Origin of the sequence: Brevibacillus porteri, from assembly GCF_003013475.1 — a bacterium.
Taxonomy (GTDB): Bacteria; Bacillota; Bacilli; order Brevibacillales; family Brevibacillaceae; genus Brevibacillus; species Brevibacillus porteri.
Genome location: NZ_PXZO01000033.1, coordinates 1 through 104,103 on the forward strand (window position 1 = coordinate 1; position 104,103 = coordinate 104,103).

Below are 104,103 nucleotides of genomic sequence, written 5' to 3' on the forward strand. Positions count from 1 at the left end.
TTTTCAAAGAGCATTTTTTGTCGAACGTTTTACATCTTATCACGTTCGTTATTTGCGAGTCAAGAAGTTTTTTATCGAATCTCGTTTTCTTTTCTCGTATTTTGTCGTCGTTCTTGGCGACAAGGAATAATCTATCACATATAAAATTCTAAATCAAGAGTGTTTTTAAAAGTTTTTTTACCGATAAACGCGCAACAGCTAAAATACCGCGATACGAAAGTGCTAACTTGCAGAAAATCCATCCCCAAAATGATAGAAGCAATCATCATAAACAGCAAAGTCATAAACAAGCTTCCCAAGCCCATCATTAAAATAATATTAGCCAGCTTCAAGCCTAATCATGAGTGCCTCATGAATTTTCGACAACAGGGACCTATTCCTTCGCTCGCTGATAAAACTCTTCGCGTAGTAGCCCCATCATAATGGTGTCATAATACTGCCCATCTACATATTCATTTTGGCGCAGTCGGCCTTCTATCACAAAGCCTGATTTTTCATAAGCGCGAATGGCACGCGTATTTCCGCTCCACGTATCCAGCTGCACCCGCTTCAAGTTCAGCTTGGAAAAGAGGAAGTCGAGCAGGAGGCGCAACGTATCTGTACCGTAGCCTTTGCTCCAATACTCTTTTGCCATGATCGCAATGCCAATTGTTGCGGCCCTCGTAATTGGATTCACATCTCGGTAATCACAATTTCCAATGTGCTCTCCGTCCAAGGTATAGACAGAGAATACAAACTCCTTTAATTTATCATCCAGCCGTGAAGCACGAACGTTTTCCTCATACATGGCTTTCAGTGAGTCGAGCGAAACATAACTATAGGTTACCAGACTTGAGCCCGCTGCCCATTTGACCGCTTCTTCATCGTTGCGCCAATGGAACAGTCTCTCCATATCCTCAGCAATAACTGGCCGTAATTCTACTAAATTCCCTTTGATCATTTGGTATCCTACCCTTCGATTGGTGTTTGAAAATGGAGTCTTTTTGGTTTGAAGTGAACTTGAATTTATTCACGGTCACCACACCTTTCGCAGTAAGATACCGATTATTCTAACAAAAAAACCACACCCTGGAAACAGAGGTGGTTATTACTATATTTGTTAACGACGCCTCTGAAGCTCCGTCAGCACTTCATCCAGCGGCAGCTTTTGCTCCCGTAACAAAACCATTAAGTGAAAGATCAGATCAGAAGCCTCATACCGCAGCTCCTCACGACTTCGATTTTTCGCTGCAATAATGACCTCGGCAGCCTCTTCCCCGACCTTTTTCAGGATTTTGTCTACGCCTTTTTCGAACAAGTAGGTGGTATAGGAGCCTTCCGGACGCTCTGCCTCCCGCGCAGCAATCAGTTCTTCGAGCTCACCCAAGATTGCAAACCGATCTGCTTGTACCGGCTCCTCATCTGTATCGGTGAGAACTTCTTGCGAGAAACAGCTGTAAACTCCCGTATGGCAAGCAGGCCCGTTCGGTTCGACCATCACAACCAGTGCATCTCCGTCGCAATCATACCGCATAGAGACGATCTTCTGCGTATGACCCGAGGTCTCACCCTTGTGCCACAATTGTTGTCGGGAACGGCTCCAAAACCATGTTTCTTTGGTCTCTAATGACTTTTGTAGCGACTCTTCATTCATATAGGCAAGCGTCAAGACTGTCTTGCTTCCGGCATCCTGCACGATGACAGGAAGCAAACCCTTTTCGTCAAAACGCAATTTTTCCACTGCAAATGCTTCTGCTCCTGTCATGGTCGTACGACAACTCCTTTGGTTTGCAAATACTCTTTGACCGAGTGAATCGACGTTTCGTCATAGTGAAAAATGGAAGCGGCCAGCGCGGCATCTGCCTTTCCTTGCGTCAGGACATCGTAAAAATGCTCCCTTGAGCCCGCTCCACCAGAAGCAATGACCGGAATTCCGACCGCTTCTGATACCCGCTTGGTCAATTCGAGTCCAAAGCCTTTCTTTTCTCCATCGTCGTCCATGCTTGTCAAAAGGATTTCGCCCGCTCCGAGCGCCTCTGCCTCCTGCGCCCAACGGATGACGTCTCTCCCCGTCGCATTCCGTCCACCGTGGGTATACACTTCCCAGCGATCTTCCCCGACACTTCTCGCGTCGATCGCTACGACGATACATTGTGATCCGAAGACTGTCGCTCCCTCGCGGATCAATTCTGGACGCAAAACAGCCGCTGTATTCAACGAGATTTTGTCCGCACCCGCACGCAATATCCTTTTCATATCGTCGACGCTGTTAATGCCTCCACCAACCGTGAAAGGAATCGTAATGTTTGCAGCCGTTTTTTCGATGACATCCACCATCGTCTTGCGCCCTTCGTGGGACGCAGAAATATCGAGAAAGATCAACTCGTCTGCTCTCTCTTCGCTATACTTTTTTGCCAGTTCAACCGGGTCTCCTGCATCGCGAAGTCCGACAAACTGCACGCCTTTTACCACCCGTCCGTCTTTTACATCGAGGCACGGGATGATTCGTTTAGTCAGCATGCGATTCACGCCCCTCCATACGCTGGAGCGCTTCTTCCAATGTAAAAGCGTCCGTGTAGAGTGCTTTGCCAACAATGGCGCCAGAGACTCCGTTCGAAGCATGGGCAGCCAGCGTCAACAAGTCGTCCAGTTGGCTGACGCCTCCCGAGGCGATCACCGATTTACCTGTAGCCATCGCCAATGCTGCAATTTCTTCTACATTGGGTCCTGTCATCGTGCCATCACGGGCGATATCGGTGTAAATAAACGTCTCGGCACCGTACGTAACCAACCGCTTGGCAAGCACTGTCGCTTGCACATCTGTCGTGGTCAACCAACCTCTGGTAGCCACCAGCCCATTCCGGCAGTCCAGACCAATTGCGATTTTGTCCCCATAGTTTTGAAGAATTCGCTTCGTAAAAGGCTCGTCTTCGATTGCAGCAGTCCCGACGATCACTCGCGCGACACCTGATTCCAAATAGTCCGCAATCTGCTCTTCTGTTCGAATGCCGCCCCCAACCTGCACGGGTACAGGGATCGAGCGCGCTATCTCTTTGATGAGCGCTGCATTTGCAGGCTTGCCTTCCTTTGCCCCATCCAAATCTACGAGATGAACCCAGGACGCCCCTTGTTCTACCCAGCGCTTCGCCATCGCGAGCGGCGAATCAGCGTACACTGTCTCTTGCCCGTAATCTCCTTGGAAAAGTCGAACACACTTGCCCCCGCGAATATCGATCGCCGGATAAACGATAAAGCTCATGTCAAAACCCCCTCGCATTGAACGGCAAAGTTACGCAGCAGTAGCATTCCTGTCTCTCCGCTCTTTTCCGGGTGAAACTGCATACCATATACGTTGTCACGATTCACAATGGCCGTGACCTCCTGGTGATAGTCACTCGTCGCAAGCAAGACATCAGACTGGCACAGGACATGATACGAATGGACAAAATAAACGTAATCGCCATCCTGCACACCGTTTAGTAACGGTTGCTTTTGCTTTATCATCAGTTGGTTCCAGCCCATGTGCGGTACCTTGTAATCCCCGCGAAAACGAACGACCTCACCACCGAGCAGTCCCAAGCCCGTATGCTCGCCATGCTCCGCACTTTTCTCAAATAAGAGCTGCATACCGAGACAAATGCCCAAGATTGGACGACCTGTTGCTACGTATCCCTTGATCGCTTGCTCTAATCCAAGCTCACGTATGTTGGCGATAGCATCCCCGAACGCCCCGACTCCTGGCAAAATCAACCCGCTATATTGTTGTAGACGCTCTGCTTGAGAGACGAACTCGTACGAATAGCCCAGCCTTTCCAACGCCTTGCTCAAGCTGTACAAATTCCCCATGCCGTAATCGATGATGCCGATCATGTTACAAAACCCCTTTTGTTGACGGGACCCCTTTTACACGCGGATCGATCGTCGTCGCTTCATCCAGTGCACGGCCCAGCGCTTTGAAAATCGCCTCGATCATGTGATGCGTATTGTGACCGTAGTGCAGGATCACATGCAGATTGATCCGCGCCTCCAGTGCGAGCTTCCATAAAAATTCGTGTACCAGCTCCGTCGGAAACTGACCAACCATATTCGTAGGGTACGTAGCGCGATATTCCAGATGAGGACGGTTGCTGATGTCAATGACGACCTGCGCTAGCGCGTCATCCATCGGGACAAACGCATTTCCATAACGCTTGATGCCTTTCTTATCTCCCAACGCTTCCCGCAGAGCATGCCCAAGACAAATCCCGATATCCTCCACCGTATGGTGATAGTCGATTTCGATATCTCCCTTTGCCTTGACAGTCAGGTCAAAATGTCCGTGTCGGGCAAACAGGTCTAGCATGTGATCCAGAAATGGAACACCCGAATTTTGCTTGCTCTCACCCGCGCCGTCTACAGCAAAGGAAAGCGCGATCTGCGTCTCATTCGTATTGCGTTCGATCTGTGCTGCACGTTGTTTCCCTTCACTCATCTCTTTTCACTCTCCTGCTCTTCGGTCTCAAAATCTCGCAATCGCGCAAGGATAGCTCGACCGTGCCCAGACAATCCTTCCTGCTCTGCCAGTGCCACAATTTTATGTCCATTGTCTCGCAAATCTCGCTTGCTATAGGAAACAACACTCGACTTCTTGATAAAATCATCGACGGATAATGGCGAGGAGAATCGCGCCGTTCCATTCGTAGGAATCACATGATTGGTACCAGCAAAATAATCGCCGACTGGCTCTGAGCTGTATGGGCCGAGGAAAATCGCACCTGCATTTTCCACTTTTCCGAGATGCTCAAACGGCTCCGCCATCATGATTTCCAAATGCTCGGGTGCGATACGGTTGATAACGGCAAACCCTTCGTCCAAATCGTCGACGAGTAAAATAGCGCCGTAGTCGCGTATCGCCGCTTCCGCAATCGATTTGCGTGGAAGATCGGCAAGCTGTCGCTCGATTTCCTGTGACACCTGCTCCGCCAACGATTTTGATGTCGTAACCAATATAGCGGCTGACATCGGATCATGCTCAGCTTGAGACAGCAGGTCTGCCGCAACGTATTGCGGGTTGGCCGTTTCATCTGCGATCACCGCAATTTCACTTGGCCCTGCCACCATGTCGATACTGACCAATCCGAATACTTCTCGCTTTGCCAGTGCCACAAAAATATTGCCAGGCCCGACGATTTTATCAACCGCCTTGATTTGCTCCGTTCCGTAGGTCAGTGCCGCGATTGCCTGTGCCCCACCTACCTTGTATATCTCGGTCACACCTGCGATTTGAGCCGCAACGAGTATCGCAGGGTTGATTTTCCCATCCGCTCCTGGTGGTGTCGTAATCACGACTTCTGGAACACCTGCTATTTTCGCAGGGATGGCATTCATCAATACGCTGGAAGGATAAGCTGCCGTTCCACCTGGCACATACAATCCAGCGCGCTGCAACGGACGTATCAGTTGGCCCAGCAATGTGCCACTCTCTTTGGTGGTAAACCAGGACTGACGCACTTGCCGCTCGTGGAACGCCCGAATATTTTCGGCTGCTTCCTTCAATGCTGCCTTTACTTGTGGAGAAACAAGCTCACTTGCTTCTGCAAATTCGCTTTCGCTCACACGGAAGTTTTGTAGAAGCACACGATCAAATCGTTCCGTGTAATAGCGCAGCGCTTCGTCCCCTTGCTGGCGAACCGAGGTGAGGATCGCCTTCACCGCTTCTTGCTGTTCTCTCGTCCCTGCGTCTACCGATCGTTTCCCGTCATACTGGCTGGCTGACATGATACGCATGGCTGTCTCCCCTTTTTCTCTAGTTCCCGCGAGGAACGACCTCTAAAAATTTTCCAGCAATCTCATCCACCGCTTCACTTTTCATCCGATAGCTGGCTCGATTGGCAATCAGCCTCGTCGTAATTTCACAAATACTCTCCAGTTCGACCAAGCCATTTTCCCGCAATGTCCTACCTGTTGAGACAATATCCACAATACGATCAGCCAGTCCAATCATCGGTGCAAGCTCTACGGAACCATTCAGCTTGATAACCTCAACCTGCTGTCCCTGCTCACGAAAATAACGTGACGCAATCTTCGGATATTTCGTCGCAACACGCAGCGCTTCCGTCGGTTTCCAATCTGATAGACCCGCTACCATCATGCGACAATAGCCGATATGCAAATCCAACAGCTCGTAAACATCTCGTTCTTCTTCCAATAAAACATCCTTGCCAACCACGCCAACGTCAGCCACCCCATACTCGACATAAGTAGGAACATCGGTAGGCTTCGCCATAATGAATTCGAGCTTGGCATTTTTCACAGGAATGATCAGTTTACGAGAATCTTGTAGATCCGCAGTAACCTGCAAACCAGCCTGCTGGAGGAAGTGGACGGCCTCTTCAAAAATCCGCCCTTTTGGCATGGCGATCGTCAGCTTTTGGTCGTTTTTCGTAAGTGCCATCTCCTAATCCCCCTGTTGTGTTATGCAAATGACCTTGGTAAATCCCGCTTCTTGGCCAACCTGTTTATCATCTATTTTGGAGACGAGACGTGTCACCACTACGAGCCCGTCCTCACGCAATTGCTGTGCCTCTGCCAAAGCGGCACGACGGCAATCCTCCGTGTAAACAAGCAACACGCGAGCATGTGTTTGCCTTTTTACGAAAGGAGTGACCTGGAGCAGCCGATCCATCTTGATCGCAAAGCCTGTGGCGGATGCAGCACGCCCAAATTGAAAGAGCAATTGATCGTAGCGTCCTCCACCCAATAGTGGGGAGCCCAAGTCCGCAGCGTACCCTTCGAAAACAACGCCTGTATAGTAGTTCAAATTGATGATCAGATTGAAATCAATCAACAAATCTTCGGTCACTCCGTATGCTTCTAACGACTCCCACAAGGAAGCAATCGTCTCGACTGCCCTCCCTGCCTTTCCCTTGCCTGCCAGTTCGCGGGCGACCTCAATCTTCCCTTTTCCCCCTTGCAGGCGCAATAAGGATTCCAATCGGCTTTTTGCCTCCGTAGGGATGTCTACTGTCGCGAGTAGCTGCCGGAAGCCAACGAAGTCCCGTTCGTACAAAAACTGTCGGAATTGATTGCGAATAGGCTCATCCTCAATCTCTTCCTCCAAAAGACCGTCTACGAAATCGACATGCCCAATGGCAATGCGGAATGTTTCCACACCCGCTGCCCGCAAGCAAAACACAGCAAGCGCAATGGCTTCTGCATCCGCATCGACAGACGCATCTCCGATTAGCTCGATCCCGGTTTGAGAAAACTCTGCATTCCGTCCCGCTTCCTTTTCTTGTGCCCGAAACACATTTGCCTGGTAATACAACCGAATTGGCAATGCAACATCTTTATAAAGGGAGGAAACAACCCTTGCAATTGGCGTTGTCATATCCGGACGCAGGACTACGGTGTGGCCTTGTTTATCCAGGAGGCGAAACATCCGGTCTGTTAGTGTCGCACTTGCTGCTCCTACTGTATCGAAGTATTCCAGAGAGGGTGTGGATATTTCGTCATAGCCCCATCTCTCGATACACCGCCTCAGCTCCCGCTCCAAGTGCCGTTGTTTCGCCAGTGATTCCGGCAGTATGTCCCGCATCCCGAGCGGCTTTTCGAATCCCAACGGCTTTGCCATCTTTGTTCCCTCCATTGCATTCGCTTTACTCTGCTAATATGGTAACAAACTAAAGTGTTATGAAGAAGATTACCACGACGAGAATCTTAGGTCAACCAAGATAAGAATAGTCGGAAAATTTAACACAAAACAAAAAAACCGCCAGGATAAGCACCTGACGGCTGAACACAATGGAAGAGACGCTACATAACTTCTTCCTCAGAAGCTTTCATTCGAATAAGCTGCATGGGGTTCCCACCTACAAAGGCGCCAGACGGGACATCTTTATGAACAACCGTTCCCGCTGCGACAATGGCCCCTTTGCCAATCGTTACTCCAGGCAAAATGGTAGTGTTGGCCCCCACTAGGACAGCATCCTCAATAATCACTTCTCCCAAACGGTATTCATCTATTAAATATTCATGCGCAAGTATGGTCGTATTGTACCCGATCACGCAATTACGACCGATCTTGATTTTCTCCGGAAACATGATATCCATCATTACCATCAGCGCAACCGCACTATGCTGGCCTACTTCCATACGCAAAAATGTGCGATACATCCAGTTCTTCCACGAAACAATCGGCGTATATCTGGAGAGTTGGATGACGATGAAATTTTTCATGACTTTCCAGAAGCTTACCGTTCGATACATGTGCCAAAGCGGATTTACCCCATTTACGGGATAACGTGTTGTCTTCCTCATATGCGTCTCTTTCTCCTACAAGTCAGAATCGGCATCTTCTAAAATGGCATTCGACTGTTTGCGTGTGAAGTGCATTGCTGCGTTGTAACCCATCCGTTTCAGACGGAAGTTCATCGCTGCAACCTCAATGATGACTGCCAAGTTTCGTCCTGGTCGAACAGGAACGGTAATAATCGGAATTTCGGTATCCATGATCTTCAATGTTTCCTCATCGAGCCCCAACCGCTCGTACATTTTATGTGGCTCCCACAGCTCTAGTTGAACAACCATCTCGATGTTTTTCACATTGCGCACGGCACCAGCACCAAACATCGTCATAATGTTGATAATCCCCACACCGCGGATTTCCAAGAGATGCTGAATCAGCTCAGGAGCGCTACCACTTAGCTGCCCGCCCTGTGTCTGCTTAATCTCCACTGCGTCATCTGCTACGAGTCGGTGTCCGCGCTTTACAAGCTCAAGTGCAGCCTCACTCTTCCCGATCCCGCTCGATCCCATAATCAAAACGCCGACGCCATAAATGTCTGTGAGTACCCCATGAATCGTCGTCGTTGGTGCAAGACGATTCTCCAGGAAGTTGGTCACTTTCCCGACTAGCGTCGTCGTTGCCAGCGGGGACTGAAGTACAGGTACCCCCAACCGATTGGAAACGTTAATCATCTCTTCAGGCACCATCTGATTACGGGTCACACAGAAGCAAGGAACCTGACTTTGCATGAGAAAATTCATCCGTTCCAGCCGTTCCTCTGGGGTCAGCGTCTGAAAAAAGTTGATTTCCGTCAAGCCGAACAATTGAATTCGCTCTTCCACAAAGTACGAATAGTAACCGGCTAACTGCAGGCCGGGACGACTCAAATCCGTTACGGTAATCTCACGCCCCAAGCCCTCTTCCCCGCTCAAGATCGTCATATTGAAATGGTCCACTAGATGGCTCACATTCGTCTTACGCATGAAGCTTCCCCCTCACATGGGATTTTCCGTCCCTATGGTTGTGTCTCTATTGTATCGAAACCTCTGTACTTACGACAACCTAATAAGACCGAGCATCCTTATTAGGCAAAAACCCCGCGACTCGTTTGAGAGAATACGGGGCTTTTTCGAACATACTATCTCTTTTCTCTTTTCATCCCTACCACAACTTCAATGAGGTAGCCAAAAATACTCATCAGTGCTGCTGCTACGATGACAGTCCCAATGTTGTCAGGCCATGGCCCTACTTCAAATCCATCAATAAAGTAGGCTGTCAACCCAAACGTCACAGCATTAATGACAAACCAGAACAAACCGATCGTCAATACTTGCAAGGGAAAAGTAAAAAACAGGAGAATCGGCCGAATCACTGTGTTTACCATCCCCAATATCAACGTAGCCCATAGTGCTACTGTGAAATTCGCGACATGAATGGAGTGGAACCACTTGCTGATCAGAAGTAGCGCAGCCCCATTTAAAAGCATTTTGATTATCCAGCGGCTCATGGTGCATTCCCCCTATACAGTCTTGCCTTCGCGCAACGATTAACGAATCCCCGTTACTTCCCATTCCCATTGCTCAAAAAACGTTGTCATGAATCGATGCCTGTCTTCGGCGATTTTCTGGGCAGTCTTGGTGAAAAGCTTGTCTTTGATGCGCTGCAGCTTCCAAGTGTATTCCTTATACGGTGTATGCTGATTGGGATCATCCGATTGTATGGGTTGCCCAATAACCCCAGTATAAGCAAAAACCCGAGCCACTCCAATAGCCCCAATCGAATCCAGCTTGTCGGCATCAAACAGGACCTTTTCTTCCAAAGTATGTGGAGGCCGTTCTTTGCGAAAACGATGGGCGAGAATTACAGACTGTACGCGTGAGATAAATACTTCCGTCATACTGCGTTCGGAGAGCCATACCCCTGCTAGTCTTGCACTGATTTCGGCATGGCACTCACCTGTTTGCCGTTCTTCTGCTCTCCCGATGTCATGCAGCAAAGCAGCGAGGCGCAGCACTTCCATATCTGCCCCTTCCTCACGACCAATCCGCTCACACATTGCCATCACACGCAAATTATGCTGCCAATCGTGTGCAGGATCTTGTCCATCAAAGCGCTTCTGTGCTTCTGCCACCAGATCGGCAGGTAGTGCGGCAAGAGAATCCTTCACGTAGTCCATCTCTTCCTCCCCTTTACGTCCACCTAGAAAAGATGCCCCCCTGGATCAGGGAGGCTATCTCTTGATTACTTCGAAACGAATTGCTCTAGCTTGGCATTCGTCCGTTCTCTATCTCGTTCCAAGATCGGCTTCAAATAGATACCCGTATAAGAGCCTTCTAGTTTGGCCACTTCTTCAGGTGTGCCCGTTCCGATAATCTCTCCACCTCGAGTACCGCCTTCTGGTCCTAAATCCACGATGTAGTCAACCGTTTTGATCACGTCGAGATTGTGCTCGATGACAAGAACCGTCTCACCGTTTTCCACCAATCGTTGCAGTACCTTCAACAAACGATCAATGTCATCTGTATGCAGACCCGTTGTCGGTTCATCCAGGATGTAAAGCGTACGTCCTGTACTGCGGCGATACAGTTCAGAAGCGAGCTTGACGCGTTGCGCTTCCCCGCCAGAGAGCGTCGTAGCAGGCTGCCCAAGCTTTACGTATCCTAGCCCTACATCTACAATCGTCTGTAGTTTGCGCTCAATCTTTGGCAGGTTGCGGAAAAACTCTACGCCATCCTCAATGGTCATTTCCAGCACATCTGCAATGTTCTTGCCTTTGTATTTTACATCGAGCGTCTCGCGATTGTAGCGTTTGCCATGACAAACTTCGCAAGGCACATACACATCCGGCAAAAAGTGCATCTCGATTTTAATGATCCCGTCACCACTGCACGCTTCACAACGGCCGCCCTTGACGTTAAAGCTGAAGCGACCTTTTTTATAGCCGCGCACTTTGGCTTCGTTGGTGGAAGCAAAAAGGTCGCGAATATCATCAAAGACACCTGTATATGTCGCCGGATTGGAACGCGGTGTACGTCCAATTGGAGATTGGTCGATGTCGATCACCTTATCCAGATGCTCGAGTCCCAGGATGCGTCGATGCTCCCCTGGCTTCACCTTTGCCTTATTCAAATCGCGAGCCAGTGTCTTTTGCAAAATTTCATTGATCAATGTACTTTTTCCTGAACCAGATACACCTGTTACGGCAACAAAAACGCCTAAAGGAAGCTTCGCAGTGACGTTTTTCAGGTTGTTTTCCTTCGCACCCTCAATCTTGATCCATTTGTCCGAAGGCTTGCGACGCTCCATCGGAACAGGGATGAATTTGCGCCCACTCAAATAGGCACCAGTCAAGGAGTTAGGGTCCTTCATGACTTCATCCGGTGTTCCTGCCGCGACAATTTGACCGCCATGTATGCCGGCGCCCGGTCCAATATCAATAATATAATCGCAAGCCATCATCGTATCTTCGTCATGCTCGACGACGATCAATGTATTCCCCAGCTTGGTCATATGCTCCAGCGTCTTGATCAGACGCGCGTTATCCCGCTGATGTAGTCCGATACTCGGCTCATCCAAAATGTAGAGAACGCCCATCAGACTAGAACCGATCTGCGTAGCCAGTCGAATCCGCTGCGCTTCTCCCCCGGACAATGTTCCCGCCGCACGGCTCAGCGTCAAGTAATCCAGTCCGACATCAATCAAGAAGTTCAGTCGCGCCTTAATTTCTTTTACGATCAGGTTCGCGATCTTCGTTTCCCGCTCTGTCAGTTCCAGCCCACCGACAAACTGATGCGCATCGAGAATCGACAGCGTAGTCAGCTCAGAAATGCTGCGCTCCCCGACCTTTACCGCCAAGCTCTCCTGACGCAAACGTTGGCCTTTGCAGACAGGACACGCCTTTTGGCTCATGAAGCCTTCGATTTGTTCACGGATGTAATCTGAGCTCGTCTCCAGATGACGTCGTTGCAGATTAATGACGACACCCTCGAACGGTACGACCGCCTCACGCACTTGCCCGAACTCGTTCTCATAGCGGAAGTGAATTTTTTCGCCTTCACTGCCGTACATCAAGATTTGTCGGTGCGCTGCCGTAAGCTCCTCGTATGGCACATCCATCCGAATGTTAAAGTGGCGGCAAGCTGATTCCAACAATTGTTGATAGTAAGTAGAAGTCTTCGGCTCCCATGCGCCAATCGCCCCATCATCGAGCGTCTTCGTCGCATCGGGAACGACCATATCCGGGTCTACCTCCAACTTGACACCCAGTCCATCACACTCCGAACAAGCACCAAACGGGCTGTTAAAGGAGAAAATCCGCGGCTCCAGCTCCCCGATGGAGAATCCACATATCGCGCAAGCATGCTTTTCACTGAACAGCAGCTCTTCTTGCTCCATTACATCGACGATGACCTTGCCATCTGCTAAACGAAGTGCCGTTTCCAAGGAGTCTGCGAGACGCGCCTGTACATCCGGCTTCACGACGATCCGGTCAACGACAACCTCAATATTATGCTTCTTGTTCTTTTCCAGCTTGATGTCTTCGGACAGATCGGTAATTTCACCATTGACCCGCACGCGGACGAAACCTTGCTTGCGGATGTCCTCGAGCAGCTTGACGTGCTCTCCCTTGCGTCCTTGTACCATAGGCGCGAGAATCTGCATTTTCGTGCGCTCAGGATACTCCAATAGTCGATCGACCATTTGTTCAATGGTCTGAGATTGGATCTCGATGCCATGCTCCGGGCAAACCGCTCTCCCAACACGCGCATACAAAAGGCGCAAATAGTCGTAGATTTCCGTAACCGTACCTACCGTGGAGCGAGGGTTGCGGCTCGTTGTTTTCTGGTCAATCGAGATCGCAGGGGAAAGTCCCTCAATCGAATCCACGTCCGGCTTGTCCATCTGCCCAAGAAATTGACGGGCGTATGCAGACAGAGACTCGACATAGCGTCGTTGTCCCTCCGCGTAAATCGTGTCAAAAGCAAGCGAGGACTTACCCGAGCCAGACAAACCCGTCAGAACGACGAATTTGTCCCTCGGAATGACTACATCAATATTTTTCAGATTGTGGGCACGTGCACCCTTTACGACAATATGTTCTAATGGCATGAAAAAAACCTCTCCTTAGAGTTCCGCCTTCAGCTCAAGAATCAAATCACGCAATTCGGCCGCACGCTCGAACATGAGGTTGCGTGCCGCTTCCTTCATTTCTTCTTCCATACGTTCTATAACAGCCACGCGATCCTTCTTCGGCATTTTCTTAAAGTCTGCATGTGGCAAGTAATCTGCTTTTTCCTCCGCGACCTTGGTCGCCTCGATCACTTCGCGGACGGACTTTTTCACGGTTTGCGGCGTGATGCCGTGTTCTTCATTGTAAGCCATCTGAATGGAACGACGACGTTCTGTCTCTCGAATCGCAGAGGTCATCGAATCTGTCATTTTGTCCGCGTACATGATAACGCGTCCCTCTGAGTTCCGCGCAGCCCGACCAATCGTCTGAATCAGCGAACGCTCATTGCGCAGGAAGCCTTCCTTGTCTGCATCCAAAATCGCCACAAGCGATACTTCCGGCAAGTCCAAGCCTTCCCGCAAGAGGTTGATTCCGACTAGCACGTCAAACTCACCCAAGCGCAATGAACGTAATATCTGCATCCGCTCAATCGTTTTAATATCCGAGTGAAGATAGCGGACCTTGATTCCGATTTCTTTCAGATAGTCCGTCAAATCCTCAGACATTTTCTTCGTCAGAGTCGTGACGAGAATCCGCTCATTTTTCGCAATCGTGGCTTGGATTTCGCCAATCAAATCGTCAATCTGTCCCTTGATCGGACGTACCGTAACCGTTGGGTCAATCAAGCCTGTCGGACGAATCACCTGCTGCACCATTTCTGGGCTGTGCTCCAGCTCATAAGGGCCAGGTGTAGCTGAAATGTAAATCGCTTGTTTCAGCTTTCCTTCAAACTCCTCGAACTTGAGTGGGCGGTTATCGCGTGCAGAGGGCAGACGGAATCCGTGATCGACCAGTACATCCTTCCGTGCGCGGTCACCGTTATACATCCCCCGAACCTGCGGCAAGGTCATATGCGACTCATCCATCATGACGATAAAATCTTCTGGGAAGTAATCCAACAAGGTATACGGAGCATGCCCGGCAGGCAGTCCTGTCAGATGGCGCGAGTAGTTTTCAATACCGGAGCAAAAGCCCATCTCCATCATCATCTCAATATCATACCGTGTACGTTGCTCCAGTCTCTGTGCTTCCAAGAGTTTTCCCGCATCACGGAATTCTTTCAGTCTTTCTTCCAGCTCGGCCTCGATGCTTTGGACAGCCAGCTTCATTTTCTCCTCGCGCGTCACATAGTGAGATTTAGGGAAGATGGCAATGTGATCACGCTGTCCCAAAATCTCGCCGGTCAGTACGTCAATCGAAGTAATCCGCTCTATTTCATCTCCAAAAAACTCAACGCGAATCGCCTGCTCACTCTCTGAGGCAGGAAAAATCTCCACGACGTCACCCCGCACACGGAACGTACCGCGCGTGAAGTTGATGTCGTTGCGTGTGTACTGGATATCGACCAGACGATGCAAAATCTCGTCCCGTCCTGTTTCCATGCCAACACGTAAAGACAAGAGCAGCTCCCGATACTCTTCAGGAGAACCCAATCCGTAAATGCAGGAGACGGAGGCAACAATGATGACATCTCGGCGTTCAAACAAGGCACTCGTAGCCGAGTGACGGAGCTTGTCGATCTCGTCGTTAATGCTCGAGTCTTTTTCAATAAACGTATCCGATTGGGGAATGTATGCTTCGGGTTGATAGTAATCGTAGTAGCTGACGAAGTATTCCACCGCGTTGTTCGGGAAAAACTCCTTAAACTCTGCACAAAGCTGAGCGGCAAGAGTTTTGTTGTGTGCCATCACGAGTGTTGGTCTGTTCACCTGAGCAATTACCTGGGCAGCCGTAAAAGTCTTTCCCGTTCCCGTCGCCCCCAGCAATGTCTGGTGTCGCTTGCCAGCTTGTAACCCTGCCACCAGCTCGGCAATGGCGGTCGGCTGGTCACCGGACGGTTGAAACTCCGATACCAATTCAAAACGCTCCATTCCCTCGTTCATCTCCTCATAGCATGACTGTTTCTACTTCCATTATAACACAATTTCTGCTAGTTTAAGCCCAAAATTCGAACAAACGTTTGTCTTCATCTTTCCACCGATTTTTCCGATATAAGATGAAGGAAGTGCAAACATGCACAGATAGACTCGCCACCTTCAGGGAGGATTGACATGTCAGATACCGGAACAACCGTTAAAAATAACCCATATATACAACCCCATATGAGCTATAAAGGCAAAAAAGAATTCACCACCGAGCTCGACCAAAATGCCTTTATGAAGCTCATGCTCGAGCAGTTAAAGCATCAAGACCCTATGTCCCCAATGGACAACTCTCAGTTCATCCAGCAAACAAGTATGCTGACCATGGTAGAAAAAATCACAAAAATGACCACGCTGATGGAGCAATCGAACAACAGCATGGTCACTTTGGAGAAGTATGAAAAGCTGGTAGGTCGTACTGCTTCGTATTCCCTTACTACAAAAGACGAGATGACGGGAGAAACTAAGACGGAGAAGAAAGAAGGCGTACTTGATGCCGTATACATGGATCAAGGCAAAATCTACTTCCGTATCGCAGGCGAATCGACACCGATTCCGCTGGCAGACGTCTCCGGATTGGAATCGCAAGGTCTGGCCGGCAATACGCTCGACAACAGCGTGAAGTACATGGAAATGATCGGTCGTGAGATTTCCTATAAAGTAACCAAGGAAGTCGACCGGGATGGCAATCCAGATACCAAAAACGACGTTTCCAAGGTTGATGAAATCTTGAATGGCGTCATCACTGGCTTTACCACCAAAAACGGTACCGCACAATTCCAACTGGATAATGGATCAACCGTAAAAGCCGAAGAAATCGTAGGCATGACGGTGAAACCTGAAAACAGAACAATGGGCAACTCCCTTGCCTATGCGCAAATGATCGGCTACAACATCACGTACAATCAGTCTCAGACGAATCCGGACGGTACCACTACCAATACGCCTCTTACAGGCGTGGTCAAAGCTGTCAGCATGAAAAACGGAGTAGTCGAATTCGTCCTCAAGGATGATAAGAAAGTCGCTCTCAACCAAATCACGGGATTCGAAGCAACTGCCTAGAATCGTATACAAAAAGCCGCAACTCTTCGAAATCGAAGAAGGCGGCTTTTTCTTATACAGGGTCCTATTCGTTTACGATCACTTTTCCGGTTATCGCATCCACATAAAATGTATCATCTACTTTAAATTCTCCCCCACAGAAGCAATGCGAGCGAGTCTGACGAAACGAAAGGTCATAGCCGAGCTTCCATGTAATCGTGTCTTTCTCGTAATCCGACTGGTGGATGTAGGTCAGCTCAAGTGGAAAGGTTTGCAGTAAACGGGTCATGGCCACTTGTTCTTTAAGTGCTTGGGAATGGGCCGGGTATTTGACACTGGCCGGTTTGTTTATGCTTACCTGTTCCCATGCACCCGTCCATGAATCGATCCGAATCGTATACATCCCTTCCTCCACACTCTGATTGATCCCATAAACCGGAATGCCGTTCACGAGAGGATCAGCTACGATCGAGGTGTACCTTTTATTTCCATCCTCTGTTATTTGGATTTGATTGCTTCCAGACGGAGTCAGTCTTTTCAAAAGCTTATCCGCTTCTATTCGATCTCGCTTCTTATCCGTTTTCACATTAGACCATTGCGGATTGTTCACCCTCGTAGAAAATTCAAGCAGTTCACCAGTCTTTGCATCCGTCACGAGAAGATGATGCTGCTCGCCGTTACTGCTTCCCTCGGGAAAGGTAGCCATTCGTGATATCTTGTCGGCATCGGGAACCCCCTCACCAAAATTTCCCCATATGAAATAACGAAGGGCTGGACCATCATCGTAATTCGCCTCGTAGATGGATAGCGGCAGCTTTTCTGTTTCGATTCGAAACAACATGCGTAACAATTCACGCGCTTGCGACTCTGTTTGCGCTACCCACTTCTCACCTGTTCCTGTCACATTGATGGTCTGAGACGGGTTTGTCCCTCGGGTCTTCTTTGTTACTAATCGTTTGCCACTAAAGGCATCCAATGCACTACCTGTATGTTGCTGCGTTATAATTCCATTTTTCAGGACATAAGCGAGCTTTGCTTCTACCTGATCGCTTTGCTTATGAATGGGCAATAAATAAACAAGTTCCAATGGACGGCTTTCTTGCCACTTTCGTACAGCTTGTTCGGAAGAGATGACGCGCTGTGGAGATGGGAGTGAAGAGGGACTTACTTTTTCGTATAGCCTGCCATCAAACGTGGAAAACCAAACAATTCTTCCCGATGCATCAAAACTGACGAGACAATCATAATCGTCATCGAGCACAACATTATTCAGGACTCGCACCAGTCGAACCGTCAATAAGTCTTCTTTTTTAAAAACCGCTCTCGCTTGATAGGCGTTACCTGTACCTGTTCCCTGCAAACCAGCGACAAAAGCCAGCGCACGTGTTTTGGCCTGCTGCTCAGTCGGGTAGGCAGGCTTTGTTGCTATTTTCGGAGTAAGATTCAGTCTGAGCAACTCCCCTGTCTGTCCGTCAAAAATCGCATCATCCATGGACGATTCGGCCTCAGCAGCAGACTGTGCAAACGTTACTACCACCCCGCTAACACCAGGTCCATCCACATCGCCACCGTAAACGACATAGCGCGAAGACAGCTCCGGTAAAAGCTTGACTAGCTTTTGGACACCTTTCGTCACGTGCATCGGGACAGCCACAACCGATTGAGCCTGCGCTACGGTCACAGGAATCGTTGCTCCTACTCCTGATAAGGGGGAGGCAAAAATTGTGGCTGCAGCTAATGTACCCGACAAAAACCACGAGACCGTTCTTTTCACTTTGAACACCGAACCCACTCCCTCTTTTTTCCTTCTACATTGAGACGCAACTGCCACCAGTAAGTTTCCGAATGGACAAGCTTTTCTAGAAAAAAAGAAGGTATGCATTTTTGACTGCATACCTTCTCCCCAACTATCCTTATGCTCCTACATTCAGCTTCTCCAGCTTTTGCTTGATCAGCTCGACTACACTGGCGCGTTTCAAATCAACAAATGCACGGGTATTTGCATCCGGAACCACAATGATCCCCAATTGGTGATGATTACCCGCATAGACTGCACACTGTACGAACTTCAGCTCGCCTTCACGCGTGAGTACTTCCATTTTGCAAAAGGCAGGATTGGCTTGTAGTGCTGGATACAAATCTTCTTTTTCCCGCACCAAAATGCCATTTACTTTCACGATAATCTCACCGGGCGTGATGCCGATTTCCTCTGCTCTCGTCCCTGGAATGACACCCATTACTTTTACACCACGCGAAGACTGGATGAAATAAGGCGAACGCTTTCTTTCTTGATACTGACTCCAGAAAAACAACGCCTCATGACCGAATAGTGCGAAGATCGCGGCCAGCAAGATCAACGGATAAAACCATACAGCCAGAGCACATAACCCCAACAAACCAATCGCATACAGCATCAAATTTTTCGCAACCTGCGTTGCTTTTCTATAAGGTGTCATCGTTTGCGTCATATCGGAGAACCCCGTCACCGTCGGCAAAAGCATCAGTCCGAATGAAGCGGCTTCCGGCGAAAAGAACGGCCACCCCGGATACAATGCACCACTGATAGCACCTGGCTCCATCTGTACGAACAGCACGGCTGGCGTCAGCCAAAAAGAATGAAGCAAATAGGCACCGACAATCCGACCACGCTGCCCTTCCACGAATAGCGGAGAAGCGTCCCGCCCACCATTCCAGCGTACGAGCATCGCTTCAATCAGATGCATGACCGCAACTAACGCAAGCAACGGCAAAGGTTTCGCCTGACGTATTATTTCCCAGACATAGCTCAATCCAGGAACATCCGTAACCGGTGGAATGACCTGTGTGATCGCGTGTAAAATCGCCAAAATCCCTGCAGCATATGCGAAACAGAGAAACCGTAAACGAATCAGCGCCAAGATGAGCGCCAATCCCCATAGTATCCACAAATCCTGTGCTTGCACGACCACGCCGAGTCCTGCACTAAGAAGAGAAATAAGCAAGCCTCCCACCAAGCCCATCCCTACAGCCCGTATCGTCGAGAGCAAGGGGGACTGAATGCGTGCAGAAAAAAGCTGTCTTTCCAGGTTCATCTGTCTGCGATAATGCAAATAAATAAACACCAGAAAGAGATAGAAGACAGGATTGATAAAAAATGCGGCAAAGCCATATGCAATGGTAAGCATATCTGCCTGTATCGCCAATTGCCTCACCTCAATTAAAAGAAAGAAAAACCACGGCATTTGATTTGCCGTGGTTATCATTTCTACGGAAAGCAGGGAATTACCTGCTTCCATTTTCTTGATTATTCATTACTTACCCGTGACTACATCCAGCGCTTTTTGCAATTGCAGGTCATTTTCTGGCTTCGTCATCGTTTTACGGAGACTTTCTTCCAGCGAAGAGCGTGTCTTCGCGTCTACTTTGCCAGTTACCTCAAGTTTGTTGGAGGTTTGGAACTGCTTGATTACTTCCTCTGTCTTTTCATCAAAATAGCCATCTTCTCGTCCTGGGGACAGATTCAAGCCCTTCAGGATGAGCTGCAGGTTTTTCACGTCAGTGCCAGCCATATCGCGCTGCAATACTTTATCTGCCGGCAACAGGGTTGCGTTGAAATAGTCTGGTTGCTTGACTGCAAAGTCTGGTGTAATGCCTTTTTTATGGACCCATTCGCCCTTCGGCGTGACCCACTTGGCAATCGTCAGCTTCAATTGGCTCTTGTCGTTCATTTCCATTGTACTCTGAACGGTTCCCTTACCAAAGGTCTTCTCGCCGACCAGCTTGTAGTTGCCGCTATCCCGCATGGCACCTGCCAGAATCTCCGAAGCACTGGCGCTTCCGCCATTAATCAGTACCGAGATTGGATAAGACTTAGCAGCTTCTGTTGTCGAGAAATATTCTTCTTTTTGCTGTCCGCCATTTCCATACTCGATTTGCACGATCTTGCCTTTATTCGGTACGAGGATTTCTCCGATTTCTTTCACAGCCAGCAAATACCCGCCCGGATTGCCTCGAACGTCAATGACCAAACCGCCAATCCCCTTCTGCTCGAGAGCAGCCAGCTGTTCTTTGAAGTGCTTAGCTGTGTCTGTAGAGAATTGGGTAATGTTGATTACGCCTACTTTAACACCATTCTTCTCGAGGATCTGACTGTTTACCGTCTCAATCGGAATATCATCCCGCACACACACGATGGTAAGAGGCTCTGGCACTCCGGCTCTCACTACTTTGAGAACCGCCTTTGTACCTTTAGGCCCGCGAATCTTCGTCACTGCCTGATGCAGGTCCAATCCTTCAAGAGATTCATCATTTACACTCAAAATTTGGTCGTTTGGTCGCAGCCCTGCACGCTCCGCTGGAGAGTTTTTGAATGGTGAAACAACCGTTACCCGACCATTTTGCATCGTAACTTCTGTCCCGATCCCTTGGAAAGTCGAGTGTAGGGTAGATGTGAACTCCTCAGCAGAACGAGGGTCCATGTAATCACTGTACGGATCTTCGAGCGACCCGACCATTCCGCCAATTGCACCTTCTACTAATTGCTCATTGGTGACATTTTGGATGTAATCTTTCTTGATCGTGGAAAACGCCTCGTACAACTTCTGGAACTCTTTCGGATAATCTCCACTCCCAGAAAACAGCGCCATGCTGGATGCTGTTAAGGCCCCACCTTGACTTGAACTGGCGCTAGCCGATGTCTTCATGATCGCCATCGTAATAAAACTGCTGGCTACCATCGAGATGAGTACAAGCGCGATTACGGTACGTCCTTTCCATCTCACTGTTACGTCACCATCCTTTGTGCTACCGGAAAAAGATATGCTGCTAGTTTATGCATGTTCCGTTAACAATATTTGTCTGGTCGCACGAGGGTCTACTTCAAGTATGGCATCGGGTTGACCTCAACATCGTTTTTATAGACGGTAAAATGCACGTGATTCCCAGTTGAGCGACCGGTAGAGCCTACCTCCGCTATCTTTTGGCCCCTCGATACGGACTGGCCAGCAGACACCTTGATACCGCCCTCGCGAATATGACCGTACAGAGTGGTAAATTCTGCGTTATGCTTGATCATTACAGTATTCCCGTAGCCGTTGGAATATCCGGCATAGATCACTATTCCGTCAGCCGCAGCCATGATTGTGGTTCCTTTTCGTGCTGCCATATCTACACCATTATGCCCAGCAGATCTACCCGTAAACGGGTCCTTTCGTACACCGAAACCAGAAGTGAAGCGAAATTGACCACTCGCTACTGGTAAAGCAAACTTTCCGCCCTTGTAGGCTGTACTGGAGGAACTCATTGCTCGTACCCGCTCGGCGTATTTAGCTGATTCCATTTTAGTGATCGACAAAAGCTCCTGTCCATACTGAACAAAATCTTCTTGAAGGGCAGATTCTTTCTTTTCCAATTCAGCCTTGACCACCATACTTTGCTTGTACTGCTTGTCCAATTCGACTTTTAGATCCTCAGCCTCATCAAACATCCCGGCGTACACAGTCAGTTGATGATCAATTTCTTTCTTTTTGGTCTCGATCGTTTCCTTATCGCGAATGTTATCCTCTAAAATACGCGTGTCCTGTTCTAAAATAAGCTGCAGGGCCTGCATGCGCGTCAAAAAGTCCCCAAAGTCAGAGGAACCGAGAAGTACATCCAAATAAGAGATCGTACCGCGTTCATACATGGAAGTCACACGCGTTCTGAGCAAGGCATCCCTTTTGGCTACGCGGTCTTTTGCTTCATCCAACTGATCCTGAGCGTTTGCTGCTTTTTCCTTGGTATCATCCATTTGCTGCTCAAGCTTGTCCAGCTTTTTCTGTGTATCGTTGCGACGCAAATCAATTTGCATCAATTGCGTCTCCAAGCCTTTTTTCTCTTTTTGCACGACATTGATCTGTTCTTCGGTCTTCTTCATTTGCTGCTGCTGGCTTTTCTTCTTCTTTTGGATTTCTTTTAGCTCTCGATTAATCTTGTCCAAAGAGGCCTTACTAGGCGCTGCCAAGCTCACATTTGTCGGGAGCACAGTACCGACCACAAGCCCAGTGATTACGAGTGCTAGCAGGATTCTCTTTCTCATGTTACTCCTCCCACGCTCTTCAAATTATTAAACTCGCAAGAAGCGACGTACGGACACCAAACTTCCCCAAATCCCGATGAATGCACCAATCGCTAGCAAAGCCAGCGCCACTTGATACACGAGCGGGAATAGCGGCAACAGTTTAAACAGTTGGGAAGCTTCAAAGCTGGAGTGAATGGCATCCAGAAGATAGTAATATCCAACCGTTAACATAATGGTAGGAATCAATGCCCCTGCCACACCCATCAACAGCCCTTCCACAAAGAATGGCCAACGGATAAACCAGTTCGTGGCCCCAACCAACTTCATGATTTCAATCTCTCTGCGACGTGCCACAATCGTCAGCTTAATCGTGTTGGCAATCAAGAACATCGCTGTAAAGCCAAGTCCAATAATAAAGGCAATCCCGACATTACGAACTGCTCCTGTCAAGGAAAACAGCTTATCCACAGTGCCTTCCCCATAGGTTAGGCTTTTGACATACTGGAGATTTTTAATTTGAGCGGCAACAGCAGCAGTGTCTTGCGGTTGCTTCGTTTTTACGGTAAACGCATCCGGCAGTGGATTGCTCTCCTCCAAGCCTTCAAATAAGTATGCTTTTTCACCAAGGCTCTCTTTAAACTGCTTCAGACCCTCGTCTTTCGGTATAAATGAAACGGATTCCACTTGCGGAAGTTTCTTGATGTTGTTCTCAACCTGCGTGATGTTTTCTTTTGTCGCCAGCAAGTCTATGAAAACGCGAATTTCCACTTGTTTTTCGACGGATTGTGCAAAGTAATTGACGTTCATCGCCAACACGAGAAAAACTCCCAAAATAAACAGGGTAATGGTCACGGCACTAATAGAAGCGAACGACATCCAGCCGTTCCGCCCGAGGTTCTTGACCCCTTCACGGACATGGCGCCCCAGCGTCCTAATCTTCATAACCGTATTCCCCTCTCTGCTCATCACGGGCAATTTGGCCTGCTTCGATCGCAATCACCCGTTTTCTCATGGTGTTTACAATTTCTCTATTATGGGTAGCCATGACGACTGTCGTGCCACGCTGATTGATTTCTTCAAACAGCTTCATGATTTCCCATGAGGTCTCTGGGTCCAAGTTCCCCGTTGGTTCGTCCGCGATAATAATTCCCGGACTATTCACCAGTGCACGCGCTAAAGCAACACGCTGCTGCTCACCACCGGACAACTCGCTCGGCAGCATTTTTGCTTTATGCTTGAGCTTTACCAGTCCCAAAACATCCATCACGCGCGGCTTGATTTGTTTCGGATTACTCTCGATTACTTCCATCGCAAATGCGACGTTTTCGAAAACAGTCAATGTCGGCAGCAGCTTGAAGTCTTGGAACACAACACCGATACTGCGGCGGACTAATGGAATTTGACGCTCTTTGATTCTGCTGACATTGAAGCCACCCAAAAAGATTTGTCCTTTCGTCGGCTTCTCTTCACGGTACATTAATTTGATAAACGTAGATTTACCCGCTCCACTGGGGCCTACTACGTACACAAATTCACCCTTTTCGATTCGAATGTTGATACCTTTCAAAGCATTCGTACCATTCGGGTATGTTTTCCACACATCGAACATTTCGATCAAGCAAATCACATCCTACTTCGTCAGATCCTTCTTTATGTATCTTGATCCTGATTTTTTGTTAACGGTAAAATCGACAAAACCCCTCTACCCACCGCTGACATACCTTGTTGAAAAACAGCGGGATTTCCCATCCTATCCATTATACCACCACGATTCAAGGATGGTATCCACTAAATCTCTCATTTCTTGTCGAAACAGCTTCGAATGTTAACAACTGTCACGAATTAGGGAGAAAATAAGATTGCACATTCCCGCCTAGCTTCATGGAAAACAGTTGGCTACAATGAGTGTGACAAGCAAGTCATCATGTAAAAGGAGCTGGTTATACCGTGGAAAATTTTGTTTACCATAACCCGACACAGCTAATTTTTGGACGGGGTCAATTGGCCCAGCTCGAGGAAAAAGCAAGACAGCTAGGTCCCACTGTTCTTTTGGTATATGGTGGTGGCAGTATAAAGCGAACCGGTCTCTACGACAAAGTGATTTCTCTCCTCCAGTCTGCGGGCTGCCGCGTGCATGAGTTGGCAGGAGTGGAGCCAAATCCACGTCTGAGTACCGTGAACAAAGGAATTGAGCTATGCCGCCAAGAAGGCGTTAATTGGATACTCGCTGTTGGTGGAGGCAGTGTAATCGACGCGGCCAAAGCAGTCGCGATTGGTGTGCCTTACGAGGGAGATGTATGGGATTTTTATACGCGTAAAGCGGTCGCACAAAAGGCTCTGCCCCTCGGTACCGTACTGACACTTGCTGCTACTGGTTCTGAAATGAACCGGGGAAGTGTCGTCACCAACTGGGAGACACAAGAAAAGCATGGAGCTGGCACGACGTTTCCGGCGTTTTCGATTCTGGACCCTGCGCATACGTTTAGCGTACCTCGCGACCAAACAATCTACGGAATCAGCGACATTTTGTCCCATGTATTCGAGCAGTATTTCACGCATACAACCGAAATTCCATTGCAAACACGTTTTGCTGAGTCGATCATGAAGACCGTCATCGAAAATGCAGAGCGCGCCCTCACGAATCCGGAAGACTACGATGCTCGCGCCAACATCCTGTACTGCGGAACAATGGCATTGAACGGCACTCTACCGGTTGGCGTCACAACAGACTGGGCAACTCACTCTATTGAGCATGCTGTCAGTGCTGTTTACGACATCCCGCACGGTGGAGGTCTGGCGATCATCTTCCCGAAATGGATGCGCTATGTGTACCGTGATAACGTCGCTCGCTTCGTGCGCTTCGCAACAGAGGTATGGAATGTCGATCCTTCCGGCAAGACAGATGATGAGATCGCCCTGGAAGGAATTACTGCTACAGAAGCTTTCTTTGCCCGTATCGGTGCCCCGACCCGCTTGGCTGATTACGACATCACTGACGAGCACTTGCAACTGATGGCCGAAAAAGCCACTCCGTTTGGGCCGATCGGTACTTTTAAACAGCTTACAAGCAAAGATGTTCTACTGATTTTACAAAAAAGTTTGTAAGGAAGATTTTCTCAATTCTTGTAGTCTCCAAGGATCGTTTAACAAAGAAGAATAACCAGAGTGAATATCCCCTTAGATAATTTATAAAGAAACATTAAGTATACACCTTTCTTAGATGGCATGGTTGCACGACACTTCCATGACTCAATTTAAGAAAGGTGTTTTACTTCCTATCCATGGACTAGTCTCAAATGCCGAATCAATAAGGTATCAAGAAATCCCGCTTCAATGGGCCCTATATTGTAATCCGTCTCCTTGCTCATAGATTTGGATATTCGATCCAACAAACAAAAAACATTACCTATGAAACCACAAAAATGTACATAATAAAAATGGTTAATTTTACCAAATTGCACTTTACATGAAATTGATATAATGCTAATATTTGGATATTCCTGTTTTAAATGGAAAATTTTTAATTTTCGGAGGTATAAGTTTTATGAAAATCAGTCAGCTTATATTCACAGCTACACTCGCTGTACCGCTTCTCTTCGGAGTTCAAGTAGCGAATGCTTCTGAAAACGCGACTTATTTTGCTCAAGCTGCCGCTGACCCTGTTTCAGTATCTCTTAAAGTTGGCGGAACTTATCAACTTCCAAAAGGTTATACTTATTCTGTGTTTCCAGGTGACCCAGATCAAATGGAAGCAACTGTATCAGTAGATAAAAACTCTGTTTTGAAAGCAAACGCAACAGGCAAAAACTTAGTTATTCAATTAAAGAACGGAAATCCAACTGGAAACTCTTGGAGTGTATCAGTTACAAAAAAATAATAGTGCTTTTACAAAATCAGTATATTAAATAAAAATATGACCCGTATGATGGACACTTTAGTATAGTGCTTCTCATATGGGTCATTTTTGTTTTACTATTGATTGTCTTATCAATACAATTTAACTTTTCTCTGTTCATTAGGAGTGGTAGTAGTTCCACTAGTTAAGCTCTCTACTTCTCACTTTTTTACTGTCCTAATGATCTTTTCCTAATTGTATGCGCGCATAACAGCACCAACGGTACACCGAAGCTATAAGTAAAATCATAGAATGGCCAGTACTTCGAAATGATGTCGCCAAAGACGACGATATTGGGTGAGAAAATCGTGGACATCACCATGAGCAAAATGATGTACGGAAAGATTAGAACCTTGAAGTTGTCGATTCGAAAGACGTGACGGATTCCCAAATGAAAAAACAGGCAATACAGCGTAATTTTGACGCTCACTGCGATAAACCAGATCACCGCGATAATCGCTTCTAGCCGCTGAATGAAATCCCCGAGCTTCAACTGTTTGATGAGAACATAGGTCGGATAAAAATGCCGCGCAGTCTGATCTGCCCCCAAAACAAGGATGCACATCAGCATGATGATGAACAGCACAATTCCCCCAAGCAATGTCCCCAAGAAAAATGATCTCATCCGTTTTTGGATGGGCGAGACGAACGGAAGAACCGCCATAAAAATGACCAGCTCTGAATAAGGAAAGGCAATTGCAGCCGTAGATCCCTGCAAAATAGGCTTCCACCCATTTTCAAAAACAGGTGAAATTCTCGATATTTCCGCCTGTGGCAGCAGAGTAATCATGAGTAAAACAAAAAAGAAAAAGAACCAGACAAAATAGATTTCTGCCGATTCTGCGACTGTTTGCAGTCCCAAACTCACACCAAACATAATCACAATGACAAACAACAGCTGTATCGCGAATCTTGGAGTCGAGACTAATAGATGCGTGCCAACAAAGTCGCCAATTTCCATCACATGCGCCCCTGCTGAAAACAGCGTATAGCTAATAAACGAGAGTGTAATGATCGTTCCTAATACTCTCCCAACGGTTTGATCAACGAAGGTGAAAAAGTTTTGACTCCGACAAAGCTTCCCCACCGCTATGAGTAAGACAATATTGAGCAGTCCCACCACAAGCCCGATTAAGACAGATATCCACGCATCGTGTTTAGCGAGTGCAGCCGTCATGCCAGGTAGGACGAGAACGGAGTCCCCAATGGTAACAAGGGTGACGAGCATCAATAGTTGACGAGGACTGATCTTGTAGCTCTCTTGCATGATTGCTCCCTGCTCTCTTTAGGCCTTCGATTCCTTTGTACAATTATTTCCTCCATGAATCGGCGCTAAACACATAGGCATTTCATGCTATGATAAAGAAATATATGTAAATTTCGAAATGGACTGGAGGACTGCAACTATGTACAGAGTAAAAAAGCAGGACGTGATTTATGCCATGTCTCCTGAGAATCAGCCAGTCTTGAAGGTAGAAGCAGGCAGTATCGTAACGGTTGAAACCTGCGATTGCTTCGAGGACCAAATCCAATCAGCTGACACCGTGTTTCAAGAGCTTGATTGGAATCGGATCAACCCCGCTTCCGGACCTATTTATATAGAAGGAACAGAACCAGGCGATATTTTGGTTGTTAATATTCAGAAAATTGAGATTAAAAATCAAGGTGTAATGGTTACTGGACCAGAACTGGGTGTAATGGGATTCGACCTGCAAGAAAATGTAATCAAAATGATTCCGATACAAGATGGACAAGCTGTATTGTCAGACAAGCTTCAGGTTCCAATCAATCCCATGATTGGCGTAATTGGAACAGCTCCTGCCAAAGAAGCCATTTCATGCGGTACGCCAGGCGATCACGGCGGCAACATGGACTGCAAGCAAATGCGCGAAGGTACTACATTGCTTTTACCCGTAAATGTTCCCGGCGCATTATTTGCCCTGGGTGACCTTCATGCTGCAATGGCTGACGGTGAAGTAGCTGTATGTGGCGTGGAAATTGCTGGGGAAGTAACCGTAAAGCTCGATGTGATAAAAGGAAAACAGTGGCCGCTACCGATGGCAGTCAACCAAGAGCACCTGATCACGATTGCATCGGAAAAAGAGCTGGACAAGGCAGCGGATCGAGCGGTAATCAACATGGTACAATTTCTACACGAAGAGCTGGGAGTAGAAAAAGCCGAAGCCACCTTCTTGCTCTCCGCTGCGGGAGATTTGCGTATCTGTCAGGTCGTCGATCCTTTAAAGACAGCCCGCATGGAGCTGCCTCTTGCGTACGCAACTGCATTAGGCTTTGATTCGAAAATAGTCGGTAGATAAGGATAGAACGCAAAAAAACCCCAAAGCTCTGGGGTTTTTGCTTTACCTACAAGTACGTTTTTATGCAGGTGAACCGACATCGATCAGGGATTCAATCATGACCTTTTGACTGTTTTTGTTTACCCAAGCATGTGTTTCTACCAGTTGCTTGCGGTACCAATCCATTTGTACTTCTACCTGATTACGAGCGGTCCCACCCAGCACGTTGCGTGCATTGACAACTGTCTCAACAGCGAGAGCGTCATACACATCTGCCCCAATAGCCTCTGAGAAGCTCTGGAATTCTTCCAAGGTCAGATCGAGAAGATACTTTTGCTGTTCGATGCAGTACAAGACGGTTCTCCCTACGACTTCATGCGCCTGACGGAACGGCATGTCTTTGCGAACCAAATAATCTGCCAAGTCTGTCGCATTGGAAAAATCGTTGGTAACTGCTTGACGCATGCGATCTGCTTTGACTTGCATCGTCTTAATCATCGGCGTGAGCAACGCTAGCGCACCATGAATGGTAGTTACCGTATCGAACATGCCTTCTTTATCTTCTTGCATGTCCTTGTTGTAAGCCAGCGGCAAACCTTTCAATACGGTCAACAATCCAAATAGATTGCCGTAAACACGCCCTGTTTTTCCGCGAACCAGCTCTGCTACATCAGGATTTTTCTTTTGCGGCATGATACTGGACCCCGTGCAAAATGCATCGTCTAGCTCCACAAAAGAGAATTCCTGACTGCTCCAGATGACGAGTTCTTCGCACAGACGGGAAAGATGGGTCATGACCAAAGAAGCATCAGCCAAAAATTCGACAATGAAATCACGATCACTCACTGCATCCATGCTGTTTTGATAGATACCATCAAATTGCAGCAATTCCGCTACAAACGTGCGGTCAATCGGGAATGTCGTACCTGCGAGGGCACCTGCTCCAAGCGGCAGCACATTCACACGCTTCCACGTCTCGGTCATCCGTTCGATATCGCGTTGCAGCATGGACACATACGCCATCAGGTGATAGCCAAACAATACTGGTTGCGCACGCTGCAAATGTGTATAGCCTGGCATGACGGTATCGAGATGCTGGCTCGCTTGCTCGAGCAATGCCTCTTGCAAATACATCGCCAATTGGATAATCTCCATCAGCTTTTCTCTGAGGTACAGGTGCATATCTAATGCAACCTGATCATTGCGGCTGCGACCGGTGTGGAGTTTGCCCCCCACCGGACCGATCTCTTCAATCAGCATCTTTTCAATATTCATATGCACATCTTCGTGCGCAACGAGAAACTCAGCTTGCCCGCGCTCAATTTTCTCTTTTACCTTTTTCAAGCCAGCGATGATCTGTCTTACTTCCTCCATCGGCAGGATGCCGCACTTGCCCAACATGGCAACATGAGCCAGGCTTCCGACGATGTCCTGTCGCCACATTTTCTGGTCGAAAGAAATAGAAGCAGTATACTCTTCTACGAGTTGATTCGTCGGCTTCGTGAAGCGTCCTCCCCAGAGTTTCATTGCTTGATCGCATCCTTTTCATCCAAAATCTTAATGGCCGTGTTTTTATTCTCGTGCAGTACACCCTCGTTTACCTGTGCGTATACCTTTGTTGGCAGACCCCACAGCTTGATAAAACCGAGTGCTGCTTTGTGGTCGAATTGGTCACCTGCATTGTAAGTCGCCAGCTCATGGCTGTAGAGAGACGATGCAGAGGTGCGGCCTACAACGATCGCATGTCCTTTGTGCAGCTTCACACGTACGACACCCGTTACGTGTTTTTGCGTTTCTTCAATGAATGCCTGAACAGCATTGCGAATCGGCGAAAACCAGAGACCCTCGTAAATCACTTGCGCCAGTTTTTGCTCGACAATCGGTTTGAACTGGGCGACCTCACGTGGTTGCGTCAAGAATTCCAGCTCACGGTGAGCCAAAATCAAAGTAGTTGCAGCCGGTGTCTCGTAAACTTCGCGAGATTTGATGCCCACCAAACGGTTTTCCACATGGTCGATACGGCCTACACCATGGTTTCCAGCGATTTTGTTCAGCTTGAGAATCAGCTCAGCCAGCGGGAGCTCTTCGCCGTTCAATGCAGTTGGCTTCCCTTGCACGAAGGCGATTTCGATTTCTTCTGCCTCGTCTGGTGCATCCGTGATTGACTTCGTCAAATCGTATGCACCTTCTGGAGGAGCAGCCCATGGATCTTCCAGAACACCGCACTCGCAGCTTCTGCCCCACAAGTTTTGGTCAATGCTGTATGGATTGTCCAGATCGATTGGGATCGGGATATTGTTCTTTTTCGCATATTCAATCTCTTCGTCACGCGTCCAGCCCCATTCCCGAACCGGCGCCACGATTTTGATATCCGGGTTCAACGCTGTAAAGGAAACATCGAAACGTACCTGGTCGTTTCCTTTTCCTGTGCAACCGTGTGCGACAGCTACCGCGCCTTCTTTTTCCGCGATTTCAACCAGCACGCGCGAAATCAAGTAACGCGACAGTGCAGACACCAGCGGATACTTCCCTTCGTACATGGCGTTTGCCTTCAAAGCTGGCAATACGAATTCTTCTGCGAATGCATCTTTTGCATCCACTACGATTGATTTCAATGCCCCTACCTGCAATGCTTTTTTCTGTACGAAATCGAGATCTTTCCCTTCCCCCACATCCAATGCAACTGCAATGACATCGTAGTTATACGTATCTTGCAACCATTTAATTGCTACCGATGTATCTAAACCGCCTGAATAGGCCAACACAATTTTTTCTTTTGCCATCATTCTCTCTCCCCGTTTCGAAGTTTCTCTCATGCGAGTAATTATACAAACGAACTAATAAAAATACAACTATTTTTATTGTATATTTCTTGTGAATTCGCAGACAAAAACAGGAATGCAAAGAAATTATACATTTCTCGCATAAAGAGTATCTTGTTTTTATGCATACTCATTGTCTGTTTATGCATAAACGTTGTGCGATTGAAAGGAAAACGAATCCAAGGTAGAGAATGAGTGAAAGGAAGAATTACATAGGAGAAGTCTGTTGGAGGGATTATGAAAACAATTTATTTGGTACGTCATTGTCAGGCTGCGGGCCAAGAACCCGAAGCTCTGCTCACGGAAAAGGGAGAAGTACAAGCCCGGGAGCTTGCCACCTTCTTCGCAGATTCCCCCATTGATCGAATCATTTCGAGTCCATATCATCGGGCGATTGCTACCATCCAGCCTCTTGCACAGGAGCGCGGAATCGTGGTTGAAGAAGACGCGCGTTTGGTCGAGCGCGTCCTTAGCGGAGTGGCACGTGAAGATTGGTTCGAGCGACTGCGCGATACGTTCGATGACCTGACTCTTGAATTCGAAGGGGGCGAATCCAGTCTCACTGCTATCAACCGGGCAAATTCGTTGCTCACTGAGATTTTGGCAGATGCGCACAAAGAAATCGTGCTTGTTAGCCACGGATGCCTGCTGGCCTTGCTCATGAAATCAATCGATGACCGCTTTGGCTTTCACGATTGGGAGAAATTAAGCAATCCGGATGTATTCAAGCTTACCTGCCATTTAGAAACCAGAGAGATCGTCCGCATATGGTCGTAAACGAATAAAAACAGTTACAAGGGGCAGCTCATCTGATTGCCTCCTGTAACTGTTTTTGTGGGATGGACTCTATTCCGATAATGCTTTGCAACTCTTCGTACGGCAGTCGCTGAACGATTCTGATAAAATGCTCCGCCAATATCGGATCAAATTGGGTACCAGAGCCCCGTCTGATTTCTTGAAGCGCTTCCTCCACAGGCAAACCTTTTCGATAAGGCCTGTCCGCAACCATCGCATCGAAAGCGTCTGAAATGGCTAAAATTCTCGCCATCAACGGAATCTCATCCCCAGCTAAACCATCCGGGTATCCCCTTCCGTCTATTCGCTCATGATGGGAGCGGATCGCAGGAAGCAATTCGTTGAACATCCCTGCTTGCAAAATAATTTCGTAGCCAATGACTGTGTGCTGCTTGATCTTGTCGTACTCTTCCGGGGTCAGCTTTCCTTTTTTATTGAGAATTTCGTCTTCAATGCCGATTTTTCCAATGTCGTGCAGGATTCCCCCGATATAAACATCCTCCACTTTGCGTTCGGACAAACCAATATCTCTCGCAATTTCTCTTCCCCAGTAAGCTACACGCTGAGAATGTCCACTTGTGTAGCGATCTCGTGCGTCAATGGAAGCAGCCATCGTCGTTAAGAAGTTGTGATTGAATGATTTGACCTCTTCTACTTTTTGCTGAAGCCTTTGGAGGTTGTCATAGTAATGATGAAATACGTAACTGATCGTAATAAACGCAATCATCATAGGAATTAGTGGTAGCGGGCCATATGACTCTACTAAGCGGGAACCTACTCCGGCTAAAATTAAAAGCAGCAAGTAAGTCGAGGTAAATCCTTTTGCCATCATCTTTACGGTTCGCGCCCAGGTCATTTGATGAAAATAGGAGATACCCAATCCACATAAAATCAGGTTCACAAACCAATAAACCACAGCCAAAATCAAATCGCTAATAATAGGAGAAACGGTTCCGAAGCCCTCGATCCAATCCTTCAAAAACGCTACTGTCCATATCGTCATTAACAATTGCCCAATATTAATGATAGCTTTTAGCGGATTAAACCTTACCAAGAAAGCAATGATTAAAGATTCAATAACAGCAGCCCATACTCCGACCCATACGCCGTACAACAAGATACCCGAAAAGATTACAGCATTGTTCACTGTTAAAATCGTATTCGATATACGCACGGGAGCAAAACAGGAGAAAATGGTCAGGAGAGTATAGGTAGATAATACCCCCCAATGCTCACGAACTGCCCATTCAGATGAAGATGTGTAAAAAATATAGATTGCTGCAATGACAAATCCAACCTGTACAACAATCCCCTTTATCCAATTTGCATAATCAGTTTTTTGTCGCATAACTTTTACCTTCGCGAAGTTGTAGTAATGAAATGGGTTTATTCATCAATCGCTGAACAAGTAAAAAGGCGCCTAGCATAATAAAAATATCGCCGATGCTAATAATCCGAGGAATGATAGATGGCATGTAGATGACATCCGTCAAAAACGGAAAATTTGAACTTTCCGTCAATACACTATGCTTGAAATTCGTTCCGTTTATAACCGGCTCTAAATCATAAGGAAGCTTTGCTGCTTGAACTAAATCAATGGGCATTTTCCCATTGTTAGACCAAATTGCAATCGCATTCAGAAACCAGCCGATTAAAAATATCCGCATATCCTCAAATTCTCGATTAAAAACGAGGAAAGCCAAAATAAACACATACGCGATCGATATGAAAATGCCACCGATCGCAGGGAATAAGACCGCACAAGCTTGGAGCAGTATGGTAACGACAAGAAGTTTTATTTGCTTGAATTTAGGAAAATCCTTGATTCTTCCCCCTCGCAGCAATGCTACGAGAAAAGATAGGGCAATAACATCCAATAGCATGTTGTTTCCTCCAAGCTTGAAGAAAAAACACCACTCAGCCAAGCGGTGTTTGTTTCTCCAATACGCTTATTATCCAATATGGAAGTTTGCAGAAGTAGCTGCTACGATTGCTACCACCATCATAATTGCCGCGAACCATTTTTTCATTTTCTTTTCCCCCCTTCAGGCATAGTGGAGAAAGCTGGCTTCGCTACTGTCCGTGATGCAGAGGCCAAGCGACCAAGTACAACCCCTGCTCTTCTTTCCTTTTCCATTATGGAAAAGGTTGGATTCGCTACTGGCTCCATACGGACCAAGCGACCAGATACAGTCCGTACTTCTTTGCTTCTTTCTTACCTTTATTTTACACATAAGTGACAAAATTCGGCAATCATAGATTCATAGTCTATTCGATTTAATTACAGATAGTTCTATTTAACTAGAACTATGTTCACACCAGCGCCGCCAATATCGCCTTTTGTGCGTGCAATCTATTTTCAGCCTGATCGAAAATGACAGAGCGCGATCCGTCGATAACCCCTGTTGTCACTTCTTCCCCACGATGTGCTGGCAAGCAATGCAAGAAGAGATAATCACGATTTGCCGCTGCTACCAACTTTTCGTTCACTTGATAGTCGGCAAATGCTTTCAATCGCACCTCATTTTCTTCTTCAAAACCCATACTAGTCCAAACGTCCGTGTATACTGCATCTGCCCCCATGACAGCCTCTATCGGATCGGTGGTCACCATCATGTTTCCACCGCCTTGTTTCGCATATTCTGTAGCTTTTGCGACAATTGTTGCATCCATTTCGTAGCCTGCCGGAGTCGCCACCCGCACATCCAGACCTAGCAGGGCTGCGCCCAGCACCAGTGAGTTCGCCACGTTGTTGCCGTCTCCTACATAGGCGAGCTTGACTCCTTTCAGCTTGCCTTTATGCTCCCAGATCGTCAGCAGATCAGCCAATGCCTGACAAGGATGGTACAGATCGGTCAAGCCATTGATAATGGGGATCGAAGCGTGCTCAGCAAGCTCTTCTACATAAGAGTGGGAAAAGGTGCGAATCATGATGGCATCCACGTACCGAGAGAGAACTTTTGCTGTGTCGCTGATCGGCTCCCCGCGTCCGAGCTGTAGCTCTTTTCCGCTCATGAACATCCCTAGGCCACCCAACTGATGCATCCCTACTTCAAAGGAGACGCGCGTACGGGTCGAAGCCTTGTCAAAGATCATCCCCAACGTCTTGCCTTGCAAAGGCTGGAATGGCTGTCCCAGCTTTTGCAATTGCTTGACGTGAGCAGACAGATGGAGCAGCTCCATCAATTCTTCCCCGTTGAATTCATCGATGCGTAAGAAATCTTTTCCTTTATGCTTTTGTAACGGCAAGTTTTGAAAGTGTTCCAATATCTTCACTGGCTGCATGCGAGCCACCTCTTTTCTTCATAATAGACTTCACGTATAACTCGAACGTATCGACAGCGGAGAACAACGGCACACCTTGTTGTACCATACGGCTTCGCAGAGCAAATCCTGTCCGGCCCTGACGATTGCCTTTCGTCGCAGTAACAAGTGCGACGGCCGCTTCTTCCTTTTGCAATAGCTCGATCCACGCCGTTTCATCTGCCACGACATGCTTCACGACAATTCCTTCGGCTGCAAGCCACTTGGCCGTTCCCGGAGTCGCTGCCAGATTGGCACCGTCTGCTTGAATTTGTCCAATCGACTCTCTTATGCCGTCCTGCTTATCTCCATCTGCCAGAGAAATCATAACTAACTGACCTTTTTGCCAGTCGCCGTACAAATTGTCTTTGAAAGCAAAGGCTTTGCCTGCTGCCTCTTCGAAAGAATACCCCAAGCCGAGAACTTCTCCCGTCGATTTCATCTCTGGACCTAGTACCGGGTCTACGCCGTTCAGCTTGATCGTGGAGAAGACTGGCGCCTTGACGACTGCAAAAGGAATCTCTGGCAAAAGCCCTGTACCGTAGCCCATCTCTGACAACTTTTCACCCAATTGTGCGCGCACTGCCAGTTGAACCATCGGGATGCCAGTCACTTTGCTCGTAATCGGTACGGTCCGTGAAGCACGAGGATTTACCTCCAGTACATAAACCGTTTCACCATCAATGACGAACTGGATATTGATTAACCCCACCGCTTCCATTTCTCTCGCGATTGCTTCTGTATAGCTCGCGATTTTTTGCTTGCTGTCATCTGTCAGCTGAGGAGCCGGGAACAAGGCTACACTGTCGCCTGAGTGGATTCCCGCTCTCTCCACATGCTGGAAAATCCCTGGGATAATGACAGATTGTCCGTCGCATACCGCATCTACTTCTGCTTCCTTACCTGGAACGTATTTATCCACAAGGAGTGGGAAAAACATACTCATGTCCGGATGGTTCAGCCAGTCGTGAATGGTCGCTTTCAGCTCGTCGATATTGTGGACGACTACCATACCTTGCCCGCCGATGACGTACGAAGGTCGCATCAAAACAGGGAAGCCGATTTCCTCCGCAATCACGGTCGCATCCTCCAAGGTCGATACTCCTTTACCGGGGATATGCGGAATGTCCAGCTTGCGCAGCATAGCGTAAAACAGCTCGCGGTCCTCCGCACGTTCGATGGCTGTAAGCGACGTACCCATTACTTTCAGCCCCGCGTGCTCCAGCTTAGCGGCCAGATTGATCGCGGTTTGACCGCCGAACTGAACCATGACGCCCTCAACCTGTTCGCGTTCTGCGATATGCAACACGTCTTCTACGTGAAGCGGTTCAAAATAAAGATGGTCTGCTGTTTCATAGTCAGTGCTGACCGTCTCTGGGTTGTTGTTCACAACGACAGCCGCAATACCGCTTGCCTGAAGCGCTTTGGCTGCATGCACGGAGCAGTAGTCAAACTCGATACCCTGACCGATGCGAATGGGACCTGAGCCAAGTACCAGTACTTTGCGTCCAGACAGTGACTCGACCTCATCTATTCCTTGCCAATCCGAATAGTAGTAAGGGGTTTGGGCATCAAATTCTGCTGCACAAGTGTCCACGATTTTATAAGTAGGCGTAATGCCCGATTCTTGACGCAATGATTTGATTTCGGCAGGTGAAGCACCTACCAGTGAAGCAATGGTTTCATCGGCAAACCCGCGACGCTTTGCTTCCAACAACAGCTCAGGGGTCAGTGTTTTCCGATCGTGGCAAGACAGCTCTACTTCCAAATCCACGATTTTACGCAAGCTCCGCAAGAAAAACGGATCGACACCAGTCAGACTGTGCAGCTCACTTTCTGTAAAGCCTTTGCGGATCGCCTCGGCAAAAACAAACAGTCTGATATCAGTTGCTTCTTGCAAGGAATGTGCAAGCTCGTCACGTGTCCAGGAGGCCAGCTCTGATCGAGTCAAATGTGTGCAGCCCTGTTCCAGGGAGCGAACTGCCTTCAAAAGTCCTGCTTCCAGATTGCGGGCGATCGACATGACCTCGCCAGTCGCTTTCATTTGGGTCCCCAGCTTGCGGTCTGCCAGCGGGAATTTGTCAAATGGGAAGCGCGGGATTTTGACAACGATGTAGTCCAACGCTGGTTCAAAACTAGCGTACGTATAGCCTGTGATTGGATTGAGTACCTCATCCAGCCCGTAACCTAGTGCGAGCTTGGCGGCGATCCGCGCGATTGGATAACCTGTTGCTTTGGATGCCAACGCACTTGAACGGCTTACACGAGGATTTACTTCGATCAGCACATACCGATCGGAATTCGGATCAAGCGCAAATTGAATATTGCAACCGCCTACTACCCCTAGCGAACGAATCACTTTCGTTGATACGCTGCGCAGCATTTGGTACTGGCGATCTGTCAGCGTCTGAGATGGCGCGACGACAATACTGTCTCCCGTATGAATACCTACTGGATCCAAATTTTCCATATTGCACACGATTATGCAGGTGTCATTTGCGTCCCGCATGACCTCGTATTCAATCTCTTTCCAGCCTTTTACACTGCGCTCAATCAATACCTGACCGATTGGGCTAGCTGCAATGCCACCCGCTGCAACTTTGCGCAAGGACGCTTCATCCCCTGCGATCCCGCCGCCTGCTCCTCCGAGTGTATAAGCAGGACGGACAATCACGGGATAGCCTATAGTGTTCGCAAACTCGATTGCTGCTTCTACAGATTCGACTGTATCGCTCTCTGGAACAGGCTCTCCGATTTTTTGCATCAATTGCTTGAACAGCTCACGGTCTTCCCCGTTTTGAATGGCAGCCAGCGGCGTACCCAACAGTTGGACGTTGTACTTTTCCAACACACCCGCTTCTGCCAGCGAAACAGCAAGATTAAGTCCCGTTTGGCCGCCTAACGTAGGTAAGAGGCCATCGGGACGCTCTTTTGCGATAATAGCTGTCACGGATTCCACCGTGAGCGGCTCCAGATATACTTTGTCCGCTACTTGTTCATCTGTCATGATCGTAGCTGGATTGTTATTCACCAGCACGACCTGCACGCCGGCCTCCTTTAGGGAAAGGCAAGCCTGTGCACCTGCATAATCAAATTCCGCTGCCTGCCCGATGACGATCGGACCAGAACCGATGACCAATACTTTATGAATGTGTGGCAATTTAGGCATATCTCTTCGCTCCTACTACGCGCATCGACTGCAAGAATTGGTGGAAAATGTGGGATGTATCACTAGGGCCCGGATGTGCTTCTGGATGGAACTGCACACTGAAAACAGGCAGACTAACGTGACGTAATCCTTCGACTGAACCGTCATTGACATTGCGATAGGAAACCGTTAACTGACGTTTATCCAGAGACTCTTCCTTGACCACGTACCCGTGATTTTGTGAACTCATGTATACTTTCCCAGTCATCAGATCTTTGACCGGATGATTGCTACCGCGGTGACCGTATGCGAGCTTTTCTGTCTTGCCGCCGTACATCAATGCCAATACTTGATGCCCCAAGCAGATGCCTAATGTCGGGTACTGCTCCACGGCTTTACGCCATTCGCTGCAATACGCAAGCAAATGCTCCGGATCGCCAGGCCCATTGGAAAACAACAAGCCGTCTGGTGCGAGAGCATTGATTTGGGCAAAACTCGTATCAAATGGAACGACCGTGACACGGCAGCCCTGTTCGAGAAGTGCATCCAAAATCGATTGCTTCATGCCGAGGTCAATCAAGACGACATGCTCGCCTGTTCCCGGATACCGCTCCACCTGCTGTCTGGATACGTTGGCAACTAATGATTTCTTGGCGTGCTTGTAGCGCAGGGACACAACTTCCTCCACCTGCATAGGCTGATCGGAAATGACACCGAATACGGTACCGTCTTGGCGGACGCGCTTTGTAATCGTTCGCGTATCAATCCCTGCAAGGATCGGGAACCCAAATGCTTCTGCCGCTTGGGCCAAAGTCATGTTTGATTCGTAATGGCTTGGCTCTGTGCATAGCTCGCTGACAATCATCCCTGTCAAAGCTGGCTTGGCTGCCTCATAATCCTTTTCGTTGATCCCGTAGTTTCCGATCAAGGGATACGTGAAGGTAACGATTTGCCCTGCAAAAGAAGGGTCTGTCATCACCTCTTGATATCCTGTCATTCCTGTATGAAAAACCACTTCTCCGAATCCGTTAATGGGGGCGCCATACAGCTTCCCTGTAAAAACCTCACCGCTCTCCAGCGTTAAATATCCTGTACCTAACGCTTGATTCTCTCTATCCATCTATAAAGCCACTCCTCTCCAATGGGCACCGGCCTGATCGCTCTTACCGAAAATTTATGCAACCTTTTGTATTAATATACATTTGAGATTATAAAAATGCAACGAGTTTTTTGACCACTTCCACTCGTTGCATTCTTTGCTTTTTCATCTAAACCTGAAACAGTGCCTCGCTTAATACGTCAATGGCCTGCTTTACTTCATCATCGGTCGTTACAAACGAAGGCAAGAGTCTCACTACTTGTGGACCAGCCATCAGCAGAATGACTCCTTTTTCCCGTGCATACGCGACCAGCTCACCAGCAGGAATCGTTAGTTCCACACCGAGAAGCAATCCTTTTCCCCGAACCGTAACCACTTTGTCTGGATGCTCTGCCTTGAGCTTCTCCAGCTCTTTGATCAATACATCATGGATATGGGCTACCCGCTCCAAAATCTGCTCTTCTTCCATCGTCGTAAGCGTCGCGATTCCAGCAGTTGCTGCCAATGGATTCCCGCCAAAAGTAGTACCATGCGTACCTGGAGCAAACGCTTCTGCTACTTCCTTAGTCGCGACGACAGCTCCAATCGGGAACCCACTTCCCAAGCCTTTTGCCAATGAAATCGCATCTGGCTTCACGCCATATTGCTGGAAGGCAAACCATGTACCCGTGCGACCAATCCCAGTCTGTATCTCATCGATTAACAGGAGCAATCCGTGCGCATCGCACAATTCACGCAGCGCCTTCACCCAGGCCTCTTCTGCTGGATGTACGCCACCTTCTCCCTGGACCAGCTCCAGCATAATCGCGCATGTCTTGTCTGTAATGGCTGACTTGACTGCATCGAGGTCGTTGTAAGGAACGGTGACAAATCCTTGCGGCAATGGTGCGAATCCGTCCTTCACCTTTTCCTGTCCAGTAGCCGTCAGGGTAGCCAATGTCCGTCCATGAAAAGACTGTTCAAAGCTGATGATTTCGTAACGGTCGGTCCCTTTTATTTTTTGTGCATAGCGGCGAGCGAGCTTGATCAAGCCTTCATTCGCCTCCGCCCCACTGTTGCAGAAAAAAGCCTGATCCAGTCCAGACAGACGGCTCAGTTTTTCCGCCAAAATTTCTTGCTGAGGAACATGCACCAGATTCGAGCAGTGCCACAACGTATCGAGCTGTTCGTGCAGCTTTGCCGTTACTTTTGGCGGGACATGCCCTAGTGAGGTCACGGCAATTCCTGAGGTAAAATCGAGATATTGCTTGCCTTGATCATCCCACACCTGGTTTCCTTGTCCTTTTACCAAACTGATTGGCCATCTCGCATAGTTATTCATGAGATGCACAGGCGCTGTAGTTGTATGCATATTCATTTTCCTCCTCACCTAAGCGTAATTGACATTCATACGTACGGTTGTCCCAACTCCCTGCCCCGCACAAACACCGAGCAGATCATCAGCGGTTCCCCGGCAGATGACTACCTGCTCCACGCCCTGTCCGAGAGCGTCGAGAGCTGCCTGAACCTTCGGAATCATTCCACCAGTAATAATCTCTGCCTGAATCATTTCCTGTATCTCTTCTGCACTTGTAGCTGGCACTACTGCTTTGGTTCCGTCTGGCTGAGGCTGCATGATGCCCGGAACGTCTGTCACCATGATCAGTTTTTCGGCGCTGAGTGCAGCTGCAATCGCTCCTGCGGCTACATCAGCATTGACATTAAATGTCTCTGTGCCATCTTCACTAACGGAAAGGGGAGCAATCACTGGGACATAGCCCTGCCCAAGAATCGCTTTCGGAATGGTCGTATCAGCCTTCTTGATTTCTCCTACCCACCCGAGTGGCTTTGACGTTTTTGTTGCCAAAAGAGTCTGACCATCGATGCCACTAACTCCCCACGCCTTGGCTCCTGCCTGCGTCAGCCTTTTTACCAGCGCCTTGTTGATACTGCCGCACAAGACCATCTCTACCACACGCAGCGTGTCCTCGCAGGTAACACGAAGCCCATCGACAAATTGCGGAGTGATCTGAACTCGATCAAGCATACTGTTAATAGCAGGTCCGCCCCCGTGGACGATGACGATCTCTTGTCCTTGCGCCTGCAGTCCAGCAATCGCCTGAAAGAAAGAGTCAGGTAGCTGATCCATAGTGCTTCCGCCACATTTGATCACGACAATTCCTTGCATCTGCTCTCCTCCTCTACGGGTATACTGGTACGAGCGGCAAGCCCGTTTTCTCAGGCAAATCAAACATGACATTCATGTTTTGCACAGCTTGACCAGCCGCGCCCTTCATCATGTTATCGATGACCGACAGCAAGATAACACGCTTCGTGCGCTGATCAACATGGATGGCGATATCGCAGTAATTGGAGCCATAAACTTCTTTTGTATGTGGATGACTGCCTGCAGGACGTACACGCACAAAAGGCTTATCCGCATAAGTAGCTTCATATAGCTCCTGGATTTGCGCTTGAGTGACATCAGTGGTTAGTTGTCCGTAAGCCGTGACTAAAATCCCTCGGGTCATCGGCACCAGATGCGGCGTAAATTGAACAAGCGTCTCTTCCCCGCTTTGTTTATGCAGCTCCTGTTCAATCTCTGGTGTATGCTGATGACTCGCCACTTTATAAGCATGGATGCTTTCATTACTCTCGCTGTAATGAACACCGAGCGATACTCCACGTCCAGCGCCAGACACACCTGATTTGGCATCGACGATCCAACTGTTAGGCTGTACCCAGCCTGTCTTTACCAGCGGAAGCAGGGCGAGGAGCGTAGCAGTGGGATAGCAGCCTGGATTTGCTATGAGACAGGCACCCGCCACTTGCTCTTGATTCCACTCGGTTAAACCGTAAACCGCCGCTTCTACCCATTGGGAAGGGGCAGGCTCATGTTTGTACCACTTTTGGTAGACCGCACCGTTTTCCAGACGAAAATCCCCGGATAAATCAATGACCTTTACGCCTTTTTCGACCAGCTTCGGAGACAGCCCGCTACTTACTCCCGCAGGCGTAGCGAGGAAGATCAAATCGTTCACACCGCTCATGCTGTCTGCATCAATCGGTGACAATGTCGGCAATCCGAGCCCAGCTGCATGTGGAAACGATTTTTCCAAGCTTTCTCCTTCTGATGAACTTGAATATAAATTTGCGATCTCAACATGCGGATGCCCAGCCAAAAGACGGATCAACTCCGCGCCACCATACCCCGTTGCTCCAACAATCCCGACCCGAACCATGCTCTCTCCCCTTTATCTCATTCCGTATTTTTATACATGAATAATAATAAAAATCCATTTGGAATACAACAAAAAAACTTTTTTACGTCCAAAGAAAAAAGCGCCCGATTGCTCAAGCGCTGGTTTGTTGCCCTGTTTACTTTTTGTCCGCTAACCATGCAGCGATGTTTTCTGCATCTTTTCCTTTGACGAGACCAGGAGGCATTGATCCTTTTCCTTTTTCCAAAATGCCCAGGATCTGCTCCTTGTTCAACTGACTACCGATCTTTTGCAAGTTCGGTCCAACTGCCCCTTCCAGCGTCTGTCCGTGGCAGCCTGCACAGGTATTTTTGAACATGGTTTCTGCAGTTGCTGCATCATAGCTGCCGGATGGCGTCGTCGAAGGTGTTTCTGTTGCTGGTTTTTCGGCTGCCGGCGTTTCTGTCGCTGGTTGTTGTGCTGGCGGCTGTGTTTGCTTGCTGGTACCACAGGCACTTAGCGAGAATGCGAGTACAGCCGCTATCAAAACGAATGGAATACGTTTCAAGGCTGTTCCCTCCTTTATTCGGATTCTTCGCTAAGTATGCCTCCGACTACCAATTCTCATTCTTGCCAGAGCCACATTTAGGACAAAGGAAGCTCTAACGGGCTCCATTCACGTAACTCCAACGTCCTTGCGCCTTCCACGACAACTGGATCAGCCTCAGCCAATTTGCGAGCTTCTTCCAGAGAATCCGCTTTGTAAATAACCAATCCGCCAAGCTTATCTGTGAAGGGTCCTGCCATGATCACTTTTCCCTGCTTGTACAAATCATTGATATACGTAAGATGCGCAGGTCTTACTTGAGCATTCAGCTCTTGATTCACGATTGGCAAAAATGCGGCATACAACATAGACGGTTTCTCTCCTTTTTCATGACCTTGTTCTTTCATGAATTATAACATAATTATGAATACGGACTTTGGTCTGGTAGGATTTTTCCTTTCTACAGCGAACGATTCAAAGGTAGCAAGTAGCAACAGAGAGGCGGATAGGTATGGGCACGCAGATACAGTTATATACATCTCTCTTCCACAACAATCCTGACGCTGTTTTCATGTTCGACATGCAGGGAAGATTCACAGGAGTAAACGCTGCTGGCGAAGCATTGGTAGGATACACCTCTCAAGAATTGCTGCGCATGCAAATTTGGGAAATTCTCGCTTCTACAGAAGATCTCGACAGTAAGAAACAACAACAAATCCTCTCTGCAGGAATCAGAAAAAATAAGCATTATCAGTTGATCCATAAAAACGGGCAGGTTGTTGATATTATCGCTTCCAGCTTTCCCATTTTTCAAAACGGCGAAATCATCAGTCGCTATTCCATTGCCAAAAACATCACGCAGCAAAAGAAAATGGAAGAGGCTTTTCACCAGATGCAAGAGAACTTTCGGTTAATATCCGAAAACATTATGGATTTGATTTTTATTGTAAATGTGGATGGAATTATTACCTACGCTTCCCCTTCTGTTCAGGCAGTTACTGGTCTCACGATTGATCAAGTGATCAATCAGCATTTTTTAATCTTGATTCATCCTGAGCAAGTAACCAACGCCAAGAGCGATTTTGCTCAAATGATGAAGCAGAAGATCACACTCGATGCCGAGTACCATTACCTGCACCCAGACGGAAGAATGTTGCTGTTCGATGTGAAAGGAACACCTGACATTTGTTCGAACGGTCATATTCTCAGCACGGTTTTTGTGGCACGTGATATTACAGAACGTCGGCAATCAGAGGAATTGCTTCGTTACTCTGACAAGCTGTCAGTTCTAGGAGAGCTTGCCGCGGGAATCGCCCATGAAATTCGCAATCCACTTACGGCCTTGAAAGGGTTTATTCAACTCATGGAAGGGGACGAGTTCGCCAATCAGCAATACTTGCAAATTATGCGATCCGAAATCGACCGGATCACTTCGATTACCAGTGAGCTTTTGATCATGGCGAAGCCGCAAGCGTTGCGATTTGCTCCCAACGGCCTTTTGCCATTGCTTTCGTCTGTCATTAAGCTTTTGGAACCACAGGCACTTCTTAAAAATGTATCTATTCTTACTGATTTTCCGCAAGTGACTTCCCTCATTTTGTGTGAGGAATATCAAATCAAGCAAGTCTTCATAAATATCATAAAAAACGGCATGGAAGCCATGCCGTTAGGTGGGAATCTCACAATCAAGGTTGTAGAGCGCTCTTCCGATGTTGTCATCCGAATCAGCGATCAAGGACAAGGTATCCCTGCCGAGCTACTTCCCCGATTAGGAGAGCTTTTTTATAGTACAAAAGAAGCAGGAACCGGCCTGGGGTTAATGGTAAGCTCAAAAATTATTCGCGATCACGGCGGTACAATCAACATCACCAGTGATGTCGGCAAAGGAACCACCGTATCGATTTCCATACCAAAAGCCTTGAAGCCTTCTGTTTCGTTTACCGATTAATCTGCGCGCGTAGATAAGCATCGATAAACGAATCAATCTCACCATCCATGACTGCTTGAACGTTTCCTGTCTCCATATTCGTCCGGTGGTCTTTTACCAGACTGTATGGGTGGAAGACATAGGAACGAATTTGGCTGCCCCATGCAATATCTTTTTGTTCACCTTGAATCGCGGCCAACGTTTTCTCTTGTTCTTCCCGTTTTTTCTCGAACAGTCGTGCCGTCAGCATCTTCATCGCACGCTCCCGGTTTTTAATCTGGGAGCGTTCTGTTTGACACGTCACCACAATTCCAGAAGGCAAGTGAGTAATCCGTACAGCGGAGTCAGTCGTGTTGATATGCTGACCACCTGCACCGCTGGAACGATACGTATCGATTTTCAGGTCTTCTGTACGTATGTCTACCGCATTATCGTCTTCGATCTCCGGCAGGACGTTGCAAGACACAAATGATGTGTGACGACGTCCAGAGGCATCAAACGGAGATATCCGCACAAGACGATGAACCCCTTTTTCTGATTTGAGGTAGCCATACGCATTGTAACCCTTAATGAGGAGAGTAACACTTTTTACACCGGCTTCATCACCAGGCAAATAGTCCAATGTCTCCACCTTGAAGCCCTTGGCATCCCCCCAACGTGTATACATGCGCAGAAGCATGGACGCCCAATCCTGGGACTCTGTCCCACCCGCTCCCGGATGTAGCTCCAGAATGGCGTTGTTCTTGTCGTATTCATCACTCAAAAGCAATTCCAGCTCAAAGCTCTCAAATGACTTCCGCAGCTCCTGCGTACTGTCATACAGATCTTGAATGAGGGACGCATCCCCTTCTTCGATGACGAGCTCCAGCATTACCTGGAGATCCTCGTACTGGGAATCCAGCTTGGCCATCGTCTCTACGAGGCTTTTGATGGCATTCAGTTCACTGATTGTCTTCTGCGCTGCATCATTGTCATCCCAAAAATCGGGTGCCAGCATGCGCTCTTCCAGTTCACCGATTCGTTCCTGTTTTACTGGGAGGTCAAAGAGACCCCCTGATATCCGCTAATCGCTTAGCCATGCTAGACATCTCTTGTTTGATGTCCGCAATATCGATTAATGCCATGTTGCGAATCACCTTCTCTTTACGTAAGCTATGTTTTATTGTAACGTAATTTGCCAGATGCGCAAATACGGCAGCATGTCACGTTTAGAAAAGGGACTTCGCCGCTACCCTTTGTCACGTTGCCACCGGTGGTGATGGCGAGGATCTCAGGTCTCGGATTTCATGTGGTTGTTTATTTTCCGTCTGTGGTACAGCAACCAGATGGAGATGCGTACGTCGAGCTTCGCTTGCTTTCAACTGATAAGCTTGCTTGATGAAGGCTTGTCTCTTCCAGTTGTGTGTTTTTCGATATTTTTTGGCTAGCGGACTTTCACGCGTTCGATCCACCATTCCATTCGGCGGTGCGATCAAGGCCTCATTCCAATTCGGCTCCGGAATTTCCTCTATCAGTCGCTTGTCCTCAAAGACCGGGTCTTGCGCAGAGATGACTCTCGGTAATTCGATCCCCTCCTCCTTTTCAATCAGCTGTACTTTTTTATTTTCTTTTCCTGTCTTTAGCACTGCTTTTAAAGTAACAGAAATGCGCTCCATAATATTCTTCGTTTGTATCCCCATCACGTTCACTGACGTTCTCATTTGTTCATTCCCCCGTCTTCGTGAATTTTTGGTAAAAGTGTTGTACTTACGATTCTATTTATTTTTCAGATAATTACCACTTGAATCGTTCGATCACATTTACCAGTGTTAGACAAATAGATCGTTAATATCAGACGAGGAAGAATAGATGAGGACGAATACTGTCAAGGCATTAGGAATGGGCAAGAAAAAAACATTCCCCTCGCACCGAATTTGCCGATACGAGAAGAATGTTTTGTCATATTCCTTAGTGTTTCTTATTTTGGCGTTTGCGTTCTTGCTCCTGAGCGCGACGCTGTGCACGGTTTTTCGGATCAGCATCACCGGAGGTCTCCGGATCTGGACGATCAGATGGTCCGGAAGTTTGCAAGTTGTCCGGGTCGATTCCTTGACCGCGAATAACATCCTGACGCTCCAGGTTTTGACTGACTTCGGCCTTCATGATATACATAGCGACTTCTTCCTGAACAGCAGCCAGCATACCTTGATACATTTCGTATCCTTCGAACTGGTACTCACGAAGCGGGTCGTTTTGTGCGTAGGCGCGCAGGTGAATACCTTGACGCAACTGATCCATCGCATCGATGTGATCCATCCACTTGCTGTCGACAGCACGCAGAATGACGACTTTTTCAAACTCGCGAATCGATTCGCCGATTTCTTCTTCACGCTGTTTGTACTGCTTATCGACTTCTGCTTTCAACAGCTCGAGAATTTCTTCTGCTTCCATGCCTTTCAGCATTTTAGCTGTAATCGTTTCTTCATGGAGGAACCCATTATTGGCAGCATCGGCCAATGCTTGCAGATCCCAATCCTCTGGTACCTCTTCTTTTGGACAATGCAGAGACACTGCACGCTCCATTACTGCGTAGATCATATTCAAAGCAACATCGCTGAGGTCTTCCTGCTCCAGGATGTCTTTACGCTGTTTGTAGACAACCAGACGCTGTTGATTCATCACGTCGTCGTACTGGAGAACGCCTTTACGTGCATCGAAGTTCGATCCCTCTACACGCTTCTGCGCAGATTCCACCGCACGAGTAACCAGGCGGCTCTCGATCGGCATATCCTCTTCCATACCTAGACGATCCATCATATTCATGATATTGTCCGCACCGAAACGACGCATCAGCTCATCTTGCATCGAGAGGAAGAACTGGGATGAACCCGGGTCCCCCTGACGACCAGCACGACCACGCAGCTGATTGTCAATCCGACGGCTCTCGTGACGTTCTGTACCGATAATATGAAGACCGCCCTGCTCTGCAACACCTTCGCCCAGCTGAATGTCCGTACCGCGACCCGCCATGTTTGTCGCAATGGTAACCGCTCCATACACACCTGCACGCGCAACGATTTCCGCCTCGCGCTCATGCTGCTTCGCGTTCAGTACGTTATGCGGTACGCCTTTTTGCTTTAGCATTTGGGACAAGCGCTCCGAGTTTTCGATGGAGATGGTACCTACCAGGATCGGTTGGCCCTTTTTGTGACGCTCGACAATGTCGTTTACAACCGCACGATATTTGGCTGCCTCTGTTTTGAAAACAAGGTCTGGTGAATCAATACGCTGCACAGGCTTGTTCGTTGGAATCACCACGACGTCGAGACCATAAATCTTTTTGAACTCCTCTTCTTCCGTCTTCGCTGTACCTGTCATACCGGCCAGCTTCTGGTACATACGGAAGTAGTTTTGCAAGGTAATGGTCGCCAGTGTCATGCTCTCGCTTTGGACACGCAAACCTTCTTTGGCTTCAATCGCTTGATGCAAGCCATCGCTGTAACGACGTCCAACCATCAGACGGCCGGTGAACTCGTCAACGATCACAACTTCGCCTTCCTGCACTACGTAATCAACATCGCGCTTGAACAGCACTTGTGCCTTCAACGCCGCCGTAATGTGGTGGTTCAACGTGATATGTGCCGTATCGTACAGGTTGTCGATGTTGAATGCCTGTTCGACTTTGCTCACGCCTTCATCCGAGAGGTTGACGATTTTCAGCTTCTCATCGATTGTGAAATCTTTTTCTTCTTCCAGGCGTTTCACAAAATGCGAGCAGATGTAGTACAGCTCTGTCGATTTGTTAGCAGAACCGGAGATGATCAACGGCGTACGTGCTTCGTCAATCAAAATGCTGTCCACCTCGTCGATGATAGCGAAGAAGAGTGGACGTTGCACCATTTGTTCCTTGTACAGAACCATATTGTCACGCAGGTAATCGAAGCCAAATTCGTTATTCGTACCATACGTAATGTCACACGCGTATGCTTCGCGTTTTTCTTCAGGGCTCAGTCCATTCTTGTTCAAACCGACTGTCAGTCCAAGGAAGTTATACAGCCTACCCATGATAGTCGAGTCACGCTCAGCCAAGTATTCGTTCACGGTAACGACGTGGACGCCTTTGTCCATCAAAGCATTCAGGTATGTCGCCAGTGTCGCAACCAGTGTTTTACCTTCACCCGTCTTCATCTCGGAGATACGGCCTTCCTGAAGAACCATACCACCAATCATCTGGACGTCGAAGTGACGCATGCCCAGTACACGGATCGATGCTTCACGTACAACGGCAAACGCTTCATTCAAAATTTTGTCCAGTTCTTCTCCATTTGCCAATCGCGCCTTAAACTCAGCTGTCTTCTCACGCAATTGGTCATCCGAGAGTGCCTTAATCGTTGGTTCCAGCGCGTTGATACTTTCTACGCGCTTAAACATTTTCTTTACTTCACGTTCATTGCTGTCGCCGAATATCTTTTTAACGAGTCCTAACATAAGGACACCCCTTCCATATACTGCCAAACGAAAATGCACAAGCCGGCATGAGTCCAGATAATAAAAAAAGGATACCGATTCTACGAAAATAATACTTTCTAAAAAGATATTTTATCAAATAGAGCATCCTCTACACAAGTAAAGGGAGTTGCTAATAGCAACTCCCTAGTCTTATACGAATGAGAATGTGTAAAGTTTCGTTATTTTGGTTCAATCAATCCGTAACGCCCATCATTGCGGCGATACACCACACTGACGTCATTGGTGTCACTGTTTTGGAAAACGAAGAAGCTGTGTCCCAGCATATCCATCTGCATGACCGCTTCCTGTGCATCCATCGGCTTCAGATCGAAGCGTTTGGTTCGAACGATATCGATGTCTATATCCATATCATCCTCATCCACATCCGGGATCATGACTGCTACTGGTTGACTCTCACGCTGTGCGATTCTTCCTGTCGAATCAACTCGAAGCTTCCGCATCAGCTTCGTTTTGTGTTTGCGAATCTGACGTTCCAGCTTTTCTACTACCAGATCGATAGCAGCATACATATCTTCGTGCGTTTCCTCCGCTCGGATAATGACCCCACTCAGTGGGATAGTTACCTCGATCGTGCCTTCTCCGCGATGTACATGCATGGTGACTTGTACTTCTGTAGGCTGTGGAGTTTCAAAATATTTTTCCAGACGGCCGACTTTCTTTTCGACATATTCTCTAAGGGCAGCGGTGACTTGAATGTTTTCTCCACGAATGTTAAATTTCATGGTTCCAACCTCCTTCCGTCTATACATACTTATTCGCCGCCTCTGTAAATAATCCTTCTACTCAGCTTAAAAAAATCTTTGCAAATCTTTTACAAACCATCAATATCCGACATTTTTTTACCAATACTTACTAGATTCCCTATGCTATAATAGTTGAGGTAGTCATCCCATCCTATATCGCGGTCGTACATCGCACTGGAGGAATCCTCATGGCCGAGGTAAAACCTTCCCATTCACTTATCGGAACAACGCTCGCTCAAGACGTCTACAATGAGTACGGCCTGCTTTTATTACCCGCTGGTGCAACCCTTCATCTAACTGATATACGACTGCTAGAGGCTCACCAGGTGGAAGCCGTACACGTTACTACTGACTCGGAAGCACCCGAAATGCCTTTTCCTCTCCTTCATTGGAGTGAGGCAGATGCTGCAAAGGCCTATATGGTGGCCGTACAAAAAACCGAGTATTTATTTAACCAGCTCGCAAATGGGGATACCCCCCGACTGCAACAATTTAGCGACGCTGTTCATCCTATGCTCGATCAAGTTCTTCATCACATGAGATTTCTGCGCTTTATTTATTTGAATGAAGGAACAGAAAGTTATACGTATCGCCACTCCCTGCATGTAGGTATCGTGGCAGCCTTAATAGGAAAAATTATAGGATTGCCGCAACGTGATGTTCATTTTTTGGGCCTTGCAGGTCTTCTCCATGACATCGGCAAGATGAAAATTCCCGATGAGCTGCTGTCCAAGCCAGAGCGTTTGACAGACGAAGAGTATACGATTATGAAAAAGCATACCGTTTATGGCTACGAGCTCCTGCGCACCATGGACGATGCCGACAACTTGCTGGCACAATGCGCTCTGATGCACCACGAACGTTGGGATGGAAGTGGATATCCCCTCGGACGAAAAAAAGATGGCATCCCTTTTGAATGCCAAATCATCAGTGTCGCAGACGTATTTGATGCCATATGCACAGATCGCGTGTATCGGAAGGGAACCTCTCCCTTTGAAGCAGCGAATGTTCTGTGGGAGTTAGCTTGTTCAGGTCAATTAAATCCGATGATTGTGTCTCGTTTTATCCATTACATTATCTTACTTTACATTGGTTCCCATGCGCTTTTGAGCAATGGCGACCACGTCGAAATCATTATGATTCATACTGATGAGCCTATGCGCCCTCTCGTTCGAAGAGGTAATGATTTTATAGACCTGAGACTGCAGCGTTCCCTACGCATTCAAAGAATGATCAGTTAAACACGTGGAAAAAACGAATCCCCCTGTCCTATCAAGGAACCAGGGGGATTTTGCTATTGTTTCGTTTAATCTTCACGACGTTCGCCGCTTGTGGACCATGTTCCCCTTCCACCATGTCGAATTCTACGGCCTGTCCCTCATTTAACGAACGAAACCCATCCGACTGAATCGCCGCAAAATGGACGAATACGTCATCACCGTGTGGAATATTTTTTCTCTAGTCCTCTCACGACTACACGGGACAAGAACAACGTAAGGACCAGGTAAACCGCCGCCTCTGTTAAATACGGGGGGTAGCGCTCAAATGTACTTTTCGCCACGTTCATGGCTGCGTAGTTTAATTCCGGTGTCGCGATTACTGCCAGAAGGGATGAATCTTTTAAAAGAGCAATAAACTCATTTCCGATTGCGGGCAGCATTCGTGTAAACGCTTGTGGAAGTATAATTTGGCGCATGGCAAGGCCCTTGTTCATGCCAAGTGATCGTGCCGCTTCCATTTGCCCCGGATCAATGGATTGGATGCCAGCCCGAAAGATTTCCGCCATATAGGCAGCCGCATTGAGCGAAAGCGCCACGAAGCCTGAATAAATCGCTTCCGGGCTGCTCGCTCCCGGATACAGAATACCCCAAATCGACGGAATCACCGCAAAATGGATCAGCAAAATTTGGACCAGCATCGGGGTTCCCCGAAACAGCTCTACGTAAATTGAACAGGTCCACCGTATCATTCGCTTGGAGGACATTTTCCCCAAGCTGATAAACAACCCCAAAAATGTTCCACAAACCGTAGCCACTGCGGTCAGTAAAATCGTATTAATAATGCCGCGGATAAACAGTTCACGATAGTCGTAGATGACACTCCAGTCCAATGGCTAATCCTCCCTTCTTCATGTCAGCAAGCCCTGTTGCGAACAAACGCCGGCTACGTCGTAGAGACGCACCCGGCCATTTTGCTGCCTACTTATTGCCAAAGTACTGGGTGTAAATTTCCTGCAGCTTTCCATTTTCTTTTATCTTTTTCAATCCGTCGTTGATTTTGTTCATCGCATCGGTATTACCCTTTTTCACGATAATTCCGTAAAATTCCTTTTCAAAGGAATCATCTTTAATCAGCTTAAACTTCTTATCTTTAACTTTATTCACGTAGTAGGACAAAACGCCATTGTCGCCAATCACTGCATCTACTCGACCATTAAAGAAGTCATCGACGGAGGATGGCATGTCGTCATAGCCTTTCAAGCCTTCGTACGTATCTCCAAACGCTTTTTTGACCACTTCTTCACCCGTAGTTGCAGCTTGGACCCCGATCTTCTTGCCTTTCAAATCTGCCAGCTTCGTCACTGGCGAATCTTCCGCTACCAGAATGAGTTGGTTTGCTTCAAAGTATGAGTCCGAAAAATCGTATTTCTCCTTACGCTTCTCCGTGATCGTGATGGACGAGATCCCAATATCAACCGTCCCTTTGTCCAGTCCATCAAAAAGCGGGTCCCACCCGGTGTTTTTCCACTCGATCTTGAATCCGCCAGCATCCGCGATCGCGTTCATCACATCAATGTCATGCCCACTAATCTTGTCAGCCTCAAGCATTTGGAACGGTGGATATGCCGCATCTGTACCGACTACGTACACCTTGTCACCCGAACCACCACTTGCTCCGCCACTGCCAGACGTTTGCTGACCACCCGATCCACAGCCTGCGAGGAGTACCCCCACACCGACGACCAACGCGAGCGATTTGAACCAATTTGTCCCGATACGCATTTCGAAATCCCCCTTGTGTCTCTCTATCTGCCCATTTTGTCCCCAGCAATGTCCACATGGAAATCACGGTTTTTTTGCGTTCTCCACAGAGTTATCCACATTATCCACATGACCTTGTGCACAAGCTGGGTATAACTATTTTCCTGTATATTCTGCCACTTTGGTACGAAAGTAAGGGAAACGAACAGGGAGAATAAGTAGGTATAGCAGCAAAAAAACAGGATTCATATATACGGGATATAGTTCTATCCTGCATATAAAAATCCTGCTTTTATCTGAAAATAATGAATTATTCTTTTTCTGCCAAAATCACGACCTCTACCCGGCGATTCTTCGCACGGTTCTCCGCGTTGGAGTTGTCCACAAGCGGTTTGTATTCGCCCAAGCCTGCCACTGTAAAGCGAGACGCTGGTAAGGAGTGAGCATCCACCATTTCACGCATGACAGAGATCGCGCGCGCCGAGGATAGCTCCCAGTTGGATTGGTAGGAACTGCGCGATATCGGTACATCATCTGTATAGCCCTCGATTCGCACCTTGTGCTCGAAACGCTTCAACACCCCTGCTACTGTCCCGACGACTTGCTTCCCTTGGGCCCGTAGGTCTGCCGAACCACTCGTAAACAGGATCGTTTCCGGCAAACGGATACGCAGGCCTTCTTCGGTCTCCTCGTAGTCAAGATTCAGCTCAGCCAAAGCAGAGGATAGCTGGTTGCGCACCGTCTCCATATCGCGCTCACTCGAGTCAGACATGCCCATTGGCGGCTTTGGCACGTTTACGGTGTCTTCGGAGCCTTCTTCTTTTTCGCCTTTGAGCTCCTTCTGGCGAGCCTCCAATTTGTAGACCTCTCGCTGCAGCTCCAGCTTTTGCAGATTGAGCAGGTCGAGACTCTCATGCACCTGCTCCAAGCTCGCTTTTTCCTTTTGGACCTCTTCTTTTTGTGTCTGAATGCTCTTCGTCTGCGTCGCCGCGATAATAATCACGATCACGAACAACAGCGTAATCAGGTCACTGTAGCTAAGCAGCCAGCTTTTCTCTAGCTCTTTTTCGTCGTATAACCGTTCGTCATGCATAGCGGTCCTGCCTTTCAATCGTGCCCTTCATGCTGCCTGCCTCTTTAATCAGCACCAGCTTTTGGTCACCTGGCAAGAATGAGTTCAGCTTTTCAAACAACAAGCGTGGTGTCTCCATGCGCTGGAGACCAATGCATCCTTCGATGAAAAGACGCTTTTCAAACATTTCCCGGTCGTACAGATCCATCAGGCGATAGTAGCATGGCAGCGCGAACAAGTTCGCCAAGAGCGCGCCATACAACGTCGCTACGACCGCTGCGCTCAGACTGTGTCCGGTCAAGGCCATGTCTTCGAGCGACTTCAGTACACCCGTCATCCCCAGAAGCGTACCGACCAGACCCATCCCTGGCGCCAACAAGCTGATGAGGCGGAAGAATCCTGCTGACTGTTGGTAGCGATACTGCTCGCCCTTGAGCTCGTTCTCCAGGATCAGGCGCAGCTCTTCTTCAGGAACACCCTCGATCGCCAGCAGACTGCCGCGTTGGACAAAGGTATCGGTTTCTTGCTGGAGCTCCTTTTCGAGCGCGATATAGCCCTGCTCCTTCTGGACGAGCGCGTAGTAGTAGAAGCGCTTGATCGTTTCTTCGACGTTGCTTTGTCGGCCGTGGATGAGGAGATGCCAGATTTTTTTCAAGTCGAGATGCTTGCGTTTCACTGCATAGGACATGACTACGGAGAGCGCGACTAGCTCGATAGCGGTTACGTTGAGGAGGTCCGATAAGGTTCCGTTTAGGTAGACCGCGTGTATGAAGATGAGGAGGACGGCTCCGATTAAGACGAGTGAGCGGCGTTTTGTGGACAAAAGTGATTCACCTTCCTAGTTTTTCAACAAGATGTTCTTAAAGTATAGCAGATGGTGGAAAAAAGATGAGAGAATAGAGTCATGGTTATAGTGAAGCTTGGTATAGAAAATGTCGATAATGATAAAGAAAGTAATTCTAGCAAAGAGGTGATCATCTGTGAATGCCGTACAATTAAAACAAGCTGTTACTATTAGTTTGACGAAGCAAGTGCAGGAGACTGCGCAAGCGCAGGCTTCCATCATGTTGGAGGGTTTTGCTAAGACGCAGCAAAATGTTCAAGCGGCTCAGGCAAGTCATCCAACGTTAGGGAAAGTATTGGATATTAAAGCTTAAGCCTCTAGACCGGGTTACTCCGGTCTTTCTTTATATTTAAAAATAGGAGTATTCATTTTGGCAAAGGATTACCAGGTGAATTAGTCTGCACACCCTAACATCTACAACAATTATAGTGAAAGAACGTATAATTTCAATTTTCCGAACCAGAGGCTGGAATAAATCCAGATACCGGTTTATTGCTACTAATAGCAGGATTTAGTGGTAATACTAATTTGAATGGCTATAAGAAAATGTGGAGAGAGTTTGCAGATCAATATAACCTTGTTACAGTACAATGTGATTATTTTGGACAAGAGCTCATGCAAAGTTATCAATCACTACAATTAAACCTTACCCCGCAAGATATGGAGCTGGTGTTTACTCCAGATGAAATTAAAATGATCTATAATGAAGTTTTTAATCCATCGCTATTCTTAGACATAACAAGCAAATATCATATCGGAGTGGCTGCATATAAAAAACCAAACGAAAGTATGGAAAATTTTAATGATATGGGAATAATGTAAGCCCTGAATAACATTACTGCCATTTGCTACGTCATCCAAATTCTTAAAGTTAATAACTTAAAGTTTAACCCTAGAATAACGATTATTTATGGCCACTCTATTACACTGCTTCTGCAATTGATAACGATCCAGAAATCCTTCACTTACCTACTCTTTACAAGAAGTTTAATAATTTCTGTGAGATACAATCTTTCCATGGTACTATTGACACTTTAATTAGTCATATTAATAAACAACAGTTTTGCAAATCACTGAAGAATTGTACATACCATGAAATTTCTGAAGAAAAGCTTGATGGGATCACCTTTCAATCAATAAATCATGGTTTGGACGTAGATTTACTAACTCTATTTGATTATGTGATGAAAAATAAGCCCTTTGAAAAATCTGATGAGTTACAGTTAAATCCTATCAAACGAAAACTCGTAACTATCTTTTCAATTACACTTCCGGTATTCCCTTACTATACAAATAAATCAATACACGATTAAATGGGCTGAACAGAGTCAAGGGGAAAAAAGGCGAAGCGAATCCTCGACTCGTTGGTGGAGAGAAATAAAATCCTTTGGGGAGTAAGCCTTAATCTACTCTTTTGACATCAATTATTTTACAGAAACCACTTATATAAAACAAACGTGTATAAAGGTAATACCTGTCGCCCTTAATACACGTTTGTTTTTGTATTACGAGATACTTTACTACACCAATTATATTAAAATCATTGTCTACTCAATAATAATATATGAAGGTACAGTAGCAAATTTTGATCTTCTAATTTGATACTTGTTTATACCCAATACCTCAAGTAATGCCAGAGTTTCTCCTGGGAAAGCAGGGTAGTTAAGCTCATCAAAAGCAATAATACTTCCTTTTGTAACACGCTCCATAATTAGTTCCAGACACGCTTTTGTTGGCTCATATATATCAAAATCAAAGTACGCCAATGAGATAATGGTCTCCGGATGTTCCTCCAGATACTTCTTTAAAGTTTGAGTAGCATCACCTTTAACCAATTCGAATTTGTTAATATGATTTAAGGGGCTTAATTTTTGCCTTGTGAATAATAAATTTTCTAAGTACTCCTCATATCCTTCGGTAACAGCATAGGCACCTTTTTTAATGATACTGTCAGTGCCATCTTTTTCATTTACAGATGGAAAGCCTTCAAATGTATCAAACCCTACAATTTTTCTAGTGTAGTTATATGGTTCATATATGCCCCTTAACGCCTCATAGATTGCAAGGTTGGTTCCCCAGCGAACACCAAATTCCATAATCACACCATTTACATTTAAAATCTGCTGAAAAATATCATTTATAAATAGTATGTGTGATAACATTTGTCTATGAGTATATAACGCCATATGATCGATCATTTCATTTTTGGGGATTGGGCTATTTATAAATAAATCTAGCAATTCCAGTCGAGTCTGTTTTTCATCCTCAGCATATCTTTGAAGAAACTCTATTTTATTCATCTTGTATCGTCTCCTTTATACATTGGTAGTATATTGTTCTATTACGGTATTAATACTACTAGATCTACTAGGTGGTAATTGCACGCAGTCAATTCTATCTATCCAGAACCCATCATTTCCGTTCATCAATCCTGGATTAACTGTAAATCCTTTTCTAAAACCGTTTTCTCGTAATATCGGAGTTATTTCATTTCTCATTCTTTCGTGCATTTTCCCACCTCCAAAGGCCGGAGTATACCATTGAGAATTAATACCCAATGTCTCCTTTAAAAATGCCTTGCAAGGCATAATTTCATTCTTATAAAATTCATGTGGATTTCCATTGTAAGGTGCATGATGGTGGCAATGCACTCCTATAGCCATCCCTGATTGAGACATTTCCTTCAAATCTCCTACATTCAAGTAAAAATTTTTAATGAATGATAAGCTATCCGGGAAAATAGTCTTAAAAATAGATTCTAATACTTCCCTTGATTCTGACTGCGATAACATAAAATTCAAAACATACTTATTGAACCTTCTTAACCTATTTGGTTCATAATGATATATACTGCTCTCTTCTTCCACATTAGAAACATCATATCGAGAAGAAAGTAACTCCCAAATTTCTTCGTCAGTCTTAAAAGAAAGAATCACATGAACTAGATGAAAAACGGGGATAATGCCAGTTAACATAGGACCTGACATAACTGTAAAGTACGCAGGTATACCCTTTTTTTTCAAAATATCGTAAGCATAAACATATTGATCTCTAGTTCCATCATCAAAAGTAAGAACGCACTGAGGTTTTACTGACTTTTTATTTAATTCGTCAAGGTGGACTATGTTGTGTGTTTTACTGATTAGATCAATCTGTTTTTCAAATTCCTCTGGTAGTAATGGAAAAATACCGTTCCATCCACTCCTTGGACGTACATAGTGATACATTACAGCAAAATCCATATTTCACCCCAGATAATCATTCTTCACTCCATTCACTAGGTAAGGGCCAGATATTTGGCCTATCCATGTCACAATCTGATTTAACAAAATAAGTATCGTTAATGTCGAAATTAAGGGTTTCTCCCAATTCATTTCTCACTTTCCAAGTGAAGTTTATTGGGTTGACCTTATAACGAAATGGTTGAAACAGACCTGCCAAACCGTTTAATGCGGGAGTATAGTCATAGTTCTGTTTTCTAAAACCAACCTTAAGCAGTAAATGTTCCAACCGATTCGTACTAATTTGAAAATCGGCTGCTACACATCCCATATCTCTTGCCCAGTTCAATATTCCACCTAAAATTTTTATGAAATCTGGATCTGTAAAGCCACTCCAAACCTCTTTATTGGCCGGAATTAATTCAATGATACGTAAAATTTTTGTACCATGAATTTCTGTGTCATTCGGAGAATAGACTCGATCTATCCTAATTACTGCAACACCCTGATGTTCATTTCCGAAATATAAATATTTAAATCCATTACTGTTCTTATAACGCCAATCCCAAAAAGAAGCATTTCTATGTTGAGAAAAACGAAACTCTCCTATAATACTTCTTTTATACAGAGCCTCTAAGTCTTCTACCCTTATTTCAGTATTGGGTGTCTGTGTCTTTTCAGCAGAGAAATTTTCTGAGATTTCATTAACCCACTGATCTATCTCCTCTGTATTTACCTGTTCTTGAAGTAGCAACTTGTATTTATCGGAATTCAACGGTAATACATACCGATTAAGATTTTCTGAATAGGAGTATCCCATTCTTTTGTACATCGGAACCACATTTAAATTACAGCCAAGAGTAAATGTAACCTGCTTTTTCTTTTCCGTTTCTTTTAAAAGTAATATACCTAGCCCACTGTTTCTATACTCTTCATCTATTACCCACATAGTCAGACCAGCACCCTTTTGTACTGTTCCATCTACGTCATAAAAGCTCGGGATATTTCCTAAAAACCCTATTATTTTCTCTTCCTTTAGTACAAGAAAAGAATCTGTTGCTTCCTCTTCCTTTATCCGATACTGCCAATTAAAAAGTGACTTGTCATATATAGCGTGCTGAACTGCCCAATTTTTCTTGAGAAATTGAACTAACGGATCAAAAAAGCTATCCTCATACGGAATGATCTTCAATGGAAGGCTTCCTTTCTAATAGTTCGAATAATCCCCATACTGGATGGAATACCCAAGCGATTTTTCGGCCTCCAAACGCTACAGCTGGGGTAGGATTTTGAATCACCTTGAATTTATGAGAAATTGTGTGGAGTAATCCGTCATCAATATCATCAACTTCAAAACAAAGATGGACCAACTTATTGCCCTTTTTAATGCTGTTCTGTACAGGAGAGTCTTCAGTAGTTGGTTGTATTACTTCAACATGACAATCTCCAATGTTCATAAAGCCAACTTTTACACGTTGAATTGAATCTTCAACCATGTTTAAGTTACCAATCAGAGATTGTTGTGTATTAGATATAGCCAGCCCAACATGATGAAAGGTGGCAGAAGGTCCAAAAAAGTTTGCATTAACCATAAAATTTCTCTCCTTACTTATTCCTATGTCTTTTAAGGAGATCCATAATTCCCTGAATTGTCCGGATTTCAGCAATTTCCTCAATACCTATCGAGACATTAAATTCAGACTCAATTTCCATAATAAGATTTAAGTGGTTAAGCGAATCCCACAATACAAAATCATCCTTGCTTGATTGTAAAGTAACACTTTCTAAAGGAGCTTCAAAGAGTGTAGCAACCATATTTTGTACCTTGGTGAAATCATCCATTAATTTTGCACCTCATTAATTACATTGATAAAATCTGGACTTGGTACTTTATTCATGTCTAATAGGTAATCAGATGAATCAGTATACTTATCCTTAATAAAATCAAAGAATGGTTGGTTTTTGTCTGTTTTCTGATACCTAGCCCTTACTGAGTCAATATTCATTTTCTTAATTTTAGACAAGACATTGAATAACAATGCCTCTTCTATTTTTTTCCCCATTACTCTACAACTCATGACGAAGTCAACAATTTCCGCTTGATTATTGGATACTGAAAAGCTTATTAAGGCAGTTATTCCAGAATCGCCGAATTTATCTTGCACTTGGAACACATATACTTGATTTTGATCAAAACTGCTCCAATTCCAGTACTCATCTTCTGTGTATCGATTCGTAGCCATATTGAATTGGTTAGTTTTATTCAAAAGCTGGACTGCACGTGTCAATAGATTTTTCTCTAACGGAAGTACTTTAACGATAATATCCAAAGATTTTAACCAATCATCTATTGATGACGCATTTGAAAGACTTATTTTTCGTTCAGATTCTTTTTGATACATTTCTGTTCTAACTCTGTCTTCACGAGTAATTTCAATAGTTTCAAAACAATCAAGCATACGAATAAATGTTGGATACGCCGTATAATCCTCAGGTAAATCAGGAGTATATATCTCTGGGAATGCCTGCTTTACTCTTTCTCTTTCAGTAGGATTATCATCTAAAAAAACAACAGACTGCAGACCAATATTCAATTCGTTTACCATTTCTGCGATATTCTCCGCCTTATCCTTCCAATTAATCCGATAAGAAGAAAAGTCGAACATTCTCAATATCATTTCCGGATGATTCTCTATCATATCTTTTGCAATGCTCTCATCATTTTTACTGCTTATGGCAAGTAAAATTCCACGTTCTCTAAGTTTTTTTAATTCCTTTTGGAATTGAATGAAGCTCTCTCCAATGGGATTAATTCCACCTAAATTAATATTATCAATCCCATCATCTCCGATAATACCTCCCCAAAGAGTATTATCCAAATCGCAAATAATTACCTTTTTAGTTTGTCCTTGAAATGCTCGAATGACAGACTTCATTTCATAAGCAGCTTTCTCAAAGTAATCTCTAGAGTAGTTAATTTTCCCAAGTGCGAACATTTTATGGTCAAAGCTCTTCTTTTGCAAAGAAATATACCAATAGTTAGAATCTAATAGAACAATATGATTGTAGTTACTGAAGTGTTGAGCTAAGCGGAGGTTCATTTGCATTAATATATTGGTATGTCCTACATTATGTTTATATGCAAGAGTCTGAATCTCTCGATAATGAGGTGGCATTGACCAAGAAACAACAAAAGTAAGTTTGCTTCTTTGACTAGATTCTATTATATTCCTTGCAAAGTAATCGACTTCGTCCATTAACGAATTGATTTCAAATTCCTCATAACCCAATACTTTTTCAAAAGATGGAATACTTCTTTCAGGGGTTGTCCACACGATTAATAGTTCATTTTCTTCCTTCCAGACACTGTGGTGTGGATCCATTAATATCTGTTGGACTTGATTATAAGGCCCTGTCTTCGCCTCAATGAAAGGAGTGGTTGAACGATCTGACAAAAATCTCAGAATAGGGTCAACAATAGTATCTGCTAGTATTAGTGCTTTAATATCAGGCATAATAACACTCCATTGAAGTTAAATATTATGTACAGGCATCATCGGCTATTTCAAATATCGGTAAATCTAGTCGTAAGCAAAATAGGACAATTGTATTAAACTGAAGTCTTCATTCCTCAACTATTCTTAGATTACGTTGACGTAACGTAGTCTTACTTAAACGTAAGAAAATCCCCTCCGATCGAAAGCGTTACGTTTATCTTTTCAGACAGACGCTTTTCACTCTCTATCATAAAGGGATTCTATTACGTCCCACTTGTTCCTATTTTTTTCTGTCAAAAAACGCTCCGTAACCAGTTGGTCCTGCATCCTGATAAGAATTCGTAACCATCCTGCTACGTTGAACATTATTCAATTTTTTTTGGATCTCTTGCTTGTGTCCCTCTATCAGTGGAAACAGTCTTTGATTGATGGCAAACACTTTCGAAAGTAGTTGACGATTGGATTCTGTTAGCATATCCTCCAGCCCTTTTTCTTGCAGCGATTCAATGAGCTTTTCCCTCTCATCCAAAATAGTCAACCACTCTTCTGGCTCCGAGTCATCTTGCATCACGATCTCTTCCAAACGAAGAGTCTCTCTAAGCAAACGTTCCAAGAGTTCCTCAATTGTCTTTTCCATCATTTGCTCCTTACCCTTGTGATTTCGCGAGCTGCATGGCCTCTTTCCATGTGTCTCGGAACTGAAGGAATAAGCTTTCCACTTCACTCAGAATCTCTATATCTTTACGCATATTTGCTTCAATCGTACGGTGGAGCATATATTCATAGAGCTTAATGAAGTCTTTAGAGATCGTATAATCGCTATTCAAGGTAGACATCAGCTCATATAAAATATTTTGCACTTTGAGAGATGCTTCGTGTGCCTTTGCTACATCCTTATCCTCAATTGCGCCTTTAACTTGTTTAATAAACTTAAGTGCTCCATTGTATAACATCAATGTCAAATCAGCAGGAGTAGCGGTCGTTACCTGATTAGATTGGTATGTTTGAGCAGCATTTTGTAACATCTGCATCACTCCCTATTATCGTTGCCCTAACATTTGTGCGAACCAAGAGCCTTGGGACTGGCTTTTTGACATTGCTTTCTCCATAGCAGAGAATTGCTTATAGTAACGATCCTCAATTACCTTTAAGCGATCTTCCCATTGCTCAATATCTTCATCAGTTCTGGCAATCTTCCGGGTTAGATAACTATCGTCGTATGCTGTAGAGGAGCTACCTGCCTCCTTGGTTACCTCTTTTATTACCTTCGTGAGATTACCAAATAACCGTTCCGAAATACCGCTCTCTTTATACTTAGTAGCGGAATCGGAAGAAGAACTATAATTGGTGAAAAGTTTAATTACATCATCACCATGGTTGTTAATTGCATCTCTTAGCTTCTCTTCATTAATATACAGCTTCCCATTTTCTTGATACGCATTTTTACCAGCAGGAGGTCCACCAATGCCAATTTCAGAGAGGGTATCGAATGCAGAATTGACCCCTGTTCCACTTAATGGCATACTCACCGAGCGACGCATTTCATTCAATGCACTTGTTAAAATAGGATCACGCAGCAACATACCACTTTTTGCCATTTTCTCCATTTTTTCTGCTGTTTTATCATCTAGTGCTTCTTTCTCTTCATCAAGTAAAGGCTGATATCCCTTATACTTAGGTTCGGATATTTTTTTGTTGATAACCTCAATTGCAGCGTTGTATTTATCAACAAATCCCTTTATTGAGTTAAAAATGCTATCTACATCTTCCTTTGTACTAACTAACAAAGGATTACCCACATTGGTTTGCTTAATAGTGAATTCCATTCCGTCAAATTTAGCTGTATTTCCTGTTACAGTTTGTTCAACACCATTTATAACCACAATAGCCGATTGGCCTTCAATTCTTTTACCGGATGTAATCGGGGTACTGCCCATTCCTAGCTTACTTCCGTCCCCCGCTGTTACTTGTACGGCGAACTCATTATCTCCACCCAGATTGTTGCCCGATACCGATTTAATGACAAGCTTATTGTCAATAAATTGTGCCTCCACACCTGCACCGGAGCCTTTAATCTGTTGAATAACATTATCAATGGTATCAGTAGCAGCAACATTAATCGTTTTTCCTTCAATAGAAAAGGAGAAAGCCGAGCCAATTGCTTGTCCCGAGGAAGTAATAGCTGAATCAACAGATAAAGAGACTGCCGCTGGCATTTCAGCTTTGGCCAACTGTTTTACCTCAATTGCATAAGAAGCAGACTTCGGTGAACCCGTAGCTTTTGCAGATACAATGGCATCATTCTCTGAACTTGCTATCTTTTTATTAAAGTTTGCTGTATATCGGATACTGTTCACTGTGTTTTGCAAATCAGCCATCACTGCGTTAATATCCCGATATGCATCTCGTTTCCATTCCGTCAATGACTTTTGCCTAATTAAACGATTCACAGGCTCTCGCTGTGTTTTCATTAGGTCTTTAACCATTTTCTCAGTGTCAAACCCTGAGGCCATACCAGTGATACGAATCCCCATAGTAATCCCTCCTACCTTTTTTCATCAACAATAATGCCCAGTGTCTCGTACATATTCGCAACCATGTCCATGATTTTTTTAGATGGAATTTCACGTACTACCTTATTATTTCCGTCCAACACCTGAACGTAGTATTCATTCAATTTCTCATGCAATGTAAATTTAAGATGGGTACTTCCCGATTGGAGGAATTTATTAAGGTTTTCCAACTCTTTTTCAATACTCTCACGTGACTCCCTCTTCACAGCCGGATTGCCAGGGACGGCTTCACTTCCCACACCAATCTCTTTTGTTCCAGAAGAAGTAGATAGTTTATCAGCATACCCTAACAAGTTAGGTCCGATCGAGTTGTTTCCACTGATACTCACGCTATACCCTCCCCAAAATATTCCTTTACTAGTTTTATCGGAATAATTTAGTTGAGGATTTACTATTCATTGCATTTCACTGAATTTCTCCTGCTTTAAAACTTCCTCCACCAACAAAAAATCCAAATGTGTATCGATATCATGTGATCGATTTTTCGGCATGACATAGCCGATTGTTTCCTCATTAAGGAATGTTTGCTGCTGAAGGAACCAATCTGTTTGAGCAACATATACAGCACCATTCAAAACATAAACATCTGGCGCGTCCTGTCTTCTCATAATTTGTTGATCTGGCTCTATTACTGGCTTTAATCGGTCCTCTGCATGCAATTGATACATCCAATAAGGGGGCTTATCTGATAGAGTTACCGTTACACAAGCATTTGCTACTAAATCTATGCACTTCTCAATACTTCCATCTATATCTCCTACGGTTCGAAGAGGGGAGGTTGGCTGCAATAGTACTACATAGTCATAGCCAGGTATCATCTTCAACGCATGAAGAACAGGAGCTAAACCTGACGTATTATCCTGTGCCAACTCAGTTGGACGCATGTATGGTACTTCACCCCCATATTTCATCGCAACCTCAGCAATCTCCTCATCGTCAGTCGATACAATTAGCCGATCTATATATGCTGACTTTTTAGCTTCGTCGATCGTCCACGCAACAAGCGGTTTACTGCCAAGAGGCTTGATGTTTTTACGGGGAACCCCTTTAGAACCACCTCTAGCTGGAATTACTGCCAATACTTTTTTCCCGCGGATCATCCGAATACCTCCGCAAATTCGACATTCGCCCGTTCAAAATCAGATAATCTGCCGATATCAAGCCAATATTCACGTATGGGGAAAACGATCGTCTGTTGTTCTTCCAGAAGAAACTTATCGAACAAACTTGGCATATCAAAAAACTCATTAGAGGGAATCATCTCGATTACAGATGGATCTAGCACATAAATTCCCGCATTGACAAAAAAGCGTTGAACTGGCTTTTCTTCAATCCCTACCATCCGTTGCTTATCTACCTTTACTACTCCATATGGGACTTGAAAATCATATTCTCTAACACACATGGTTCCCTTAGCTTGATATGCAATATGGAAATCAAGTAATTGTTCAAAATTTATTTTGGTTAATAAATCTCCATTCATAACAAGTAGAGGTAATGTAGGTTTTTCCGGTAATAAACTAAGCGCTCCTGCCGTCCCTAGCGACTTTTCTTCGTTCAAATATTTTATAGTGACATTCCAACGAGAACCGTCACCAAAATATTCTTGAATCATTTCCGCTTTATAATTTACAGATATATAAAATTTATGGAACCCATGCTCAATAAAATTTAATAAGATAGTCTCCAATAACGGTTTATTACCTACTTTTAAAAGTGGTTTGGGACAATCGTATGTAAGTGGCTGTAATCGTGTCCCTTGCCCCCCTGCCATTAATACTATCCAGTTATCTTTTAAGATCGGACGTAATAAATCGTTCAACATCTCTACATGAATTACTCGCCCATCATCGTCCACAACGGGAATTTGGTGTAGCTGCCTTACCTTCATCAACGCTAAGATATTTTCACGAGTATCATAGGGTGATGCAACAGTCGGATAAGAGTTCATGACTCCCTCAACTGGATCATTCAACAATTTTCCTTTAAGTAGTCCCCTGCGAATGTCCCCATCAGTAACTGTCCCCAGTAAACGATTATCGTCATCGACGACCAATGCCAATTGTCTTGCACCTGCGTCGATGATCTCAATTGCCTTTAATATCGGAGTCGTAGGGCTGATAAGTATATTCGTCCAATCATTCATGAAAAATCAACCCTCTCTTTATGAAAGAATTTCAGCGACTACTCTTTTTCTCCGCTGATAATCCACTCTTTAATATCCCTCTCAACAGAAAATTCGCCGATTACCTTTCTAGAAAGGAGCTGGATTTCAGAGATTTTAAAACCCGATATTAGCTCTGGTATTTCCTCAAGCGTTGTAAAACGTGAGTAGCCCTTCTGATATAGAGGCCCTTCACTTACAAGATAGGCATTGTGCCCCACTTTTTGTCCGGTTCCGTCTCCCCAGCATCCTGCAGCAAATGTACGAGAAAACAATTTACCACCTTTTTTAGTTACTCTTGATATTTCTTGGTAAATACCCACTGAATCATCAAAAGAATTGCAATAGATAGCTTCATTATCAATAACAGCATCAAAATATTGATCTGGATAGGGTAGCTTTGAAAAATCCCCCACTCGTACTTCTCCCTGCCATTGGGGGCACTCTATATTCAAGCGCTCTTCGGCTTTCTTAACTGCAGTTTCTGAACCATCTATTCCATATACGCGAAAACCTTCTCTCGCAATATACCAAAGATTTGCACCAGGTCCGCAACCGACTTCAAGGATTTTGACTTCATTACGTTGAGGCGCCTTATAAAAGTTTCTTGCAATGAAACGTATTGTATCTTCTCCCGGGTATTTTCCCCACTCTTGTTTTGTAAAAACTTCTTCCCAAACGGGATCCCAACTCATAGACCAACTTCCTCCTAACGATAGAATAAAATACGATTGGAAACTTCACCCTTTTTATCTTGCCATTCTGCCTTTAGATTCTCGTAAACGTCAGGAAGATGTATGTACTTACCAATATGATATAGCCCCCGGTGATTTGAAAACCCAGCCTTAAATTTATACAGAGCATTGTCAGGCAGATTATTTGTTCCTCCACCTAAGTGTAGCAATTTGCACCCTAATTCCTTGCCACGTTTGCCAGCCTCATGAAGCAGTAACGTATTGGCAGCATATTTCTTACCAATTTCATTCGATGCAGACAAGTGATACTCCATGATGTCATCGCAGTAATAAAAGACGCTTGCTGCCACTACCTCCCCGTCCTTTTTGCAAATAGCATACTGTCCGAAATCGCTTTGTATCCAAGCGTCATAGTATTCATCTGAGAAATTATAAAAATCAGATGCTTGTAACTGATTCATTAGATTCTCATACAAAGGAGTGAACAATTTGAAGAACTCTGTTTTCTCGTACCACTCTACGGTCAAACCACATTTTATCGCTTTACGGAGCATATTCCTGGTTTTCGATTGATACCCAATTACTAAATCATATTCGCGCAAATCTATCCAAACTGTCTCTCTATCAAAGTGAACAACTCCATGATAGTATTCCCAGTTCCCTACGACAGGATGAAAACGAATAAACTCTGCCATGATATTATTTTGACTGCACCATGACTTATAAGCAGACCAGGCTCGCTCTAGAAAGCCTTTATCCCGTGAAGTGGACACAGGCCCTCCATAACCATAAGGAGATTGGATATCGTAATAATCTGTTTCAAGCACTGGTGTTACTTGAAAAGCATGATAATATAGATAACCACTTTCTTCGTAAACAAAGTAGGTAGGTACCGTTTCTTTCTCCCTTTTGCAATCGATCTGTAAATAAATTGGGTGCTGTGAAGGAATTTTTAATTTTGGATCGATTTCATTAAACAAAGCTGTCGCTTGTTTATAAGTGATCTGCATACTCTGTAAGTACCTCGTCCTCTTTGTAGCTTTTCCCCGCAGTCTTCCCAAGCAATTCCCAAAAGCGCATAGGTGAGATCCCCGTTCCAGGACGTTTGGTAGTAAGGTTCTGTTCTGTCCATACTTGACCCGCCAGTATATCTTCTGCTGCCACCAGACTTTTCCTAGCAATATCTTTATTCTTATGTTCAGATGGAGATGGGGCTTTTACAGCTGAACCTAAAGCTTTTTCAACCTGTCTAATTGCTTGAACCATTTCTCGTAATTCGCCTGGTTCTAATGACGCTTTATGATCTGGACCCGGCAAATTTTTATCAAGTGTGAAGTGTTTTTCTATAATATTTGCGCCTCGAGCTACAGCAGCAATTGGTACAACAATACCTTCCGTGTGGTCTGAGTAACCGACCGGTAGCCCAAAAGCTGCTCGCATAGTGTCCATAGCCAGAAGATTAACGTCTTCCAGAGGAGCCGGATATTCCGTTGTACAATGAAGCAACATTACTTTTTCCTTTAAAATCTGTCTACCAGCATTACTCGTATAGGCTGCTTGACATGCATGAATACTTGGTTTTCCATCAGGGTATAAATATCCAAAAGCAAGTACCCCCAACGCTTGCTCTATTTCGCCCAAAACTGCCATTCCTGTCGATAAAATAACAGGTAATCCCGTTTGAGCCACTTTTAACAAGAGAGGACCGTTGGTTATTTCACCGGAAGGTACTTTTAGCAAAGATACTCCCATTTTTTCAACAAGTAGATCTACACTTTCCAAATCAAATGGAGTAGACAGAAACTCAATGTCCCTTTGCACACAATACCCTCTAAGTTCATGATGAGCCGCCTCATCCAACTCTAGTTTTTTGACCATTTCTAGTTGGCTTTCTTCATTCCCGGTTGTTTGTTTTTGGTACGCTGCTTTCTCGGCAAATTTACTTATCACTTGATTCGATTTAAATGTTTGAAATTTCACGGCATCGGCTCCCGCTTCTGCTGCGGCATCAATCAACTTTTTTGCCATTTCTAGTGAGCCATTATGATTTACACCTGCTTCTGCGATGATAAATACATTGTCGGTTTTCATGTATTTGTTATCTCCCCGTAAAATTCACTTATTTTGTCAACCATATATTGTATCTCTTTCCTCGATAGCCTTTGATCAATAGGTAGTGTAAGAATCGAGGTACTGAGCTGATAATCTGTGTAATTCTCTATTGACCGGCTTCTATTCATAGGAATCGGCCAATGGACTGGACAAAAGATATCATAGGAAGCAAGATAGTGTTTTAGTTGGTCTCGTTTCTGGTTTTTTACAACGATCGGATACCCCAGTGGGACCTCTTCACTCTCTAACTCATCGTATAAAGGGTGGAGCATATTTGGATTACCTTTTAATGCCTTAATAGAAGTCTGAATGTAGGTCCAATTATCTCTTCTTACCTGCTTTACTTGCGCCAAATTCACTCGATCAAACAGAAATCGAGAAAATACAGACATCATCCGTGGCTTTATTTGACCATCCACACTCTCTTCGCTACTCGAGAAGAGTTTTAAAAAAGTTTCTGCGTCGGCGTCGGCCCCTCTTAATAGCTTTCCAATCACTTTTTCTGATATAAATTGCTCGTTCGGTTCCAATAATTGTGGAGAAATAGTTTCTCCGTTATACGCCAACAATGCGCCATCCGGTTGAGGGAGATACTTCCGGAGACTATATATCACATAATCCCCATTGTTACCTACATTATCACTTAAAACTGCTTGTACATTATCTTCAATTACGACGGTGCTCTTTTTCCTGTTATGCTCCAACCACTCAATGATCGTCTCATTTTTTTTTCCAAAATAATTAATGAATAAAAACGTTATATCTTCCAATGAATTCGGCAATTTACTAGGGGAGCGTAAATCATCTCCCATCGAATAGTAATTTACGGTAAAGCCCAACTGAATAAATGGAGCTACAACCGAATCACAGCAAAACATGGGTATCCATGCTTCTCTTTTTCTAACCTTCTTTATTATCTCTTGTAATGCAACATATAGAGCCGATCTTCCAGTATCAACTGAAATATACTTCTCTTTTTTTAGAGAAAGCATGTTATAGTTTTTCGGGGATTCTTTTAATACGTCCACGGATAGCTCAAATTCTCCCCCAATTTTTATCCCCATCTGAATCCCCTCATTTTTCAATCACAGAAATTAAAAGATAATGTCGTAAAACTTCTTAACAATCACAGAATGAATATCTGCATGTTTTAAAACATGCTTTATTTTCTCTGCAGTATTTCCCTCTCCATATAACGATGTGACCTTAGACACCCGATCCTGAAATCCATCCGACAATGATTTCTCAATTGCAGATTTTATTTCTTGAGCTGTCCCTCCACAATCGATAATAGATGCTGCTTTCAATCGACCACTTTGTCTATTGCCTATGTTGACTGTGGGCTTTTTTAATATTGGCGCTTCTACGATGCCACTCGATGAATTTCCAATAACCACATTACAATATTTCATCGTACTCAAATAACGGACTTGACCGAGGGACGTAAATGCAAATACTCGCTCAGGTTGATTGGCAGCATACTTATCAATCATTTGCAAAATGCCCCTGCTACCAGTATCCGCATTTGGTTTCGTAATAATCACTTTTGCCTCTGGAAAAGCATCCATCGCTTCAAAAAGTGCGTGCACTGCCATAACAGGATCAATATGACTTAAAGATTCAGGATGATAGGTGACAAGAAAATTCAGAGCACCTAAAGGGAAACCTAGACTCTCTTCCAACTCGGTTTGGTTTAGCAGCTTCAATCTGTTAATGTTATCAAGCCCAACATCTCCATAATTAAACACTCGGTCGGGCTGTTCCCCTAATTGAACCACTCTTCGCTTGTATTCATCAGCTCCTACAAAATGAAAATGAGCCATCTTTGTGATTGCGTGCCTGATCGCTTCGTCAATGACTCCTTCAGTAGTTTCCCCTCCAGAGATATGTGCGACGGGAATACGTGCAATTAATGCGGCTTGTGCTACTGCCAGAGCCTCATAGCGGTCTCCCAAAATAACGATTACATCTGGTTTCAACCTCTCAAGAGCTTCAGCAAATCCTATTGTTGCTAATCCAAGAGATTTGGTAATACCTACTGGTGAATCGCTAGACAAAAGCATTTCTAGCTTTTCGTTTATCACAAAGCCATCATTTTCAATTTGTTTATAGGTCATTCCGAATTCTGGCGATAGGTGTGATCCCGTTGCAATGATTTGCAGTTCAAGATCAGAGTCATCATTTATTTCTTTCATTAACCAATATAACAATCCGTATTCAGCACGTGTTCCAGTAACAATACAAATTTTTCGCTTAGACATTGTTTGCCCCCAAATAAGGACTACTTGGAATGTTTATCATTCTTTGCTCAATACTCTCCGCAATTGAAACGTCCATTTTGGGAGAATTACAGAACATGGGTAACTTATGTAACAAGGCCCATGCTGGTCGAGTCATAATCCCTTGTTCATTAGTCTCTGTCAGTATGTCATCACGAAGTGGCGCATACTCAGGATCGAGGATAAGTGCATGTAACCAATAATTACTTTTAGAATGTGTTGGCTCTGTTAAAAGCTTTATACCGTCCAACATACTGAAAGCCTCTTTGTATTTCTTTGCCAAAGCCCTCTTCTGCTCGATGAACTCTGGTAACATCTCTAATTGAGCACACCCCAGAGCTGCATTAATATTTGGCATTCTGTAGTTATATCCAATCTGGTCATGTTCGAACGCCCATTTATGTGGTTTCTTTGCTGTAGTTGTGAGATGCTTAGCAAGCCTGCCCAACTCTTCGTCGTTGGTAAGGATCGCGCCCCCACCTCCAGTTGTCACTACTTTGTTTCCATTGAAACTCAGTGCTGAAACCTTTCCCCAATGTCCCGTATGTTTCCCTTTATAAAAGGAGCCCAGGGACTCTGCTGCATCTTCTACAAGCTCTAACCGATACTTCACACACACCTCTAATAAGTAGTCCAGATCTACTGGATGCCCAAAAGTGTGCATAGGGACAACTGCTTTTATTCGCTTACCCGTCTGCTTGTTAAAGCATCCCTCAGGGCGAACTTCGGCAATTTCTTGCAAATAGAGTTCAAGCTTACGCGGGTCAAGCCCTAGCGTTTCCTCATGACAATCTACAAAGTGGGGAATTGCCCCACAGTAAGCTACAGCATTTGCAGTGGCGATAAATGTAAGAGTAGGGATTAATATTTCGTCCTCAGGCTCTACACCTACTAGCAAAAGCGAAACATGCAGAGCTGCTGTGCCATTCATTACAGCGACAGCTCTTTTCATTCCAGTGTATTCCTGTAGCATTTGTTCAAACTTGTCTACATATTTCCCAACTGATGAAACCCAACCGGAATCGAGGCATTCTTTCACGTATACCCATTCATTTCCCTGAAAACTTGGCTCATGTAGAGCAAGAAAACTCATATCTTTTGGCTTAAAATCTTTCAATATCGAAATGATTGATTCGGTTCGAAGTGGCTGCTTCATAGGTTGTACATCCCCACCTTATATTGGGCCAAATTGTCTTTCAATGAGAACCATTCAATCGTTTCTGTTAAGCCTTTTTTAAAACCAGTTACACCGCCATAGTTAGGTGTCCACCCCAATAATTCCTTTGCTTTCGAGTTATCTGCCCACAGGCGCTCAACTTCGCTTTTTTCTGGGCGTAGACGAGTATCATCAGTAATAATATCTAATTCGACATCCATTAGTTCAGCAATTATTCTTGCTGTCTCACCTATAGATATCTCGTAATTACTACCAATATTAATTACTTCACCAATCGATTTATTTGATTCTAGTACAGAGATAAAACCATTTACCGTATCCTTTACATAGTTAAAATCTCTCGTTGGATGTACTGAGCCAAGTTTAATTTTGGTTTGTCCTGCCGCGATTTGAGAAATAATCGTAGGGATAACTGCTCGGGCAGATTGCCGTGGACCGTATGTGTTAAATGGTCTAATAATGGAAACTGGAAGATTAAACGAACTGTAGTATGAATACGCCAGTTGATCCGCTCCTATTTTGCTAGCTGAATAGGGGGATTGTCCTTGTAACGGATGTTCTTCTGTAATAGGAACGAACTTTGCCGTCCCATATACTTCACTCGTAGATGTGTGAACAATTTTTTCTATCCCAAGTTCTCGTGCTGCCTGTAGCACATTAAGTGTCCCTTTAATATTAGTATCTACATAGGTGTCTGGAGAATGATACGAGTAAGGAATTGCAATCAGTGCAGCGAGATGAAGTACAGCATCACATCCCTGCATGGCTGCTTTTACTCCATGTGGATCACGGATATCACCTGTAAATACCTCACAGTGACTCATGATCTCTTTGGGAGAATTGTCTAACCATCCCCATGAATTAAATGAATTATAGTATACAAAGGCTTTCACATCATATCCTCGACGGATCAACTCTTCTGTCAGATGTGAACCGATAAAACCATCAGCACCAGTAACTAGTACTTTTTTTGTATTTATCTTCATAACATACTCTCCACTATTTCGCGCACGTAGCGTATTCGTTTACTTCCCGGTGCAATGTATCCATTATTTCTTTTACTTTTTTAATATCGAGTCGACAGTTTTCCATGTAGGAACGAAATTCTTTCGTGACTCGTTCGGCCTTCAAAAAGGTATCATTGGAAAAACGTAACTCTTTAAACATTTCCATAATGAATTCAAACTCAGTTCCATTCATCGTTTGAACTAGTAGTACGAAAAAATGATTAGCTTGTAGTTTATCAAACGCTTTATCAAATTTATTAAATAATCTTTCCAATTCTTTAGCGTTTTTACGTTTTAGTTGATATTCCATATCCGCGAGTAAATTATCTAAAGTGCGGTAAACATTGTCCAATTTAATTTGAAGTTCATTCATCCAGTCTGCCTTCTCCTGAAAATGAACAAGATCATACTGGACAGCGTTTTTAGTAATCCAATCATTACTTACAATATTCTTATCTAGGAGTCGTTCGCGGATTACCTTTTCTAATGGAATGTAAGTTGTCTTTGCTATGTGAGCTCCGCCTTTTGTTGTGTTAATCACTTCCAAATCCGTGTACAAATTCACATAGTGTTCCATCTCTTTGCGGAACATATCTAAACCTCTATTTGTATAAACATCATTACCTTCTACGTCCTTTACAAGGATTGCTTCTCTTCGTTGTTGTTCACTTACCTTACCAACGTAAGTGATTGCTTTTGAATACCAGCGATCGCCTGAAAAAGCTAGATTTTGGCCTACCAGAATAACTGGATTGCATCCTAACTTATACAAAAGTTGCAATGTAATAATCGCAATAGACTTAGAGTTGTCTAAAAACTCAATACTCTTCTCATCTTTTCTTTTCAAATAAAGCGGAGCAACATAATCTCGAGCCACGATAAAATTAGCAAGCGGGCCAAGATATTTTGGAATCAATTCATGCCCTACAACACTGCCGTAAATTAAAGGAATGGAATTAATACCTCTCTCAATTACCTTCTCAAAAACCATTTGATTTTCTTCACTACCATCATAAGTACAAGCTGCATCAGGATAAATACCATTCTCTATTAACGAGTTAATAGAAGTACCTACAGAAAAAATATAAGCCAAGCCATTTTCCTTGATATATCGAAGATTTTCATACTCCTCATCGAGGGAAGGTCCCGCTGAAACCAAAATTACTGGTTTTCCTACAAAGTTTCCTGGCTTTTCATGAAGTATATTAGGGGTCTTGATTGTAGTTGGCAAATTTATAATACTGTTTACGGTAAGTCGTTTAGCAAAACTTAAATTGGCACTTATATTAGCACGTTTTAAAAAGACCTTATCCCGAAACTCCTCAATAAAATACTTCGTCTCTTCTTGAAACACCCGCTCGTATGAAGGAAGTATAATAAACACAACTTCCCTTTTAGCATAATTAAGAAAATGAGTGAGATTTTTGGTTAAGTATTTTTCTTCCAAACCAATGTATAAATTTTTTAGTTTGCGACTCAAAACTTTGTGTAGTTGCCTATTACTTAAAAATTCGTTGAAAGCGCACAACTTCGGTTCATAGAGACTGTATGATACATTTGGATGTAAACGTATAAATGCTTCTACATGATACCCCAACCCTATACCAAAAAAGATAACCTCTTTGCTTTCGTCAATATCTTTATACTGAGATATGATCTTTTCCGCCTCTGCTGCTGGATCATATTTGCTATGGAGATAATTAAAGCCTAATTCGTTTTGGACTGTCAAAGTCGATTGCCCGTTTTTCGCTGCTTCAACGTGGAAGTTTGAACGATCTAATTCTTTCTGGTTCTCTTGGAGAATTCCCCATGTTTCTTGGAAGTTTTTTTTTAAGTACGTTATGTTATCAATTAGTATCATTACGACACAACCTCATTTTTCACAAGATCTGGTAACCCTCTGAGAATCTCTTCAAAACGTGGTTTAATCTCGTACTGTAGGATATCACCAATTAAAATTTTGTCTTCCTGCTGAACAGCTTCCATTAACACTTTAGCCTCCTTGGAAAAATCAAGGAATTCCGAAGCGAAGTCTTTTATATCAGCTCTTACTTTCTGCTGTTTAATAAAGCTGGAGGTTTCCTGGAACCATTGAATCCCCTCAACCACGTATTGAAGCTTTCCCCATATGTCATTATTTGAAGTGCTTTGATAGAAGCTATCGGCAAGGACCTTTACTTCTGCAAGAGACCCTTCTATGTATTGGATCGCCGAGGTTAGCGTTTCATATACGAGTTCATTAGGAGATGTCATAATCACTTCTATATTATTTACCACGGTAGATTGACTAGATAGATAAGCTTGAAAGCTTTCAAACACTTCAATCCCATCTATACGCAAGTGGCTAAATAGCAAATTTGAATTATCAATTTTTCCTTGAATAAACTCAACTATATCCATATTGATACTTTCTTTATTTTCAAAATGGAATTCTTGTCCGAGGATTGAAACTCTCATATAGAATGCCTCCCAGTATTGTCCTTCTAGTTATTTTATCGGCGAAATCCTTGAATATAGTTAAAGGAAAAATAGCCCATCTATATGGGTACTTTGTCTCTAAAATAACAAAAAACATAGACTTCTGTAAAACAGAAGTCTATGTTTGATTGAACTATGATTAACGGAGCAATTGAAGAACACCTTGTGGCAATTGATTAGCTTGTGCCAACATTGCTTGGGAAGCTTGTGTAAGAATGTTGTTCTTAGTGAAAGCCATTTGCTCTTTCGCCATATCAACGTCACGGATACGGGATTCAGCAGCAGTCAGGTTTTCAGTTGTGATATTCAGGTTGTTAATTGTGTTTTCCAGACGGTTTTGGTTAGCACCCAGGTAAGAACGTGCAGCACTCACCAAGTTGATAACATCATCGATGCTAGCCAGTACACCGGAAGCTCCGCCAGGAGTATTAATGCTCCAAGCTGCCAATGCAGTGGAAACCCCACCCAAGGAGAATTTCGTAGCGTCCAAAGTCAATTTTTGACCAGCTTCTTGACCAATTTGGATAGCGATAGAGCCAGCGTTGTTTGCGAGCAGAGAGATACCGTTGAATTTGGTATTATCTTTAATGTTTGTAACCTCGCTAGTCAGCTCAGTCAACTCTTCTTGCAAGCGAGTACGGTCATTTGTGCTATCATAGGTTCCGTTCGCAGATTGTGTAGCCAACTCTTTAATACGAGTAAGCATGTTGTTAACAGTTTGCAGAGCACCCTCAGCTGTTTGGATCAGAGAGATACCGTCTTGGGAGTTACGGGAAGCTTGTTCCATACCACGGATTTGTGCACGCATACGCTCGGAGATGGAGAGACCTGCAGCGTCGTCAGCAGCACGGTTGATGCGGTAGCCAGAAGACAGCTTCTCAACGTTTTTGGACAGGCCGCTAGTGTTTACACCCAGTTGACGGTGTGTGTTCATTGCGGAAATATTGTGGTTGATAATCATTCGTTTTTCCTCCTTGATTGTTCGACAGTCACGTCCCTGTGACTGTTCCTAAATTTTTAGGACTTATCGCAATCGCGCGCTTACGACTTTATCCCTACATTATTATTATCGGTTCATCCCTTTAGGGTCATTAGCGTTTTTTTACTTTTTTCTGCAAAAATAAGAAAAAGATGATCTACAGATCATCTTTAGGCCCTTCACTTGTTCGCAAAAGCTGTTTAATAGTTGACCAATCGGCTTGTCCACTAGTCGCCAATCGATTTTCTTCCTGAATGGCATCAAAAATCTCTTTACGGTAAACTTCTAGATTCCTCGGAGCTTCTATTCCTAAACGTATCTGCTCACCGTCAATAGAAATGATCTTAATTTCAATGGTGTCACCAATCATTATTGATTCATTTTTCTTGCGAGAAAGGACCAACATGCGCGCAACACCACCTTATTTCTTGTCAGTAGCCCCTGATTCAAACAAAGGCTGACGAATTAAATACGTATCTTCCTGCAATATGATCTGTTTACCCATCCGATTAGAAAGATTGACTACAACTGGAGCTTTTAAATTGACTGTGACTTGATTATTTCCTCTTATGGTCACTATACAAAATACAGCTATTCCTGTATTATCTCCTATGCTAAGTGAGGTTTTCACTGTTGGTGTTAAAGAGAACTCATAATTAGGGAAATAAACAAATGGATCAATCGCCCAAAATCCAACATCTTTTTCTTCAGTAGATTGAATGAGAAAAAGCCGGCTTTCTTCTTCCTGTATCAATTGGAAAAACTGCAAATGAGAAAAACCTGGAATACCATCCTCAAAGAATATCTTTCCCAATTCCACTTGCTGGCTTGTATTCATGTTTTCCCCTCGCTCACATCATTTGATCCATTTGACTTCCTATTACGCTTATCTTGAGACTATTATACTGAAGCATATACGGTTCTACCTTCCCTTGTGTATACGACAGCTCAGGGGGGCTCAACACCGGATTCATACTCATGCCATTACGTTTGATATTTATTATAACAGGTTTTGCTTGAATACTAACTTCTACACCTTCATCACTAGATGCAGGAGGGGGTCTAAACCCTCCCTCTAGTGCTCTCAGCCCTTTTTCTCTTCCGATTTCTGCAATCGCATTTTCCTTTGTATAAATCCTCATCATCCGATCGCCTTCTTGGCTTTTTTCAGCTATCGCCTGCAACCATTTTTCCTTACCATAAGAGGCGTTGCTGTCACTGAATTCCATAGAAGTCATTATACCAATGTTCGCCCTAGCCTGACTTGAATCTATTTGCAAGTCTGTCCGAGCTTGTTCAATATTAAGTTCCGCTGGCTTTTGACTTAGATTCATCTCAGCCTGCGGTTGCTTGATTTCTTGTACAGGCTTTCGAATGTTTAATCCTAATTGTGCAAACTTACTCTCCATCCGAAGTTGTGGAATATGCATATCGCTATCCCCTTCCCTATTTCTATCTTAGGAAGTCTAATAATGTAGGCTGAATAATGCGAGCCCCCGAGCCTAGTGCTGCCGAATGAACGCTTTCTTGTGTCTTTAGGTTGGTCATAACTTTTGCCATATCAGCATCTTCATTTGCTGCCATTAACTTGTTAATGTTAACACCTTGAGAGTTTAATCGTTCGGCAATTAACTCTACACGATTAACGCTCGCACCTAACGAAGCTCTCTCCGCAAGTAATTTATCATATTGTTGGTCTATCGCCGTTTGAAATTGCATTGCATTTCTACCGTTGCTTAACTCTGTAATAATACCATCCAGTTTTTTAAACAAATTATTGGCATTATCAGGGTAATTAAAAACCTTCTGTGCGTTAATATTTGATGTCACAAATACATTTTGACTTACTTCCAAATCAATGAGGGAGCTATTTGTACTGACGAAGTCCCCTTTCCCACCGTTTGCAGTAGCATCATAAGGAGCTTTGTTCGTATCAGTGCCTGCAAAAATATACTTACCATTAATTTGCTGATTTGCAAGTGATCCCAAATGATTCTTTAGTTCCTGAACCTCAGATCCCATCGTCTTTAGATCATCGGGAGAAACCGCTCCATCCCCAGAATAAACCAAAAGCTCTTTAATTCGCTTCAAGACGTTACCCACTTCATCCATCGTACTATCCGTCATATCTAACCAAGACTGCGCTTCATCTATATTCCGCTTATACTGATCATTCTCCATCAATGAAGATCGATAAAACATACCACGTGCTGCTACAACAGGATCATCTGAAGGTTTTGCAATCTTCTTACCAGATGCTAATTGATCTTGCAGCCTATCCATGTTACGCATGGAATTATGCAAATTCCGCAGCATATTATTATTCAGCATGTTCTGTGTTACACGTACTGCCATATTCTATTCCCTCCTAATTAGAGGCCCACTCGGCCCATGCCGTTGATGACTTTGTCCAAAATTTCGTCCATGCTCGTCATGACGCGAGCAGAGGCACTGTATGCATGCTGATATTTCACCATTTCTGCCATCTCGTCATCGATCGATACGCCAGATACAGATTGACGCTGGCTATCTACAGTACCGACGAGCATCTCAGAGTTCAATTGGTTACGCTCGGCTTCCTGGGCGTCAACACCCAATTGGCTGATCGTATAGCGGTAGTAGTTATCCAGCGTAGAGCTTTCTGCCAAGTCATTAGGGCCAGTGCCTGCAGCCAATACCTTGAACTTAACCGATGCAATGGCGAGAGCGCTCTTGTTATTCCCTACAGGAGTACGACCTGCTTCTTCTTGTGCTGCCGCGATCGCATCTAGGCTCTTCATGATCTCTGGGTTAATAACGAGGCTAGATGCACCTTTCGGATAATCTTTTGTCGCTGGATTAGCGGCCAGTGAATTCGCATCCACGAAGAATGGCAGATCCTGTACAGTACCATTGTTAATATCACTCAAGCTTCGACCTGCCCGATGCAGATCGTTGATTTCCTTCGTCAGATTCACAGCCAAAACATCCAAGCGTTTCAACATGTTCGGCACGATCTGATCACGAGATTGGAGGGTTCCTGCCATGTAGCCAGTTGTCGGCACAAAGGCCGCCCCACCCAGCGTCATGTCACTCAGGCCCGTAGCTGGATTCTGTACAGTAGCTACTGGCTGCGATGTAATTCCAGTAACAAATTCACGACCTTCAATGGTCACGTTTACCATACCAGCTGTTGATTGAGTTGCACGAATCTCCACCAGTTTGGAGAGCTTATCCAACAATACGTCACGTTGGTCATAGAGATCGTTTGGCTGATAACCATGCGGTACAACGTTTGCAATCTGATTGTTCAAGTTAGCAATCTGTTGACCCAAGGAGTTGATCTCCATCGATTTTACATTGACCACGTTGTTGAGATCGGTTTGTACTTCTTGAATATGCTTTGTCAGCGTATTAAACGTATCCGCTACTGCCTTGCTTCGTTCCCGAACAACCGCACGAGCCGATGTATCTGTCGGGTCTTTGGCCAAGTCTTGCCATGCTTGCCACATTTGGTCCATAACCTTTTGCAAGCCAGTGTCAGAAGGCTCGTTCATGATGCCTTCCAGTTTCTCCAACGTTTCCAAACGACCATCCCAGTAGCCTTGACGTTTGTGTTCGTTCCGATACTGAATATCCAAAAACTCTTCTCGCAGACGCTGGATACTAGTAGCTTGAACCCCTGTCCCGAGCAACCCTGGCTCGATACTCGCTTGCATCCCTACATAAGGCAAACCAGTCGTAGCCTGCATATTCACGCGCTGGCGACTGTATCCTTCCGTATTCGCATTGGAGATATTATGTCCCGTTGTATTTAGCGCGGATTGTTGAGCGAACAAGCCGCGTTTGCTGACTTCAATTCCATGAAAAGTAGAGCGCATTTCGACACCTCTTTACGCTTTTTTGTTGAAAAAAGTTCGATTAGCCTGACGATACGTATCCGAGGTCGGCTTTCCGTAGATGAAGTCGTCCTCGGGCGTATCCGTGATCAGGTCGAGCGTCATGTTTACAAAAGAAAGGGATTGCTCCAGTAACTGCTGATTCAGGTCGTTAGCATCGCGCAGTTCGGTCACAATCCGGCTTAGCTCATTACGACAGGAAGTGAGTCGCATCTTCTCTTCCGCACTGGTCGTCAACTTGATCAATTCAGCCAGTGTGCCTTCTTGCAGCGCAAAGCCCTTCTGTGCTGTCAGTTCTTTTACGACTTGCTGGCGGGCTGCTTCAGCTTCTGTGACGCCCTTGATCAGTTTTTGCTCCTGGCGTGTAATGGCTACCAGTTCATCCACACTCCCTTTTACCAGCACTTCTTTCTTGTGCGAGGCTAAGGTGTACAAGGCTTTGTGCAACTGGATCAAGTTGTCGAGCAGATCGTAGAGTCTATTCATTCCTTGCTTCTCCTCATCTTCCATCGAAAACTATTTAAAGAGGCTGTTCAAAAGGTCCTCTTCAGATCTGTGTTACAGCTTTTTCCAAAAGGACAGGAGCTTATCAGCGATCCGCTCACTTGAGACGTGATATTTTCCTTCCTCCACTTGCTTCTTTAACTGCTCCACTTTTTCCCGACGTTGTGGAGAGTTGACATCTTCTACTTGTTTTTGCATTTCCAGCGCTTCAGTGGAAATGTTTACTTCATCCTTGCCCATCGGGATTTTGCCGCTTTTGCCTACTTGGTTGTTGCCTGTCTTGTTGTAAGCATTGATCATCCCGACACGGTTAGGTTCATTAATCCGCATCTGATTACCATCCTCTCATACCAACGGTCTTTTCATAGAAAAAACCGATGACACCTCTTAGTAGTATCATCGGCAATTTCATGATGTACGATTAGTTTTTTTGCACAAAACTATTCGTCACTATTCTGCTTTCTTCGATAAGCTGCCTGAGCCAGATCGGCGCGTTGGAATTCGTCCAATCGTTGCTCTACCTCGAGTTGTTGCGTGATTTCGTGCTTCAAGCCTTTTAGACAAGATTCGCAAATGTTGCCTGCTCGAATCAAAAAACCGCAGCGCTCACATGGATAGCCAAGGTTGGGATTTCCGGCAACCGAAATGCGCCCTTCTTTGATAAACTTCGTAATTTGCTTCACGCTCACGCCAGTGGCTTCGCTCACCTGGTGAATATTCGATCCGCGATTTTCTCGCTTGCGCAAAAATTGGGCGCATGCTTCATATTCTTGTTCCACTTCTTTATAGCATTTGGGGCAAATGTCACGGACTGCTTGTACAAATACAGCATCACACCGCGAGCAGTTTGCCAACTTGCCCATAGACATATCGGACAACCCCTTTTCCGTTCAGAAAGTTCATACGGTTCCACATCCGTTATATGCCTACATCATAGCTTAATTTTTCCAAACTGGCTATCGGTATATTGTCAAGGAATATACTTCACAGCTTGGCCCCAAATGTTCTCTGATTGTTTTCGCGCACGAACGCAACGTCGAACCAGTCGTATAAATATCGTCAAGAAGCAGGATTTTAGCAGCAGAGGGCACAGGCACATCCTGGCCATCCCACACAAAAGCTTCGCGCATGCTTTCGTGACGTGCTGCGCGCCCTTTTTGCTTGCTCAGCTTTGGGGTATCCTTCGTCCTGAGAAGCAACGGTTTGACAGGAATTTTGATTGCCGCTCCTAAATGCCCGGCCAGCAGGTCAACCTGATTGAAGCCGCGTTCCCGCAATCGTTGTGGATGTAAAGGAACCATCGTGATCCAGGTAAAACCCATAGACCTGTAATAACGCTGAACCGTAATGGCGAGAAGCGTACCGTAGTATAAAGCTAGCCGCTCATCACCGCGGTATTTAAACAATCCGAGCAAATCCTTCTCTCCCTTTTCATAGCGAAGCAAACTCCGATTTGCCACCAATATCTGATCATCTTCTCCATGAAAACAATCCCGGCATAGCCCTTCGTTGCCGATACTAGCCTGCAACTCCCTGTCACGCCCGCACTGCCGGCAAATATCATGCCCAATCAACGGCAAAGCATCAAGACAGACTCCACACAACACAATCCCTTTTAACATGCGGTAGATGACCGGATAGCTCGCCTGATCGGATAGCTGGCGTGCCTTTTCACGAACGACTGATTCCTTTTGGAGAGCTGCGATACGCCCACCACAACGGACACACATCCCACTAATCACGAAAGGCCTCTTTGTTCCACGAGCCTTTGAGCTAAGCTGTTCATCTGTAATATCTGTCTGACGGCCCGCTTTGGAGAAGTAGCGCGTTCTGCTTGCAAAAATAAAACACTACCCGACGTATCATCAACGGATCGTCCTACTCGTCCTGCTATCTGCACCAATGACGCCTCGTCAAATACAGGTGCCTCCGCGCCTACCACTACTACGTCACTCTTCGGTATGGTCACACCTCGCTCTAGAATCGTAGTCGTCACCATGACGGTATAACGTTTTTCTCGAAATGCGAGTACCTTTTCCTCCCGCATATGGTCTGCCGCATGAACACCGGCCATCTCCCCCGCGTGAGCAGGAAGCCACTTTTGAAGGTACGATAGCACCCTGTCAATTTCATCAACTCGCGGGACAAAAACAAAAACTTGTCGGCCTTCATTCAGAGAACTACTCACCGCTTCTATAAACGGTGCCACGATTCGATTCGTCTGAACGCGCTTATGTAAGTCTTGTACCGCGAGAATCTTGGGGACAGGAAGCGCAGCACCGTGGTAGCGTCCAGGTAACAGAACATGTGTATCTGAGAATAGCGGTATCGCCCCAGACGAGCCTAGGGTTGAGCGTCCTTTTCTAACGAGCCGCTTTTGCAAATATCCCGGAGGTGTTGCACTTAAATAGAGGAGCTTCCCACTCTTTTTCACCGCTCTGGATAGAGCGCGATACAAAATAGGATCATTATGATAAGGGAACGCGTCGGCCTCGTCGAGAACGACCAGCAAAAAACGCCGATGGAAGCGCATGACCTGATGCGTGGTCGCAATCGTGATGTCACTCTCTTCCCATTTCTCTGAGCTCGAACCGTGAACAGCAATCACTTTAGCCCCGGGAAAGACTCGCTTAATACGCGGGGCTAACTCTAGTACGACGTCTTTTCGAGGTGTCGCAATCAAAACACGACCGCCAGCAGCAAGTGCCTCTGTAACCGAAGGGAATAACAACTCTGTTTTGCCCGCTCCACAAACTGCCCAGATCAAAAACTCCGATAGCCCTGGTCTCGGATTGGCAACAAAGCAACGCGCTCGCTCAGCTGCCCGCGATTGATCTGCCGAATACTTCCCCGCCCACTCCAATCTCGCCACGTTCTGCAAGTGGTCTGCGCTACGGATAAGAGATTCTCCTACATCCATTAAAAAATACGGAGTGCAACACTTACTCCTGCCCATTCCTAAACAAGCTGTGCAGTAAGCGCACCCTTGCTCACACGTATGACAATAAGTAAACTCCACCTTCTCTCCTGCGCTTCCGCAGCGTTCACAGACCAACTCCAACCGATTGCGCCACCATCCTTTTATGACCGCAAAACGAATACCCGGTCGCCACTCCGCTTTGTTTGCAAGCACGAGTGCATGCAAAATGGCTGACAAATCATTCACGTCCACCCCTCGTTTTTTCAGCAAGGACTCCACTTCATCCCAAAGGAGCGCACGCCCGTCCAAAATCTCTCTCAAAACAGCTTCTTGTATATTCACCCGAGATGAGCTCCTTCGAAGAAGCTCGTGACCACCCAAATAGTCCAACCGAGCCCCCGGCAATTTCCCTAATTCTTTGTTACCTAGATAAGAAACTTCCACACTCTCCTCGATTGACTCCCAAGAAAACCACCTCTGTTCTCGGCGATCCTGTACACTCGCTGCTTCCCTTCCATATAAGTTGCTCGCTTCGCACACGCTACTTACCGCCAGTGCTCTCAACTCTTTTACATATCCATCAGTCAGCATCCGTCCTGTGCCGACTCGTTCCATCAAATACCCGTTCACCTTTGCACGCAAGGAAAAGGCCAGAGCAAGCGACGATGTCTTCCCGATGACATGCAGGACACACCCTTCTCTCTCCTGCCAAAAAGAACGATCTACAGAAAAGCTCGGCGTAACATAAGTCTGCACCTGTGGTATTGATCCGCCGCAAGCTTTGATATACAGCAAATACTCACGCATACGCTCACTCCCCCGCCCTCTTGCTCTTAGTGTGCAAAAAGACAGACAGGTCCGGCAAATAAATTTCGGAACCAAAATCAGGCCGTAGAAAAATAAAAAAGCCGCCGATCTATTGTCGACAGCTCGTAATATTTACGCTTAACAAACTTTTATGCTCCCTCTTTTTTCTCCCGCAGATCAATGACGATGGTTCCAGCCGCCATATCCTCCTGTCCGTCTCCCAAACATTGTCCGTACGGATAACGATTCAAGACAGCTGTCATCTGTTTCGTATCATCGTCTGATCCATCATCTATCAAGGTAATTCGGATAGGTCTGCCACTCCAATACGAGCGAAACAGCAGACTCCGCACTACACGTTCCAGCACCTGTTCCGAATTGCGCACCAGCAACCGATAATGCTCATGCGGGAGCTCGCTCGCGCTATCCTTCCGATTGGTCCAGCGCTCCGCGATCATTACCAACAAAGAGGAGCAGCCAAATGCTGCCAAAAGCCATACAATCAGCTCTTCCATCACGGTCATACCTCCTCCTATACCAAGGTATGCCGCACGGCTTGAACAGCGTGCAAATAGGAAGCGCTTCCTACAGTTTCACCCAGCCGTTTTTAATGGAGATGACAACAGCTTGTGTCCGGTCTTGTACATTGAGCTTTTGCAAAATGCTACTAACGTGATTTTTAACCGTCTTTTCACTAATAAACAAGAATTCCCCAATGGCACGATTGCTTTTCCCTTCTGCCATCAGCTGCAATACTTCTCGCTCGCGACGGGTAAGCGACTCGATCACTTTTGGATCGATGGCTTGTGATTCATCTACGGAGAAGCTACGCTCTGCCGTCCCTTCCTGCTCGCTCAGACGACGGAATTCTTCAATCAGCTTGCCCGTCACCTTCGGATGTATGTATGCACCACCACTCGCCACTACACGTACAGCGTCAACGAGGTCTGACGTTCCCATTTCCTTCAGCAAGTAGCCAGACGCTCCAGCGCGGAGTGTACGATACACATATCCCTCATCATCATGAATCGAGAGCATAATCACACGAGTAGAAGGGCTTACCGAAATCACATTTTCTGCAGCAGAAACGCCATTTATGTTCGGCATGTTAATATCCATCAACAAGACATCCGGCTTGTGCTCTTCCGCCAATACTGTGGCTTCTCCTCCGTCCGCACCTTCCCCGACGACCTTGAAATCATCTTCCATTTCCAATATTCGCTTTACACCTTCGCGAAATAATTGATGGTCATCTACAATCACGATGCGGAGTTCTTGCTGTCTCTTATCCATGGTTCATCCCCCAGTGCTTATTTACGTATCATGTCACAATTTTATCGGTATTTGGAATATAACCTTGGTTCCCTCTCCCGGAGCGGATTGCATCTCAACACTTCCCTCTAAGAGCTGTACACGCTCCCGCATTCCCAAGAGTCCAAAAGAGTTGCCATTCGCCATGCGTTTTTCCAGATCGAATCCGACTCCATCGTCTTTGACGACAAGACTTAACGAATCTTGTACAAATTCCAGCTTCACTTGAACTGTCGTAGCACCTGCGTGCTTCTCCACATTGTTCAGACATTCCTGAACCAAACGGAAGATCGCAGCCTTTACTGAACTGCGCAAAGGAGGCTCCACACCGAATACTACCAGATCGATGGAAGACTGAATACGCTCTTCACACGTTTGAATATATTTTTGCAAGGTAGGTACTAGCCCTAAGTCATCTAATGCCATTGGACGCAAATCAAAAATAATACGTCGAACATCCGCCAAGCTCAGGCGTACCATTTCCTTCAGCTCATGAAGTTCCATTTGCGCTTCCAAAATGCGCTCGTTCTTCAACATGCGTTCTACAATTTCCGAACGCAGCACGACATTCGCCATCGATTGAGCTGGACCGTCGTGAATTTCGCGCGCGACACGCTTGCGCTCTTCTTCCTGAGCCTGGATTACCTTTAAGCCCATCAACTGATGCTGCTTAGCCGATTCCAGCGCCTCGCCTATCTTGCTTAAGTCACCCGTCAAGTAACCTAGCACAACGCCCATTTGAGAAACCAGCTTTTCTGCACGGACGATGGTTTCTTCCAAGGTACGCAGTTGACGCTCCAAATCATTTCTTCTGCGCTTCAAATTATTTTCCCGTTCGCGGTAAATGGACAGCTCTACCTGAATACGGCTCGCCTCTTCATACGCAACCCGGATATCTTCCTCCGTGTACATATGAAAATTACGACTGACCAACACGAGCTTGTTGCGCGATTTGCGATACGCAAGTTCAAGCGCATCGACCTTTTGAATCACTTTGGAAATTTCTTGTCGAAGTTCATGTAAATCAAACTTCAATGAGTTGCCATGCTGTCTGGCGTTTTCAGCTATATCAAATATTTGGGTTTTACTCGTTTCTACGGTTTCAATGGTTCGCTTGATCACCCCGTCCAGCACGCTGATGTCTATCGCTTTGTTCATGATTGCTCTCCTTCAAACTCATTTTTAGCCTTCGTGAACAACTGTTGGAGGTGCTCTTCTTCAACATCTCGCAGTCCCATGTCATTGCGTGGAATGGCAAACGGATCTGTTCCCTGTTTTACGAATCCACGATTGGATGTAAATACATAGCGGTAGCCAGCTTGACGAGCTGTCTCCAGTACGACTGGACTTGTGTAGCCGAATGGCAACGAGATGACTTGGATCTCTTGCTTCATCCATTCGCTTAAACTAACGCGAGATATACTGAAATCCACATAGAGTCGGTCCCTGTACTCTTTTTCTTCCTCTAAACGCTGCAAGTCTTTCAGATAGACCGGAGCTGTTTCTGGGCCAAGATCGCCCCACTCATTTCGTTCTTCCTCTTCATGCAGACTGTACGTATGGGAACCGATTGTAACCAGTCCCGAATAAATCATTTCGTTAACCTGTTGACGCGTAAGTGGTGGCGTCATATTCTCCCGTTTTCGATCAGCTACATCTCTTAAGCGCCCCGCAATCGCGAAGTTCACTGAAGGGTAGCCGTATGTACGTAAGATCGGAAATGCTTCTGTGTAGTAACTCTCATACCCATCGTCAAACGTAATCAAAACAGCATTCTCAGTCGGTAAGGTACCCGTCTCCATAAATCGCAGGAACTCATCCAACGAAATCGGATTCAGGTCGTTATCATGCAAAAATTTCATGTGTCGGGCAAATTGATCAGGAGCTATGACATACCGCTGATTCGATTGATCCGTGACATGATGGTACGTCAAAACCACAACCTGATTGTTATACCACTTTTTCGTTTGAACCGCTGCTTCTTCAATTAGTGTGACGTTTGGCTCAGCATTTTTTGTCTCACTTATGCTTATAGACGTATCCACTTGGGGAAAAGGTTGCACTTCTTGTTTATTCTTTTTTTCCAGAAAAGATTCGCCTAACAACCCAATAGCCACTGCAAAAAACAAAAAAGTAAGAAATACGATCAGGAAGAGCCTTCTGTTCGGCAAAAAAACCCCTCCTCTACTTCCTCACTAGGAGATTCGACACAGTCCTACAAATTCCTGTGCAACAATTGGCCCAATAATTGGATGACTTTGCTCCTAAAATGAAAAAGAGCCCAGTAGCAACACCAGGCTCTTTTTATGTCATTCATGATATTACAGTTGAGCAGCCTCTTGCTTCAGGATTTCTGCCTTGTCTGTTTGCTCCCAAGGAACATTCAGGTCATTGCGTCCGAAGTGGCCATATGCAGCTGTTTGTTTGTAGATAGGACGACGCAGGTCGAGCTGCTTGATGATACCAGCAGGACGCAGGTCGAAGTGTTTGCGAACCAATTTCACCAGAGCTTCTTCGGAAATCGTACCTGTGCCGAATGTATCTACTGCAATAGAAACTGGTTGTGCTACACCAATTGCGTAAGCAACTTGTACTTCACATTTGTCTGCGAGGCCAGCAGCCACGATGTTTTTCGCTACATAACGAGCTGCGTAAGCACCGGAACGGTCAACTTTTGTCGGATCTTTACCGGAGAACGCACCGCCGCCATGACGAGCATAACCGCCGTAAGTATCTACGATGATTTTGCGGCCAGTCAAGCCAGCATCCCCTTGTGGTCCGCCAATTACGAAACGACCAGTTGGGTTGATGAAGTATTTGGTTTCAGCGTCCAACAGTTCAGCTGGAACAACTGTTTTGATTACGTGTTCAACCAGATCTTGCTTGATTTGCTCCAGAGTTGTTTCAGGAGCATGTTGGGTAGAAATAACGATTGTATCGATACGAACTGGTTTGTCGCCATCGTACTCAACGGTTACTTGTGTTTTTCCGTCAGGACGGAGGTAAGCAAGTGTTCCGTTTTTACGTACTTCAGTCAGACGTCGAGCCAATTGGTGGGACATGCTGATTGGAAGTGGCATCAGCTCAGGTGTTTCATTGCAAGCAAAACCAAACATCAACCCTTGGTCACCAGCACCAATTGCTTCGATCTCAGCGTCAGTCATTTTGCCTTCGCGTGCTTCCAATGCTTGGTCTACACCAAGTGCAATGTCAGCGGACTGCTCGCCAATTGCAGTAATAACACCGCAAGTGTCAGCGTCAAAACCGAATTTCGCACGGTCATAACCGATTTCACGAATGGTTTCACGAACGAGCTTTTGGATATCTACATAAGTGTTTGTAGTGATTTCTCCTGCTACGAGAACCAAACCAGTAGTTACGGAAGTTTCGCAAGCTACGCGAGCGTTTGGATCTTTGGACAGGATCGCATCCAAGATGGAGTCGGAAATTTGGTCACAAATTTTATCCGGATGTCCTTCGGTTACAGATTCGGATGTAAACAGACGACGACCTTTTTGCAAAGCCATGAGAAAATACCTCCTTTGACCTCATACAAATAGTGTGGTAGCCGAGTCAGGATTTTATCTACGTAAACGCAAATAAAAAACCCTTTCCATTTTTAGGAGGAAAAGGTTTGAGCGTTTTTTGCTTCCTTCATCCTCTTATCGGCCAGAACAGATGTCCGTTCTGCTGGTTAGCACCGCTCTAGATCGGTTGCCGGGCTTCATAGGGCCAGTCCCTCCGCCTGCTCTGGATAAGAGTATCCATTACGGATAATAGAATAATTGTTTTTTTCAGAGATGTCAATAGGAAAAATTTTACTTATATTTGATAGGCCTTGGAAAGTACCACTACTACCTCTGCGCGAGTTGCCCTTCCATTCGGTTTAAAGGAAGAACCGTAACCACTGAGCCAATTTCTAGATGTCAAAGCTTCAATGGCAGGAGAAGCCCAATGACTCGTTGGCACATCCTGATAATTCGAGGTACCACGGCTATACATTAAAACATCACGTGCCCGCGCGATCATGACCGCCATCTCTGCACGCGATATCGGCTGATCCGGCTTCATTTCATTCTTCGGGTACCCTTTCAAAATTCCTAATTGATAGGCTACACCTAAGTTGTGATACGCCCAGTGCCGCTTTTTCATATCCCGGAAGGTCGTGTTTCCTGTATAGGTAGTCGCTACCTTGGAACCGGTCGCACGCATCGATTTAAGCAGCATCGTCGCAAACTCTGCACGGGTCACTGCCTGATTCGGCTTGAACGAAGCATCATTGAATCCATTTACAATATCGCGAGAGCTAAGTCTGACGATCTCTGAGCGCGCCCAGTGGTCCGAAATATCGCGATAGCCCGCTATCAATTTCTGCTGCGTCACCGTGAGTCGGTACGAATCATATTTGAACGAAGTACCACTATTGAGGCGTACATAGTATTTTCCTGGCTGCAAGCGCAAACCGATAACTTCATTCCCACTATTGGAAAGCTCGGCTACCTCATTCGTCGAAGCAAGCGCATAGTTCATGTTTCGATCGCTGTAGAGTGCGAAACGAAAGCCACTATCCACAGGAATATACGGTGCTCGGAATGTCACATATGATTCGCTATTGACAGTAAATTGGAACCAGTCGGGATCAGCTGCTGTCGGAATTGTTCCTGACATCACTGTCCCACCGCTTAACGGAGACGCTTTTTGATAGGTATCATTCGGCTCATTGAAATCTTTTTTAACTGGCGTGTACCCCAAATCCAGCTGGTATTCGCCATTGACTGCATTCCGCGAATACTCGCTCACACGGATGTAATATTTACCCGGGGACACCTCTTTACTGACCCGCTCTGTCGGATTGTCCCTTGTCCCATTATCGTATAGAGGATCCCAGACTACTGCTTTTTGACCAGGCGCTTGTTTGCCAAGACCCAGCAACAGATCCACTCTCTTGTTGTCAGGGCTTACAGTGACATCTAAATGCCCGTACTCGCGAACATAGTAAGAGAACCAATCCTGATCGCCTTCATCATGAAAATTGCCTGTTACACTGATTTGGTTCCCTACAAGCGGTCTGGCCGTTTCTTGTGTATCGTTCGGTTCATTTCGGTCAGGGTTGATCGTAAATTTACTCGTCAAAACGTAGTTAAAAGCGTTGTTGACGCCTCCATTGCGCATTAAGCGGATGTTCATACTTCCTGCCTTGACCGGGACCGTTATCGTATCGCCATTCCCGAAGTACTGTGTAATCGGTTGACGATTCTCAGGGTAAAAGGTAGCAGCCACCGCCGAAGAAATACCCGATGTTACTGTAGCCGTAAAGCTGACCTTTCCATCGTAAGGGATGTCCATCTTCAGCCAATCTACGGTATCTTTTGGACCCAAATTGCCGCGTATTTGTGACTCAATCGGAAACGCCTTCGCTTTGGAAGGAGAATCATTCGGTTCTAAAAAGTCGTAAGAAAGTGCCGTTTTCACTGCTTTGTTGACATCTAACAAGCCGTATCCAGTCTTCCGATCCCATCCTTTCTCCCCCAAGTCAGTAGCCGTTTGATAAAGCAATTGCCTCACATCAAATGGACTGAGATTAGGGTGCCGAGCGAGAATGAGCGCAGCTGCACCAGCTACTTGCGGTGCCGCTGCTGAAGTACCACTAAACGAGCCGTATTTTCCCCCTAGCTTCGTCGTGTATACATTCAACCCAGGAGCCACCAAATTCAGTTCCGGCCCCGTATTTGCCTGAGACAAGACTTCATTGTTACTCCTCACAGCCCCTACCGCTACGACTGTTGGATAGGCAGCTGGATACGCCACACGGCTACTTTCATTACCACTTGCTGCAACCAAAACGGCTCCACTTCTCTCCGCTCGTTGTACAGCAGCTGCCAACGACTTGGAGTAAGCCATACTGCTAAAGGACATCAGAATAACTTTGGCACCACGATCCAAAGCTACATTGATACCTTTTGCAATCAGTTCTTCATCCGATGACGCCTTGCTATTCAAGATTTTAATCGGTAAAATCTTGGCATTCCAAAGAACACCTGAAACACCGATATTATTATTTCCACTAGCAGCAAGAACACCGGCTACTTCTGTGCCGTGCCCGTTGTCATCCTGTGCTGACTTCCCAGCATTGACGAGATTCACACCAGGTAAAAGGTTGCCCTTTAAATCAGGGTGTTTATAATCTGCCCCAGTATCCAATACAGCAATAATAATCTGCTCATTGCTATTTACCGTTGGCCAAGCTTTATCTGCTTTAATTTGACTTAGATGTAGCTGGTTGGTCAAATAGTAGTCATTGGATGCCGGAGGTGCTGCTGCAAAGACTGATTGGTTGTTTGCCATAATGAGCGTGACCATTAATGTAACAGTCACTGACATGTTCACTGATCTTTTCATGTAAAACAGTCCTTCCTTCTCTCCCCTGCAAAAGTAGCAGTCTAAAAGGAATTCAGGTATTTGTAATCTGGTCTTTAGCATAGCGGATGAAAAGGGGGACATGCAACCCTCATCCTCCAATATTTGGGACATTCTCACAGAAGAAAACCCTTTTCACCATCGGCAAAAAGGGTTTTCTCCTTACTGTAACAAACCTTTATTGTCTTCTACTTCAGGTGCTACCTGAGCTATTTCTTTTTTTCGTTGTTGTGCTTTCGGAATAAAGGCAGTCAGTTCCGCAATATTTACTGCTTCTTTTTTAAAGGAAGAGGAAGGAATATCGAACGCCCACACGCGATGGCTGTTCGCTTCTACCTTCATGTTTTCCAACGTGAAGTGTACGCGTGCTACCGTATCGCCAGCTTTATCATGAACAATAATTGGCACTTCGGTAAACTCCAGACGTTTTCCTAATCCGTTACGGAAAGCAACGATAACTTTCAAGCCGTTATCTTCACCAGGCTTGATATCGAGGACTTGCAAATCTACTTCGCCCTCTGCAATGGGGTTCTTCTCTTCAGCCTGTTGCAGATACTGCTCCGACTCATCTGCACTCAGACCCCAGTTATAATTTTGGTTATCCTCTACTCCGTGCTTTTTTGGCTTGATAAAAGTCAGCATCAGAGGTATTTCTTTTTCAGGGATACGGTCGAACTCATCCCAACGGAACATAAATTCCATCGGGCGACTGGACATTTCTCCTACTGGTCCTGAGGAAATCAGGTCAAACGTTTTTTTCGCGACCTCTTCTCCGTCCTCCGTAACCAAAGTCAACGGAAGCTTTTGTAGCAAAACACTGCGGTCTGTCGCATTGCGAATGTAAACAAGAACCAGATAACCATCATTGGTAACCTGCGTGAAGAACGGAATAATACCGACTTCGTTACGAACAACCGGAGGCATTTCATCATGCGCGTATTGCAATAGCTCCTGCTCAGCGTCATCCAATTGATTTTCCCAAGGACCATTCATCACCAAAAACAGTTCCTTCGAGTCCACGCGGTTCGCAGATTGTTGCGGATTATCCAGTCCAGATACACCCAAATAAAACTCTCTATGAAGATTCTCATGAATATCTTCGCGTACTTGCTCCAAGCTCTCTTTGGAACCAAACCAATTTTCCAATAACCAACTCATATAGCAACCTCCTCTTTCCCATCCCTAAAAAATGTGCGATCTACTCTACAGAAAGCGCCCATCTTTTCAGGTCGGCATCAGGCTTTTTCACAAATTTAGGTGGGAATACAATCAGCCACGGACGGCTGTTTCCAGGCTTTACACGAATGGAGCTTGCATCCAGAGAACCTGTCGCAACTACATCTCCATCCGAATCCGAAATCGTAAATTTGAGTTTTTCCGGATGGTAATCATGGTTGAGACCATTTCGGAAAAGCATGGCTACTACCAGGTTCCCTTCCTCGGTCTTTCGGATGTCAAAACCCGTTACTTCCACCGTATTAATAGGAACTAACGGCAAAGACTGTGTCAATGCTTCCAGACGATCCTTTTGACGATCAGTCATGCGCTTCTCCATTTCAGGATCAAGCTCCAGTGTACGAGGCCAAACATGTGAATTTCTGCCGGCCTTCATTACCACTTTCCAACGGCTAAAGGTGAAATTGTCATGCAAATAGCTTTCTTCCGGGAACAAAACCTCCCATGGACGGCTGGAATGCGGTGGAATAGCCTCCATATCTGACAAATCCACTCTCATCCGCGCAAAAGGCTTGTCGTCCAGATAAATCGCTAATCCTACGTTTTTAATACGCACAGGTTTATTTGTGGCGTTGCGGAAAAACATAGCGACAGTCATTCCGTTTGGCTGTGGAATCATACTGAAGCCTGTTACGCTAATCATGCCTGGTACCATCTCAGGCAATTCAGCTTGCAAAAAGCGGAGAGTATACTTTTTCTCCGAATCCAGCTCACTTTCCCATATCGGGCTCAACGATAGCTCAGTTCGAATTTTCTCAGCCTTCGTAGCAGACTTTTCTGGTCCACCATTGCTATCCATTTCGACTTCGTTGCTAGTCATGGAAGCTAAATCAATTGTCGACTCTTCCTGAATCTCCTTTTTCAGATCCTCCAGGGAGCGCTTCTGTTGATCTTTACCTAACAAATTCTTCATAAAAGAAAACATATGATACCTCCTCACACGTCCGGGCACGAACGAAGCTTCTCTTATCATCATAAACGTTTTAGACTAGCCCATGCAAATTGGCCACTCAAAAAATCAAGCTCCTTGGGGTACGCTCACTTTCCAACGCGACAAATCTGGTGCTTCCTTTAGGATGCTTGACGGCGGAAAAATAAACACCCATGGCTTGCTGGTATTTGCATTTACAGTCAAGCCGTCCAGTTCAAATAAGCCTTCTGCCACTTTATCTCCACTGGCATCAAACAGCGCCAACGGCAATTTTTCAAAGGAAAGGGACTGCGCAGAACCGTTACGTATCAGAAGCATGATATGAAGATCACCTTCTGACGAACGACTAAGCTGTACACTCTGGATATTGACCTCTCCCTCTTTTAATGCAGGAAGATTCTTGGCTAACTGAATCAAGTAAGTTTTCTGTTCTTCAGACAACGCCTTAATCCAGGATTCCTCTAGCTCTAGCTGTTGTGGCAGAACCATTTTCTTCTCGGCCAATTCAAAAGCAATTTTCCAATTTGCCAAAAGAACATCCACTTTCAGGAAGTGTTCTCTATCAAATACAAACGACCACGGCCTTGCGGAACGCGGTGGAATTTCCCCGATCTCGCTTAGATCGAACGTCTGGCGGGTAAACAACTCCTGATCACCGAACAGTATCACCAGTTTCGTTTCATTCAGGTGTACAGGTTCATCAGAACTGTTCCGGATGAACGCTGTCACTTCAATCCCTTCATCATGCGGAACAAGAGCAGTCCCTGCCAGGGAGATTTTTCCCACCTGCAATGGAGTCAGTTCTTGAGCCATAAAGGAGAGCGAATACTTCTCCTGTTGACTAAGCTTATCTTCCCATGATTTATGCAGGGAGAGCGTTGTGATGACGCCAGAAGATGCATCCTGTACCTGGCCTTCTTCTTGATGTGACTGTGCGGTATCAGAAGCAGACAAGATCGATTCCTCCTGAACCTGCTCTTGAACCTCTTTCGCCGTTGGTTTATTCCCCATTAAATTCTTCAAGAAGGATAACATATCGTCGCTCCCAACTTTTCTCTACATCTATATACAGTTTGCATTCGTCATCCACTATAGCATAGTGACATCCTTTTGCAACATAGAAAACTTGGCATTATAAACAGCAATGAAACGGTTTTTGCAACCATAGAACGGAGCCATTCGTAATAGTAGTTATGTTAGGATACCCGTATGATGCAGATGATGTCAAGGAATGTAAAGTTGTGCACAGAAACAAAAAAAAGAGAGTTGATTACACGTGTAAAAATGTCTTGCACAACATTTCCATAAAGAGTTAAAGTTTACAACTTTGTTTATTATTGATAAAATATAAGGGTCTAAACAAATAACTTGGGGAATTTCCTTTGGGCCAATTGTCTTGTACAGTTGGTTCTTTTTTATGTGGATACAGAAAATAGCCAATAATGAAAGCGTCTGGATCTTTCCTGTATTCCTAATTTCCATGATTTATTGGATTCATAGCTTTTTCACCTGCAAATACTCGGATGGTTTATTCCCTCCACCATACCTTCGTCTGATATACCCTGACTTGGACAAATGGATTTTTTTCAGTTCCTTCTATATATATGGTTGATTTGACAATAACGCAATCTACGTAACTGTTTGTATTGGTTAGCGAAGCCGTCTGGTGCTATTTTTCTTTACCGCTATCGCGATTTCCATATCACTTTTTCCGCCTTGAGCAAAGGCCACCATTGGTTCCGTTAGTATGAATAGAACGACAAATACCTGGTACCACTGTACTTTTCATTCATTTTGTTTGCCTCCATAACTTTATGAGTTATAAAAACCAACAAAAACAAAGCTTATCCTACTCAAGGATAAGCTTTTTGCTTCTATTTCTATTATTTGAGAACTATTCGTTAAAACTATTTTCCTTAAAAATCAACTTCCAAAGGAAAAACTACACTTCCATATTGTGGGGATTTCCATTACTTAGCAATCAGCTACATCCATATTCCTTTTTTCTACAAATGATGGGTAACATCGACTATATGAAAATACTGGTAGGACATGATTTGCTGTAATTGGTGAACAATTAGAAATTATTGTAAGGGTTAGTGCTATTAACGGTACAACTGTTGAAGTTAAATTCAACAAAGAAGTTGATGCTGCATCTTTGTTTGACAATAATGGCGCATTGCTCTCAACTGCAGTAGCAATCACCACGATTGATAATGTACCTTCTGGAACATTGTCTGGTAAACTCAGTGAAGATAACAAGACATTAACTGTAACTGCAACGAATGCGCTTTCCAAGCGTTACACTGTTGTTATCGATGGCCTCAAAGCTAAAGATGGTTCTACTTTTGTTAAATATGACGACGTTGTAACTTTCGCTGCTGATACCACTGCTCCAGCTATCGTTTCCACTGTAAAAGATTCCGCTAGCACTTTCACTGTTACATTCTCTGAGCCAATTAAAGAAATCGGTACTGTAATATTCAAATATGCTGATGGTACTCCTGTTACAGATGGTCACGTTACAAAAGAATTTACTGCTCCATCTAACAAAGTGACTTTCACTTTGACTTCTGATATCGCAGCTGGTAAAACAGTAATTGCGACATTTATTGGTACGCAAGATAGTGCGAACAACCTGCTCACTCCAAACCCTGCAACTGTAACAATGGTTAAAGGTGCTATGGACGGAGTAGCTCCAACAGTTTCTGCTATCGCACAAACAGGTGCAGATACTTTCACTGTTAAGTTCTCTGAGCAACTCGTTAAGAACCCAGCTATTAAAATCGGTACAGATGTAGTTGCTACCGATAAAGTTGTGAAGGATACAACTGATCCTACTCTTTATCATGTAACGTCTCCAGTTGTACTTGAAGGTGCTAAAACTGTAGTAGTTTCTGAATTCCATGACCTCAGTGGTGAAGCTGGTACAGAAACAAGCAAAGTTGTAGTATTTACAAAAGATGCTGCAGCTCCAAAAGTTGCTTCTTCTAATGTAGTAGTAGATGCTACTGATAGCAAGCAATATCTTGAACTGACATTTGATAAAGATGTTAAAGTTGCTGCTGGTAAAGTAAATGGTGCTGGTACTTTCGTAAAAGACCATATCACGAACACAATCGCTGCAACTGAAACAGAAGTAAAACAAGATGCAACTAACAAGAAAGTAGTTCGTGTAAACCTCGATGCTTTCTTGGGCGACGTAGCTACTGATGTTGAGGGTGCTACTTACAACCTCGACCTGACTTTCACTGGTGTAACTAGCACTGCAGATGTACCTGTTGAAGCTGCTAAAGCGACATTTACTCGCGGTAAAGATGGAGTACCAGCTAGTGGTGCTGTTGCGAAAGTAACTGCTGTTGAGCAAGGTACTGACAACAACAAAGTAAAAGTTACTTTTGACCAAGCAGTAGACGGAGCTTCTGCTACAAATGCAGCTAACTACAAAATTGACGGCGCTGTTGTTGAATCCGTAACATTGCTGCCAGCTGAAACTGCTAATGGTGTAACTACACAAGTTGCAGTTCTGAATCTGAAAGCAGGTTCTAACGAATTCACTGGTAAACGCAACATCAACATCTCTGATGTGAAAGCTCTCGGTTCTACTAAAGTGATGGAGCCATACCACACTAACGGAACATCGCTTAATGAGAACGTTGCACCAGTTGTAACTTCTGCTAAGCTGACTGGAACAACAGAAATCACTTTGACTTTCTCTGAAGCTGTTGCGGATACTACCGGTGAAGACTTCGAAGTTTTGATTGGTGGTCAAGCGCAAACACCTGCTAACAATGTAGATGCTGGCGTTGGCGCTGATGCTAAAACTACTGTTAAAGTAACTATTGCAGAAGTTGATGCAGACAAAATTGCTAAGGGCCTCTCTTTGAAAGCATTGGAGACAATTGATGTGAAAGATGCTGCAGGAAACGTTCTGTCCGTTCCAGCTAACATCGTTGTTACTCAGTAATCGAAACATTATTTCATAAGCTCAGCGAAAAAGAGCAATGGAAGTGGAAAGAGTGCCCCATACGCAGAAATGTGTACGGGGTCTTTTTCGACCCTCCCTAAAAATTTGTAAACTGTTGCAAATGGTGGAAGGGACTATCGCTATCATGCGCTAGTCCCTTTCATTTACATTTACATATACTGAATACTTATAACTTTTTTAATCACACAACACTTTCGTTTCACTGTATGTAAATATCCAAATAACGGTTATACTAACGATATTCCATTTTTTGATGTTATTCCTTCTGCTTACGTACACTGGCATTCATGGTGGTGTTTCGAAAAAATGGTTTTAACTCAAGCAGTTGATCTATTCTTGCAATACCTGTTCTCTATTGGCCGGAGTGAACAAACAACTACAGGATATAAAAAGGATCTTTCCTACTTTACCCGTTTTTTAGAATGCAAATATAACTGTGAACCTTACGTCGATGAAGTAACAGTTACGGATATTGAGGATTTTCTCTTGTATCTTAAATCAGAGCGATCCTATGCTCCTTCCAGCAGACAGCGTAACCTTCATACATTTCGATCATTCTTTTCTTATGCGCATAAAAAAGAATGGGTTCCGAAGAATATCGCGTTGTCCGTAGAGAAAATAAAAGTGCAACAAAAAGAAAGAACATACCTGGAGGAAGATGAGGTAAACGATTTAGTTAACGCAATCGATCATTCACTAATCAAACTAGTTGTCATGGTTCTCTTCTTGACTGGTATGCGCATATCAGAGTGCCTGAACCTCAAATTACAAGATGTGAAATGGGATCAGCAGGTGATTCACGTAGTTGCTGGTAAAGGAAACAAGGATCGGTTTATTCCTATCTCGCCCCGTTTACTGCCATTATTGAAAGAATATGTACTTCATCAGCGGCCATATTCTGATTCCAATCGATTCTTTTGCACGAAAAAGACCGGTAAGCTGTCTCCTGTATACGTTAACCGAGAAATTACGGAAGCAGTCAAACGATTAGGGTGGAGTAAGAAAGTGACAGCCCATATTCTCCGTCACAGCTTCGCAAGCCAGTTAGTCAAAAAGGATGTTAATCTGGTACAAATACAAAAACTTCTAGGACATTCATCTTTGAACGTAACCAGTATTTATACTCACACCAATTTAGATCAGCTACGAGATGCGATCAACCATTTGTAGATGAGAGTATAAAAAATCCAAACACTTAAAAGAGAGAGAAATAGGAGTGTAGAGTGTGGATATACGTACAGGGAAAAAACCAATCTATGATGAGCGAGTCAATGAGATATTGCGAGGCATGATTGAGGGAAAAACGAGAGATGAGTTAGCCCAAGAACTGGGACATAAGAATTACAAGACTTTAGATATATACATGCGTCGCAAGAACTTTATGTGGGATCGTTATAAACAAGCCTATGTACCTATACATACACAAACCGAGAAGTGGGACCCAAGCAAAGATTTAATGAAGTCTTCAATGGAGTCGACGATTCTCTCGCTCTTTCAGAAAGAAGGAGCAGATGCTAAGACGATTGCTAAACGCTTGGGCTTTCAGGATCATCGGGAGCTGGCAACATATATGAAGGCAAAAGGATACAAGTGGTGCTCTGACACAAAGAACTATGTGAAGGAATATGGAAGACTGGCTGATAAAGAAATGGTTCACAACGAAGCAGTAACGAATTTCTCTAATGAATATTCACTGGAAGAACTAGAGGAGCCTTTTGTAGGGGCTAGAACCGGTCTTACGGGTTCGAACCAGATGGATCAGTATTTTTCCCTACTCGAGCTTTTGGAGCGCAACAGAGGCCGTTTAATCGACCTGATCGTCCCTGGGTCGGAATCAGGAAAAGTTCCTCGATATGCCGTACCTGGCGTTTTCGTTACGAAGTCTGTTCATATGACAAATACACTTGATCAAATGGTGCGTGAATACAGTAAGGAAAAAAATATTAGCCAGCGAGATATATTTGCTGTAGCATTGATTGAGTTTTTTAAGCGGTATGGCTATGAGAGAGAGATTAGTACGTTGATTGGAAAGTTTTAGATTCAAATAGTCACTTTCATTATATATAATTTGTAGCAACTGGCCTCCCCATCTATGTCTTTACGCTTAGTTAGGGAGGCATTCTATGTAGTGGTGTCTAACTCTTGCCGTCATCAAAGCGACTTTTCATTGTAACTTATGCTTTTTAGAATGAGACTAACACAAGAAGATTAGGTAAAAAAGAGTCCGCCTCTGAGAGACAGACTCTTGTGGCATATTACGAAATTGGCCGGCAGATATGATAAGCCCCGTATTAAGCCATTGTTTTAAACTTTTGGTTAAACTTCGTTTCCAACTATTTTGAGTAAATTACAAAACGGTTATCACAATTTCTTACTAAAAACTAATTACGCGTCAACGAAATGGTTATATTTTGGTCAGCTAATGTTTTCGTAGACGTAAATATTACGCTCGCCCCAGAAACAGTGATATTTTGGCGGAATATCCCCTTGCCATCATTGAGTGCATGAAAAGCAGATGCAATTTTGTCTGCAACTTCAGAAGGTGTTTCTGTACCTTGTAGGGTAACAGTAACAGTCTCGTTTAAAAAGAAGGATCCGTCGGTAAAGTTAACGCGCACATCCATCGCTCTAGAACCACTCTCAGTAATTTCAAGTTCATTTACCTCAGCTACTCCTCCCGTACCAGCGACTCCTTTGTTCCATTCTGAGCCTACTCCAGTGACACCTGTCGCGTCTGGATCTTCTAACGTGATGATAATATCTTTGTCTGCCTCTGGAGTCGGTTCATTAATATAAATAGACGTTCCACTTCCTGTAATATTATAATCTGCTTTTAATTCTTGATAAATCGCATCATATAGCTGGAAAAAGATCGCTGAAGCACTGTCATTCATTTTCACCGATTGAACAATGTCTTTTCGAATCTGACCATCATCAAATACTACCTTAATCCTTCCGTCTTTATTTGCACCTGTTAAAATTTCCAACTGATTCGTCTCTTCCCTACCGCCGGTCGGTGCCTTACCTTTTACTACTTCCTTCGCATTCCAGACAATTTCGCTATTCTCGTCTTATCCCGTTTGAAAATTGGGGATTATCACGAGCCTACACCGTACGGGCGACTTTCATCGCATACGGCGTTCCATCAACGAAGAAGGAAATGTTACGTCTTACAATGGGCAACTTCATCCTATCAAATGCGTCTCACAAATTTCTCACAAACTTAATCGTCTTAGCCCGCTATACTTGCAACCGCCTTAAAGCAGGATTAAACGCCAAAAAGGACTGCAGAAATGATCTCTCTGCAATCCTTTTTGGAAATTGTTCACTTGTAGACTTGAGAAACTACAACGCCCATTGTAAGTTCTCGTATCCTTCTTATCCGCTGACTGGGTTCCTTCGCTCCGGCCAGTTTTTTCCTCCCCGCCTGTGTTACCACTACGGGTACAAACGGCAAGCCATCCACACTACTACGAACCCGCCGCCATCTTATCAGCCTCACTGGTGCTACCCCACCTCTTCTGATAAGACTTCAAACGTTCCATCTTGTCTATCCCTTGTTTTGCTGACCTTAGGTCTCCACTATACAATCCGAGAAAAACAGGTTTAACAGCCTGAATTGTTCCTATTTCGTCTGCACGATCTCGCGTACATCGACTGTTGCCCAGTCCCTAGCGTTTATTTACCTGACAACAGCTATCTCGTATTGGGTCACCATGGGTTCGTCTCCTGACCATAGCCAACTTTTAAGGAGCCCCGCCTTGCCTTTCGCAAGTACGACTTCACCTGACTTCACGGTAGCAGTTGGTATAGAGCCGCTTTCCATGCAGGAGGATTAGGCACATGAGTAAATGGCTGTTCTCATGAATTGGATTCACACCAATCAATTCAACAAGATAGTTAGAGATAACCCCCTCGGACGCATCATACTTGACTGGTCTAAGGGGGCTTCTCTACTTCTTTCACTCAGATGAGCTTATGAAGTAACGTTTCGTAGTTTTATTAAGAGACTTTACCAGCTTCAAAAGTTGTTACAGCAGCATCCAGATCAGATTTTGCCTGATCAAGTTCTGCTTTAGTAGCATTAGTATTGTCAGCTACAAGTTGAGCTTTATCAATTTCAGCTTGGAGTGTAGCTTTAGAACCAACTGCGTATTCACCAGTAGCAGTTCCTTCAGTAGCACCATTATGGGTACCTTGAGCTGCAGTGATAGCGTTGTTCAGAGCTGTTTTTGCAGCTTCAAGCTCTGCCTTATCAGCTTTCAATTGAGAGATCTTTGCTTCTGCAGCTTC

The 104,103-nt window shown here is 45.1% G+C and carries 97 protein-coding genes, 1 pseudogene and 1 riboswitch; of the genes and pseudogenes, 12 read left to right on the plus strand and 86 right to left on the minus strand.

The genetic code is table 11. From position 1 onward, the window contains the following. Window positions 1-373 precede the first annotated feature (373 nt). The 15 genes from C7R92_RS17315 to uvrB form a co-directional block, all read right to left on the minus strand. On the minus strand, window positions 374-940 hold the full coding sequence (locus tag C7R92_RS17315) for a GNAT family N-acetyltransferase (protein WP_106835103.1): 567 nt from the start codon (window positions 938-940) through the stop codon (window positions 374-376). Window positions 941-1,099: 159 nt separating this feature from the next. After that, complete coding sequence (gene hisIE / locus C7R92_RS17320) at window positions 1,100-1,744, minus strand: bifunctional phosphoribosyl-AMP cyclohydrolase/phosphoribosyl-ATP diphosphatase HisIE (protein ID WP_106835104.1); 645 nt, start codon at window positions 1,742-1,744, stop codon at window positions 1,100-1,102. Further along, window positions 1,741-2,499 carry an imidazole glycerol phosphate synthase subunit HisF gene (gene hisF, locus C7R92_RS17325; protein WP_106835105.1) on the minus strand — a complete coding sequence of 253 codons (759 nt, stop codon included), beginning with the start codon at window positions 2,497-2,499 and terminating at the stop codon, window positions 1,741-1,743. Before hisF ends, hisIE begins: the two co-directional genes overlap by 4 nt. Next, on the minus strand, window positions 2,489-3,238 hold the full coding sequence (gene hisA / locus C7R92_RS17330; RefSeq protein WP_106835106.1) for a 1-(5-phosphoribosyl)-5-[(5-phosphoribosylamino)methylideneamino]imidazole-4-carboxamide isomerase: 750 nt from the start codon (window positions 3,236-3,238) through the stop codon (window positions 2,489-2,491). Before hisA ends, hisF begins: the two co-directional genes overlap by 11 nt. Then, window positions 3,235-3,849 carry an imidazole glycerol phosphate synthase subunit HisH gene (hisH, locus tag C7R92_RS17335; RefSeq protein WP_106835107.1) on the minus strand — a complete coding sequence of 205 codons (615 nt, stop codon included), beginning with the start codon at window positions 3,847-3,849 and terminating at the stop codon, window positions 3,235-3,237. The genes hisA and hisH overlap by 4 nt, the downstream gene beginning before the upstream one ends. Window position 3,850: 1 nt before the next feature. Next, the gene (gene hisB / locus C7R92_RS17340; RefSeq protein WP_106835108.1) at window positions 3,851-4,450 is read right to left on the minus strand and encodes an imidazoleglycerol-phosphate dehydratase HisB; all 600 of its coding nucleotides are present in this window, start codon (window positions 4,448-4,450) and stop codon (window positions 3,851-3,853) included. Beyond that, window positions 4,447-5,745 (minus strand): histidinol dehydrogenase, encoded by a 1,299-nt coding sequence (hisD, locus tag C7R92_RS17345; protein ID WP_106835109.1) that lies wholly within the window; start codon window positions 5,743-5,745, stop codon window positions 4,447-4,449. Before hisD ends, hisB begins: the two co-directional genes overlap by 4 nt. A 19-nt stretch (window positions 5,746-5,764) precedes the next feature. Next, window positions 5,765-6,412 (minus strand): ATP phosphoribosyltransferase, encoded by a 648-nt coding sequence (gene hisG / locus C7R92_RS17350; protein ID WP_106835110.1) that lies wholly within the window; start codon window positions 6,410-6,412, stop codon window positions 5,765-5,767. Window positions 6,413-6,415: 3 nt separating this feature from the next. After that, window positions 6,416-7,591 carry an ATP phosphoribosyltransferase regulatory subunit gene (locus tag C7R92_RS17355; protein ID WP_106835111.1) on the minus strand — a complete coding sequence of 392 codons (1,176 nt, stop codon included), beginning with the start codon at window positions 7,589-7,591 and terminating at the stop codon, window positions 6,416-6,418. Between the two features lie 182 nt (window positions 7,592-7,773). Then, window positions 7,774-8,277 (minus strand): acyltransferase, encoded by a 504-nt coding sequence (locus C7R92_RS17360; protein WP_106835112.1) that lies wholly within the window; start codon window positions 8,275-8,277, stop codon window positions 7,774-7,776. Between the two features lie 15 nt (window positions 8,278-8,292). Continuing rightward, window positions 8,293-9,228, minus strand: a complete 936-nt coding sequence (gene hprK, locus C7R92_RS17365; RefSeq protein ID WP_017252231.1) for an HPr(Ser) kinase/phosphatase — start codon at window positions 9,226-9,228, stop codon at window positions 8,293-8,295. 155 nt (window positions 9,229-9,383) lie between these two features. Continuing rightward, entirely contained in the window at window positions 9,384-9,752 is a 369-nt protein-coding gene (locus C7R92_RS17370; protein ID WP_106835113.1) for a phage holin family protein, read from the minus strand. Window positions 9,753-9,791: 39 nt separating this feature from the next. Continuing rightward, window positions 9,792-10,421, minus strand: coding sequence for an HD domain-containing protein (locus C7R92_RS17375; protein WP_106835114.1), 630 nt, complete (start codon window positions 10,419-10,421; stop codon window positions 9,792-9,794). Window positions 10,422-10,486: 65 nt separating this feature from the next. Continuing rightward, a complete protein-coding gene (gene uvrA, locus C7R92_RS17380) occupies window positions 10,487-13,354 on the minus strand; it encodes an excinuclease ABC subunit UvrA (RefSeq protein ID WP_017252234.1) in 2,868 nt (955 codons plus the stop codon). A 15-nt stretch (window positions 13,355-13,369) separates the two neighbouring features. Next, entirely contained in the window at window positions 13,370-15,346 is a 1,977-nt protein-coding gene (gene uvrB, locus C7R92_RS17385; RefSeq protein ID WP_017252235.1) for an excinuclease ABC subunit UvrB, read from the minus strand. Window positions 15,347-15,526: 180 nt separating this feature from the next. Here uvrB and C7R92_RS17390 point away from each other — a divergent pair, with 180 nt between their 5' ends. Further along, window positions 15,527-16,459 carry a flagellar hook assembly protein FlgD gene (locus C7R92_RS17390; protein WP_106835115.1) on the plus strand — a complete coding sequence of 311 codons (933 nt, stop codon included), beginning with the start codon at window positions 15,527-15,529 and terminating at the stop codon, window positions 16,457-16,459. Between the two features lie 64 nt (window positions 16,460-16,523). On the opposite strand, the gene C7R92_RS17395 is transcribed toward C7R92_RS17390, so the two are convergent. The 6 genes from C7R92_RS17395 to ftsE form a co-directional block, all read right to left on the minus strand. Beyond that, the gene (locus C7R92_RS17395; protein ID WP_106835178.1) at window positions 16,524-18,230 is read right to left on the minus strand and encodes a hypothetical protein; all 1,707 of its coding nucleotides are present in this window, start codon (window positions 18,228-18,230) and stop codon (window positions 16,524-16,526) included. A gap of 121 nt (window positions 18,231-18,351) precedes the next feature. Next, entirely contained in the window at window positions 18,352-19,713 is a 1,362-nt protein-coding gene (locus tag C7R92_RS17405) for a PDZ domain-containing protein (RefSeq protein ID WP_106835116.1), read from the minus strand. A gap of 15 nt (window positions 19,714-19,728) precedes the next feature. Beyond that, entirely contained in the window at window positions 19,729-21,198 is a 1,470-nt protein-coding gene (locus C7R92_RS17410; protein ID WP_106835117.1) for a S41 family peptidase, read from the minus strand. A gap of 92 nt (window positions 21,199-21,290) precedes the next feature. Then, window positions 21,291-22,493 (minus strand): murein hydrolase activator EnvC family protein, encoded by a 1,203-nt coding sequence (locus C7R92_RS17415; RefSeq protein WP_106835118.1) that lies wholly within the window; start codon window positions 22,491-22,493, stop codon window positions 21,291-21,293. Window positions 22,494-22,520: 27 nt separating this feature from the next. Beyond that, window positions 22,521-23,417, minus strand: coding sequence for a permease-like cell division protein FtsX (gene ftsX / locus C7R92_RS17420; RefSeq protein ID WP_069850785.1), 897 nt, complete (start codon window positions 23,415-23,417; stop codon window positions 22,521-22,523). Continuing rightward, window positions 23,407-24,093, minus strand: coding sequence for a cell division ATP-binding protein FtsE (gene ftsE / locus C7R92_RS17425; RefSeq protein ID WP_069850788.1), 687 nt, complete (start codon window positions 24,091-24,093; stop codon window positions 23,407-23,409). The genes ftsX and ftsE overlap by 11 nt, the downstream gene beginning before the upstream one ends. Window positions 24,094-24,422: 329 nt before the next feature. Between ftsE and C7R92_RS17430 the strand changes: the two genes are divergently transcribed. Both C7R92_RS17430 and C7R92_RS17435 read left to right on the plus strand, forming a co-directional pair. Then, window positions 24,423-25,580, plus strand: a complete 1,158-nt coding sequence (locus tag C7R92_RS17430) for an iron-containing alcohol dehydrogenase (RefSeq protein WP_106835119.1) — start codon at window positions 24,423-24,425, stop codon at window positions 25,578-25,580. A gap of 439 nt (window positions 25,581-26,019) precedes the next feature. Beyond that, the gene (locus tag C7R92_RS17435; RefSeq protein WP_106835120.1) at window positions 26,020-26,352 is read left to right on the plus strand and encodes a hypothetical protein; all 333 of its coding nucleotides are present in this window, start codon (window positions 26,020-26,022) and stop codon (window positions 26,350-26,352) included. Between the two features lie 187 nt (window positions 26,353-26,539). Here C7R92_RS17435 and C7R92_RS17440 read toward each other — a convergent pair whose 3' ends face one another. Further along, window positions 26,540-27,637, minus strand: a complete 1,098-nt coding sequence (locus C7R92_RS17440; RefSeq protein WP_106835121.1) for a GerAB/ArcD/ProY family transporter — start codon at window positions 27,635-27,637, stop codon at window positions 26,540-26,542. 139 nt (window positions 27,638-27,776) lie between these two features. Between C7R92_RS17440 and C7R92_RS17445 the strand changes: the two genes are divergently transcribed. Then, window positions 27,777-28,688 (plus strand): acetamidase/formamidase family protein, encoded by a 912-nt coding sequence (locus C7R92_RS17445; protein WP_106835122.1) that lies wholly within the window; start codon window positions 27,777-27,779, stop codon window positions 28,686-28,688. Window positions 28,689-28,748: 60 nt separating this feature from the next. Here C7R92_RS17445 and argH read toward each other — a convergent pair whose 3' ends face one another. After that, entirely contained in the window at window positions 28,749-30,194 is a 1,446-nt protein-coding gene (gene argH / locus C7R92_RS17450; RefSeq protein WP_106835123.1) for an argininosuccinate lyase, read from the minus strand. Further along, on the minus strand, window positions 30,191-31,450 hold the full coding sequence (locus C7R92_RS17455; RefSeq protein ID WP_069850800.1) for an argininosuccinate synthase: 1,260 nt from the start codon (window positions 31,448-31,450) through the stop codon (window positions 30,191-30,193). The genes argH and C7R92_RS17455 overlap by 4 nt, the downstream gene beginning before the upstream one ends. A gap of 276 nt (window positions 31,451-31,726) precedes the next feature. On the opposite strand from C7R92_RS17455, the gene C7R92_RS17460 reads away from it, so the two are divergent. Further along, window positions 31,727-32,266, plus strand: a complete 540-nt coding sequence (locus C7R92_RS17460; RefSeq protein WP_106835124.1) for a histidine phosphatase family protein — start codon at window positions 31,727-31,729, stop codon at window positions 32,264-32,266. Window positions 32,267-32,294: 28 nt separating this feature from the next. On the opposite strand, the gene C7R92_RS17465 is transcribed toward C7R92_RS17460, so the two are convergent. The 10 genes from C7R92_RS17465 to C7R92_RS17510 all read right to left on the minus strand — a co-directional run bounded on the left by C7R92_RS17465 (window position 32,295) and on the right by C7R92_RS17510 (window position 43,928). Next, the gene (locus C7R92_RS17465) at window positions 32,295-33,632 is read right to left on the minus strand and encodes an HD-GYP domain-containing protein (RefSeq protein WP_017252248.1); all 1,338 of its coding nucleotides are present in this window, start codon (window positions 33,630-33,632) and stop codon (window positions 32,295-32,297) included. Continuing rightward, window positions 33,616-34,167, minus strand: coding sequence for a DUF5317 family protein (locus C7R92_RS17470; protein ID WP_106835125.1), 552 nt, complete (start codon window positions 34,165-34,167; stop codon window positions 33,616-33,618). The genes C7R92_RS17465 and C7R92_RS17470 overlap by 17 nt, the downstream gene beginning before the upstream one ends. A 430-nt stretch (window positions 34,168-34,597) precedes the next feature. Beyond that, window positions 34,598-35,569 (minus strand): ornithine carbamoyltransferase, encoded by a 972-nt coding sequence (gene argF / locus C7R92_RS17475; RefSeq protein WP_106835126.1) that lies wholly within the window; start codon window positions 35,567-35,569, stop codon window positions 34,598-34,600. Next, a complete protein-coding gene (gene carB, locus C7R92_RS17480; protein ID WP_106835127.1) occupies window positions 35,514-38,756 on the minus strand; it encodes a carbamoyl-phosphate synthase (glutamine-hydrolyzing) large subunit in 3,243 nt (1,080 codons plus the stop codon). Before carB ends, argF begins: the two co-directional genes overlap by 56 nt. Further along, window positions 38,749-39,855, minus strand: coding sequence for a carbamoyl phosphate synthase small subunit (locus C7R92_RS17485; RefSeq protein WP_106835128.1), 1,107 nt, complete (start codon window positions 39,853-39,855; stop codon window positions 38,749-38,751). Before C7R92_RS17485 ends, carB begins: the two co-directional genes overlap by 8 nt. A gap of 148 nt (window positions 39,856-40,003) precedes the next feature. Continuing rightward, entirely contained in the window at window positions 40,004-41,185 is a 1,182-nt protein-coding gene (locus C7R92_RS17490; RefSeq protein ID WP_106835129.1) for an aspartate aminotransferase family protein, read from the minus strand. A gap of 18 nt (window positions 41,186-41,203) precedes the next feature. Next, the gene (gene argB / locus C7R92_RS17495; RefSeq protein WP_069850812.1) at window positions 41,204-42,001 is read right to left on the minus strand and encodes an acetylglutamate kinase; all 798 of its coding nucleotides are present in this window, start codon (window positions 41,999-42,001) and stop codon (window positions 41,204-41,206) included. A 13-nt stretch (window positions 42,002-42,014) separates the two neighbouring features. Continuing rightward, window positions 42,015-43,055 (minus strand): N-acetyl-gamma-glutamyl-phosphate reductase, encoded by a 1,041-nt coding sequence (argC, locus tag C7R92_RS17500; protein WP_106835130.1) that lies wholly within the window; start codon window positions 43,053-43,055, stop codon window positions 42,015-42,017. 136 nt (window positions 43,056-43,191) lie between these two features. Next, a complete protein-coding gene (locus C7R92_RS17505) occupies window positions 43,192-43,581 on the minus strand; it encodes a c-type cytochrome (protein ID WP_069850817.1) in 390 nt (129 codons plus the stop codon). 77 nt (window positions 43,582-43,658) lie between these two features. Beyond that, window positions 43,659-43,928: a YciI family protein gene (locus tag C7R92_RS17510; protein WP_106835131.1), complete on the minus strand. Its 270-nt coding sequence runs from the start codon at window positions 43,926-43,928 to the stop codon at window positions 43,659-43,661. A 143-nt stretch (window positions 43,929-44,071) separates the two neighbouring features. Here C7R92_RS17510 and C7R92_RS17515 point away from each other — a divergent pair, with 143 nt between their 5' ends. Beyond that, complete coding sequence (locus C7R92_RS17515) at window positions 44,072-45,508, plus strand: PAS domain-containing sensor histidine kinase (RefSeq protein ID WP_106835132.1); 1,437 nt, start codon at window positions 44,072-44,074, stop codon at window positions 45,506-45,508. On the opposite strand, the gene prfB is transcribed toward C7R92_RS17515, so the two are convergent. From prfB to hpf, 4 genes are all read right to left on the minus strand, one after another. Then, a protein-coding gene (gene prfB / locus C7R92_RS17520; RefSeq protein ID WP_106835133.1) for a peptide chain release factor 2 occupies window positions 45,498-46,611 on the minus strand; the annotation gives its coding sequence in 2 pieces (ribosomal slippage) (window positions 45,498-46,529 and window positions 46,531-46,611; 1,113 coding nt in all). The genes C7R92_RS17515 and prfB overlap by 11 nt on opposite strands. A gap of 114 nt (window positions 46,612-46,725) precedes the next feature. Then, on the minus strand, window positions 46,726-47,187 hold the full coding sequence (locus C7R92_RS17525) for a hypothetical protein (RefSeq protein WP_017252259.1): 462 nt from the start codon (window positions 47,185-47,187) through the stop codon (window positions 46,726-46,728). 247 nt (window positions 47,188-47,434) lie between these two features. Further along, on the minus strand, window positions 47,435-49,954 hold the full coding sequence (gene secA, locus C7R92_RS17530; protein ID WP_069850828.1) for a preprotein translocase subunit SecA: 2,520 nt from the start codon (window positions 49,952-49,954) through the stop codon (window positions 47,435-47,437). Between the two features lie 200 nt (window positions 49,955-50,154). Next, window positions 50,155-50,718 (minus strand): ribosome hibernation-promoting factor, HPF/YfiA family, encoded by a 564-nt coding sequence (gene hpf / locus C7R92_RS17535; RefSeq protein WP_017252261.1) that lies wholly within the window; start codon window positions 50,716-50,718, stop codon window positions 50,155-50,157. Between the two features lie 209 nt (window positions 50,719-50,927). Here hpf and C7R92_RS17540 point away from each other — a divergent pair, with 209 nt between their 5' ends. Further along, on the plus strand, window positions 50,928-51,980 hold the full coding sequence (locus tag C7R92_RS17540) for an HD-GYP domain-containing protein (protein ID WP_106835134.1): 1,053 nt from the start codon (window positions 50,928-50,930) through the stop codon (window positions 51,978-51,980). A 31-nt stretch (window positions 51,981-52,011) separates the two neighbouring features. Here the strand turns inward: C7R92_RS17540 and C7R92_RS17545 are convergent. From C7R92_RS17545 to C7R92_RS17565, 5 genes and pseudogenes are all read right to left on the minus strand, one after another. Continuing rightward, window positions 52,012-52,179 (minus strand): annotated as a pseudogene (locus C7R92_RS17545) (cold shock domain-containing protein); the annotation flags it as partial. Beyond that, the gene (locus C7R92_RS17550; RefSeq protein ID WP_026043386.1) at window positions 52,175-52,849 is read right to left on the minus strand and encodes an amino acid ABC transporter permease; all 675 of its coding nucleotides are present in this window, start codon (window positions 52,847-52,849) and stop codon (window positions 52,175-52,177) included. The pseudogene C7R92_RS17545 and the gene C7R92_RS17550, both read right to left, overlap by 5 nt. Before the next feature lie 88 nt (window positions 52,850-52,937). Next, a complete protein-coding gene (locus C7R92_RS17555; protein ID WP_106835136.1) occupies window positions 52,938-53,741 on the minus strand; it encodes a basic amino acid ABC transporter substrate-binding protein in 804 nt (267 codons plus the stop codon). A gap of 289 nt (window positions 53,742-54,030) precedes the next feature. Next, window positions 54,031-54,813, minus strand: a complete 783-nt coding sequence (locus C7R92_RS17560) for an OmpA/MotB family protein (protein WP_017252264.1) — start codon at window positions 54,811-54,813, stop codon at window positions 54,031-54,033. Further along, window positions 54,806-55,615, minus strand: a complete 810-nt coding sequence (locus C7R92_RS17565; RefSeq protein ID WP_017252265.1) for a motility protein A — start codon at window positions 55,613-55,615, stop codon at window positions 54,806-54,808. The genes C7R92_RS17560 and C7R92_RS17565 overlap by 8 nt, the downstream gene beginning before the upstream one ends. 157 nt (window positions 55,616-55,772) lie before the next feature. On the opposite strand from C7R92_RS17565, the gene C7R92_RS32365 reads away from it, so the two are divergent. Together C7R92_RS32365 and C7R92_RS17570 are read left to right on the plus strand one after the other, a co-directional pair. Further along, window positions 55,773-55,949, plus strand: a complete 177-nt coding sequence (locus C7R92_RS32365; protein ID WP_167403221.1) for a putative motility protein — start codon at window positions 55,773-55,775, stop codon at window positions 55,947-55,949. Between the two features lie 215 nt (window positions 55,950-56,164). Next, window positions 56,165-56,458, plus strand: a complete 294-nt coding sequence (locus C7R92_RS17570; RefSeq protein WP_106835137.1) for a hypothetical protein — start codon at window positions 56,165-56,167, stop codon at window positions 56,456-56,458. A gap of 725 nt (window positions 56,459-57,183) precedes the next feature. Here the strand turns inward: C7R92_RS17570 and C7R92_RS17575 are convergent. From C7R92_RS17575 to C7R92_RS17775, 41 genes are all read right to left on the minus strand, one after another. Continuing rightward, window positions 57,184-57,936, minus strand: coding sequence for a TylF/MycF/NovP-related O-methyltransferase (locus C7R92_RS17575; protein ID WP_106835138.1), 753 nt, complete (start codon window positions 57,934-57,936; stop codon window positions 57,184-57,186). A gap of 15 nt (window positions 57,937-57,951) precedes the next feature. Beyond that, entirely contained in the window at window positions 57,952-58,878 is a 927-nt protein-coding gene (locus C7R92_RS17580; protein ID WP_106835139.1) for a polysaccharide deacetylase family protein, read from the minus strand. 16 nt (window positions 58,879-58,894) lie between these two features. Next, window positions 58,895-60,049: a GNAT family N-acetyltransferase gene (locus C7R92_RS17585; RefSeq protein ID WP_106835140.1), complete on the minus strand. Its 1,155-nt coding sequence runs from the start codon at window positions 60,047-60,049 to the stop codon at window positions 58,895-58,897. After that, the gene (locus tag C7R92_RS17590) at window positions 60,030-60,449 is read right to left on the minus strand and encodes a VOC family protein (protein ID WP_106835141.1); all 420 of its coding nucleotides are present in this window, start codon (window positions 60,447-60,449) and stop codon (window positions 60,030-60,032) included. The genes C7R92_RS17585 and C7R92_RS17590 overlap by 20 nt, the downstream gene beginning before the upstream one ends. 13 nt (window positions 60,450-60,462) lie before the next feature. Then, on the minus strand, window positions 60,463-60,699 hold the full coding sequence (locus C7R92_RS17595) for an acyl carrier protein (RefSeq protein WP_106835142.1): 237 nt from the start codon (window positions 60,697-60,699) through the stop codon (window positions 60,463-60,465). Then, a complete protein-coding gene (locus C7R92_RS17600; protein WP_106835143.1) occupies window positions 60,699-62,372 on the minus strand; it encodes an HAD-IIIC family phosphatase in 1,674 nt (557 codons plus the stop codon). Before C7R92_RS17600 ends, C7R92_RS17595 begins: the two co-directional genes overlap by 1 nt. A 262-nt stretch (window positions 62,373-62,634) precedes the next feature. Then, window positions 62,635-62,994 (minus strand): flagellar protein FliT, encoded by a 360-nt coding sequence (locus C7R92_RS17605; protein ID WP_244195768.1) that lies wholly within the window; start codon window positions 62,992-62,994, stop codon window positions 62,635-62,637. Between the two features lie 7 nt (window positions 62,995-63,001). Then, the gene (gene fliS, locus C7R92_RS17610; protein ID WP_106835145.1) at window positions 63,002-63,379 is read right to left on the minus strand and encodes a flagellar export chaperone FliS; all 378 of its coding nucleotides are present in this window, start codon (window positions 63,377-63,379) and stop codon (window positions 63,002-63,004) included. A 15-nt stretch (window positions 63,380-63,394) separates the two neighbouring features. After that, window positions 63,395-64,888, minus strand: coding sequence for a flagellar filament capping protein FliD (fliD, locus tag C7R92_RS17615; protein ID WP_106835146.1), 1,494 nt, complete (start codon window positions 64,886-64,888; stop codon window positions 63,395-63,397). Between the two features lie 11 nt (window positions 64,889-64,899). Next, window positions 64,900-65,256, minus strand: a complete 357-nt coding sequence (locus C7R92_RS17620) for a flagellar protein FlaG (RefSeq protein WP_106835147.1) — start codon at window positions 65,254-65,256, stop codon at window positions 64,900-64,902. Between the two features lie 66 nt (window positions 65,257-65,322). Beyond that, window positions 65,323-66,027 carry an acylneuraminate cytidylyltransferase family protein gene (locus C7R92_RS17625; protein ID WP_106835148.1) on the minus strand — a complete coding sequence of 235 codons (705 nt, stop codon included), beginning with the start codon at window positions 66,025-66,027 and terminating at the stop codon, window positions 65,323-65,325. Further along, entirely contained in the window at window positions 66,024-67,073 is a 1,050-nt protein-coding gene (locus C7R92_RS17630; RefSeq protein WP_106835149.1) for a nucleotidyltransferase family protein, read from the minus strand. Before C7R92_RS17630 ends, C7R92_RS17625 begins: the two co-directional genes overlap by 4 nt. Before the next feature lie 38 nt (window positions 67,074-67,111). Then, entirely contained in the window at window positions 67,112-67,786 is a 675-nt protein-coding gene (locus C7R92_RS17635) for a class I SAM-dependent methyltransferase (RefSeq protein WP_106835150.1), read from the minus strand. A 14-nt stretch (window positions 67,787-67,800) separates the two neighbouring features. Next, the gene (locus tag C7R92_RS17640) at window positions 67,801-68,796 is read right to left on the minus strand and encodes a GNAT family N-acetyltransferase (protein ID WP_106835151.1); all 996 of its coding nucleotides are present in this window, start codon (window positions 68,794-68,796) and stop codon (window positions 67,801-67,803) included. Further along, window positions 68,780-69,877 (minus strand): N-acetylneuraminate synthase, encoded by a 1,098-nt coding sequence (neuB, locus tag C7R92_RS17645; protein ID WP_106835152.1) that lies wholly within the window; start codon window positions 69,875-69,877, stop codon window positions 68,780-68,782. Before neuB ends, C7R92_RS17640 begins: the two co-directional genes overlap by 17 nt. Further along, complete coding sequence (locus tag C7R92_RS17650) at window positions 69,874-70,962, minus strand: DegT/DnrJ/EryC1/StrS family aminotransferase (RefSeq protein WP_106835153.1); 1,089 nt, start codon at window positions 70,960-70,962, stop codon at window positions 69,874-69,876. The genes neuB and C7R92_RS17650 overlap by 4 nt, the downstream gene beginning before the upstream one ends. Window positions 70,963-70,992: 30 nt before the next feature. Continuing rightward, window positions 70,993-72,159 carry a UDP-N-acetylglucosamine 2-epimerase gene (neuC, locus tag C7R92_RS17655; protein ID WP_106835154.1) on the minus strand — a complete coding sequence of 389 codons (1,167 nt, stop codon included), beginning with the start codon at window positions 72,157-72,159 and terminating at the stop codon, window positions 70,993-70,995. Further along, window positions 72,152-73,333, minus strand: a complete 1,182-nt coding sequence (locus tag C7R92_RS17660; protein ID WP_106835155.1) for a LegC family aminotransferase — start codon at window positions 73,331-73,333, stop codon at window positions 72,152-72,154. Before C7R92_RS17660 ends, neuC begins: the two co-directional genes overlap by 8 nt. After that, window positions 73,330-74,340 (minus strand): NAD-dependent 4,6-dehydratase LegB, encoded by a 1,011-nt coding sequence (locus C7R92_RS17665; protein WP_106835156.1) that lies wholly within the window; start codon window positions 74,338-74,340, stop codon window positions 73,330-73,332. Before C7R92_RS17665 ends, C7R92_RS17660 begins: the two co-directional genes overlap by 4 nt. A gap of 13 nt (window positions 74,341-74,353) precedes the next feature. Beyond that, window positions 74,354-76,222: a motility associated factor glycosyltransferase family protein gene (locus C7R92_RS17670; protein WP_106835157.1), complete on the minus strand. Its 1,869-nt coding sequence runs from the start codon at window positions 76,220-76,222 to the stop codon at window positions 74,354-74,356. Next, complete coding sequence (locus tag C7R92_RS17675) at window positions 76,222-76,818, minus strand: hypothetical protein (protein WP_106835158.1); 597 nt, start codon at window positions 76,816-76,818, stop codon at window positions 76,222-76,224. Before C7R92_RS17675 ends, C7R92_RS17670 begins: the two co-directional genes overlap by 1 nt. Window positions 76,819-76,978: 160 nt before the next feature. After that, the gene (locus C7R92_RS17680; protein WP_106835159.1) at window positions 76,979-77,800 is read right to left on the minus strand and encodes a flagellin N-terminal helical domain-containing protein; all 822 of its coding nucleotides are present in this window, start codon (window positions 77,798-77,800) and stop codon (window positions 76,979-76,981) included. Window positions 77,801-77,975: 175 nt separating this feature from the next. After that, window positions 77,976-78,224, minus strand: coding sequence for a carbon storage regulator CsrA (gene csrA / locus C7R92_RS17685; protein ID WP_106835160.1), 249 nt, complete (start codon window positions 78,222-78,224; stop codon window positions 77,976-77,978). Between the two features lie 15 nt (window positions 78,225-78,239). Next, a complete protein-coding gene (gene fliW, locus C7R92_RS17690) occupies window positions 78,240-78,656 on the minus strand; it encodes a flagellar assembly protein FliW (RefSeq protein WP_106835161.1) in 417 nt (138 codons plus the stop codon). Between the two features lie 13 nt (window positions 78,657-78,669). Next, window positions 78,670-79,248, minus strand: a complete 579-nt coding sequence (locus C7R92_RS17695) for a DUF6470 family protein (RefSeq protein WP_106835162.1) — start codon at window positions 79,246-79,248, stop codon at window positions 78,670-78,672. Between the two features lie 22 nt (window positions 79,249-79,270). Beyond that, entirely contained in the window at window positions 79,271-80,173 is a 903-nt protein-coding gene (gene flgL, locus C7R92_RS17700; protein WP_106835163.1) for a flagellar hook-associated protein FlgL, read from the minus strand. 17 nt (window positions 80,174-80,190) lie between these two features. Then, window positions 80,191-81,678 (minus strand): flagellar hook-associated protein FlgK, encoded by a 1,488-nt coding sequence (flgK, locus tag C7R92_RS17705; RefSeq protein ID WP_106835164.1) that lies wholly within the window; start codon window positions 81,676-81,678, stop codon window positions 80,191-80,193. Window positions 81,679-81,690: 12 nt separating this feature from the next. Then, complete coding sequence (locus tag C7R92_RS17710; protein ID WP_026043387.1) at window positions 81,691-82,182, minus strand: flagellar protein FlgN; 492 nt, start codon at window positions 82,180-82,182, stop codon at window positions 81,691-81,693. A 72-nt stretch (window positions 82,183-82,254) separates the two neighbouring features. Then, a complete protein-coding gene (gene flgM, locus C7R92_RS17715) occupies window positions 82,255-82,530 on the minus strand; it encodes a flagellar biosynthesis anti-sigma factor FlgM (RefSeq protein ID WP_016742371.1) in 276 nt (91 codons plus the stop codon). Window positions 82,531-82,640: 110 nt separating this feature from the next. Further along, window positions 82,641-83,069 (minus strand): TIGR03826 family flagellar region protein, encoded by a 429-nt coding sequence (locus tag C7R92_RS17720; RefSeq protein ID WP_017252293.1) that lies wholly within the window; start codon window positions 83,067-83,069, stop codon window positions 82,641-82,643. 87 nt (window positions 83,070-83,156) lie between these two features. Then, window positions 83,157-83,942: a ComF family protein gene (locus tag C7R92_RS17725; RefSeq protein ID WP_106835165.1), complete on the minus strand. Its 786-nt coding sequence runs from the start codon at window positions 83,940-83,942 to the stop codon at window positions 83,157-83,159. Then, complete coding sequence (locus C7R92_RS17730; RefSeq protein ID WP_106835166.1) at window positions 83,939-85,927, minus strand: ATP-dependent helicase ComFA; 1,989 nt, start codon at window positions 85,925-85,927, stop codon at window positions 83,939-83,941. Before C7R92_RS17730 ends, C7R92_RS17725 begins: the two co-directional genes overlap by 4 nt. 149 nt (window positions 85,928-86,076) lie before the next feature. Beyond that, window positions 86,077-86,442 (minus strand): glycosyltransferase family 2 protein, encoded by a 366-nt coding sequence (locus tag C7R92_RS17735; RefSeq protein WP_106835167.1) that lies wholly within the window; start codon window positions 86,440-86,442, stop codon window positions 86,077-86,079. Window positions 86,443-86,512: 70 nt separating this feature from the next. After that, window positions 86,513-87,220, minus strand: coding sequence for a response regulator (locus C7R92_RS17740; protein ID WP_069850892.1), 708 nt, complete (start codon window positions 87,218-87,220; stop codon window positions 86,513-86,515). 33 nt (window positions 87,221-87,253) lie between these two features. Then, window positions 87,254-88,396 carry a sensor histidine kinase gene (locus tag C7R92_RS17745; protein ID WP_069850894.1) on the minus strand — a complete coding sequence of 381 codons (1,143 nt, stop codon included), beginning with the start codon at window positions 88,394-88,396 and terminating at the stop codon, window positions 87,254-87,256. Further along, the gene (locus C7R92_RS17750; RefSeq protein WP_106835168.1) at window positions 88,393-89,409 is read right to left on the minus strand and encodes a polysaccharide deacetylase family protein; all 1,017 of its coding nucleotides are present in this window, start codon (window positions 89,407-89,409) and stop codon (window positions 88,393-88,395) included. Before C7R92_RS17750 ends, C7R92_RS17745 begins: the two co-directional genes overlap by 4 nt. 150 nt (window positions 89,410-89,559) lie before the next feature. Continuing rightward, entirely contained in the window at window positions 89,560-90,765 is a 1,206-nt protein-coding gene (metK, locus tag C7R92_RS17755) for a methionine adenosyltransferase (RefSeq protein WP_106835169.1), read from the minus strand. A 132-nt stretch (window positions 90,766-90,897) separates the two neighbouring features. Next, a riboswitch (SAM riboswitch) is annotated at window positions 90,898-90,999 on the minus strand. Between the two features lie 61 nt (window positions 91,000-91,060). Further along, on the minus strand, window positions 91,061-93,637 hold the full coding sequence (locus C7R92_RS17760; RefSeq protein ID WP_106835170.1) for a S8 family peptidase: 2,577 nt from the start codon (window positions 93,635-93,637) through the stop codon (window positions 91,061-91,063). 180 nt (window positions 93,638-93,817) lie between these two features. Continuing rightward, window positions 93,818-94,813 (minus strand): SLAP domain-containing protein, encoded by a 996-nt coding sequence (locus tag C7R92_RS17765; protein WP_106835171.1) that lies wholly within the window; start codon window positions 94,811-94,813, stop codon window positions 93,818-93,820. Between the two features lie 40 nt (window positions 94,814-94,853). Then, window positions 94,854-95,816, minus strand: a complete 963-nt coding sequence (locus C7R92_RS17770) for an SLAP domain-containing protein (RefSeq protein WP_017252303.1) — start codon at window positions 95,814-95,816, stop codon at window positions 94,854-94,856. Window positions 95,817-95,909: 93 nt separating this feature from the next. Further along, window positions 95,910-96,857, minus strand: a complete 948-nt coding sequence (locus C7R92_RS17775) for an accessory Sec system S-layer assembly protein (protein WP_106835172.1) — start codon at window positions 96,855-96,857, stop codon at window positions 95,910-95,912. 1,123 nt (window positions 96,858-97,980) lie between these two features. On the opposite strand from C7R92_RS17775, the gene C7R92_RS17780 reads away from it, so the two are divergent. From C7R92_RS17780 to C7R92_RS17790, 3 genes are all read left to right on the plus strand, one after another. Continuing rightward, on the plus strand, window positions 97,981-99,789 hold the full coding sequence (locus C7R92_RS17780) for a hypothetical protein (protein ID WP_106835173.1): 1,809 nt from the start codon (window positions 97,981-97,983) through the stop codon (window positions 99,787-99,789). Window positions 99,790-100,116: 327 nt separating this feature from the next. Continuing rightward, window positions 100,117-100,980, plus strand: coding sequence for a tyrosine-type recombinase/integrase (locus C7R92_RS17785; RefSeq protein WP_106835174.1), 864 nt, complete (start codon window positions 100,117-100,119; stop codon window positions 100,978-100,980). A 55-nt stretch (window positions 100,981-101,035) separates the two neighbouring features. Then, entirely contained in the window at window positions 101,036-101,848 is an 813-nt protein-coding gene (locus C7R92_RS17790) for a hypothetical protein (RefSeq protein ID WP_106835175.1), read from the plus strand. A 343-nt stretch (window positions 101,849-102,191) separates the two neighbouring features. Here C7R92_RS17790 and C7R92_RS17795 read toward each other — a convergent pair whose 3' ends face one another. Next, window positions 102,192-102,797, minus strand: a complete 606-nt coding sequence (locus tag C7R92_RS17795; protein WP_106835176.1) for a hypothetical protein — start codon at window positions 102,795-102,797, stop codon at window positions 102,192-102,194. A 1,015-nt stretch (window positions 102,798-103,812) separates the two neighbouring features. Further along, window positions 103,813-104,103: hypothetical protein (locus C7R92_RS32060; protein WP_158265760.1), on the minus strand; the 291-nt coding region annotated here is incomplete at its 5' end.

Coding starts and splice junctions, on each gene's coding strand:
- C7R92_RS17315 (WP_106835103.1), bottom strand. CDS start 940: ATGATCAAAGGGAATTTAGTAGAATTACGGCCAGTTATTGCTGAGGAT.
- hisIE (WP_106835104.1), bottom strand. CDS start 1,744: ATGACAGGAGCAGAAGCATTTGCAGTGGAAAAATTGCGTTTTGACGAA.
- hisF (WP_106835105.1), bottom strand. CDS start 2,499: ATGCTGACTAAACGAATCATCCCGTGCCTCGATGTAAAAGACGGACGG.
- hisA (WP_106835106.1), bottom strand. CDS start 3,238: ATGAGCTTTATCGTTTATCCGGCGATCGATATTCGCGGGGGCAAGTGT.
- hisH (WP_106835107.1), bottom strand. CDS start 3,849: ATGATCGGCATCATCGATTACGGCATGGGGAATTTGTACAGCTTGAGC.
- hisB (WP_106835108.1), bottom strand. CDS start 4,450: ATGAGTGAAGGGAAACAACGTGCAGCACAGATCGAACGCAATACGAAT.
- hisD (WP_106835109.1), bottom strand. CDS start 5,745: ATGCGTATCATGTCAGCCAGCCAGTATGACGGGAAACGATCGGTAGAC.
- hisG (WP_106835110.1), bottom strand. CDS start 6,412: ATGGCACTTACGAAAAACGACCAAAAGCTGACGATCGCCATGCCAAAA.
- C7R92_RS17355 (WP_106835111.1), bottom strand. CDS start 7,591: ATGGCAAAGCCGTTGGGATTCGAAAAGCCGCTCGGGATGCGGGACATA.
- C7R92_RS17360 (WP_106835112.1), bottom strand. CDS start 8,277: ATGAGGAAGACAACACGTTATCCCGTAAATGGGGTAAATCCGCTTTGG.
- hprK (WP_017252231.1), bottom strand. CDS start 9,228: ATGCGTAAGACGAATGTGAGCCATCTAGTGGACCATTTCAATATGACG.
- C7R92_RS17370 (WP_106835113.1), bottom strand. CDS start 9,752: ATGAGCCGCTGGATAATCAAAATGCTTTTAAATGGGGCTGCGCTACTT.
- C7R92_RS17375 (WP_106835114.1), bottom strand. CDS start 10,421: ATGGACTACGTGAAGGATTCTCTTGCCGCACTACCTGCCGATCTGGTG.
- uvrA (WP_017252234.1), bottom strand. CDS start 13,354: ATGCCATTAGAACATATTGTCGTAAAGGGTGCACGTGCCCACAATCTG.
- uvrB (WP_017252235.1), bottom strand. CDS start 15,346: ATGGAGCGTTTTGAATTGGTATCGGAGTTTCAACCGTCCGGTGACCAG.
- C7R92_RS17390 (WP_106835115.1), top strand. CDS start 15,527: ATGTCAGATACCGGAACAACCGTTAAAAATAACCCATATATACAACCC.
- C7R92_RS17405 (WP_106835116.1), bottom strand. CDS start 19,713: ATGGAAGCAGGTAATTCCCTGCTTTCCGTAGAAATGATAACCACGGCA.
- C7R92_RS17415 (WP_106835118.1), bottom strand. CDS start 22,493: ATGAGAAAGAGAATCCTGCTAGCACTCGTAATCACTGGGCTTGTGGTC.
- ftsX (WP_069850785.1), bottom strand. CDS start 23,417: ATGAAGATTAGGACGCTGGGGCGCCATGTCCGTGAAGGGGTCAAGAAC.
- C7R92_RS17435 (WP_106835120.1), top strand. CDS start 26,020: ATGAAAATCAGTCAGCTTATATTCACAGCTACACTCGCTGTACCGCTT.
- C7R92_RS17440 (WP_106835121.1), bottom strand. CDS start 27,637: ATGCAAGAGAGCTACAAGATCAGTCCTCGTCAACTATTGATGCTCGTC.
- C7R92_RS17445 (WP_106835122.1), top strand. CDS start 27,777: ATGTACAGAGTAAAAAAGCAGGACGTGATTTATGCCATGTCTCCTGAG.
- argH (WP_106835123.1), bottom strand. CDS start 30,194: ATGAAACTCTGGGGAGGACGCTTCACGAAGCCGACGAATCAACTCGTA.
- C7R92_RS17455 (WP_069850800.1), bottom strand. CDS start 31,450: ATGGCAAAAGAAAAAATTGTGTTGGCCTATTCAGGCGGTTTAGATACA.
- C7R92_RS17460 (WP_106835124.1), top strand. CDS start 31,727: ATGAAAACAATTTATTTGGTACGTCATTGTCAGGCTGCGGGCCAAGAA.
- C7R92_RS17465 (WP_017252248.1), bottom strand. CDS start 33,632: ATGCGACAAAAAACTGATTATGCAAATTGGATAAAGGGGATTGTTGTA.
- C7R92_RS17470 (WP_106835125.1), bottom strand. CDS start 34,167: ATGCTATTGGATGTTATTGCCCTATCTTTTCTCGTAGCATTGCTGCGA.
- argF (WP_106835126.1), bottom strand. CDS start 35,569: ATGCAGCCAGTGAAGATATTGGAACACTTTCAAAACTTGCCGTTACAA.
- carB (WP_106835127.1), bottom strand. CDS start 38,756: ATGCCTAAATTGCCACACATTCATAAAGTATTGGTCATCGGTTCTGGT.
- C7R92_RS17485 (WP_106835128.1), bottom strand. CDS start 39,855: ATGGATAGAGAGAATCAAGCGTTAGGTACAGGATATTTAACGCTGGAG.
- C7R92_RS17490 (WP_106835129.1), bottom strand. CDS start 41,185: ATGCATACAACTACAGCGCCTGTGCATCTCATGAATAACTATGCGAGA.
- argB (WP_069850812.1), bottom strand. CDS start 42,001: ATGCAAGGAATTGTCGTGATCAAATGTGGCGGAAGCACTATGGATCAG.
- argC (WP_106835130.1), bottom strand. CDS start 43,055: ATGGTTCGGGTCGGGATTGTTGGAGCAACGGGGTATGGTGGCGCGGAG.
- C7R92_RS17510 (WP_106835131.1), bottom strand. CDS start 43,928: ATGTTGTATGCCGCATTTTTGCCAATCGTGAATCAAGAGCTGAATGCT.
- C7R92_RS17515 (WP_106835132.1), top strand. CDS start 44,072: ATGGGCACGCAGATACAGTTATATACATCTCTCTTCCACAACAATCCT.
- C7R92_RS17525 (WP_017252259.1), bottom strand. CDS start 47,187: ATGAGAACGTCAGTGAACGTGATGGGGATACAAACGAAGAATATTATG.
- secA (WP_069850828.1), bottom strand. CDS start 49,954: ATGTTAGGACTCGTTAAAAAGATATTCGGCGACAGCAATGAACGTGAA.
- hpf (WP_017252261.1), bottom strand. CDS start 50,718: ATGAAATTTAACATTCGTGGAGAAAACATTCAAGTCACCGCTGCCCTT.
- C7R92_RS17540 (WP_106835134.1), top strand. CDS start 50,928: ATGGCCGAGGTAAAACCTTCCCATTCACTTATCGGAACAACGCTCGCT.
- C7R92_RS17555 (WP_106835136.1), bottom strand. CDS start 53,741: ATGCGTATCGGGACAAATTGGTTCAAATCGCTCGCGTTGGTCGTCGGT.
- C7R92_RS17560 (WP_017252264.1), bottom strand. CDS start 54,813: ATGCATGACGAACGGTTATACGACGAAAAAGAGCTAGAGAAAAGCTGG.
- C7R92_RS17575 (WP_106835138.1), bottom strand. CDS start 57,936: ATGAATAAAATAGAGTTTCTTCAAAGATATGCTGAGGATGAAAAACAG.
- C7R92_RS17580 (WP_106835139.1), bottom strand. CDS start 58,878: ATGGATTTTGCTGTAATGTATCACTATGTACGTCCAAGGAGTGGATGG.
- C7R92_RS17590 (WP_106835141.1), bottom strand. CDS start 60,449: ATGGTTAATGCAAACTTTTTTGGACCTTCTGCCACCTTTCATCATGTT.
- C7R92_RS17595 (WP_106835142.1), bottom strand. CDS start 60,699: ATGGATGATTTCACCAAGGTACAAAATATGGTTGCTACACTCTTTGAA.
- C7R92_RS17600 (WP_106835143.1), bottom strand. CDS start 62,372: ATGCCTGATATTAAAGCACTAATACTAGCAGATACTATTGTTGACCCT.
- C7R92_RS17605 (WP_244195768.1), bottom strand. CDS start 62,994: ATGATGGAAAAGACAATTGAGGAACTCTTGGAACGTTTGCTTAGAGAG.
- fliS (WP_106835145.1), bottom strand. CDS start 63,379: ATGTTACAAAATGCTGCTCAAACATACCAATCTAATCAGGTAACGACC.
- fliD (WP_106835146.1), bottom strand. CDS start 64,888: ATGGGGATTCGTATCACTGGTATGGCCTCAGGGTTTGACACTGAGAAA.
- C7R92_RS17625 (WP_106835148.1), bottom strand. CDS start 66,027: ATGATCCGCGGGAAAAAAGTATTGGCAGTAATTCCAGCTAGAGGTGGT.
- C7R92_RS17630 (WP_106835149.1), bottom strand. CDS start 67,073: ATGAATGATTGGACGAATATACTTATCAGCCCTACGACTCCGATATTA.
- C7R92_RS17635 (WP_106835150.1), bottom strand. CDS start 67,786: ATGAGTTGGGATCCCGTTTGGGAAGAAGTTTTTACAAAACAAGAGTGG.
- C7R92_RS17640 (WP_106835151.1), bottom strand. CDS start 68,796: ATGCAGATCACTTATAAACAAGCGACAGCTTTGTTTAATGAAATCGAT.
- neuB (WP_106835152.1), bottom strand. CDS start 69,877: ATGAAAACCGACAATGTATTTATCATCGCAGAAGCAGGTGTAAATCAT.
- C7R92_RS17650 (WP_106835153.1), bottom strand. CDS start 70,962: ATGGGGATAAAAATTGGGGGAGAATTTGAGCTATCCGTGGACGTATTA.
- neuC (WP_106835154.1), bottom strand. CDS start 72,159: ATGTCTAAGCGAAAAATTTGTATTGTTACTGGAACACGTGCTGAATAC.
- C7R92_RS17660 (WP_106835155.1), bottom strand. CDS start 73,333: ATGAAGCAGCCACTTCGAACCGAATCAATCATTTCGATATTGAAAGAT.
- C7R92_RS17665 (WP_106835156.1), bottom strand. CDS start 74,340: ATGAAGATAAATACAAAAAAAGTACTAGTTACTGGTGCTGATGGTTTT.
- C7R92_RS17670 (WP_106835157.1), bottom strand. CDS start 76,222: ATGATACTAATTGATAACATAACGTACTTAAAAAAAAACTTCCAAGAA.
- C7R92_RS17675 (WP_106835158.1), bottom strand. CDS start 76,818: ATGAGAGTTTCAATCCTCGGACAAGAATTCCATTTTGAAAATAAAGAA.
- C7R92_RS17680 (WP_106835159.1), bottom strand. CDS start 77,800: ATGATTATCAACCACAATATTTCCGCAATGAACACACACCGTCAACTG.
- csrA (WP_106835160.1), bottom strand. CDS start 78,224: ATGTTGGTCCTTTCTCGCAAGAAAAATGAATCAATAATGATTGGTGAC.
- fliW (WP_106835161.1), bottom strand. CDS start 78,656: ATGAATACAAGCCAGCAAGTGGAATTGGGAAAGATATTCTTTGAGGAT.
- C7R92_RS17695 (WP_106835162.1), bottom strand. CDS start 79,248: ATGCATATTCCACAACTTCGGATGGAGAGTAAGTTTGCACAATTAGGA.
- flgL (WP_106835163.1), bottom strand. CDS start 80,173: ATGGCAGTACGTGTAACACAGAACATGCTGAATAATAATATGCTGCGG.
- flgK (WP_106835164.1), bottom strand. CDS start 81,678: ATGCGCTCTACTTTTCATGGAATTGAAGTCAGCAAACGCGGCTTGTTC.
- C7R92_RS17710 (WP_026043387.1), bottom strand. CDS start 82,182: ATGAATAGACTCTACGATCTGCTCGACAACTTGATCCAGTTGCACAAA.
- flgM (WP_016742371.1), bottom strand. CDS start 82,530: ATGCGGATTAATGAACCTAACCGTGTCGGGATGATCAATGCTTACAAC.
- C7R92_RS17720 (WP_017252293.1), bottom strand. CDS start 83,069: ATGTCTATGGGCAAGTTGGCAAACTGCTCGCGGTGTGATGCTGTATTT.
- C7R92_RS17730 (WP_106835166.1), bottom strand. CDS start 85,927: ATGCGTGAGTATTTGCTGTATATCAAAGCTTGCGGCGGATCAATACCA.
- C7R92_RS17735 (WP_106835167.1), bottom strand. CDS start 86,442: ATGGAAGAGCTGATTGTATGGCTTTTGGCAGCATTTGGCTGCTCCTCT.
- C7R92_RS17740 (WP_069850892.1), bottom strand. CDS start 87,220: ATGGATAAGAGACAGCAAGAACTCCGCATCGTGATTGTAGATGACCAT.
- C7R92_RS17745 (WP_069850894.1), bottom strand. CDS start 88,396: ATGAACAAAGCGATAGACATCAGCGTGCTGGACGGGGTGATCAAGCGA.
- metK (WP_106835169.1), bottom strand. CDS start 90,765: ATGGCTTTGCAAAAAGGTCGTCGTCTGTTTACATCCGAATCTGTAACC.
- C7R92_RS17760 (WP_106835170.1), bottom strand. CDS start 93,637: ATGAAAAGATCAGTGAACATGTCAGTGACTGTTACATTAATGGTCACG.
- C7R92_RS17765 (WP_106835171.1), bottom strand. CDS start 94,813: ATGAGTTGGTTATTGGAAAATTGGTTTGGTTCCAAAGAGAGCTTGGAG.
- C7R92_RS17770 (WP_017252303.1), bottom strand. CDS start 95,816: ATGTTTTCTTTTATGAAGAATTTGTTAGGTAAAGATCAACAGAAGCGC.
- C7R92_RS17775 (WP_106835172.1), bottom strand. CDS start 96,857: ATGTTATCCTTCTTGAAGAATTTAATGGGGAATAAACCAACGGCGAAA.
- C7R92_RS17785 (WP_106835174.1), top strand. CDS start 100,117: ATGGTTTTAACTCAAGCAGTTGATCTATTCTTGCAATACCTGTTCTCT.